General features: G+C 29.2%; 91 protein-coding genes, 1 tRNA gene and 1 pseudogene (1 of these 93 running past the window's edge). 57 read left to right on the forward strand and 36 right to left on the reverse strand.

Translation table 11 applies throughout. The features are described 5' to 3' along the window. The first annotated feature begins 323 nt into the window (after window positions 1-323). The 6 genes from ilvD to Q0731_RS08700 all read left to right on the forward strand — a co-directional run bounded on the left by ilvD (window position 324) and on the right by Q0731_RS08700 (window position 9,165). A complete protein-coding gene (gene ilvD / locus Q0731_RS08675; protein ID WP_299062759.1) occupies window positions 324-2,000 on the forward strand; it encodes a dihydroxy-acid dehydratase in 1,677 nt (558 codons plus the stop codon). 51 nt (window positions 2,001-2,051) lie between these two features. Continuing rightward, window positions 2,052-3,785, forward strand: coding sequence for a biosynthetic-type acetolactate synthase large subunit (ilvB, locus tag Q0731_RS08680; protein ID WP_299062761.1), 1,734 nt, complete (start codon window positions 2,052-2,054; stop codon window positions 3,783-3,785). A gap of 1 nt (window position 3,786) precedes the next feature. Continuing rightward, the gene (ilvN, locus tag Q0731_RS08685) at window positions 3,787-4,317 is read left to right on the forward strand and encodes an acetolactate synthase small subunit (RefSeq protein ID WP_299062764.1); all 531 of its coding nucleotides are present in this window, start codon (window positions 3,787-3,789) and stop codon (window positions 4,315-4,317) included. Between the two features lie 113 nt (window positions 4,318-4,430). Continuing rightward, window positions 4,431-5,906 carry a ketol-acid reductoisomerase gene (gene ilvC, locus Q0731_RS08690; RefSeq protein ID WP_299062767.1) on the forward strand — a complete coding sequence of 492 codons (1,476 nt, stop codon included), beginning with the start codon at window positions 4,431-4,433 and terminating at the stop codon, window positions 5,904-5,906. Window positions 5,907-5,985: 79 nt separating this feature from the next. Further along, window positions 5,986-7,248 (forward strand): threonine ammonia-lyase IlvA, encoded by a 1,263-nt coding sequence (gene ilvA / locus Q0731_RS08695; RefSeq protein ID WP_299062770.1) that lies wholly within the window; start codon window positions 5,986-5,988, stop codon window positions 7,246-7,248. A 324-nt stretch (window positions 7,249-7,572) separates the two neighbouring features. Next, window positions 7,573-9,165, forward strand: a complete 1,593-nt coding sequence (locus Q0731_RS08700; RefSeq protein ID WP_299062773.1) for an NADP-dependent glyceraldehyde-3-phosphate dehydrogenase — start codon at window positions 7,573-7,575, stop codon at window positions 9,163-9,165. 79 nt (window positions 9,166-9,244) lie between these two features. Here the strand turns inward: Q0731_RS08700 and Q0731_RS08705 are convergent, their stop codons facing one another. After that, window positions 9,245-10,072 carry a universal stress protein gene (locus tag Q0731_RS08705; protein WP_299062776.1) on the reverse strand — a complete coding sequence of 276 codons (828 nt, stop codon included), beginning with the start codon at window positions 10,070-10,072 and terminating at the stop codon, window positions 9,245-9,247. 279 nt (window positions 10,073-10,351) lie between these two features. Here Q0731_RS08705 and rimP point away from each other — a divergent pair, with 279 nt between their 5' ends. The 7 genes from rimP (at window position 10,352) to Q0731_RS08740 (ending at window position 22,078) form a co-directional block, all read left to right on the forward strand. Then, window positions 10,352-10,813 (forward strand): ribosome assembly cofactor RimP, encoded by a 462-nt coding sequence (rimP, locus tag Q0731_RS08710; protein ID WP_299062779.1) that lies wholly within the window; start codon window positions 10,352-10,354, stop codon window positions 10,811-10,813. Window positions 10,814-10,825: 12 nt separating this feature from the next. Further along, window positions 10,826-12,082, forward strand: coding sequence for a transcription termination factor NusA (gene nusA / locus Q0731_RS08715; RefSeq protein WP_299062782.1), 1,257 nt, complete (start codon window positions 10,826-10,828; stop codon window positions 12,080-12,082). Window positions 12,083-12,142: 60 nt separating this feature from the next. Further along, entirely contained in the window at window positions 12,143-14,986 is a 2,844-nt protein-coding gene (gene infB / locus Q0731_RS08720) for a translation initiation factor IF-2 (protein WP_299062784.1), read from the forward strand. Between the two features lie 138 nt (window positions 14,987-15,124). Beyond that, a complete protein-coding gene (locus tag Q0731_RS08725) occupies window positions 15,125-18,484 on the forward strand; it encodes a class I tRNA ligase family protein (protein WP_299062787.1) in 3,360 nt (1,119 codons plus the stop codon). Window positions 18,485-18,514: 30 nt separating this feature from the next. Then, a complete protein-coding gene (locus Q0731_RS08730) occupies window positions 18,515-19,129 on the forward strand; it encodes a hypothetical protein (RefSeq protein ID WP_299062790.1) in 615 nt (204 codons plus the stop codon). 44 nt (window positions 19,130-19,173) lie between these two features. Then, entirely contained in the window at window positions 19,174-20,301 is a 1,128-nt protein-coding gene (locus Q0731_RS08735; RefSeq protein ID WP_299062793.1) for a HesA/MoeB/ThiF family protein, read from the forward strand. Window positions 20,302-20,308: 7 nt separating this feature from the next. Beyond that, window positions 20,309-22,078 carry a DNA mismatch repair protein MutS gene (locus tag Q0731_RS08740; protein WP_299062796.1) on the forward strand — a complete coding sequence of 590 codons (1,770 nt, stop codon included), beginning with the start codon at window positions 20,309-20,311 and terminating at the stop codon, window positions 22,076-22,078. A 287-nt stretch (window positions 22,079-22,365) separates the two neighbouring features. Here the strand turns inward: Q0731_RS08740 and Q0731_RS08745 are convergent, their stop codons facing one another. Next, window positions 22,366-22,497, reverse strand: coding sequence for a hypothetical protein (locus Q0731_RS08745; protein WP_299062799.1), 132 nt, complete (start codon window positions 22,495-22,497; stop codon window positions 22,366-22,368). A gap of 207 nt (window positions 22,498-22,704) precedes the next feature. Between Q0731_RS08745 and dusB the strand changes: the two genes are divergently transcribed. Then, complete coding sequence (dusB, locus tag Q0731_RS08750) at window positions 22,705-23,703, forward strand: tRNA dihydrouridine synthase DusB (RefSeq protein ID WP_299063061.1); 999 nt, start codon at window positions 22,705-22,707, stop codon at window positions 23,701-23,703. Between the two features lie 51 nt (window positions 23,704-23,754). Here dusB and Q0731_RS08755 read toward each other — a convergent pair whose 3' ends face one another. The 8 genes from Q0731_RS08755 to Q0731_RS08790 form a co-directional block, all read right to left on the reverse strand. Then, window positions 23,755-24,957 (reverse strand): FtsX-like permease family protein, encoded by a 1,203-nt coding sequence (locus Q0731_RS08755; RefSeq protein WP_299062802.1) that lies wholly within the window; start codon window positions 24,955-24,957, stop codon window positions 23,755-23,757. A gap of 15 nt (window positions 24,958-24,972) precedes the next feature. Further along, a complete protein-coding gene (gene rbfA / locus Q0731_RS08760) occupies window positions 24,973-25,368 on the reverse strand; it encodes a 30S ribosome-binding factor RbfA (RefSeq protein WP_299062804.1) in 396 nt (131 codons plus the stop codon). 181 nt (window positions 25,369-25,549) lie between these two features. Next, window positions 25,550-25,843 (reverse strand): F0F1 ATP synthase subunit epsilon, encoded by a 294-nt coding sequence (locus Q0731_RS08765; protein ID WP_299062807.1) that lies wholly within the window; start codon window positions 25,841-25,843, stop codon window positions 25,550-25,552. 70 nt (window positions 25,844-25,913) lie between these two features. Continuing rightward, on the reverse strand, window positions 25,914-27,422 hold the full coding sequence (gene atpD / locus Q0731_RS08770; RefSeq protein ID WP_299062810.1) for a F0F1 ATP synthase subunit beta: 1,509 nt from the start codon (window positions 27,420-27,422) through the stop codon (window positions 25,914-25,916). Window positions 27,423-27,596: 174 nt separating this feature from the next. Then, the gene (locus Q0731_RS08775) at window positions 27,597-28,970 is read right to left on the reverse strand and encodes an OmpA family protein (protein ID WP_299062812.1); all 1,374 of its coding nucleotides are present in this window, start codon (window positions 28,968-28,970) and stop codon (window positions 27,597-27,599) included. A 366-nt stretch (window positions 28,971-29,336) separates the two neighbouring features. Continuing rightward, entirely contained in the window at window positions 29,337-32,465 is a 3,129-nt protein-coding gene (locus tag Q0731_RS08780; RefSeq protein ID WP_299062815.1) for an exodeoxyribonuclease V subunit beta, read from the reverse strand. A gap of 317 nt (window positions 32,466-32,782) precedes the next feature. Next, window positions 32,783-33,619 carry a ZIP family metal transporter gene (locus tag Q0731_RS08785; protein WP_299062818.1) on the reverse strand — a complete coding sequence of 279 codons (837 nt, stop codon included), beginning with the start codon at window positions 33,617-33,619 and terminating at the stop codon, window positions 32,783-32,785. After that, window positions 33,616-34,272 carry a metal-dependent transcriptional regulator gene (locus tag Q0731_RS08790; RefSeq protein WP_299062821.1) on the reverse strand — a complete coding sequence of 219 codons (657 nt, stop codon included), beginning with the start codon at window positions 34,270-34,272 and terminating at the stop codon, window positions 33,616-33,618. The genes Q0731_RS08785 and Q0731_RS08790 overlap by 4 nt, the downstream gene beginning before the upstream one ends. A 115-nt stretch (window positions 34,273-34,387) precedes the next feature. Between Q0731_RS08790 and Q0731_RS08795 the strand changes: the two genes are divergently transcribed. Further along, entirely contained in the window at window positions 34,388-36,748 is a 2,361-nt protein-coding gene (locus tag Q0731_RS08795) for a TonB-dependent receptor (RefSeq protein WP_299062824.1), read from the forward strand. 12 nt (window positions 36,749-36,760) lie between these two features. After that, entirely contained in the window at window positions 36,761-37,243 is a 483-nt protein-coding gene (locus Q0731_RS08800) for a thioredoxin family protein (protein ID WP_299062826.1), read from the forward strand. A 73-nt stretch (window positions 37,244-37,316) separates the two neighbouring features. On the opposite strand, the gene Q0731_RS08805 is transcribed toward Q0731_RS08800, so the two are convergent. Beyond that, window positions 37,317-37,871 (reverse strand): hypothetical protein, encoded by a 555-nt coding sequence (locus Q0731_RS08805; protein ID WP_299062829.1) that lies wholly within the window; start codon window positions 37,869-37,871, stop codon window positions 37,317-37,319. Between the two features lie 119 nt (window positions 37,872-37,990). Between Q0731_RS08805 and mfd the strand changes: the two genes are divergently transcribed. Beyond that, window positions 37,991-41,323, forward strand: coding sequence for a transcription-repair coupling factor (gene mfd / locus Q0731_RS08810; RefSeq protein WP_299062831.1), 3,333 nt, complete (start codon window positions 37,991-37,993; stop codon window positions 41,321-41,323). 297 nt (window positions 41,324-41,620) lie between these two features. On the opposite strand, the gene Q0731_RS08815 is transcribed toward mfd, so the two are convergent. Together Q0731_RS08815 and Q0731_RS08820 are read right to left on the reverse strand one after the other, a co-directional pair. Beyond that, window positions 41,621-42,382, reverse strand: coding sequence for a LytTR family DNA-binding domain-containing protein (locus Q0731_RS08815; RefSeq protein ID WP_299062833.1), 762 nt, complete (start codon window positions 42,380-42,382; stop codon window positions 41,621-41,623). Between the two features lies 1 nt (window position 42,383). Next, window positions 42,384-44,276, reverse strand: coding sequence for a histidine kinase (locus Q0731_RS08820; RefSeq protein WP_299062835.1), 1,893 nt, complete (start codon window positions 44,274-44,276; stop codon window positions 42,384-42,386). 177 nt (window positions 44,277-44,453) lie between these two features. On the opposite strand from Q0731_RS08820, the gene lepA reads away from it, so the two are divergent. Continuing rightward, window positions 44,454-46,250, forward strand: coding sequence for a translation elongation factor 4 (gene lepA / locus Q0731_RS08825; RefSeq protein ID WP_299062839.1), 1,797 nt, complete (start codon window positions 44,454-44,456; stop codon window positions 46,248-46,250). Between the two features lie 333 nt (window positions 46,251-46,583). Here lepA and Q0731_RS08830 read toward each other — a convergent pair whose 3' ends face one another. After that, window positions 46,584-47,279 (reverse strand): zinc metallopeptidase, encoded by a 696-nt coding sequence (locus tag Q0731_RS08830; RefSeq protein WP_299063064.1) that lies wholly within the window; start codon window positions 47,277-47,279, stop codon window positions 46,584-46,586. Window positions 47,280-47,376: 97 nt separating this feature from the next. Here Q0731_RS08830 and Q0731_RS08835 point away from each other — a divergent pair, with 97 nt between their 5' ends. The 6 genes from Q0731_RS08835 to Q0731_RS08860 all read left to right on the forward strand — a co-directional run bounded on the left by Q0731_RS08835 (window position 47,377) and on the right by Q0731_RS08860 (window position 51,736). After that, the gene (locus Q0731_RS08835) at window positions 47,377-48,423 is read left to right on the forward strand and encodes an asparaginase (RefSeq protein WP_299062842.1); all 1,047 of its coding nucleotides are present in this window, start codon (window positions 47,377-47,379) and stop codon (window positions 48,421-48,423) included. Between the two features lie 201 nt (window positions 48,424-48,624). Next, complete coding sequence (locus Q0731_RS08840; protein WP_299062844.1) at window positions 48,625-49,347, forward strand: MotA/TolQ/ExbB proton channel family protein; 723 nt, start codon at window positions 48,625-48,627, stop codon at window positions 49,345-49,347. Between the two features lie 8 nt (window positions 49,348-49,355). After that, complete coding sequence (locus Q0731_RS08845) at window positions 49,356-49,820, forward strand: hypothetical protein (RefSeq protein WP_299062847.1); 465 nt, start codon at window positions 49,356-49,358, stop codon at window positions 49,818-49,820. Window positions 49,821-49,824: 4 nt separating this feature from the next. Beyond that, complete coding sequence (locus Q0731_RS08850; RefSeq protein WP_299062850.1) at window positions 49,825-50,445, forward strand: biopolymer transporter ExbD; 621 nt, start codon at window positions 49,825-49,827, stop codon at window positions 50,443-50,445. A gap of 21 nt (window positions 50,446-50,466) precedes the next feature. Continuing rightward, complete coding sequence (locus Q0731_RS08855) at window positions 50,467-50,931, forward strand: biopolymer transporter ExbD (RefSeq protein WP_299062853.1); 465 nt, start codon at window positions 50,467-50,469, stop codon at window positions 50,929-50,931. A gap of 127 nt (window positions 50,932-51,058) precedes the next feature. Further along, the gene (locus Q0731_RS08860; RefSeq protein WP_299062856.1) at window positions 51,059-51,736 is read left to right on the forward strand and encodes a porin family protein; all 678 of its coding nucleotides are present in this window, start codon (window positions 51,059-51,061) and stop codon (window positions 51,734-51,736) included. On the opposite strand, the gene Q0731_RS08865 is transcribed toward Q0731_RS08860, so the two are convergent. The 3 genes from Q0731_RS08865 to asnS all read right to left on the reverse strand — a co-directional run bounded on the left by Q0731_RS08865 (window position 51,731) and on the right by asnS (window position 55,298). Beyond that, window positions 51,731-52,285 carry a hypothetical protein gene (locus tag Q0731_RS08865; RefSeq protein ID WP_299062859.1) on the reverse strand — a complete coding sequence of 185 codons (555 nt, stop codon included), beginning with the start codon at window positions 52,283-52,285 and terminating at the stop codon, window positions 51,731-51,733. The two genes, Q0731_RS08860 and Q0731_RS08865, sit on opposite strands and share 6 nt — an antisense overlap. Window positions 52,286-52,329: 44 nt before the next feature. Further along, the gene (gene rpoN, locus Q0731_RS08870) at window positions 52,330-53,790 is read right to left on the reverse strand and encodes an RNA polymerase factor sigma-54 (RefSeq protein WP_299062860.1); all 1,461 of its coding nucleotides are present in this window, start codon (window positions 53,788-53,790) and stop codon (window positions 52,330-52,332) included. A 74-nt stretch (window positions 53,791-53,864) separates the two neighbouring features. Continuing rightward, window positions 53,865-55,298, reverse strand: a complete 1,434-nt coding sequence (gene asnS, locus Q0731_RS08875; protein ID WP_299062861.1) for an asparagine--tRNA ligase — start codon at window positions 55,296-55,298, stop codon at window positions 53,865-53,867. Window positions 55,299-55,423: 125 nt separating this feature from the next. Here asnS and Q0731_RS08880 point away from each other — a divergent pair, with 125 nt between their 5' ends. Further along, window positions 55,424-56,473, forward strand: coding sequence for a hypothetical protein (locus Q0731_RS08880; protein WP_299062863.1), 1,050 nt, complete (start codon window positions 55,424-55,426; stop codon window positions 56,471-56,473). Between the two features lie 8 nt (window positions 56,474-56,481). Here the strand turns inward: Q0731_RS08880 and Q0731_RS08885 are convergent, their stop codons facing one another. The 10 genes and pseudogenes from Q0731_RS08885 to rplM form a co-directional block, all read right to left on the reverse strand. Beyond that, a complete protein-coding gene (locus Q0731_RS08885; protein ID WP_299062865.1) occupies window positions 56,482-57,210 on the reverse strand; it encodes a LuxR C-terminal-related transcriptional regulator in 729 nt (242 codons plus the stop codon). 216 nt (window positions 57,211-57,426) lie between these two features. Then, complete coding sequence (locus Q0731_RS08890; protein WP_299062868.1) at window positions 57,427-59,805, reverse strand: efflux RND transporter permease subunit; 2,379 nt, start codon at window positions 59,803-59,805, stop codon at window positions 57,427-57,429. Window positions 59,806-59,899: 94 nt separating this feature from the next. Continuing rightward, window positions 59,900-60,454: a ribosome recycling factor gene (gene frr / locus Q0731_RS08895; protein WP_299062869.1), complete on the reverse strand. Its 555-nt coding sequence runs from the start codon at window positions 60,452-60,454 to the stop codon at window positions 59,900-59,902. A 27-nt stretch (window positions 60,455-60,481) separates the two neighbouring features. Further along, on the reverse strand, window positions 60,482-61,192 hold the full coding sequence (gene pyrH / locus Q0731_RS08900; protein WP_299062873.1) for a UMP kinase: 711 nt from the start codon (window positions 61,190-61,192) through the stop codon (window positions 60,482-60,484). Between the two features lie 15 nt (window positions 61,193-61,207). Continuing rightward, window positions 61,208-61,594 carry a CheR family methyltransferase gene (locus tag Q0731_RS08905; RefSeq protein WP_299063067.1) on the reverse strand — a complete coding sequence of 129 codons (387 nt, stop codon included), beginning with the start codon at window positions 61,592-61,594 and terminating at the stop codon, window positions 61,208-61,210. 19 nt (window positions 61,595-61,613) lie between these two features. Continuing rightward, window positions 61,614-61,847: pseudogene (locus tag Q0731_RS08910) on the reverse strand (CheR family methyltransferase). Between the two features lie 504 nt (window positions 61,848-62,351). Beyond that, window positions 62,352-63,323 (reverse strand): translation elongation factor Ts, encoded by a 972-nt coding sequence (gene tsf, locus Q0731_RS08915; RefSeq protein WP_299062876.1) that lies wholly within the window; start codon window positions 63,321-63,323, stop codon window positions 62,352-62,354. Between the two features lie 25 nt (window positions 63,324-63,348). Continuing rightward, window positions 63,349-64,173: a 30S ribosomal protein S2 gene (gene rpsB, locus Q0731_RS08920; protein WP_299062878.1), complete on the reverse strand. Its 825-nt coding sequence runs from the start codon at window positions 64,171-64,173 to the stop codon at window positions 63,349-63,351. 158 nt (window positions 64,174-64,331) lie between these two features. After that, window positions 64,332-64,718 carry a 30S ribosomal protein S9 gene (gene rpsI / locus Q0731_RS08925; protein ID WP_299062880.1) on the reverse strand — a complete coding sequence of 129 codons (387 nt, stop codon included), beginning with the start codon at window positions 64,716-64,718 and terminating at the stop codon, window positions 64,332-64,334. Next, window positions 64,718-65,173, reverse strand: a complete 456-nt coding sequence (gene rplM, locus Q0731_RS08930; protein WP_299062883.1) for a 50S ribosomal protein L13 — start codon at window positions 65,171-65,173, stop codon at window positions 64,718-64,720. The genes rpsI and rplM overlap by 1 nt, the downstream gene beginning before the upstream one ends. 287 nt (window positions 65,174-65,460) lie before the next feature. Here rplM and rnpA point away from each other — a divergent pair, with 287 nt between their 5' ends. The 18 genes from rnpA to Q0731_RS09020 all read left to right on the forward strand — a co-directional run bounded on the left by rnpA (window position 65,461) and on the right by Q0731_RS09020 (window position 85,594). Further along, window positions 65,461-65,853 (forward strand): ribonuclease P protein component, encoded by a 393-nt coding sequence (rnpA, locus tag Q0731_RS08935; RefSeq protein WP_299062885.1) that lies wholly within the window; start codon window positions 65,461-65,463, stop codon window positions 65,851-65,853. Beyond that, window positions 65,840-67,471: a S41 family peptidase gene (locus Q0731_RS08940; protein WP_299062887.1), complete on the forward strand. Its 1,632-nt coding sequence runs from the start codon at window positions 65,840-65,842 to the stop codon at window positions 67,469-67,471. The genes rnpA and Q0731_RS08940 overlap by 14 nt, the downstream gene beginning before the upstream one ends. Before the next feature lie 26 nt (window positions 67,472-67,497). Further along, complete coding sequence (locus Q0731_RS08945; protein WP_299062889.1) at window positions 67,498-69,171, forward strand: hypothetical protein; 1,674 nt, start codon at window positions 67,498-67,500, stop codon at window positions 69,169-69,171. A gap of 31 nt (window positions 69,172-69,202) precedes the next feature. Continuing rightward, complete coding sequence (locus Q0731_RS08950) at window positions 69,203-70,240, forward strand: hypothetical protein (RefSeq protein ID WP_299062892.1); 1,038 nt, start codon at window positions 69,203-69,205, stop codon at window positions 70,238-70,240. A 303-nt stretch (window positions 70,241-70,543) separates the two neighbouring features. Next, window positions 70,544-71,908, forward strand: coding sequence for an oligosaccharide flippase family protein (locus tag Q0731_RS08955; RefSeq protein ID WP_299062895.1), 1,365 nt, complete (start codon window positions 70,544-70,546; stop codon window positions 71,906-71,908). Between the two features lie 44 nt (window positions 71,909-71,952). Next, window positions 71,953-72,876, forward strand: a complete 924-nt coding sequence (locus Q0731_RS08960; protein WP_299062898.1) for a class I SAM-dependent methyltransferase — start codon at window positions 71,953-71,955, stop codon at window positions 72,874-72,876. A gap of 44 nt (window positions 72,877-72,920) precedes the next feature. Then, window positions 72,921-74,162 carry a glycosyltransferase family 4 protein gene (locus Q0731_RS08965; protein ID WP_299062899.1) on the forward strand — a complete coding sequence of 414 codons (1,242 nt, stop codon included), beginning with the start codon at window positions 72,921-72,923 and terminating at the stop codon, window positions 74,160-74,162. A 124-nt stretch (window positions 74,163-74,286) separates the two neighbouring features. Next, a complete protein-coding gene (locus Q0731_RS08970; protein ID WP_299062901.1) occupies window positions 74,287-75,438 on the forward strand; it encodes a hypothetical protein in 1,152 nt (383 codons plus the stop codon). Then, the gene (locus Q0731_RS08975) at window positions 75,435-76,202 is read left to right on the forward strand and encodes a glycosyltransferase family 2 protein (protein ID WP_299062903.1); all 768 of its coding nucleotides are present in this window, start codon (window positions 75,435-75,437) and stop codon (window positions 76,200-76,202) included. The genes Q0731_RS08970 and Q0731_RS08975 overlap by 4 nt, the downstream gene beginning before the upstream one ends. Before the next feature lie 4 nt (window positions 76,203-76,206). Further along, complete coding sequence (locus Q0731_RS08980) at window positions 76,207-76,719, forward strand: hypothetical protein (RefSeq protein ID WP_299062906.1); 513 nt, start codon at window positions 76,207-76,209, stop codon at window positions 76,717-76,719. 13 nt (window positions 76,720-76,732) lie between these two features. Further along, on the forward strand, window positions 76,733-77,890 hold the full coding sequence (locus Q0731_RS08985; RefSeq protein WP_299062912.1) for a glycosyltransferase: 1,158 nt from the start codon (window positions 76,733-76,735) through the stop codon (window positions 77,888-77,890). Between the two features lie 32 nt (window positions 77,891-77,922). Next, window positions 77,923-78,645, forward strand: a complete 723-nt coding sequence (locus tag Q0731_RS08990) for a WecB/TagA/CpsF family glycosyltransferase (protein WP_299062915.1) — start codon at window positions 77,923-77,925, stop codon at window positions 78,643-78,645. A 251-nt stretch (window positions 78,646-78,896) separates the two neighbouring features. After that, window positions 78,897-79,853: an O-antigen ligase family protein gene (locus tag Q0731_RS08995; RefSeq protein WP_299062918.1), complete on the forward strand. Its 957-nt coding sequence runs from the start codon at window positions 78,897-78,899 to the stop codon at window positions 79,851-79,853. After that, window positions 79,840-80,754 (forward strand): hypothetical protein, encoded by a 915-nt coding sequence (locus Q0731_RS09000; protein ID WP_299062920.1) that lies wholly within the window; start codon window positions 79,840-79,842, stop codon window positions 80,752-80,754. The genes Q0731_RS08995 and Q0731_RS09000 overlap by 14 nt, the downstream gene beginning before the upstream one ends. A gap of 59 nt (window positions 80,755-80,813) precedes the next feature. Further along, window positions 80,814-82,175, forward strand: coding sequence for an exopolysaccharide biosynthesis polyprenyl glycosylphosphotransferase (locus tag Q0731_RS09005; protein ID WP_299062922.1), 1,362 nt, complete (start codon window positions 80,814-80,816; stop codon window positions 82,173-82,175). A 5-nt stretch (window positions 82,176-82,180) separates the two neighbouring features. Further along, the gene (locus tag Q0731_RS09010; RefSeq protein WP_299062924.1) at window positions 82,181-82,954 is read left to right on the forward strand and encodes a glycosyltransferase family 2 protein; all 774 of its coding nucleotides are present in this window, start codon (window positions 82,181-82,183) and stop codon (window positions 82,952-82,954) included. 103 nt (window positions 82,955-83,057) lie between these two features. Then, a complete protein-coding gene (gene purD / locus Q0731_RS09015) occupies window positions 83,058-84,332 on the forward strand; it encodes a phosphoribosylamine--glycine ligase (RefSeq protein ID WP_299062927.1) in 1,275 nt (424 codons plus the stop codon). A 203-nt stretch (window positions 84,333-84,535) separates the two neighbouring features. Further along, the gene (locus Q0731_RS09020; protein ID WP_299062930.1) at window positions 84,536-85,594 is read left to right on the forward strand and encodes a glycosyltransferase family protein; all 1,059 of its coding nucleotides are present in this window, start codon (window positions 84,536-84,538) and stop codon (window positions 85,592-85,594) included. Here the strand turns inward: Q0731_RS09020 and Q0731_RS09025 are convergent. The 5 genes from Q0731_RS09025 to Q0731_RS09045 form a co-directional block, all read right to left on the reverse strand. Continuing rightward, window positions 85,559-86,599, reverse strand: a complete 1,041-nt coding sequence (locus Q0731_RS09025) for an ATP-binding protein (RefSeq protein WP_299062933.1) — start codon at window positions 86,597-86,599, stop codon at window positions 85,559-85,561. The genes Q0731_RS09020 and Q0731_RS09025 overlap by 36 nt on opposite strands. Before the next feature lie 13 nt (window positions 86,600-86,612). Further along, window positions 86,613-87,311 carry a response regulator transcription factor gene (locus tag Q0731_RS09030; RefSeq protein ID WP_299062935.1) on the reverse strand — a complete coding sequence of 233 codons (699 nt, stop codon included), beginning with the start codon at window positions 87,309-87,311 and terminating at the stop codon, window positions 86,613-86,615. Between the two features lie 280 nt (window positions 87,312-87,591). After that, the gene (locus Q0731_RS09035; RefSeq protein ID WP_299062939.1) at window positions 87,592-88,371 is read right to left on the reverse strand and encodes an amidohydrolase; all 780 of its coding nucleotides are present in this window, start codon (window positions 88,369-88,371) and stop codon (window positions 87,592-87,594) included. A gap of 51 nt (window positions 88,372-88,422) precedes the next feature. Beyond that, window positions 88,423-89,469 carry a DUF3179 domain-containing protein gene (locus Q0731_RS09040; RefSeq protein WP_299062942.1) on the reverse strand — a complete coding sequence of 349 codons (1,047 nt, stop codon included), beginning with the start codon at window positions 89,467-89,469 and terminating at the stop codon, window positions 88,423-88,425. Continuing rightward, on the reverse strand, window positions 89,466-90,443 hold the full coding sequence (locus Q0731_RS09045) for a hypothetical protein (RefSeq protein ID WP_299062945.1): 978 nt from the start codon (window positions 90,441-90,443) through the stop codon (window positions 89,466-89,468). The genes Q0731_RS09040 and Q0731_RS09045 overlap by 4 nt, the downstream gene beginning before the upstream one ends. Window positions 90,444-90,573: 130 nt before the next feature. Here Q0731_RS09045 and Q0731_RS09050 point away from each other — a divergent pair, with 130 nt between their 5' ends. The 3 genes from Q0731_RS09050 to Q0731_RS09060 all read left to right on the forward strand — a co-directional run bounded on the left by Q0731_RS09050 (window position 90,574) and on the right by Q0731_RS09060 (window position 95,558). Then, on the forward strand, window positions 90,574-93,312 hold the full coding sequence (locus Q0731_RS09050) for a PD-(D/E)XK nuclease family protein (RefSeq protein ID WP_299062948.1): 2,739 nt from the start codon (window positions 90,574-90,576) through the stop codon (window positions 93,310-93,312). Between the two features lie 55 nt (window positions 93,313-93,367). Further along, complete coding sequence (locus tag Q0731_RS09055; RefSeq protein WP_299062951.1) at window positions 93,368-94,699, forward strand: MATE family efflux transporter; 1,332 nt, start codon at window positions 93,368-93,370, stop codon at window positions 94,697-94,699. 91 nt (window positions 94,700-94,790) lie between these two features. Then, window positions 94,791-95,558 (forward strand): enoyl-CoA hydratase/isomerase family protein, encoded by a 768-nt coding sequence (locus Q0731_RS09060; protein WP_299062956.1) that lies wholly within the window; start codon window positions 94,791-94,793, stop codon window positions 95,556-95,558. Between the two features lie 53 nt (window positions 95,559-95,611). On the opposite strand, the gene Q0731_RS09065 is transcribed toward Q0731_RS09060, so the two are convergent. After that, window positions 95,612-96,754, reverse strand: coding sequence for a DNA polymerase III subunit delta' (locus Q0731_RS09065; RefSeq protein ID WP_299062960.1), 1,143 nt, complete (start codon window positions 96,752-96,754; stop codon window positions 95,612-95,614). A 388-nt stretch (window positions 96,755-97,142) separates the two neighbouring features. Between Q0731_RS09065 and Q0731_RS09070 the strand changes: the two genes are divergently transcribed. Together Q0731_RS09070 and Q0731_RS09075 are read left to right on the forward strand one after the other, a co-directional pair. After that, window positions 97,143-98,330, forward strand: coding sequence for a phosphoglycerate kinase (locus tag Q0731_RS09070; protein WP_299062964.1), 1,188 nt, complete (start codon window positions 97,143-97,145; stop codon window positions 98,328-98,330). Window positions 98,331-98,623: 293 nt separating this feature from the next. Next, window positions 98,624-99,664, forward strand: coding sequence for an aldo/keto reductase (locus tag Q0731_RS09075; RefSeq protein WP_299062967.1), 1,041 nt, complete (start codon window positions 98,624-98,626; stop codon window positions 99,662-99,664). A gap of 167 nt (window positions 99,665-99,831) precedes the next feature. Here the strand turns inward: Q0731_RS09075 and Q0731_RS09080 are convergent, their stop codons facing one another. The 3 genes from Q0731_RS09080 to Q0731_RS09090 all read right to left on the reverse strand — a co-directional run bounded on the left by Q0731_RS09080 (window position 99,832) and on the right by Q0731_RS09090 (window position 102,127). Then, window positions 99,832-100,059 carry a hypothetical protein gene (locus Q0731_RS09080; RefSeq protein ID WP_299062970.1) on the reverse strand — a complete coding sequence of 76 codons (228 nt, stop codon included), beginning with the start codon at window positions 100,057-100,059 and terminating at the stop codon, window positions 99,832-99,834. A gap of 6 nt (window positions 100,060-100,065) precedes the next feature. Then, the gene (locus Q0731_RS09085; RefSeq protein WP_299062973.1) at window positions 100,066-100,371 is read right to left on the reverse strand and encodes a DUF6370 family protein; all 306 of its coding nucleotides are present in this window, start codon (window positions 100,369-100,371) and stop codon (window positions 100,066-100,068) included. Window positions 100,372-100,441: 70 nt separating this feature from the next. Then, entirely contained in the window at window positions 100,442-102,127 is a 1,686-nt protein-coding gene (locus Q0731_RS09090; RefSeq protein WP_299062976.1) for a glutamine--tRNA ligase/YqeY domain fusion protein, read from the reverse strand. Between the two features lie 306 nt (window positions 102,128-102,433). Here Q0731_RS09090 and Q0731_RS09095 point away from each other — a divergent pair, with 306 nt between their 5' ends. The 9 genes from Q0731_RS09095 to Q0731_RS09135 form a co-directional block, all read left to right on the forward strand. Beyond that, a complete protein-coding gene (locus tag Q0731_RS09095; protein WP_299062979.1) occupies window positions 102,434-102,865 on the forward strand; it encodes a DUF2452 domain-containing protein in 432 nt (143 codons plus the stop codon). Beyond that, window positions 102,865-103,221, forward strand: coding sequence for a dihydroneopterin aldolase (folB, locus tag Q0731_RS09100; RefSeq protein WP_299062981.1), 357 nt, complete (start codon window positions 102,865-102,867; stop codon window positions 103,219-103,221). Before Q0731_RS09095 ends, folB begins: the two co-directional genes overlap by 1 nt. 98 nt (window positions 103,222-103,319) lie before the next feature. Beyond that, window positions 103,320-103,390, forward strand: a tRNA-Cys gene (locus tag Q0731_RS09105). 139 nt (window positions 103,391-103,529) lie between these two features. Next, window positions 103,530-109,088 (forward strand): Ig-like domain-containing alpha-2-macroglobulin family protein, encoded by a 5,559-nt coding sequence (locus Q0731_RS09110; RefSeq protein WP_299062984.1) that lies wholly within the window; start codon window positions 103,530-103,532, stop codon window positions 109,086-109,088. A 201-nt stretch (window positions 109,089-109,289) separates the two neighbouring features. Beyond that, on the forward strand, window positions 109,290-111,620 hold the full coding sequence (pbpC, locus tag Q0731_RS09115; RefSeq protein ID WP_299062987.1) for a penicillin-binding protein 1C: 2,331 nt from the start codon (window positions 109,290-109,292) through the stop codon (window positions 111,618-111,620). A 126-nt stretch (window positions 111,621-111,746) separates the two neighbouring features. Beyond that, a complete protein-coding gene (locus tag Q0731_RS09120; RefSeq protein WP_299062989.1) occupies window positions 111,747-111,953 on the forward strand; it encodes a hypothetical protein in 207 nt (68 codons plus the stop codon). Window positions 111,954-112,258: 305 nt separating this feature from the next. Further along, complete coding sequence (locus tag Q0731_RS09125) at window positions 112,259-113,104, forward strand: MBL fold metallo-hydrolase (RefSeq protein WP_299062991.1); 846 nt, start codon at window positions 112,259-112,261, stop codon at window positions 113,102-113,104. A gap of 13 nt (window positions 113,105-113,117) precedes the next feature. After that, complete coding sequence (locus tag Q0731_RS09130) at window positions 113,118-114,755, forward strand: S8 family peptidase (RefSeq protein WP_299062993.1); 1,638 nt, start codon at window positions 113,118-113,120, stop codon at window positions 114,753-114,755. A 78-nt stretch (window positions 114,756-114,833) separates the two neighbouring features. Beyond that, window positions 114,834-115,343 carry the beginning of a M1 family metallopeptidase gene (locus tag Q0731_RS09135; protein WP_299062996.1) on the forward strand. It continues 1,326 nt past the right edge of the window, so only the first 510 of its 1,836 coding nucleotides appear in the window; its start codon is at window positions 114,834-114,836; the stop codon falls past the right edge of the window.

Consider the following 115,343-nt stretch of genomic DNA (forward strand, 5'->3'; position numbering starts at 1 on the left):
TTTTTTACCTAAGAAACCTTCTATAAAAATTGATAATATGTTACCTAATAAAAGTATAAGTTAAGTCGAACTCACGTTAATTTAGCAAAAAAACTTACTAGAACTTTGTTTTGTTTAATTTTTAACTCAAACTTCATAAAAAAAGAAGTTTTGTTATGAATTTATTTCAATTATTGAATGTCATAATTAAAAAAGGTTAAAATACTGTATTTCAAATATTTATACATTATTTTTAACACGTGAATTTAAAGAGTTCTATTGACTATTATTCAATAAAAAGAAAGAAACACAGTAATTTAGACAAAGAATTGAATAAAACAAAGATGAAACTAAATAAACATAGTAGCAGATTAACACAAGATGAATCTCAACCAGCATCACAAGCAATGTTGTATGCAGCAGGTTTAACAGATGAAGATATGAGCAAAGCTCAGGTTGGTATTGCAAGTACAGGTTATGATGGTAATCCTTGTAATATGCATTTGAATAGACTAAAAGATGAGGTAAAAGTAGAATGTAATATTGCAGGTTTAGTTGGTTTAGGTTTTAATACAATAGGTGTTTCAGACGGAATTTCTATGGGAACTTCTGGGATGAATTACTCATTAGTTTCTAGAGATATTATTGCAGATTCTTTAGAAACTGTAATGAACGCTCAAAGCTATGATGCATTGGTAGCTATAGTTGGCTGTGATAAGAACATGCCTGGAGCAATTATGGCAATGTTGCGTTTAAACAGACCAGCAATTATGATGTATGGAGGTTCTACTGCATCAGGTAAGTATAAAGGAAAAAAATTAAACATCGTTTCTGCTTTTGAAGCATTAGGTCAAAAAGTGGCTGGAGAAATTGATGAGGTAGAATATAAAGAAATCATAAAAAGAGCTATTCCAGGAGCAGGAGCTTGTGGAGGAATGTATACCGCAAATACAATGGCATCTGCCATTGAATGTATGGGGTTTGCATTGCCTTATAATTCTTCTATTCCTGCAGAAAATCCTAATAAACTATCAGAAGCAGAAAGAACTGCAAGAGCGATTAAAAATTTATTAGAATTAGATTTAAAACCTTTAGATATTATTTCTAAAAAATCGATAGAAAATGCAGTTACTTTGGTAAATGCTTTAGGAGGTTCAACAAATGCAGTTTTACATTTTTTAGCAATTTCTCATGCAGCAGATATCGATTTTACTTTAGAAGATTTTCAGAGAGTAAGTGATAAAACCCCTTTAATTGGAGATTTAAAACCTTCAGGAAAATATTTAATGGAAGATGTTCATGGTATTGGAGGTATACCTGCAATTATGAAGTATCTATTAGAAAACGGATTTTTACATGGTGATTGTATGACAGTTACAGGTAAAACATTAGCTGAGAATTTAGCTGATGTAGAAGCAATAGAATTTGAAGAACAAGATATTGTTTATCAAAAAGAAAATGCATTAAAAAAATCTGGAAACTTACAGATTTTATATGGAAATCTTGCTGAAGAAGGAGCTGTAGCAAAAATTTCTGGAAACGAAGGTTTATTATTTGAAGGAAAAGCAGTTGTTTACGATGGTGAACAAGCTGCAAATACAGGTATTTCAAACGGAGAGGTAGAAAGAGGAGATGTAGTCGTCATTAGGTATGTTGGACCTAAAGGAGGACCAGGAATGCCAGAAATGTTAAAACCAACTTCTTTAATTATGGGAGCAGGTTTAGGAAAATCTGTAGCGTTAATTACAGATGGTCGTTTTTCTGGAGGTACTCATGGTTTTGTGGTCGGACATATAACACCAGAAGCAATAAATGGAGGCGCAATTGGTTTAATTGAAACAGGAGACAAAATTAGAATTAGTGCAGAAGATAATTCAATTAATGTATTAATTTCTGATGAAGAGTTAGCTGAAAGAAAAGCAAATTGGACAGCTCAAGAACCAAAGCACAAAAAAGGAATTTTATACAAATATGCAAAAACAGTAGCATCAGCATCTAAAGGATGTGTTACAGATTTGTAATTTAAACAAGACTGTCATTCCTGCGAAAGCAGGAATCTAAAATATAAGCATATGGAAATACAAACCATAAAAAACAATCAAACTACAAAAAAAGCGACAGAGAGAATTTCTGGAAGCGAAGCAATTGTTAGATGTTTAATTGAAGAAGGAACAAAAATAATTTACGGATATCCTGGAGGAGCAATCATGCCAGTTTATGATGAATTATTTAAATTTCAAGATAAAATTCATCACGTATTAACACGTCATGAACAAGGTGCAACACATTCTGCTCAAGGATTTGCAAGAATTTCTGGTCAAGTGGGCGTTGCTATTGCAACTTCTGGACCTGGAGCTACCAATTTAATTACAGGTATTGCAGATGCACAAATAGATTCTACACCAATGGTGTGCATTACAGGGCAAGTTTTTTCTCATTTATTAGGTAGTGACGCTTTTCAAGAAACGGATATTGTAGGTATTTCTACACCAGTTACAAAATGGAATTGTCAAGTTACCAAAGCTTCAGATATTCCTGCCGCAATTGCAAAAGCATTTTATATTGCAAAAAGCGGAAGACCTGGACCTGTTTTAATTGATATTACAAAAGATGCACAATTAGAAGAATTTGATTTTTCTTATGAAAAATGTACACAAGTAAGAAGCTATAATCCAGTACCAAAAACAGAAATAGCGGCTGTAGAAGCTGCAGCAAAATTAATTAATGCTGCTAAAAAACCATTAATAGTTTGGGGGCAAGGAGTTATATTAAGTGAAGCAGAAAAACAATTAATTGCAGTAGTAGAAAAAGCAGGTATTCCTGCAGCTTGGACAATTTTAGGAGCTTCTGCAATCCCTACTTCACATCCATTAAATGTTGGTATGGTTGGTATGCATGGTAATTATGCACCAAATAAATTAACCAATGAATGTGATGTTTTAATTGCAGTTGGTATGCGTTTTGATGATCGTGTTACTGGTACTTTAGCAACTTATGCAAAACAAGCTAAAATTATTCATTTTGAAATTGATCCAGCAGAAATAGATAAAAACGTAAAAACAGATGTAGCAGTTTTAGGTGATGCAAAAGCAAGCTTAGAACTATTATTACCTTTGTTAGAGGAAAAGAAACATACAGATTGGCATCAAGAATTTAAAGATTTATATGCTATTGAATATGAAAAGGTAATCAAAGACGATTTATATCCTACTAAAGAAGGTTTAACAATGGGTGAGGTTTTAAAAGAAATCAACATCCAAAGTAAAGGAAATGCTGCAATTGTAACTGATGTAGGGCAACATCAAATGATTGCTTGTAGATATGCAGATTTTAATATCACTAAAAGTAATATTACTTCAGGTGGATTAGGAACAATGGGCTTTGGTTTGCCAGCAGCAATTGGGGCAAAAATGGCAGCTCCAGAACGTGAAGTAGTTTCTATTTCTGGCGATGGAGGTTACCAAATGACAATTCAAGAATTAGGAACTATTTTTCAGCAAAAAGCAGCCGTAAAAGTAGTGGTTTTAAATAACGATTTCTTAGGAATGGTGCGTCAATGGCAGCAGTTGTTTTTCGATAAACGTTATGCATCTACAGAAATGGTAAACCCTAATTTTGTAAAAATAGCAGAAGGTTATTACATCAAAGCCAAAAAAGTTACAAAAAGAGAAGAATTAGCAGCTGCTGTTAAAGAAATGATGGAAAGTAAAGAGGCTTACTTTTTAGAGGTTTGTGTAGAAAAAGAAGGAAATGTTTTTCCAATGATTCCTACAGGAGCAAGTGTTTCAGATATAAGATTAGAATAAGATGAGTACAGAAAAAGAACTATTTACAGTATCTATTTATACTGAAAACAATATTGGATTGTTGAATAGAATTTCAGCAATTTTCCAAAGAAGGCATATTAACATTGAAAGTTTAAATATCTCTGCTTCTGAAATAGACAATGTATCACGATTTACTATTGTAGTAAACATGATTGAGGTTGATGTGAAGAAAATTATTGGGCAAATAGAGAAGCAAGTAGAAGTAATAAAAGCTTATTATCATACACTTGATGAAGTTATTTATCAAATATCAGGCTTGTTTAAAGTAAAGTCTGAGTTGTTATTTGAAGAGCCTCAAATTCAGAATATCATTAAAAAGAGTCATGCAAGAATTGTGACTGTAAATAAAGAATTCTTTGTAATAGAAAAATCAGGAAGAAAGGAAGAAATTGTAGAATTATATGAGCAATTAAGTGTTTATGGAATTATGCAATACACACGTTCTGGATTGATTGCTGTTACCAAAGATGAGATGAGAATAACAGAATTATTAGAAACATACAATAACTAAAAAAAAAGATAAAAGGGTTTAGATTTTAGAAAAAAGACAATTAGTATATATACTAATATCTTTGTTCTTTTCTCTATTTTCTTTTCTCAAATTATCAAACAAAAACAATTAAAATGCAAAATTATTTTAACACATTAACATTAAGAGAAAAATTAGAACAATTAGGAAAATGTCGTTTTATGGACGCTTCAGAGTTTGAAGACGGAGTAGAAGCACTAAAAGGAAAGAAAATTGTTATTGTAGGTTGTGGAGCACAAGGTTTAAACCAAGGTTTAAACATGAGAGATTCTGGTTTAGATATTTCTTATACGTTAAGACAAGCAGCAATAAATGAAAAAAGACAATCTTATATTAATGCTACAACTAATAATTTTACAGTTGGTACGTATGAAGAGTTGTTGCCAACAGCAGATGTTGTTATTAACTTAGCACCAGATAAGCAACATACAAATGTTGTACAAACAGTAATGCCTTTAATGAAAAAAGGAGCTACTTTATCGTATTCTCATGGTTTTAATATTGTTGAAGAAGGAATGGAAGTTCGTAAAGATTTAACAGTAATTATGGTTGCACCAAAATGTCCTGGTTCTGAAGTTAGAGAAGAATATAAAAGAGGTTTTGGAGTGCCAACATTAATTGCAGTGCATCCAGAAAATGATCCACAAGGAAAAGGTTGGGCACAAGCAAAAGCTTATGCAGTTGGAACTGGAGGACATAGAGCAGGGGTTTTACAATCTTCTTTTGTTGCCGAGGTAAAATCTGATTTAATGGGAGAACAAACTATTTTATGTGGTTTGTTACAAACAGGAGCTATTTTATCTTTTGATAAAATGGTAGAAGAAGGAATTGAACCAGGTTATGCTGCTAAATTAATTCAATATGGTTGGGAAACAACTACAGAAGCTTTAAAGCACGGTGGTATTACCAATATGATGGATAGATTGTCTAATCCTGCAAAAGTAGAAGCTTTTCGTTTATCAGAAGAATTAAAAGACATTATGCGTCCGTTGTTTCAAAAACATATGGATGATATTATGACAGGTCATTTTTCTAAAACCATGATGGAAGATTGGGCAAATGATGATGTAAACTTATTAACTTGGAGAGCTGCAACAGGAGAAACTGCTTTTGAAAAACAAGAAATTACTTCGGATGAAATTCCTGAACAAGAGTATTTTGATCATGGAACATTATTAGTTGCTTTTGTTAGAGCTGGTGTAGAATTAGCTTTTGAAGCAATGACAGAATCTGGAATTATAGACGCTTCTGCTTATTACGAATCTTTACACGAAACGCCATTAATTGCAAATACAATAGCAAGAATGAAATTGGCAGAAATGAACCGTGTAATTTCTGATACTGCAGAATATGGTTGTTATTTATTTGACCATGCTTGTAAGCCTTTATTAACTGATTTTATGAAAAATATTAAAACAGATGTTATTGGTAAACCTTTTAGCTCTGAAAACGGAGTTGATAACCAAGAGTTAATTAGAATTAACGCTATTATTAGAAATCACCCAGTAGAAATTGTTGGAGCAAAATTAAGAGCTTCTATGACAGCAATGAAAGTTATAAAATCGGCTTAAGAAACTTAGTTTTTTTAAAAATTTTATAAAACCTGTCAGATATCAATTCTGACAGGTTTTTATTTTTATAATATAACCTATGCAAACAAAACAGAATTATTATCCAAGTTTAGAAAGTATAAAATTAGCTGCAGAAAATCTAAAAGGTGTTGCTTTTGAAACTCCATTAAGCCAAAATTTTAACTTATCAAAAGAATTAGAAGCCTCAATTTTGTTTAAAAGAGAAGATTTACAAGTGGTTCGTTCTTATAAAATTAGAGGAGCTTACAATAAAATGGCCTCTTTAACTGCTGATGAAAAACAACGAGGTATTGTTTGTGCCAGTGCAGGTAATCATGCACAAGGTGTTGCTTTATCTTGTAAATTATTACAGATAAAAGGTACTATTTTTATGCCTTCTCCAACTCCAAATCAAAAAATTAACCAAGTAAAAATGTTTGGCGAAGATTTTATTGATATTGTAATTGGTGGCGATACTTTTGATGATGCTTTTAATGCTGCAAAAATAGAATGCAATTCTAAAAATAAAACTTTTATTCATCCTTTTGATGATGAAAAAGTGATTGAAGGACAAGCAACTGTTGGGTTGGAAATTTTAAATCAGACAAAAGAAAAAATAGATTATGTTTTTGTACCAATTGGTGGTGGAGGTATTTCTGCAGGCTTGTCATCCGTTTTTAAATACCTATCTCCAGAAACCAAAATAATTGGTGTAGAACCTAAAGGAGCACCTTCCATGTTAACATCTATCAAAAATAAAAAAAACACCGCTTTAGAAACTGTAGATACTTTTGTAGATGGTGCTTCTGTGAAAAAAGTAGGCGATTTAAATTTTGTTATTTGTCAGCAGAATTTAGCAGATGTAATTACAGTTCCAGAAGGTAAAATTTGTCAGGTTATTTTAGATTTGTATAACAAAGATGCTATTGTTGTAGAGCCTGCAGGTGCTTTAAGTATAGCTGCTTTAGATTTTTTTGCTGATGAAATTAAAGGTAAAAATGTGGTTTGTGTGGTTAGTGGTAGTAATAATGATATTACAAGAACTGCAGAAATTAAAGAACGTGCTTTGTTGTATGCCAATTTAAAACATTATTTTATTGTAAAATTTCCTCAAAGAGCAGGAGCTTTAAAAGAGTTTGTGGCAGAAATTTTAGGGCCAAATGATGATATTACTCATTTTGAATATACAAAAAAGAATAACAGAACAAATGGTGCTGCTGTTGTAGGTTTAGAGTTAAAATCATCTAAAGATTTAGCTCCTTTAATTAACAAAATGAAAGAAAGAAACTTTTTTGGCGATTACTTAAATGATAAGCCAGATTTGTTTCAGTTTTTAGTGTAATTCACATCAATGGAGTATGCTCCCTTGTTAAATCTAAAACCAATTTGTCAATAAAAATATAGTTTACCAAAAGAAATTACATCTACAAATCAAATAGAAAATACAATAAGCCATATACAAACAAATATTAACTTTTACCACATTCAGAAGATTTGAAGTATGTTATTGGTGTTATGTGTTCTAATTTAAACATGTAGCAAGTGACCATATTTCCTTGTTAAACTTCGAAATGCTTTTCGTTTTTAAAATAAGAACAGGATACCTACTGATAGTTTTTTATTTATTTTTGTATCGAAATAAAAACTACTTTATTTAAAATAATTTATGAAGAATCAATTTACAGAAATTCCTGATGTTTATAAAATAACATCACTTTTACACCAAAAAACATACTTAGTTAGTGGAGAGTTAAAGGAGTGGAAAGGTGAATTTACAGAAGTATATTCTACAATATCATCAACTAAAGAATACAAACCAACATTATTAGGTACTGTACCTAATTTAACTGGCAAAGAAGGTTTAGAGGCATTAAATTCTGCTTACAGAGCTTATGACAAAGGGCAAGGTTTATGGCCAACAATGAGAGTTGCAGATAGAATTGAATGTATGGAGGAGTTTGCAGAGCAAATGAAAACTAAAAGAGATGAAGTTGTAAAGTTGTTGATGTGGGAAATAGGAAAGGCTTTACCAGATTCTGAAAAAGAATTTGATAGAACTATAGAATATATTTACGATACCATTGAAGACTACAAGCAAATGGACAGAGATTCTGCTAAGTTTGAAAAAAATAGTGGAGTTCATGCACATATAAGACGTGGACCTTTAGGTGTTGTTTTATGTCTAGGACCTTATAATTACCCTTTAAATGAAACATTTGCTCTGTTAATTCCTGCTTTAATTATGGGAAACACAGCTGTTTTTAAACCTGCAAAACATGGAGTTTTATTACTATCTCCCTTAATAGAAGCTTTTCAGAACAGTTTTCCAGAAGGTGTTGTTAATATAATTTATGGAAGAGGTAGAACATTAGCGACTCCGATTATGAAAACTGGTTTGGTAGATGTTTTGGCTTTAATAGGAAACAGTAAATCTGCAAATGCTATTCAGGCAAACCATCCGTTTAAAAATAGATTGCGTTTAGTGTTAGGTTTAGAGGCTAAAAACCCTGGCATTGTTTTACCAGATGCAGATTTAGATTTGGCTATTGATGAATGCCTTTCTGGTGCAACATCATTTAACGGACAACGTTGTACTGCGTTAAAAATATTATATGTTCATGAACATATTGTAGATAAATTTAACAAACGTTTTGCAGAAAGAATTGACGCTTTAAAATATGGAAATCCATGGGAAAATGGTGTAAAATTGACACCTTTACCAGAACCAGGAAAACCAGCATATATTCAAGAATTAATTGATGATGCTACCTCAAAAGGAGCAGAGGTAATCAATAAAAAAGGAGGAGAAACAACTGATAATTATATTTTTCCAGCAGTTTTATATCCGGTTTCTAAAGATATGAGAGTTTTTCAAGAAGAACAATTTGGGCCAGTTACACCAATAGTTTCTTTTAAAAACATACAAGAACCTCTAGATGATATGGCAGAATCTAATTACGGACAACAAGTAAGTGTTTTTGGTAGCGAAGTAAAAACCTTAGCACCATTAATTGATACGTTGGTAAACTTAGTATGTAGAGTAAACCTAAATAGTGCAGCACAAAGAGGGCCAGATGTGTATCCTTTTACAGGAAGAAAAGATTCTGCAGTAGCAACTTTGAGTGTGCATGATGCCTTACGTTCTTTTTCAATTAGAACATTTGTGGCGTCTAAAGACACACCTTATAATAATGCTATTTTAGAAGAATTATTAGATAAAAAAGCTTCTAATTTTATCAATACAGATTATATTTTGTAAGAAAAGGTTACAAATTATAAATATTTTAAATCCCTAATTTTACTGAATGAACTTTAATAAAATTAGGGGTTTTAAATTTTTAAACCTTAATAGTCATCATAGGTTTCAAAGCATTTTTAGATAAATTTTTAGTTACACTACCTGTAAATAAATGTGCCAAACCACTTCTTCCATGAGTGCTCAATGCAATTAAGTCAGCTTTTATTTCATCAGAAAAATTTAAAATTCCTTTTTCAACAGACGCGTCACTAAATACATTTATTTTATATTTTTGTAAATCAAAGTCCTTAATAAAATCTTTTATTTTTTGTTTAGCTTTAGCTGTTGCTTGAAAATTAGAAGGGGTATTGATATTTAATAAATGAATTTTACTATTAAAAATAGACGCAAAATTCACGAATTTAGCAAAAACTGCTTTGTTTTCTTCTTTAAAGTTAGAAGCAAAAATTACGTTTTTTAGTTTTAATTTTTTGCAATCTTTTTTTACTATAATTACAGGTCTTGTAATATTTCTTACTACTTTTTCTGTGTTAGACCCAATAATCATTTCTTCTAATTCAGAATGTCCTTTAGATCCCATGATAATTAGATCAGCATCAATTTTATCAGCATATTTTTGTATACCTTCAAAAGGATTGTTTAGTTTAATAAAATATTCTACATGTATATCATCACTAAAAATAGTGTTCTTAAAGTGTAATATTTTTTTTCTAATTTTTCTTAAATAAAGCATGCTTTCTGGTATGCTAAATCTACTACTAGCAGCCATGTCTATAACACCCTTAGGGAGCTCAATTAAATGAATTAAATATACCGTTGCTTTTGTTTTCTTTGCAACTACTGCTGCTGCTTTAGAAGCATATTCAGATGTTTTTGAAAAATCTATGGGAACTAAAATTTTTTTCATTTTACATAAATTTAAAAGTGAATATTAAAAACTAACTAACTAAATTTACAAAAAAAATCAGTTTTACTTCCCTATTTTTTGTCTTTTAACAAAAAATAAACACCATCTTCATTTTATATTTGAACAGAAAAAAAAGTATTTTATTTAGTTGATTATAAAAGGAATGCTAAATTTTGTTAAATGCTAAAGAATTTGTACATTTGCACCGAAATTTGTAATAGATGGATGAAAAAGGGGACTCAGCGTCCCCTCTTTTTATATTTTATTTTAAGATTTAAAATGGATCAAATCAAAGTAAAAAATTTAGTAGATGAAGCACTAGCAGTGAATGAATCGTTGTATTTGATAGATTTAGTAATATCAGAAAATAACAAAATTCAGGTTACTGTTGATGGTGATAATGGAGTTCCATTAAGCGAATGTATTAGAATTAGTAGAAACGTAAATGACAACTTTGATAGAGAAATAGAAGATTTCTCTTTAGAAGTTTCTACTCCAGATATTGCACATCCATTAAAAGTAAAAAGACAATATATTAAAAATATCAACAGAATACTAAAAGTTAAAACTTCTGAAGAGGAATTTGAAGGAACTTTAGCAACAGTAGATGAAGATAAAATTGTTTTAAACTGGAAAGCAAGAGAACCAAAACCAATAGGTAAAGGTAAAGTTACTGTACAAAAAACAGCAACTATAAACTATAAAGATATTAAAGAAGCAAAAGTGAAGATTGTATTTTAAGCAAAAAATGTAATGGAGAATATAGCATTAATTGATTCGTTTTCAGAATTTAAAGATAATAAGAGTATAGACAGAGTAACCTTAATGTCTATTTTAGAAGAAGTTTTTAGAGCAGCCTTAAAGCGTAAATTTGGTTCTGATGATAATTTTGATATCATTATCAATCCAGATAAAGGAGATTTAGAAATTTGGAGAAATAGAGTTGTTGTTGCAGATGGTTTTTCTGAAGATGATAATGAAGAAATAGAATTAGCAGAAGCAAGATTAATTGAACCCGATTTTGAAATTGGTGAAGATGTATCTGAAGAAGTTAAATTGATTGATTTAGGAAGAAGAGCTATTTTAGCTTTAAGACAAAACTTAATATCTAAGATTTATGAACACGATAGCACAAATATCTTTAAGCAATTTAAAGAATTAGAAGGCGATTTATATAGTGCAGAAGTACATCACATTCGTCATAATGCAATTATTTTGTTAGATGATGATGGTAATGAAATTGTATTGCCAAAGAGTGAGCAAATTCGTTCAGACTTTTTTAGAAAAGGAGATTCTGTAAGAGGGGTTATCAAAACAGTAGAATTAAGAGGAAATAAACCAGCGATTATTTTATCTAGAACATCGCCACTTTTCTTAAATAAATTATTTGAACAAGAAATTCCTGAAGTTTTTGATGGTTTAATTACCGTTGAAGGAGTTGCTAGAATTCCAGGGGAAAAAGCAAAAGTAGCAGTAGATTCTTATGATGATAGAATTGACCCTGTTGGTGCTTGTGTTGGTGTAAAAGGTTCTAGAATTCATGGTATTGTACGTGAATTAGGTAACGAAAATATAGATGTTATTAACTATACCAAAAACGAACAATTATTTATTTCTAGAGCATTGAGTCCTGCAAAAGTGACTTCAATGGAAATAGAAATGTATGAAGAAGAAAAAAATGGTAAAAAAGGACGTGTAAGCGTTTTGTTAAAACCAGAAGAAGTTTCTAAAGCAATTGGTAGAGGTGGTGTAAACATTCGTTTAGCAAGTGAGTTAACAGGTTACGAAATAGATGTTAAGAGAGAAGGTTTAGAAGAAGAAGATGTTGAATTAACAGAATTTGGAGACGAAATTGAAGATTGGATTATTGTTGAATTCAAAAAGATTGGTTTAGATACTGCAAGAAGTGTCTTAGAAACTAGTGTTGCTGAGTTGGTAAAAAGAACCGATTTAGAGGAAGAAACAATTATGGATGTTCAAAGAATTTTAAAAGAAGAATTCGAGGACTAATTATAGTATAGAAGTAAAGTAAAAAGTATATTTTTACAAGTATAAAGTTAAATAGAATATATGTCTGTAGGCAAAACAATGAGGCTTAATAAAGTTTTAAGAGAATTAAATATTTCTCTTGATAGAGCAGTCGAATATTTAGCGGATAAAGGTCATGAAATAGAATCAAGACCAACCACTAAAATTTCGGGTGATGTCTATCAAGTTTTACTTGATGGCTTCGAAACAGATGCTAATAAAAAAGCAGCATCTAAAGAAGTTGGAGAAGAAAAACGAAAAGAGAAAGAAGCGATTCGTTTAGAGCATGAAGCTAAGTTAGAGAAGAAAAAAGCAGAAGATGCTAGAAAGGAAGAGGTTTTAAAAGCCAAAGCAGATAAACTAGAATTTAAAACTGTTGGTAAAATTGATATTGATAATATCGGAAAAAAACCTGCTAGCAAAGTTGAAGAGGTAAAAGAAACTACTAAAGAGGTTGTTGAAGCTCCTAAAAAAGAAGTTAAGGAAGTTGAAAAACCAAAGGTTGAAGAACCAAAAATTGAAGCAGTAGTTAAAGAAACTCCACTAGTGGAAAAGGCTAAAGTAGAAAAGCCAACTGATAAAAAAGTAGTTTCTGAAATAGAAAAAGAAGTTTCTAGAGTTATTGAAAAGCCCAAAGCTAAAAATGAGACTTCAAAAGTAGAAGAGAAAGCTGAAGACGTGACTGCAGAAAATGCAGAAGCAATTAAAACGCAATATAAAAAGTTAGACGGACCTAACTTTACAGGTAAAAAAATTGATTTAAAGCAATTTGAAAAACCTAAAAAGAAAAAACCAGAGGCTAAAAAAGATGGGAACGCAGATAAAAAGAAGCGTAAACGTATTGTAACCAAAGCTGGTGCTCCAGGTTCTGCAACTGCAAGACCAAGTAGGCCAGGACAAGGTAATAGAGGAGGAAGTAGACCACCATTTAACAGAGGAGGAAGAGGGAATGCTAGACCTGCAGCTGTTAAGAAAGAAGAGCCAACAGAAGCAGAAATTCAAAAACAGGTAAGAGAAACACTTGAAAAACTGCAAGGAAAATCTTCTAAAGGAAAAGGTGCAAAATATCGTAGAAATAAAAGAGAGGCTCACAGAGAACATTCTGATGCTGAGTTAGAAGCTCAAGCATTAGACAATAAAATCTTAAAAGTAACAGAATTTGTTACAGTAAGTGAAGTTGCTACAATGATGGAGGTTCCTGTAACCAACATTATTTCTGCATGTATGTCTTTAGGTATGATGGTAACAATGAATCAGCGTTTAGATGCAGAAACATTAGTTATTGTAGCAGAAGAATTTAATCATAAAGTAGAGTTTATTGGTGCTGAAGTTGAGGAGTCTATAGAAGAAACCATAGACAAACCAGAAGATTTAGAAACTCGTGCCCCAATTATAACAGTAATGGGTCATGTAGATCATGGTAAAACATCTTTACTAGATTACATCAGAAAAGCAAATGTAATTGAAGGAGAAAGTGGTGGAATTACACAACATATAGGTGCTTATTCTGTTAAAGTTGGTGATCAAAAAATAGCATTTTTAGATACTCCAGGTCACGAAGCCTTTACAGCAATGCGTGCTCGTGGAGCTCAGGTAACAGATTTAGTTATTATTGTAGCAGCAGCAGATGATGATGTAATGCCGCAAACAAAAGAAGCAATTTCTCATGCACAAGCAGCAGGAGTGCCAATTATATTTGCAATTAACAAAATTGATAAGCCAAACGCGAATCCAGATAATGTAAAAACACAACTTTCTTCAATGAATTTATTGATCGAAGAATGGGGTGGTACTATTCAATCTCAAGATATATCAGCCAAAACTGGTCAAGGAGTTGAAGAATTATTAGAAAAAGTTTTATTAGAAGCAGAAATTTTAGAATTAAAAGCAAATCCTAATAAAAATGCAGTTGGTACAGTTGTAGAAGCATTGTTAGACAAAGGTAGAGGTTATGTATCTACAGTTATGGTGCAAGCAGGTACTTTAAAAATTGGAGATTATATTCTTGCAGGATCAAATAGTGGTAAAGTAAGAGCCATGTTTGATGATAAAGGAAATAACTTAAAAGTTGCAGGCCCATCAACACCAGTATCTATTTTAGGTCTAGATGGTGCACCACAAGCAGGTGATAAATTTAATGTATTTGAAGATGAACGTGAAGCAAAACAAATTGCGTCTAAACGATCTCAATTACAGCGTGAGCAATCTGTAAGAACTCAGAAAACATTAACGTTAGATGAAATAGGACGTAGAATTGCATTAGGAGACTTTAAAGAATTAAATATTATCCTTAAAGGAGATGTTGATGGTTCTGTAGAAGCTTTAACAAACTCATTCCAAAAATTATCTACAGAAGAAATTCAAGTTAATATTTTACACAAAGGTGTTGGTGCCATCACAGAAAGTGATGTGTTATTAGCAACAGCATCAGATGCAATTATTGTTGGGTTTAATGTACGCCCTCAAGGAAATGCAAGAACAATAGCAGATAAAGAAGAAGTAGATATCAGAACGTACTCTATTATATATGATGCCATAAATGACTTAAAAGATGCCATGGAAGGAATGTTATCTCCTGAAATGAAAGAAGAAGTTACAGGGAATGTAGAAATTAGAGAAATTTATAAAATTTCTAAAGTTGGTAACATTGCAGGTTGTATGGTAATGTCTGGTAAAATACAAAGAGATTCTAATATTAGAATTATTAGAGATGGAATTGTAGTTCATGATGGAACTTTAACAGCTTTAAAACGTTTTAAAGACGATGTTAGAGAAGTTACAAAAGGGTTTGATTGTGGTGTTCAAATTAAAAACTACAATGATATTGCACAAGGTGATGTTATTGAAGCTTATAAGGAAGTAGCAGTTAAAAAGAAATTGAAATAATAATTTCAAAAAACCAATATAAAATCGAGATTTCAGAATGCTGAAATCTCGATTTTTTTTGCCCGTTAATCAACAATTTATTTACTTTATTCTTTCTAAGAATAAACGTAAATTTGCACACTTTAATAAAAGAATCAAATGCAATACAATCACTTAGATATAGAAAAGAAATGGCAAAAATTTTGGGCGGAAAACCAAACTTTTAAAGCCAGTAATCAGTCTGATAAACCTAAATATTATGTGTTAGATATGTTCCCTTATCCTTCAGGAGCAGGTTTGCATGTTGGACATCCTTTAGGGTATATTGCAAGTGATATTTATGCACGTTACAAACGTCATAAAGGCTTTAATGTGTTGCATCCTCAAGGGTATGATTCTTTTGGTTTACCTGCAGAACAATATGCCATTCAAACTGGGCAACATCCTGCAAAAACTACAGAAGAAAACGTTGCAACGTATAGAAAACAATTAGATAATATTGGTTTTTCTTTTGATTGGAGCAGAGAAGTAAGAACTTCAGATCCTGAATATTATAAATGGACACAGTGGATTTTTATTCAGCTTTTTAACTCTTGGTATAATAAAGAAAGTGACAAGGCAGAAGATATATCATCCTTAGAAAAAATCTTTAAAAAAGATGGAAACGCAACTGTAAATGCAGTTTGTGATGAAGAAACTCAATATTTTTCTGCGGATGATTGGAAAGCATTTTCATCAACCGAAAAAGAAGAAATATTATTACAATATCGTTTAACATTTTTGTCGGATACAGAAGTAAATTGGTGTCCTGCCTTAGGAACTGTTTTAGCAAATGATGAAATTGTAAACGGAGTTTCAGAACGTGGAAGTCATCCTGTTATCAGAAAAAAGATGACACAATGGTCTATGAGAATTTCTGCCTATGCACAACGTTTGTTAGATGGTTTAGAAACGATAGACTGGCCACAACCTTTAAAAGATTCTCAAACCAATTGGATTGGAAGAAGTCAAGGTGCAATGGTTACTTTCAAGGTTGATTCTGGTGCAATAAAATCAAATTCTGAAATAAAATTATCTTACAAAGAATTAGAGGCATTAAAAGAATTACGTCAAAATTTATCGAAAGCAGAAATAACACTTTGGGATGAATTAAAGAATAAAAAAGGAGCAACAAAATTTAGAAAAAAGTATACGATAGGTACTTTCTTAGTTGATTATGTATGCGTTTCAAAAAACTTAATTGTAGAATTTTCTGGTAAAGAAGATGAAGCAGCAAGAACTGAATTTTTTGAAAGCAAAGGTTTTAATATCATTCGTTTTACAAACGAAGAAGTTTTGCAAAATGTAGTAAAAGTGGTTTCTGAAATTAATTTTGCAATTCAATTCCCTAAAGTAACTGAAAAAAAATCAGAAGAAAAAGTCGTTGTAAAAGATTATAATCAATACAAAATTGATGTTTTTACAACAAGGCCAGATACAATTTATGGAGTAAGTTTTATGACACTTGCACCTGAACACGAATTAGTTGCAAAAATTACAACAGATGCTCAAAAGGCAGAAGTTGAGGCATATATAACAGCAACTTCAAAACGTTCTGAACGTGATAGAATGGCAGATGTAAAAACCATTTCTGGTGCATTTACTGGAGCTTTTGCAATTCATCCTTTTTCTGGTGAAAAAATTCAAATTTGGATTGGAGATTACGTGTTAGCAAATTACGGAACAGGAGCAGTTATGGCAGTTCCCTGTGGAGATCAACGTGATTATGATTTTGCAAAACATTTTAATATACCCATCCCAAATATTTTTGAAGGTGTAGATATTTCTGAAGAAGCTCATACTGGAAAAGAAGGAACTATAATTGCAAATTCAGACTTTTTATCAGGATTAAAATATAAGAAAGCTTTAAAATTAGCCATTTTTGAAATGGAAAAACGTGGTTTTGGTTATGGTAAAATAAACTACAGATTACGTGATGCTGTTTTTAGCAGACAACGTTATTGGGGAGAACCTTTTCCTGTGTATTACAAAGATGGAATGCCTCAAATGATTGATGCAGAGCACTTGCCAATTGTTTTGCCAGAAGTAGAAAAATACTTGCCAACAGAAGATGGAAAACCACCTTTAGGAAACGCAACAGAATGGGCTTGGGATACTCGTAATAAAAAAGTGGTTTCTAATGATAAGTTAAAAAACAAAACGGTTTATCCTTTAGAATTAAATACAATGCCAGGTTGGGCAGGTAGTTCTTGGTATTTTAACAGATATATGGATCCTACAAATTCAGAGGCTTTTGCAAGTAAAGAAAACTTAGAATATTGGAGAGAAGTAGACTTATATATTGGTGGTTCTGAACATGCAACAGGTCATTTATTATATGCTCGTTTTTGGCAAAAATTCTTATTCGATAAAGGAATTGTACCTGTTGATGAATTTGCAAAAAAACTGATTAATCAAGGAATGATTTTAGGAACTTCTGCTTTTGTGTACAAAGCAACTGCTTTTGTAAAAAATGGTTGTGGATGTTCTGATGAAAAATCGATGGATGATGTTTTAGAGAAAATACCCACCGTTTTTGTTTCTAAAAATTTATTCAGTTCTGATGATGAATTTGAAACGGTTGTTAAAAATTACTTATTAGACAACAAGTTTTTAGATCCTAATTTTGCAGATTTAGTGATGATTACTAAAACAGCAATTCATGCTGATGTTGCTTTGGTAAATGCATCTGATGAACTTGATGTTGATGGTTTTAAAAATCATCCTTTAAATGGCGATTATAAAAATGCTGAATTTATTTTAGAAGAGAAAGCTTATAAAGTAGGTCGTGAAGTAGAAAAAATGTCTAAATCTAAATACAATGTTGTCAATCCTGATGATATTGTAGAAAATTACGGAGCAGATAGTTTACGTTTGTTCGAAATGTTTTTAGGTCCTTTAGAACAAGCAAAACCATGGAAAACGTCTGGTATTTCTGGAGTTTCTTCATTCTTAAAAAAATTATGGAAACTATATTTTAATGACGATAATTTTGAAGTTTCAGATGCAGAACCAACAAAAGACGAACTTAAAACATTACATAAAACCATTAAAAAAGTAGAAGATGATATAGAGAATTTCTCTTTTAATACCTCTGTTTCTACTTTTATGATTGCTGTAAACGAATTAACTGCTTTAAAATGTAACAAACGTGCAATTTTAGAACCTTTAGCAATATTGGTTTCTCCTTATGCACCTCATATTGCAGAAGAATTATGGAGTTTGTTAGGACATAAAGAAAGTATTTCTACCGCTAATTTCCCAGTTTTTGAGGCAAGTCATTTAGTAGAAAGTGCTAAAAATTACCCAATTTCTTTTAATGGAAAAATGCGTTTTACATTAGAACTTCCTTTAGATTTATCAAAAGAAGAAATAGAAAAAATAGTCATGGAAAACGAAAAAACAATCGCTCAATTAGAGGGTAAAACGCCTAAAAAAGTAATTGTTGTTCCTGGTAAAATTATAAATATTGTGGGTTAAATACTATATTTGCATTTAAAAAATATACATATGAAATTTTTAAAGATTACTTTATTGTTATTTATAGTTGTGTTATCAAGTTGTGCTTCAACTTACAAATCAATTAATCCAAATACTTTAATTTATCGCTCTAAAAGCACAGATAATAAGGTAGATTTTGAATATAAATACGAGCTTTTATCAAAAAAATATCAAAAGAAAGAAGTATCTAAAGGAGTGAAATTAGTTGCTGTAAAAATCACGAATAATAGCGATAAAGACTTAGTTTTTGGCAAAGATGTTAAGTTAATTTATGACGATGAATCTTTACCATATATTATGGAAAATGAAAAAGTATACACTTCTTTAAAACAAAGTACAGCTTCTTATTTGTTTTATCTATTATTAGCACCGGTTAAATTATTTATAAATAAAACTGAAAATGGTATGCCAACAGAAACAAGTTCTTTTCCTATTGGTTTTATTCTTGGGCCTGCATTGGCTGGTGGTAATATGGCTGCTTCTAGTTCTGCCAATACTAAGTTTGAAAAAGATTTATTAGATTATAATATAAATGGAGCAACGATTGAGGCTGGAAAAACTATCTCAGGATTAATAGGTATAAGGTCAAATGATTACACTTCAATTAAAATAAAAGTGGAATAAATAGATGCCTAAATTATAATTATTAAAGTCATTACAAAGTTGTAATGACTTTTTTATTTAGCTATCTTGTCAACGCAATGAAAGTAACAAAAAACGAGCTTTTTAAACGCCAGATTACTTTAGCTGAAATAGGTAAGGTTGGGCAAGAAAAACTACAAAACGCAGCTGTTTTGGTAGTTGGTTGTGGAGGTTTAGGAAGTCCTATTGCTGTGTATTTAGCATCAAGTGGAATTGGGAAAATTCATTTGGTAGATTTTGATACTGTAGATATTTCAAACTTACACAGACAAGTTTTTTATGGTTTAGACGATGTTGGTCAACCCAAAGCAGCTGTTTTATCAGCATTCATAAAAAAAAGAGCACCTTTTACAGAGGTTAGTTTTACAAACAAACCAATTACAAAAGAAAACGTATTTGAGTTAATTTCTGAGTTTGATATTATTGTTGATGGCACAGATTCTTTACCCACAAAATACTTGTTAAATGATGCTTGTGTACTTAAAAACAAACCTTTGGTATATGGTTCTTTGTATAAGTTTGATGGTTATGTAGCTACTTTTAATGTTTTACAGAATGATGGAAGGTATTCAGCAAATCTAAGAGATGCTTTTCCTGAAATGGCAACAGATATACCTAATTGTGAAGAAGCAGGAACACTAAATTCTATTGTTGGTTTCATTGCAACACATCAAGTTAATGAAGTTTTAAAGTTGATTACAGGTGTTGGAAAACCATTGGTAAATGAACTTCTAATTTATAATTCGCTTCAAAATACACAGTTAAAAATGAAGTTAAAACCAACAGTTATTAAGGATAAGATTGCTAAATTATTTAAAGCACAAACTTATTTTGATTTGGCTTGTGCTACTCAAAATAAAGATTGGCAAATAACTTCAGAAGAATTAAAAAAACGTTTATCAAACACTTCAGAGAGTGATAAATTAGAAATTATAGCTGTTTTAAATAACTTAAAATTACCTTTTAATGTTCAGCAAACAATACATATTAATAAGTTTGATGCAAGTAAAATAGAAGTAGATTTTACTAAAACCTACATAATGGTTTGCCAAAGAGGGTTGAATAGTTACAGAGCAACTAAAAATTTAAAAGAAAAATATCCAGAACTAAACGTTTTAAGTTTGATTGGTGGAGTATCTGGTTATAATAAGTAGTATATAAATGAAAAACCCTTTCGATTTTTATAGTGAAGAAAAGTCTAATTTAGAAAAAAAAGCAGCTTCTTTAAAAAAGAAATCTGTAAACCTAAGTATTTTTAGGTTTGGAGTGTTTTTAGGAACCTGTTTTTTAATATATCTAACATTTGGCAACTATCCAGATGTTTTTATTATTACGTTTTTAGGTATTTTGTTATTTAGTTTTTTAGTTGTAAAACATGTTAATTTACAAAGAAAAAGAGCTATTGTAAAAGCTAAAATCAACATCAATAAAACTGAAATAGGTGTTTTAAATAGAGAATTTCATCATTTAGATGCTGGAAAAGAATTTGTAAACCCTACACATTATTACAGTAATGATATTGATTTGTTTGGAATAGGTTCATTTTTTCAATACATCAATAGAACGGTTACAGTAGAAGGAAAAAAACTATTAGCAAATACGTTTGCAGAAAACAAAATTGATGGAATTGTAGAAAAACAAAATACGATTAAAGAATTAGCGTCAAAAGTAAAGTGGAGACAACATTTTTCTGCATTGGCAAGTTTGGTAACTACAAAAGATACTTCTAAATTTATTGTAAGTTGGATTCAGAATTATAAAGCAGTATTGCCTAAGTTTTTGGTTACATTTCAAATTGTTTTTTCTTTGATTTCTGTTATTTTAATTGGTTTGGTTTCTTTTGGGTTTGTTTCATTTTCTTATTTGTTAATTTGGTTTTTTATTGGACTTTTTATTACTGGAAGATTCTTGAAAAAAACCAATAATTTATACATAGAAACAGATAAAGTAAGAGAAACATTTAAGCAATATCATGTATTGTTAAATGAAATTGAAAACGAACAATTCTCTTCTAAAATTTTAAAAGAAAAGCAAACAATTATCAATTCTGAAACTAAAAAAGCTTCTACAATTTTTAAAGAGTTTTCTAAAATTTTAGATGCTTTTGATCAACGAAACAATGTGATAATTGCAGTTTTAGGAAATGGACTTTTTTTAACTGAAATTAGAAATGCAGTAAGTGTAGAAAAGTGGATTTTTAAATACAAACACACAGTTGATAAATGGTTCTTTGTAGTTGCTTTTTTTGACACCCAAAATTCGTTAGCAAACTTTAAATTTAACCATACAAAATTTGTATTTCCAGAAATAACTTTCGATGTAGGTATTGTAAAAGCTACTAATTTGGGGCATCCATTATTAGATATAACCAAACGAATTGATAATGATTTTATCATTGAAAAAGAACAGTTTTTTATTGTTACAGGAGCAAATATGGCTGGCAAAAGTACTTTTTTAAGAACTATTTCTTTGTCTATTGTATTGGCAAATTGTGGTTTGCCTGTTTGTGCAGATAATTTTAAATATGCACCAATTAAGTTGATTACAAGTATGAGAACTACTGATTCTTTAACAGAAGATGAATCATATTTTTACTCAGAATTAAAACGTTTAAAGTTTATAGTTGATGAAATTAAAACAACAGATTATTTTATCATTTTAGATGAAATTTTAAAAGGGACAAATAGCAAAGACAAGGCAATTGGTTCTAAAAAGTTTTTAGAAAAACTGACCAAATCTAAATCAACAGGCATTATTGCAACACATGATGTGAGTTTGTGTGACTTAGAAAACGAGTTTTCTGATATTAAAAATTACTATTTTGATGCAGAAATAAACAATAACGAATTAAGTTTTGATTATACCTTAAAAAACGGAATTTGTAAAAACATGAATGCTTCTTTTTTATTGCAAAAGATGGAGATTGTTTAGTTGGTTCTGTAATTCCTGCGAAAACAGGAATCTATAAGTTAGCCATTTTGGACTTCTACTTTTGCAGGAAAGACAAACAGTTTTTTATCTTGTTGTCAATTTTATTTTAATTAGAAATCTTACCCAAAGAGAAAACAAAGTTTTGCAATTTTACTTTAGCTTCTTGTGAGAATTCTCCCAAAAGATCCAAATAACAAAATGATACATGGTTATTTATGTTAGAAGTTGTCAAGAAGTAGTCAAACGTTAGTCAAATATTTAATGAAGTAGAAAAATCAGAAAAAGGTTTACAAATTCCTCTCTAAGTCTTCAATAGCAACCTTAAATTCTTCGCAACTAATAGATTTATCATAGCCTTTTAATAATTCGTTAGATACAACACCGCTTAAAAAGTTATTTATTTCTGCTGATCGAAGCATTTTTTTATTTCAGACTATCTTTACCAGAATCAAAATAACTAAATGCGTCTTCTGCACTATTAAACAAGATTTTTTTAATAATTACAATGTTTAAACTCATAAAATAATTAAATTTATAACTAACTATTACCTATAAAATATAAGAAAAAAATATTTTCTTTTACAAAGGATGAAAAAACACTAATTTTGCAGAAAAACAAACATATTTTGGTTAAAATAGGCAACATAGAACTTCCAAATTTTCCTCTTTTATTAGCTCCAATGGAAGATGTTTCAGATCCACCATTTAGAGCTTTGTGCAAAGAAAATGGTGCTGATGTTGTGTATACAGAATTTATTTCTAGTGAAGGCTTAATTCGTGATGCTGCTAAAAGTGTCATGAAATTAGATATTTACGAAAAAGAAAGACCTGTAGGAATTCAGATTTTTGGTGCCAATTTAGAATCGATGTTAAAAACGGTTGAAATTGTAGAAAAATCGAACCCAGATATCATTGATATCAATTTTGGTTGTCCTGTAAAAAAAGTAGTTTCAAAAGGAGCAGGAGCAGGTATTTTAAAAGACATAGATTTAATGGTTTCACTAACAAAAGCAATGGTAAAGCACACCAATTTACCTATAACTGTAAAAACACGATTAGGTTGGGATCATGATTCTATTAGAATTGTAGAAGTTGCAGAACGTTTGCAAGATGTTGGTTGTGCAGCAATTTCTATTCATGGCAGAACACGTGCACAAATGTATAAAGGAGAGGCTGATTGGAAACCAATTGCAGATGTTAAAAACAACCAAAGAATGCACATTCCTGTTTTTGGTAATGGGGATGTTACTACACCTGAAAAAGCTATGGAAATGAGAGATTCTTTTGGTTTAGACGGAGCAATGATTGGTAGAGCAGCAATAGGTTATCCTTGGATTTTTAATGAAATAAAGCATTTTTTTAAAACAGGAAACCATTTAGGTAAACCAACAATTGCACAACGTGTAGAAATGGCTAGGAGACATTTAGAGATGGCTATTGATTGGAAAGGTGCTAGTTTTGGTGTTTTAGAAACCAGAAGGCATTACACCAATTATTTTAAAGGAATTCCGCATTTTAAAGAATATAGAATGAAAATGGTAACTTCTGATGATGCTAAAGACGTTTTTAATGCTTTTGATGAAGTAGAAGCAAAGTTTGGCAATACTATTATTCCACAATTTTAAACTTGATTTTATTGATAGTTCAACAGAATTTATTACAAAATAAATAAAATTTTATTTCTCAATAAATTCTCTTGTAATTCTACTACTTGCTATTCTTGAAGCAATAAAACCTAAAATTGTAATTGTAAATACTACAATAAAAAGATTTGAAAATCGAAATTCTACAGGGTAAGGTAAATTTTGCGTAATCATAAACAATGCAAATTGTTTTTGGATAAACACTAACAATACCCCCAATATTAAACCAATTAACATTCCTAAAAAAGTTAATAGAAATCCTTGAATCACAAAAATTTTCTTAATTTCTTTGATTGTTGTTCCTAGACTAAAAAGTGTTTTTAAATTTGATTTTTTATCAATAATCATCATAATAATTGCTCCAATTACATTGAACAAAGCAATAATTACAATCAAAGTAAAAATAAGATAAGAAACGATGTTTTCTGTATTGATAACTTTATAAAAAACTTCATTTAATTGCTCTTTTGTTTGTACTTTAAACTCACTGCCTAGTTGTTTTTGCAATAATTTTGATATAGCGTTAGCTTCTAATTTGTTTTTTAATTTTATTTCAATTCCAGTAATTTGATTTTCTTTAAACCTTAATAATTCCCTTGCTTCGTTAATAGAAACAAAAACAAACTTATTTTCAAACTCTTCTGTCCCAGAATATAATCCAGAAATATGAACATTAAGTTTATAAAATGCATTATTTGGGTTAATAAAACCAGTACCAGGTTTGGGCACTAGAATGGATAAAGGTTCTCCAAAATTTAAGATGTTTAAAGATAATTTTCTAGAAATACCATTCCCAACAACTGCTGTATTTGATATCTCTGAATTTAACCAATTTCCTAAAACTAATGCAGAATCTATATGCGATATTGAGGTATAATTCTTTTCAACTCCTTTTATATATGCTATCTCGTTTTTATTATTATATTCTAAAAAAACGCGTTCTTCAATAATTTTAGAGGTAATATCAATAGCAATATCATTATTTAAAATATGGTTTATATTATCAGAATATAAAAAAGATTTTCCTTTAGATGATGATATTTTAATATCAGGATCAGAAATATCTAACAAACTATAACTAAAAGTACGTAAACCAGAAAAACCAGAAAGGATTATAAATAGAGCTAAAGAACCTACAATTACACCAAATGAAGCAATGATTGTAATTATATTAATAGCATTGTTGCCTGTTTTAGCAAATAAATATCGTTTAGCTATGTATAAAGGAAAATTCAAGTAAAATTAATGAATTTATAGTTTTTTACGTCTAGGTAAAACACTTGGGTTTTTTATAGGGTTTTCATCTTTTCCTTTTAAAGACTTGTCAATCTTTTCAATATAATCTAATGTATCATCACCATAAAACAATAACTCAGGCATTCGACGTAATTGATGTTTAGTTCTAGAAGCCATTTCATGGCGAATTATGGTGGTGTTAGATACTACACCTTTTATAATTTCATCTCTTCTATTAGATGGAAAAACACTCAAATAAACTTTAGCAACTCCTAAATCTGATGTAACATGAACTTTAGATACAGAAATAATTACTCCTTTCATACCATCTTGTGCTGCCTTTTGCAAGACATCTACCAAATCTTTCTGTAATACTCCTGCAATTTTTCGTTGTCTATTCGTTTCTTCCATGCTGCAAATTTACACATTTTTTATGGAGTGTAAATTTTATTTTTATAAGTATACATTTAAAATTAACCACACTTTTGATTACTAATTAAGCGAAAAATCATTCAATTTTCATATATATAAATATAAAAAAAAGCTCAATGTAAATATTACTTTGAGCTTTTTTAATACGTTTATTTTATACTTAATCTGCTAAAATAATTGCTTTATTATCATTTAATTCTAATGTCCCAGAATTAATAGCTAATGTTAAAATCTTATCATCACCTTGATCTGGAATCAATTTATCATCTAAATCATCTAATTTTAAATTAGTTTGAGAATGAATATGAATTTTAACTGTTCCTTCCTTTAAATTAGAAACAACTGGAGCGTGATTATTTAGCATTTGAAACTCTCCGTTTTCACCAGGAACTGATAAAGAATCAACTTCTGATGAAAATAATATAGCTTCTGGTGTTACAATTTCTAAAAACATATAATTTAGTTTTTAGTCGTTAGTTTTCAGTTGTTAGTAAGTACCACCAACAGCAAACTGCCAACTTATTTTAAGCTTCTGCTAACATTTTTTCTCCTGCATCAATTGCATCTTGAATAGAACCTCTAAGGTTAAATGCTGCTTCAGGATATTTATCTAATTCACCATCCAATATCATATTAAAACCTTTAATAGTGTCTTTAATATCAACTAAAACCCCTGGTATACCAGTAAATTGTTCAGCTACATGGAAAGGTTGAGATAAGAAACGTTGTACACGTCTAGCTCTGTGAACTACTAATTTATCCTCTTCAGATAATTCTTCCATACCTAAAATTGCAATAATATCTTGTAATTCTTTATAACGTTGTAAAATTTCTTTTACAGCTGTTGCAGTATTATAATGCTCATCACCTAAAATTTCTGCAGATAATATTCTTGAAGTAGAATCTAGAGGATCTACTGCAGGATAAATACCTAATTCTGCAATTTTACGAGACAATACCGTTGTTGCATCTAAATGGGCAAAAGTTGTTGCTGGTGCAGGATCTGTTAAATCATCTGCAGGTACATAAACTGCTTGTACAGATGTTATTGATCCTTTTTTAGTTGATGTAATTCTTTCTTGCATTGCACCCATTTCTGTTGCCAATGTTGGTTGGTAACCTACAGCCGATGGCATACGTCCTAAAAGTGCTGACACTTCAGAACCTGCTTGTGTAAAACGGAAAATATTATCTACGAAGAAAAGTACGTCTTTACCTTGTGCTTCTCCTGCTCCATCTCTAAAATATTCTGCTATTGTTAAACCAGATAAGGCAACACGTGCACGTGCACCTGGTGGCTCATTCATTTGTCCAAATACAAATGTAGCTTTAGAATCTTTCATTCCTGGTTTATCAACTTTAGATAAATCCCATCCTCCTGCTTCCATAGAATGCATAAAATCATCACCATATTTGATAATTCCAGATTCTAACATTTCACGTAGTAAGTCATTTCCTTCACGAGTTCTCTCTCCAACACCTGCAAAAACGGATAAACCTCCATGTCCTTTTGCAATATTATTGATCAATTCCTGAATTAATACTGTTTTACCAACTCCAGCACCTCCAAATAAACCAATTTTACCTCCTTTTGCATACGGCTCAATTAAGTCAATTACTTTAATTCCTGTGAATAAAACCTCAGTAGAAACTGATAAATCTTCAAACTTAGGTGCAGATCTATGTATTGATAATCCATCTTTACCCTCCTTATCCAAATTACCTAATCCATCAATAGCATCACCTGTTACGTTAAACAAACGGCCATAAATATCGTTTCCTATTGGCATTTGAATTGGGTTACCAGTAGCAACAACTTCTGTTCCTCTGCTTAATCCATCAGTAGCATCCATTGATATAGTTCTAACGGTATCTTCTCCAATATGCTGTTGTACTTCTAATACTAAAATAGAGCCGTCAGCTTTTTTGATTTCTAAAGAATCATAGATTTTAGGAAGTTCATTTTCCGAACTGAATTCAACATCAATTACCGGTCCAATAATTTGTGAAACTTTACCTGTTATTGTAGACATTATGTATCTAATTAAAGTTATTATTTTGTTTATGAGATTTAAGCCTCATTTTAAGTTTGCAAAGATAATTTTTTTGAATGAAAATAAAAACTTTTTTACTTAAAACTATAATTATCAAAACAAAAAAAAGCCTCATCAAAATGATGAGGCTTTTTAAATTTATTTAAAAGACTACTAATTAGCAACTTTTATAACAACTCTTCTGTTGTTAGCTCTTCCTGCTCTTGTAGCATTTGTGTCTATTGGAGCATCTTCACCAAAACCTCTAGTAGATAATCTTGAAGCACTGATTCCTTTAGAAACTAAATACTTTTTAACTCTATTTGCTCTATTGTTAGATAAAATCATGTTACTTGCTGAACTACCAACACTATCTGCATGACCTTCAATTATAAATTCTGAATTAGAGAATTTATTCATAATTACAATCATTTCATCTAATTTTCTAGTTACACCTGGTTTAAATGTAGATCTAGCAGTGTTAAATAAGATAGATTTTGCAGCAAAATTAAGCTCTGCAGCTACAGCTTTGTATTCTTGAACTGCTTTACTTACTTCTGGACATCCATTATTAGAGGCAACACCTGCTACTTGAGGACATTTATCATCTTTGTCTAATACACTGTCTCCATCAGTATCTTTCCAAGGACAACCACCATTTGCTGCAACACCTGCTACTTTAGGACACTTGTCATCTTTGTCTGCTATACCATCTTTATCTGCATCTGGACAACCTTTTGTTGCTTTAGTTCCTTTAACGTTAGGACATGCATCATTTTTATCTGCAATACCATCACCATCAGCATCAGGACATCCATTCATTGCAACTAAACCTGCAACATTAGGACAAGCATCAGCAGAATCCTTTACTCCATCTCCATCAGCATCTGGACAACCGTTGAATTCTTTTAAACCAGCAACTTGAGGGCATTCATCATCTTTATCATTTATACCATCTTTGTCAGAATCTTTACCTCCAAACTTAACAACTAAACCTATAGAATGTTGCCAGTGAGATTTAACGTTATCTAAGACACCTAATTTACCACCAGAATTAAAGCTTAATCCTAAGTTATCGTTAAACCAAGTATTGAAACCAGCTCCTATAGTAAGCATTGCATCAGATTCTGAATCAGAATTTACATAACTAGCACCTGCACGAACAAAAGGATCAAACCATGAAGTTTCTCCTATTATGTTGTTTAAATCGTATAATACAGAAGCATCAGCAGAGTAATATAAATAATCTGAATCATCTACGTTTCTAAACACATCAATTTTGTTAATAGATCCTGCTAGTTCAACAGAAAAACCTTTAGATAAGTATCTTCCTACAGAAATTCTTGAGATAGAAGGTAAAATATTCCAATCATTGTTGCTACCAAGGTAATCTTCATAATGTTCTAATTCAGTAACTTTCCAATGTGTAAAATCTACCGAGTTTATTCCAAAACCTACTCTCCAAGGGTTGTTTTCATCTTGTGCGCTTAAGTTGCTAATTGATACCAACATAAACAAAGCTATCACAGCTAATTTGATTTGTTTCATTATATAAAATATTTAAATTAAAATTTCCTATTAGAAAGCAAAAGTAAGATGTCTAAAACTATCTACAAAGGAAAAAACAAAAAATCTTAAAAAAAACACAAAATTTTAAAAAATTTTAAACAGTTTGAAGTAACTGATAGCCCTTTTTTTTTGTCTATTTTTTATTTAAATTTACTATTAATGCTACTTTTAATAAGAATACTCAAAAATTATAATTTACTTTATTCAGCATTAATCTAAATTATCTATTGTTTAAATTTAGATAGAATTAATAATTAAAAACAAGTCGTTTTTTTACTTATTTAAAATCATTTTAACCTTTTTTTTATCTTTTAGTATCATTATTGTTTCATAATTTTCTTAAAATTAAACCTTAACAATATTAATTTCTTTATTCATATATATGAGTATTTTTTTATCAACCTTAAAATGCATGGATTTTAAAATACGTTCATACTTTAATAATTGTTGTTGATGTGTGTTTGAAATGGCACCTGTCTTATAATCGATAATTGTTACTTCATTATTATTAGAAAACACCAATCTATCAGGAATAATTACTTGCTTGTCTATATCTATGATTTCTCTCTCATTATATATTACTGCGTCCTCTGAAAAATAATTTTCTAATTCGGGATGATTTACAACTGCATTTATACTGTTTTTTATTTGTTTTGTTTGTTGGTTATCTATAATTCCTTGTTGATTATATTGATAAATCACTCTATCAATATCTTTTTTAGTGATAATTTTCGCAAAAATTTCATGAAGTAGATTACCAAAATCTATTGCTTCTCCTTGTTCAGTATTCCATAATTTAGAGGAATTAGCTAACAATACAATGTTGTGTTCTTGCCAAGGTGTTGCTATAAATTGCTCATGAATATCTGAAATAAGATTTTCCTCTTCTTTTTTACTTTTTCTATTTTCATTTCCAAATAAATATTCTAGTTGATCGTCATTCCAGAGGTTTCGTTGTTTTAAATAATTAATGAATACTCCTGAATAAAAATTGGTATTTTCTTCTCCTTTTGCATTTATTTTTTTCTCAGTGATAATATGTAACTGTTCAACAGTTCTTGTTAGGGTTACATAAAGTAAATTAAAATTATCTAACTCTAACTCTTCTCTTTGTTGATTGTAAATAGTTAAACCTCTTTCACTAACAATAGATAAATTTTTACTGTAATCTACCAATAATTCATTAAAACCCTCATAAGATTCTGGCAGCTCGTTTAACCACGATTTTGGTTTTATTTGTCTGTAAACATCTACATCACAAGGAAAAATAACTACTGGAAATTCTAAACCTTTAGATTTATGAATAGTCATAACCTGAACAGCAGAAGCACTTTCTGGAGCAACGATACTTAATCTGTCTTTTTTAAGTTCCCAAAACTCTAAAAAATCTGCAATGTCTGTTCCTTTTCTTTGTTGTTCTAAAACCACATCTAAGAAAAATTGAATATATGCATCTGATGATTTTATCAAATGAAAACCTCTAATAATTTCTTCTATTTTTTCGTAAAAAGGAAGTTGCTGGAATTTTGCAATATCAAATGCAACACCATAATTTTTTAAAGCCTGTAAAATAGTAGGGTTATCCGTCTTTGAAAACTCCTTTAAAAAAGTATTTTTAGGACTTTTTATTTGTAAATGTTGATATAAAAAATACAAAACTTCAAAACGTGTTTCTTCATCAGTTGGGTTTTGTATAGCCTTTAAAATATTAATAATAAAAGTAACTTTTGCACTATTTTGAAGTAATAATGTTTCTGATGAAATAATATTAATTCCGTTTTCTGATAAATAATTTGCAACTTTAACGCCGTCTTTTCTTGTTCTTGTTAAAACGCAAATTTCATTCAAAGAAAAATCATTTTTTAGTTGATGAATCTTCTCTAAAACTTTCTGAGGATATTTTATTTTATCTAGTTCTTTATCTTCATTTTTTTTTAAAAAATTTATAGTAACAAAACCGCCTTTTTTAGAGTTTTCTAATTGCTTATTACCATCAATAAAAATATTTTTATAAGAATCATTTTGAAGAAAATTAGCAGCATGCTGAAAAAAAGAATTGTTAAAATTGATGATTTCTGAATAGCTCCTAAAATTAGTTTCTAAATTTTTAATTTCTTTAGCTACATGAAAAGGATTTTCTTTTTCTGAACCTAGGTTAATAAACTGTTCTGCTTTACCACCTCTCCATCTGTAAATGGCTTGTTTTCCATCGCCAACTAATAGTAAGTTACTTTTTTCTTGTGCCAAAGCATTGTCTATTAAGGGAACTAAATTTTGCCATTGCAATACAGAAGTATCTTGCATTTCATCAATAAAATAATGTTGAAAACGCTGGCCAATTCTTTCATAAATAAAGGGTGCTGGTTGGTCTTTAATATTATCAGAAATTAGTTGATTAAACTCTGCATTTAATCGAATGTTATTTTCTTCTTTTATGGTTTCTAATTCTGAATTAATATGATTTAAAACCGCTAAAGGAATGATACTTTTTAACGCCAATTTATTCATAGAGAATTGCTGATAAATCAATTCTGATTCTTTATATAAACGAATAATTTCGGGTACAATTTGATCAATTGAAGTTGCAACGTCATCTAAAGTTGATTTGGAATAATATTGGTTAGTATCAATTGCTTTTTTAATAGTTTCACTTCGTTTGATAAAATCAATATTTACAGATTTTGTACTTAAATCACTAAAGAATTTAGGGATGGTTCCTCGCATAAAATCTTTGTGTTGCAAGTTGTTGTTGTCAATTAATTGAATACATTCTAACCCAACTCTTACAATTGCTTCTTTTAATTGTTTTTGCTGCTTATTTAGTTTAGTTTTTAAGTTAATGAAATCTTCTAGTTTTTTATCTGCAAGGTTTCTAAAATGTTTTACATCATCTTCATTTAGTAAAATTCTTGCAAACTCATTTAAATCTCTAGAAATATCCCAAGATTTATCATCGTCAGTTTTATCTAAAGAATACTCTATTAAAAGGTTGGTTAGTTTTTTGTCTGTACCTATTTTAGAAATCAATACATCTACAGCTTCATTTAACAAAGAAACTGCATCCATTTCTACTTCAAAATTTAGCGATAACCCTAAATCAAAAGCAAAATTTTTAATGATTTTATGCGTAAAACTATCAATAGTAGTAATTGAAAAAGCGGAATAATTTTGCAGAATTGCGTCTAAAATTCTTTTACTTCTTTCTTTAATAATAGTTTTGTCAACTTCAATTTCATCAATAATCAAATTGAATAAATCGTTTTCTTTTCCATCTGCAAAATCTTCTAAGCTAGATAAAACACGCTCTTTCATTTCTCCAGCAGCTTTGTTGGTAAATGTAATTGCTAAAATTTTCTGAAACATAAAAATGTCATCAGAAGTTAATAAAACAATTAAATATTTTTTAACTAAAGTGAAGGTTTTTCCACTTCCTGCAGAAGCATTATATACTTGAAAAGTTGAGGGTTGTTGCACAATTTTGTTTTAGAAGCTAATTGCACGAATTTACGAATTTATTGCATTGTTTTACAGAGTTACGCTGAGTATTTTATCAGAGATTCGCAAAGAAAAATGAGACACGAATTTCACGGATTTCACAGATTCTTTTGGATAAAAGGCATTCCACAAAGTTACGCAGAGCATTTTCGCAGAGAATCATAGAGAAAATTTAAAATCTAAAAAAATATGTATCTAGTAATTTCATCTCGCAAAGACACGAAGACGCAAAGAAAAATCTTACAAAGCTTAACATTAGAGTGTTTCTTCCCTTTGGGAAGATTAAGATGGGATTTCTAACCCAAACCAACATCCAAACTCATCATTACAATAAAACCACCGATAAAACCAAGTGTAGCAATGTCTGTATATTTGTCTCTTTGGGTTTCTGGTATTACTTCTTCTACCACCACAAAAATCATTGCTCCTGCTGCAAATGCTAGAGCATAAGGTAAAATTGGTGTAAAAAAGGATACTGCTAAAGCACCTAAAACTGCTGCAACTGGCTCTACTATTGCAGATAATTGTCCGTACCAAAAACTTTTTAATCGACTTACACCTTGCCTTCTTAAAGGCATTGCTACAGCAAAACCCTCTGGGAAATTCTGAATTCCAATACCTATTGCTAGTGAAATTGCAGCAATTATCATTTCAGTTTGTTCTACACCTACTAAAGTAGAAGCTGCACCAAATAATACTCCTACTGCTAAACCTTCTGGTATATTATGCAGGGTAATTGCTAGTACTAATAAAGTAGATCTGTGCAATTCTGTTTTTACACCTTCTGCTTCATTTTTTTCAAAATTAATGTGTAAATGAGGTAAAATTTTGTCCATTCCAAATAATGACAAAGCACCTAAAGCAAAACCAATTGCTGCAGGTATAACTTTTATAAAACCTTCTCCAGGACTGTTTTCTATTGCTGGAGCTAATAAACTCCAAAAACTTGCAGCAACCATTACACCACCTGTAAAACCTAACATACCATCTAAAACTGCTCTGTTTAATTTTTTAAAAAAGAAAACCAAAGCGGCCCCTGCAGCTGTTAAACCCCAAGTAAAGAGAGATGCATATAATGCAGCCCAAATTGGGTTTTCTTTTGCATATTCTACTAATTGATCAAATAAACTCATGATTTTTTTATGTATAAATTGTTTGCTATTTTGTTTGAGATTGATAATTTTTTCTCGCCAATTAAAATAGATAAAGAATTATCAAATTCTTCTTTGTCTAAAATGGTTATTTTTTTTCCTAGAGTAATGCCTTTTTTGTCTAAAAATTGTAAAAACTCAGATGATGAATCATCTACACCAATACAAATTCCGCTTTCGTTTTTTAATAAAGTTGATAATAAACTTTTATCAACAGTTTTCAAATTACCCTCTTTATCTGGTATTGGATCTCCATGAGGATCATGTGTTGGAAAGCCTAAAAAGGCATCGATTTGATCGATTAATTTGGGTGATTTTATATGTTCTAATTGTTCTGCAACTTCATGTACTTCATCCCAAGAAAAGTTTAACTTCTCAACCAAAAAAACCTCCCAAAGTCTATGTTTTCTAACAATATTTGCAGCAGTCTTTTTACCTAATTCTGTTAAAGTTACTCCTTTATATTTTTTATAAATAATAACTTTTTTGTCAGATAATTTTTTAATCATATCTGAAACAGAAGAAGCCTTGGTTTCTAATTTTTCTGCAATTGCATTTGTACTCACACCTTTATCTGTATCTAATTCTAAATGATAAATGGCTTTCAAATAATTCTCTTCAGAAAGTGTAAACATTCAAACTATTTTTTTTGACGAAACAAATATATACTTTTTATTTTTATTAAATTATTTTTAGCCTTGTCTAAATATTATTTTATCTTTGACAAAAATTAAAACAAAACTAATTTAAATGGACTTAAAGAATATACTATTCATACTCACATTATTTGTAGTAAGTATGGTTTCTGCACAAAAAAGCACATTAAGTGGAACGATTACATCAAAAGGAGAAAATATTCCTTATGCATTTGTATATGTAAAAGGAGGTACAGAAGGTACAAACTCAGATGAAAATGGTAACTATAAATTAGAAATTAAATCCGGAGAAAACATTGTTATCGAGGTAAGTTCTCAAGGGTTTAGAAAAATATCAAAAAAAATATCAATCAAAAAAAATGAAAATAGAACAATAAATTTTAAGCTGGTTGAGGATATGTTGGGCTTAAATGAAGTAGTGGTTAGTGCTACTAGAAATAGGGTAGAAAAACACAAAACAGCTGTTGTAGTTTCTACCATAAAACCAAGACTTTTAAATGCTACACAATCTATTTCTTTAGCAGAAGGTTTAAGTTTTGCTCCTGGAGTTAGAGTGGAAACAAATTGCCAAAATTGCGGGTTTACACAAGTTAGATTGAATGGTTTAGAAGGTGGTTATACACAAATTTTATTGAATAGTAGACCTGTTTTTACGTCATTAATTGGTGTTTATGGTTTAGAGCAAATACCTACCAATATTATTGAAAAAGTAGAAGTTGTTAGAAGTGGTGGTTCTGCATTATTTGGTTCTAATGCTATTGCAGGTACTGTTAATGTGATTACAAAAGACCCTATTTTAAACACTTGGGAAATAGGTTCTAGTTTAGCTTCTATTGATGGTAAGGCTTTAGACAGATTGCTAACGTTTAATAGCTCTGTAGTTGCAGACGATTTAAAAAGTGGTTTTACTTTATATGGAAACTATAGAAATAGAGATGCTTATGATGCTGATGGAGATGGTTTTACAGAATTGATAACGATTAGAAACAATACTGTTGGTGCAAAAGCATTTTTAAAACCTAATGATAGAAGTAGAATTTCTATAAACTTAAATTCTATTAAAGAGTATAGAAGGGGTGGTAATAAATTAGACTTAGCACCTCAATTTACAGATATCACAGAAGAATTAGATCACGATACTTTTATTGGGGGTGCAGAGTATGAAATAAATAGCAAAGATTTAACGAATAAATTTCAAGTGTACACTTCAGTTTCAAATACACTTAGAAAAAGTTATTATGGAGGTTTAGGTGGTTCAACTCAAAGACAAGATAGTATTACAGCAAATAATGCTTTTGGAAATACAGATGATTTTGCATGGGTAAATGGAATTCAGAATACAAAAAGACTCTCTAATAATGATGTTTTAACAGTAGGTGCAGAAATAAACACTACCAATACAAAAGATGCAATTGCTGGTTATAATAGATTAATTGATCAAAGTGTAAATTCTTTGGGTGCTTATGCACAGTATGAATGGAACCCAACAGAAAAATTTACAGCTCTAATTGGTGGTAGATTAGACAATGTTTCTGTAAAAGGAGATTATAGTATTGGTGGCATCAATAGAAGTATAGATATTAACCAAACTGCATTTTCGCCAAGATTAACGCTTTCTTATTTACTTTCTGATGCATTAAAGTTTAGAGGTGGTTATTCTAGAGGGTTTAGAGCTCCACAAGCTTTTAACGAAGATTTACACATTTCTAGTGTTGGGGGAGAACCTTTATTTGTTATTTTATCTGATGATTTAAAAACTGAATTTTCAAATGCCTATACAGCATCATTCAACTATTCTAAAACCATCAATTTAACGCAAATGAATTTTTTGGTAGAAGGTTTTTACACCACTATAGAAAATGCGTTTACACAAGTAAGCACAGGTGCTGTTTTAGATAATGGCTCTATTTTAGAAGAAGTTAGAAATGGCTCTAGCGTAAGTGTATATGGCTCTAATTTTGAATTAGGAATTTCACCAAACACTAAATGGCAATTTCAATTGGGTGGAACGCTACAAAAAGCGATGTATAATGAAGCTCAAATTTTATTTGAGTCTGATGGAACTCCTGGAGAAAACGATATTCTTATTGATGAATTTACAAGAACGCCTAACTTTTACGGTTATTTTAATACCAGTTATATGCCAAACAAAAAATTTAACGTAGATGTAACAGGTACTTATACTGGCAGTATGATTGTACCTTTGGTAATAAGCGACAATGGTTTTTTACAACTAAACGAAGTGGATCCGTTTTTTGATATGAACATAAAATTAGAATCTCATATCGATTTTAATGATAGTTTTATGATGACTGTTTCTGGAGGTGTAAAAAATATTTTTAATAGTTACCAAGATGATTTTTCTACAGGACCCACAAGAGATTCTGATTATGTTTATGGACCTATTGCACCAAGAACATTTTTTGTTGGTATAAAATTTGGTAGATTTCACTAAAAAATCTTTAAAATGAAAACAATAGTACTCACTTTTTCAATGTTACTTTTTTTGGTTTTTACGGATGATTTAAAAGCACAAAACAAAAAAATTAACTGGCTCAATTTTCAGCAATTAGAAGACTCTTTAGCTATAAAGCCTAAAAAAGTATTTATTAATTTTCACACAGATTGGTGTGTTTATTGTAAAAAAATGGATGAAGCCGCTTTTAAAGATCCAGAAGTAATTCAGAAATTAAATAGCGAATTTTATGCCGTAAAAATGAATAGTGAGTCTAGAAAACCCATAACTTTTGATGGTAAAATATATACTAATAAAGAAATTGGTAAAAAAAGAAAACCAATTCACGAAATTCCATTATTGTTAGGCAATAGAAAAAATAAACCTTTTTCTTTACCTCTAACGATTCTTTTAGATGAAAAATTTAAAATTATAAAAAGAGACTTCGAATATATTTCACCAAAAAATATGATTAATTTTTTAAATCAACATTAAAAATTAGGAAATACTTATTTAGTAACTTAAAAGAAAATGGTAAATTTATTAAACGAATACAAAAATTAATGTACTATCGATAACAACCTTTGTAAGTCTCAGCTTTACTTTTAGCAGATAAAGAAAAAAGATACACCAAACCAGCAGAAGTAAATGAATGAGATCTTTGTAAATCAAACCTAGCATCGCTATATCTATATGATGCCTGACCATTTAATCCAAATCTGTTAGAGATCCATAACGTACCACCAATTCCAAAATTTGCAGTTGGTGAAAGATCAATTGCTTCTATAAAACTACCTCCAATTACTGCATAAAGAGATAATTTATTTTTAGAAGTACCAAAATCGTATCTTAATTCACCGTCAAATGTTTGATATTTTTGACCCTCTAGAAAATTAGCAGAAGTACTGGCAACCAATGTTGTATTTTTTAAAATATATCTTGCAACAGAAAATCTTGGAAATTGATCTACTAGTCTTCCCCCAACAATAGGCCCATCACTTTCAGAATATAATACAGAACCTGCTCCAACAGATATGGCCCATTTTCTATCTTCATTTTGTGCATTTACCAAAGAAGAGCACGCTAAAAGTAAAAATATAATATAGTAAGAAATATTTTTCATGACTTTAGGGGATTGTATAATTCATAAAAGTACACAAATATATTGTAATATTTAATAAATAAAAGCAGTTGGTGGTTTTTTACTGATATACACCTTACATTTGCACAAAATTTAGCAAGTTGAGCAAGCAGAATATTGTAAACCAATACCAAAAATCTGCGAATGTTTCGCAGATAATTACAAAGCTTCAACAAGACAAAAGCCATTTTCAAATATCGAATTTGGTGGGTTCTTCGTTGTCTTTTGTGATTTCTGAAAGTTTTAAAAAAGCAGACAAACCTTTTCTTTTAATTTTTAATGATAAAGAAGAAGCAGCTTATCATTTAAACGATTTAGAGCAGCTTTTAGGTGAAAAAAATGTGCTTTTTTACCCAGGTTCTTACAGAAGACCTTATCAAATAGAAGAAACAGATAATGCAAATGTTTTGTTGCGTTCTGAAGTTTTAAATAGAATAAATTCTCGTAAAAAACCTGTTGTAATTGTAACTTACCCAACTGCTTTGTTTGAGAAAGTAGTTACTAAAAAAGAACTCGATAAAAGTACCCTAAAAGTAACTGTTGGTGAGAGTTTATCTTTAGATTTTGTGAACGAAGTTTTATTCGAATACAAGTTTAAACGGGTAGATTTTGTTACTGAACCAGGAGATTTTTCTGTGCGTGGAGGAATTATAGATGTTTTTTCTTTTTCTAATGATGAACCTTACAGAATAGAATTTTTTGGCGATGAAATAGATAGTATTCGTTCTTTTGACTTAGAAACACAATTGTCTAAAGAAAAACTAAAAAAAATTGCAATTATTCCAAATGTAGAAAACAAAACTTTAAATGAAAATAGAGAGAGTTTTTTAAAATACATATCTTCTAAAACCGTCGTTTTTGCAAAAAACATCGATTTAATAAAAGGGAATCTAGATAAATTTTATCAAAAAGCAAATGATGCGTTTGATGAATTATCCAAAGAAATAAAACATGCAAAACCAGAAGAACTGTTTAGTGATGGCGATTTTATTTTAAAGGAATTACAAGAATTTACTTTGGTAAGTATTAGAAATAATAATGCTGATGAAGAATACGAAATAAAATTCAACACCATTCCTCAACCTTCTTTTAACAAACAGTTTAATTTATTAATAGATAATTTAGAGGAATATCACAAAGCAAAATTTACCAATTACATTTTTTGTGCAAACGATCAGCAAGCAAAACGTTTTCATGATATTTTTGATGATGCAGAACAAGAAGTGCATTATGAAACTGTTGTTTTTCCATTATATCAAGGGTTTGTAGATGTAGATAATAAATTAGTTTGTTACACAGATCATCAAATTTTTGAACGTTATCATAAATTCCGTTTAAAAAACGGATATGCAAAAAAACAAGCAATTACACTTCAAGAATTAAATAAACTAGAAATTGGCGATTATGTAACACACATGGATCATGGAATTGGAAAATTTGGTGGTTTGCAAAAAATTGATGTACAAGGTAAAAAGCAAGAAGCTATTAAATTGGTTTATGGAGAAAGAGATATTTTATACGTAAGTATTCACTCGCTTCATAAAATTTCTAAGTTTAATGGTAAAGATGGTAAAGCACCTAAAATATACAAATTAGGTTCTGGTGCTTGGAAAAAAATCAAACAAAAAACAAAAGCTAGAGTTAAACATATTGCGTTTAATTTAATTCAATTATATGCAAAAAGAAAGTTACAAAAAGGGTTTTCTTATGGACCAGATACTCATATTCAGCACGAGCTAGAAGGTAGTTTTATGTATGAAGATACACCAGACCAATTTACTGCTACGCAGGATGTAAAAAACGACATGGAAAAAGAACAACCTATGGACAGGTTAGTTTGTGGCGATGTTGGTTTTGGTAAAACAGAAGTTGCTGTAAGAGCCGCTTTTAAAGCAGTAGATAATGGCAAACAAGTTGCCATTTTAGTACCAACAACAATTTTGGCTTTTCAACATTATCAAACTTTTACAGAACGTTTAAAAGATTTTCCTATTAAAGTAGATTATTTAAACCGATTTAGAACTGCAAAACAGAAAACTGCTGCAATTAATGGTGTAAATGATGGTTCTGTAGATATTATTATTGGCACACATCAACTTACAAACAAACGTTTAGAATTTAAAGATTTAGGGCTTTTAATTATTGATGAAGAACAAAAATTTGGCGTTGCTGTAAAAGATAAATTGAAAACTTTAAAAGAAAATGTAGATACGTTAACATTAACTGCAACACCAATTCCTAGAACTTTGCAATTTAGTTTAATGGCTGCCAGAGATTTATCAGTCATAAAAACACCACCACCAAACAGACATCCAATAGAAAGTAATGTAATTCGTTTTTCTGAAGATGTAATTCGTGATGCTATTTCTTATGAAATTTCTAGAGGTGGACAAGTATTTTTTATTCATAACAGAATAGAAAATATCAAAGAAGTTGCTGGTTTGTTACAAAGGTTGGTGCCATCTGCAAAAATAGGAGTTGGTCATGGACAAATGGAAGGTAAAAAACTAGAAGCATTAATGCTTGGTTTTATGGCTGGAGATTTTGATGTTTTGGTTTCTACCACAATTATAGAAAGTGGTTTAGATGTGCCAAATGCCAACACAATTTTCATCAACAATGCCAATAATTTTGGCTTGAGTGATTTGCATCAAATGCGTGGTAGAGTTGGTAGATCTAACAAAAAAGCGTTTTGTTATTTTATAACACCTCCTTATCACATGATGACAGATGATGCCAGAAAACGTATAGAAGCTTTGGTATTGTTTTCTGATTTAGGAAGTGGAATTAACATTGCCATGAAAGATTTAGAAATTAGAGGAGCAGGAGATTTATTAGGTGGTGAACAAAGTGGGTTTATAAACGATATTGGTTTTGATACGTATCAAAAAATATTACAAGAGGCAATAGAAGAATTAAAAGAAAATGAGTTTGCAGACTTATATCCTACAGACAATTCTAAACCAAAAGAATATGTAAAAGAGGTAACTATAGATACCGATTTTGAAATTTTGTTTCCTGATGATTATGTCAATTCTGTTACAGAAAGATTAGCCTTATATAATAAATTAGGCAATTTAGAAAAAGAAGAAGAATTGCAAGTTTTTGAAACTGAAATTAAAGACAGATTTGGAGAATACCCAACACAAGTAGAAGATTTACTCGATTCTGTTCGTATAAAATGGTTGGCTAAAGAATTAGGTTTAGAAAAAGTAATTCTAAAACAAAAACGAATGATGGGTTATTTTGTAGCCAATCAACAGAGTGATTTTTATCATACAGAAGCTTTTAGCAGAATGTTAAAATATGTGCAACAGAATCCTAAAAGTTGTGTAATGAAAGAGAAAGAATCTAAAAACGGATTACGTTTGTTAATTACTTTTATTAGAATTGATTCTGTTAAAACTGCTCTAAGTATTTTACAAAAAGTATAGAATTATTATTGAAGTTATTTCTAGTTTCAAATTTGTTTTGAGTGGAGTAGGAAGTTTTTAATCTGTTTTTTATTTGTTTGTTTTGTTTTGTGATTTTTAGAAATTAATCATGTAAATCGTACTCAGTTTTGTTATTCCGTAGGTTTTTTTGCGTTTTACTAATTCTTACGTTAGATGCTTAAAGCGTGACAAACGTTGTGAAAACTCAACTTTATGTGATTTCTCTTGTGGTTGAAATGACAAAACTCTTTGGAAGTAGCAACTTAGAATGATTTTGAATATAAAGTATCAGTTTCTTTAAACACCTATCCATTTTTTAATAACCTCATTATAACTTCTGCCAGAAGTAACACTCGATTGTTTTTTATTTTTTAAAGTGATGATAAATCGGCTATTAAAATACTTCTGAATATCGTTTACAAAATCTTTATTGATAATAATGCCTCTATGAATTCTTAGAAAATTATCGGGTAATTTAGTGGCTAAAGTTGCTATGGATTCGTTGCTTAAAAAAACACCTGTCTCAGAATTGATATTTACATAGTTATTGTCAGCTTCAAAAAAGGCGACTTCATCTAACTTTATAAAAATAAGTTTATCGTTTTTCTTTGTGGTTATAGAAGTCATTTTTTTGACTTCCTTTCTACTCGAAATTTCTTTTAAAACGGTTAAAATTTCTTCTGACGATTTATTTTTATCAAACGTTTTTAATTTCTCGACTGTTTTTTTTATCCTTTCTAATTTTACAGGTTTTACCAAATAATCGATGCTATTGGTTTCAAAAGCTTCCAAGGCATATTGGTCATAAGCAGTACAAAACACAACAATTGGTATGGTTTTTAATTGTGCCAACAAATCGAAACCTGTTTGCCCTGGCATTTCTATGTCTAAAAAGATAATATCTGGGTTTTGTTGGGCTATTTTTTCTTTGGCTTCTGTTACATTTTTTGCTGAATCAATAACATTAAAAGTTTCTGGAAACGCTTTTAACAAGTTTTCTAATCCTGCTCTTGCAGGTGCTTCATCATCTATAATAAGGGTTGTATAGGGTTTGCTCATGTTATACTGTTTCTAGAATTGTAATGGTAATTATTTTTTTGGGTGTGTTTGTCCAATTTAAGGAAGCATTTTCGCCATAACTCAATCGTAATAAATCATACACAGTTTGCAAACCATGGCCACTAACCAAACCTTCTGGGAAATTTGGCCCATTGTCTGAAACTGAAATTTTAAGCTCGTTTGCAATTTTATCAATTTTTAAACCGATTTTTCCTTTGCCTTCATTTTGAGAAATACCATGTTTTACCGCATTTTCTACCAAAGGCTGAATTAAAAATAACGGAATTTCATAGTTTTCAATTTCATTATCAACCTTAATATTAAATTGTAAACGCTCTCCAAAACGAATTTTTTCAATCTCTAAATACGATTTTACCATTTCAATTTCATCTTTAATAGTACTCATTTTTTTATCTTTTCTGTTGATAGAATACTTAAATAAATCTGATAAAGAATGTGCCATTTTTTGCGTTTTTATAGCATCAATTGGTGCTAAACTTGCAATAGAATTTAAAGAATTGTATAAAAAATGTGGGTTTATTTGGGATTGTAAAGATTTTAATTCGGCCTTAGCTTTTAATTCTCTTAGGTTAGAAAGTTTGGCTTCGTTTTCTATGATTAGGTTACGTTCTTTAAAAATGAAGTAACTTATTAAGGCTCTTAATGAAGCGATAATCATTAACCCTAAAAATAGATAAGATAAAGTGGTATAACCTCCTTGATGATTTTGATTCTCTTTAATAGTTAAAATTACTATCACCAAAATTATTACAAATGGCAACATACCAGTTGATAAGAATATTAAACTGGTTTTAGTAGTAATATTAACTCGTGTTTTTTCAATTTTCTGCTCTAAATATCGAAATAAAAATAAAAAAGGAAAACAAAATAAAGAAACTACAAAAGTTGTAAATACAGTATCAAACCTTACTATTGAAAATCCAAAACTTCTTGGAGTTCTTAAATGATCAAAAAATGATACAGAAAAAATAATAAGAATATCTAAAAAACAAACAGCAATTAAACTTACTAATAAAAATTTAATAAAGTTATTATTTAATTTTTTGTCTGTATAATTTTTAACTTTAGACGTAAAAAACAGAAACAGTAGAAACAGTAATAATAAAGGTACAAAAACAACTGCTATAGGATTACTTACCCACCACAACTGTTTATTCCTACTTATAATTTTATAATTTTCTATTTTTTCTAATACTTCTTCTTTAAACTGCGTATCAGCAAGTTTTAATTTCTCTTCAAAATCACTTTTATAAATTTCAGATATAATTTTTAAATCATTGTCTGTAAGATGATAATTTTTTCTATCAAAAGCTTCATATCTTCTTGAAAAAATATTAAATCCACTATCTTTATGAGGTGTTTTAAAATTACCATAGAAAAGTATTTTTGCAAATGACAACTCTATCTCCTTAATAGTTTTGTTGTAATTTTTACCTTTATAATGTATAATTTGCCCGTAGACAATTTTTTTAGCTTCATTATTAAGTTTTCTACTTCTTGTAGTAATATTTGGAAGATTATCTATCCATCTTGGAGTTTTAAAAGCTATATCATTATCTTGTAGAAATTTTATTTCGAAATTTGCTTTTTTGTTTTGAGAAAAAGTAATTGAAACGGTTTCAGTAACACTATCTAGTTTTTTTAAGGTTTTAGAAATTTGAAGAGAATCTTTAGAAGTGTAATTTCCTTTAAGTTTTACCCTAATACTATCCTTCCATTTTACAATACCTCTTTCAAACAAAGGTTCTGACCCAAATGAAATAGCAATTTCTAAAATATCTACCCAAGGTTTTTCTGGTAATTTAATACTTTCTTGAGCATAACAATAATTTCCAAAAAACAGAAACAGTAATAAGTAAAGGATTTTTTTCATCTGTGGTAAATTTAATATTTATACCACAAAAGAACATACATAACAAGTTTTAAAAAATGCTTTTCTTGTCAACTGCAAAAAATAGCTGTCAATTGCAATAATTAGATAGTTTTAGGTATTTCATTCACAAAGTTATTTACCTATCTTTGTCAGTTAAACGCAGTTAGAAAACGAAGTATGAAGAATATTAGAAACTTTTGCATTATTGCACATATAGATCATGGTAAAAGTACATTGGCAGATAGACTGTTAGATTACACTGGCTCTGTTACTGCTCGTGAGCAAAAAGCACAGTTATTAGACAATATGGATTTAGAGCGTGAACGTGGAATTACCATAAAAAGTCACGCCATTCAGATGGATTTTGAGCACAAAGGAGAAAAATATATTTTAAATTTAATTGATACTCCTGGTCACGTAGATTTTTCTTATGAAGTTTCTCGTTCTATTGCTGCTTGTGAAGGTGCTTTATTAATTGTTGATGCTGCACAAAGCATACAAGCACAAACCATTTCTAACTTATACCTGGCTTTAGAGAACGATTTAGAAATAATACCTGTACTAAATAAAGTAGATTTACCAAGTGCAAACCCAGAAGAAGTAACTGATGATATTGTAGATTTATTAGGTTGTGACCCAGAAGAAGTAATTCACGCTAGTGGAAAAACAGGCTTTGGAGTCGATAATATTTTAGCAGCAATAATAGATAGAATTCCTGCTCCTAAAGGAGATCCAGATGCTCCATTACAAGCCTTAATTTTTGATTCTGTTTACAATTCTTATCGTGGAATTGAAACCTATTTTAGAGTTTTAAACGGAGAAATTAAAAAAGGGCAACGTATAAAATTTATGGCAACAGACAATGAGTATTTTGCTGATGAAGTAGGTACTTTAAAGTTAGAGCAAGTTGTTAAAAAATCTGTTAAAACAGGCGATGTTGGCTATTTAATAACAGGAATTAAAACAGCAAAAGAAGTAAAAGTAGGAGATACTATTACAGATGCTGTAAACCCAACTACAGAAATTATTGATGGTTTTGAAGACGTAAAACCTATGGTTTTTGCAGGGATTTATCCTGTGGACACAGAAGATTTTGAAGAATTGCGTTATTCTATGGAAAAACTGCAATTAAATGATGCTTCTTTGGTGTTTGTACCAGAAAGTTCTGCGGCTTTAGGTTTTGGTTTTCGATGTGGATTTTTAGGAATGTTACACATGGAAATTATTCAAGAACGTTTAGAACGTGAGTTTAATATGACGGTTATTACAACTGTACCCAATGTTTCTTACCACGCTTATACAAAGAAAAATCCAGACGAAATATTACTTTTAAACAATCCTACAGATTTGCCAGATCCATCTAGGTTAGATAGAGTAGAAGAGCCTTATATTAAGGCTAGTATTATTACAAAGTCAGATTTTGTTGGGCAAGTAATGAGTTTGTGTATCGAAAAACGCGGGCAAATTACCAATCAAACTTATTTAACTACAGAAAGAGTAGAGTTGAGTTTTGATATGCCTTTGGCTGAAATAGTTTTTGATTTTTACGATCGTTTAAAAACCGTTTCTAAAGGTTATGCTTCTTTTGATTATTCACCAATTGGCATGAGAGAATCGAAGTTGGTTAGAGTTGATGTTTTATTAAATGGAGATCCTGTAGATGCGCTTTCTGCTCTTTTACATGCAGACAATGCTTACACAATTGGTAAAAAAATAGTTGAAAAATTAAAAGAATTAATACCAAGACAACAATTTGATATTCCTATTCAGGCAGCCATTGGAGCAAAAATCATTGCACGTGAAACCACTAAAGCATTGCGTAAAGATGTAACAGCAAAATGTTATGGAGGAGATATTTCTAGAAAGCGTAAACTATTAGAAAAGCAGAAAAAAGGGAAGAAAAGAATGCGACAAGTTGGTAATGTAGAAATTCCACAAGAAGCATTTATGGCTGTTTTGAAATTGAACGACTAGCTAATGGGGTTGCATAGAATCTAGTTTTTTTGAAAACAAAATACAAGACTTAATAGATATACTACAAACCTTTTTAAGAAATTAAGAAGGTTTTTTTATGCGAGTCATTACACATAAAGCTTTTTCAGCTTTATGTGTAATCTCTTTATTGATTTATAGTTTGCTTCATATCTCACAATTAACATTTTTTTGTCAGCATTTTAGTTCATCCTGCGAAAGCAGTAATTATTAGTAATGTAAATTTAGAGGTTATAGAACTAAAAAAACACTTTCGAGTTTAATCAAAAGTGTTTTTTTTAATATTTTTTGACAAAAAAAAGTATTTTGAGATGTTTAATCTCTACTAGCCATTAATTTTAAAACCCAATAAGCTAACATTGCTAAAGAACCCAAAGCAGCAACTAAATAAGTTCTTGCAGCCCATTTTAAAGCGTCTTTAGAGCCAACAAATTCTTCTCTGTTTACAATGTTTTTATTTTTTAACCAAGCCAAAGCCCTGTTACTTGCATCATATTCTACAGGTAATGTTACAAAACTAAATACGGTTGCCATTGCCATTAATACAACACCCGCTAATAAAACCCAGTAACCTAGGCTAGATGCAGCACCTAAAACCAAACCTCCCATCACTAAATATTGAGAAAATTTAGAAGATATATTTACCATTGGCACTAATTGAGAACGCATTGTTAACCATTTGTAGGCTTGTGCATGTTGTACAGCATGCCCAACTTCATGAGCAGCAACTGCAGCAGAAGCAGCATTTCTTTGATTGTAAACAGATTCACTTAGGTTTACCGTTTTATTTTGTGGGTTGTAATGATCTGTTAATTGCCCAGGAGTAGAGATTACTTTTACATCAAAAATACCATGATCTGCAAGCATTTTTTCTGCAATTTCTGCACCACTCATTCTGTTACTTAACTGAATTTTAGAGTACTTTTTAAATTTTCTTTTTAAAGTATTACTAGCTAACCAGCTAAAAAGTGTAATTACACCAATAATAATGTAATATTCCATTCCTATCATCATAATTTATATTTTTAAGATTTATGTTTCATTTTTGTTTGATAAATTTACAACATAAAGTATTCCAATTTATATTTTTAGATAAAAAATTGACAAAATGGCAAAAAAAATTTCAATATTACTTGTATACACAGGTGGAACAATTGGTATGATTAAAGATAAAAAAACGAATGCTTTAAAGCCTTTTAATTTTAGTCAAATTGTTGCTAAAATCCCAGAATTGGAACAATTAAACTGTACTATTAAAAGTATTTCTTTTGATAAACCTATAGATTCTTCAAACATGAATACTGTCTATTACAAGGATATTGTTGAAATTATTGAAAAAAATTATAAAAAGTTCGATGGTTTTGTAATTTTAACAGGTTCAGATACCATGTCTTATGCTTCTTCTGCCGTTAGTTTTATGTTAGATAATTTACAAAAACCAATTATTTTTACAGGTTCTCAATTGCCAATAGGAGATCTAAGAACAGATGCAAAAGAGAATTTAATTACTGCTATTGAAATTGCAAGTACCTATAAAAAAGGAAAACCAGTTATATCTGAAGTATGTTTGTATTTTGAATACAAACTCTACAGAGCAAATAGAACCACAAAAATAAGTGCAGATCAATTTGAGGCATTTGCTTCTATGAATTTTCCTCCATTAGCAGAAAGTGGTGTGCATCTTAAGTTTAATGAGCATTTAATTCATCAACCAAAAAATAAAGAGCAAGCGTTAATAGTTCATAAAAATTTAGTGGATGAGGTTGTAATTTTAAAATTATTTCCTGGTATTTCTATCCTAGTTGTAAAAAGTATCTTAAATATACCAAATTTAAAAGGAGTTGTGCTAGAAACTTATGGTTCAGGGAATGCATCAAATTCAGAAGATTTTATCAATTTACTAAAAGAGGCAATTAAAAAGGGAATTAAAATAATCAACGTTACACAATGTAAAAGAGGAGCTGTTATGATGGGGGATTATGATACAAGTCTGTTGCTTAAAAAAATAGGTGTAATTAGTGGTGGAGATATTACAATAGAATCTGCAATTTCTAAATTAATGTATTTGCTTGATAAAAAATTATCTGACAGCGATTTTAATAAAATGTTTAAAAAATCTATTAGGGGAGAGATTACCAATAATATTGATTTTTAAATCTATAATTGAAGAAAAGAATATTTAGTATACAAATAGATTTGTTTTTTTTTTCAATCTTCATTTATTTTTTGTTACTTGGCACTCTCAAAAAAATGATTTGAAGTAAAACTTTTTTAAAGTTCTTTTTTTAAATTGTTTTTTTAAAATGAAATTATATATCTTTAACCCGTTAACAATTAAAAATTAATTATAACTAAGATGAAAAAAGTAGTAAATGTTTTATCTGTAACAGGATTTATGTTTTTTGGAGCTATTCAATCAACTTTCGCTCAAGAAGCAGTAGAAGAATCAAGAACTTTTCACCAAGAATTAAAACTTCGTTTTATTGAAGGTGGTCCAGAATTTATGGGAATTGTATTATTAGCCTTAATATTAGGTTTAGCAATTGCTATAGAAAGAATTATTTATTTAAACATGGCAACAACTAATACAAAGAAATTAGTAGCTAGTGTAGATGATGCATTAAGTTCTGGTGGTGTTGAAGCTGCAAAAGAAGTTTGTAGAAACTCAAAAGGACCTGTGGCATCAATTTTTTACCAAGGTTTAGATAGAGTTGATGAAGGAGTTGAAGCAGCAGAAAAGGCAGTAGTTTCTTATGGAGGTGTACAAATGGGGCTTTTAGAGAAAAATGTATCTTGGTTATCGTTATTTATCGCTTTAGCACCAATGCTTGGGTTTATGGGTACTGTAATTGGTATGATTGATGCCTTTGATAGAATTGCAATTGCAAATGATATTTCTCCAGCAGTTGTTGCAGGTGGTATTAAAATTGCATTATTAACAACAGTATTTGGTTTAATTGTTGCAATTATCTTACAGATTTTATACAACTACATCGTTTCGAAAATAGATAGTATTGTAAATAATATGGAAGATTCTTCTATTCAATTAATAGATTTATTAGTAAAATATAAAAAATAATAACAATTATGAAAAGTAATAAAATATTAAATATTTTAATTGCATTAATTGCTATTGTTGGAGCTTTCTTATTTATCAGAATCTTTATGCAAGATTCAGATTTATTGCAAACTGATGGAGCTTTACAGAACAAAGTAATTAGTCCAATTGTATATTTTTCTACTTTCTTATTAATTGCTGCTATTGTAATTGCAATTGGGCTTTCATTATGGAGCTTATTAAGAAATCCAGAAAATTTAAAAAAGACATTATTAGGTCTTGCCGTTTTAGGTTTGGTATTAATTTTTGCTTATTTTTTAGCAGATAGTAATGCTGTTTTAGACACCCAAGGTAAGGTAATACCTAATGGAGGAGAACCAGGGTCATCTGTTAACAAATGGGTGGGTACTGGTATATGGTACAGTCTTGCATTAGGTGCTGTTGCACTTGGTTTTTTTGTAATAGACTTAGGTAAAGGATTAATAAAATCATAATAGTATGGCAAGAAGAGAGAATCCAGAAATTAATGCAGGTTCTATGGCAGATATTGCCTTCTTGCTATTAATCTTTTTCTTAGTAACAACTACCATGAATGTAGATTCAGGTGTTTCTAAGAAATTAGCAGAAAAACCACCAGAAGATTATGTACCTCCAATTATTAAAGAGAAGAATATTTTTGAGGTAAATATCAATAGAAATAATGAGCTTTTAGTTGAAGGCGAAAGAATGGAAATTGAAGATCTTAAAGAAGCTGCTATTGCTTTTATAGATAATGGTGGTGGTATAGGTAAAGTTGAAGAAGGTGTTGCTACAGGACCTTGTACTTATTGTAAAGGAGAAAGAAGTGAGTCTTCTTCAGATCATCCTAACAAAGCAATTATTTCTGTACAGAGTGATAGGTTAACAGAATATGGAATGTATTTAACAGTACAAGATCAATTGTTAAGAGCTTATTCTGAGTTAAGAAATAGGTTGAGTATGGAAAAATACGAAATTCCTTTTGTTGAGTTAGAAGAGGCATATAAAGACGATAAAGATAACGAAATATTAAAACAAAGGGTTGAACGTATAAAAACGAGCTATCCTCAAATTATTTCGGATGCAGAACCAACAAATTAATTTTTAAAAAAGTTTAACAATATGTCTAAATTTAGAAAAAAGAAAAAAGGAATGCCAGCTGTTAATACTGCTGCACTACCAGACATCGTATTTATGTTGTTATTTTTCTTCATGGTAACTACTACCATGAGAGAAACTGATTTAAAGATTGAAAACCCAAGATTACCTTCTGCAACAGAAGTTAAAAAATTGGAACATAAAAGTTTGGTAAGTACTATCTATGTAGGTAAATCTAATGATGTTGCTAGACATGGTACAAGCTATAACAGAATTCAATTAAATGATAAAATAGCTTCTGCAGATGAAGTACCTGCATTTATTATTAATGCAAGATCTAAAGTTTCTGAAGCTGAAGTGCCATTTATGACTACTTCGATTAAAGCAGATAGAGAATCTAGTGTAGGTGTAATTACTGATATTAGATTGAAATTACGAGATGTAAATGCACTTAAAATTAGTTATTCTGCTGCTGGGAAATCAGATTAATAATAACTTAGTTTTTAAACATAATAAAGGATAATTCGTAAGAGTTATCCTTTTTTTACGTTTTCTTTTTTTGAAGTTACAATCTTGGGTTTGAAAAATTGTATCTTTATAAAACATTAAATTAAATATGAAAATAGTTTTTACTCTTTTACTTTTCTTAACTGCTGTATCAGTAACTTTTGCTCAAAAAGACTCTTTAAAACTAGGAGATAGATATGCAGATGATCAAATTTATGCAAGTATTTCTTATGCTCAGTTTTATAACCAACCTACGCCAATATTTAAAAGTAATTTTTCTTATTCGCTTTCATTAGGTTTTATTAAGGATTTTATACTAAACAAAGAAGGTACAATTTCTGTTGCTGGTGGCGTTGGTTATGGTTTCGATTTTTTTAATCATAAATTAAAAGTGCAAGAAATTAATAATACAACTATTTTTAGTAGTGATGCTGCTATAAGCAGCAACCTGTTTCAATCTCATAATTTAGAGTTTCCTTTAGAGTTTAGGTGGAGAACTTCTACAGCTAATAAATATGATTTTTGGAGAATATATGGAGGAGTGAAATTTCTATACAACATGTCTAATCAATTTCAATTTGATGATACAAATGGTGCTACTTTCAACTATAACAATATTTCAAATTACAATAAATTACAATATGGTCTAACACTTTCTGCAGGTTATGATGAATTTAATTTTAATATTTTCTATGGATTAACACCTGTTTTTGAAAATGCGACAATTAACGGAGAAGAGATCAATTCTAAAATCTTAAAGTTTGGAATGATTTTTTATTTTTTATAAAAAGTAAAAAACAAAAACAGGACTTATAAAGCCTAAAAAAAATCCCAAATATACTTCTTTATGTGTATGTGCTTTTAAATGCAATCTTGCACTTGCTAAAAGCCCAGAAATTAAAAATCCAGATATAATTAGCGCAATTAAATTTTGATTGTAAATAGTATTCATTACAAAAAAGAAACCAGTTGTAATACCTAATGATAATAAATGGATACTTGTTTTTATAGAAAATGTAAATAATATATAGATAATTACTAAACCAATAGAGGTTCCATAAAAAAGAATTCCTAACTCATATAAATTTGTAATACCTCTTAATGTATTGCCTAATAAATAGAACAGTACTATCATTATTGCTACAGGAATTTTTCTTTCTCTAATACTTTCTGCCTTAAAAGAGGTAATTAATTTTAACCTTTTAAATAGAATTAAAATAAACAAAGGTATGATGTAAGTTGCTATAAATATTAAACTTAAAACAGCGAGCCTTTGTTTACTATCTAAATTATTGGGTAACAATATAAAGTATAACAATGAGCCAATTGTAGGCATTACAATGGGATGTAATATTACTGATATGAATTTGTAAAATTTCACTAAATTTCTTTACGTAAACGAGCTACAGGTAAATCTAACTGTTCTCTATATTTTGCGACTGTTCTTCTTGCAATAGGATATCCTTTTTCTTTTAGAATAGCCGCTAATTTTTCGTCTGTTAAAGGTTTTTTCTTGTTTTCTTCTGCAATTACAGTCTCTAAAATTTTCTTTATTTCTTTGGTTGATACATCTTCTCCTTGATCATTTTTCATAGACTCAGAGAAGAATTCTTTAATTAGTTTAGTTCCATAAGGAGTTGATACATATTTGCTATTGGCAACTCTAGAAACTGTTGATATATCCATATTAATTTTATCAGCAATATCTTTTAAAATCATGGGTTTTAACTTTCGTTCATCACCTGTTAAAAAATACTCTTGCTGATATTGCATAATGGTATTCATGGTTACTAAAAGTGTTTGCTGACGTTGTTTAATAGCGTCAATAAACCATTTTGCCGCATCTAATTTTTGTTTGATAAAGAACACTGCATCTTTTTGAGATTTACTCTTTGTATTAGATTCTTGATACCCTTTAAGCATATTGTTATACTCTCTAGAGATATGTAATTCTGGTGCATTTCTAGAGTTTAAAACTAAATCTAACTCTCCATCAATTAACTTAATTGAAAAATCGGGTACTATTTGTTCTGCAATTTTATTATTACCAGCATAAGAACTACCAGGTTTAGGATTTAATTTTGAAATTTCTGTATTTACCTCTTTTAATTCATCTTCAGAAATACTAAATTTTTCTTGTAGTTTTTTGTAATGTTTTTTTACAAAATGATCAAAGGCATCTTCTAAAATAGCAATTGCTAAAGCTCTTATTTTGTTACTTTCTTTTCTTTTTAGTTGAATAATTAGGCATTCTCTTAAATCTCTTGCACCAACACCAATAGGGTCTAATGTATGAATAACTCTTTTTAAAATAGAAATTACCTTTTCTTCGGTTGTGAAGACATTGGCTGTAAATGCTAAGTCATCTACCAAATCTATAATTTCTCTCCTAATGTAGCCACTATCATCAATACTACCCACTAAAAATTCTGCTATAAGTAACTCTTCATCATCAAAATTATAAGTGTTTAATTGATTTTTTAAAGATTGATGAAAGCTTGTTCCTGCAGCATAAGGCACATTTTTTTCTTCATCATCTGCAGAGTAATTGTTTGCTTGCGTTTTATAGTTAGGAATTTCATCATCACTTAAATATTCATCAATATTAATATCTTCTGCCTCAATCTTTTCTGTTCCTGCATCATCATCAAATTCGTTAGACAAATCATCATCTATAGCGTCAGATTCGTCTTTGCCAGTATCTAATGCAGGGTTTTCTTCAATTTCTTGTTTTAAGCGTTCTTCAAAAGCTTGTGTAGGCAATTGAATTAACTTCATCAACTGAATTTGTTGAGGAGATAGTTTTTGAAGTAATTTATAGTTTAAACTTTGTTTTAGCATATATACAAATATAAGAAATAGGTTAAAATAAAAACACCATTCAAAATAGAATGATGTTTGTTGTGTTAACTTATTTAAAATTCAGCATTTTGAGGAGTTCTAGGAAAAGGAATTACATCTCTAATATTATTCATTCCTGTGGTAAATTGCACTAGTCTTTCAAATCCTAAGCCAAAACCAGAATGCACAGCTGTTCCAAATTTTCTTAAATCTAAATACCACCACAATTCTTTTTCATCAATATTCATGGCTTTCATTTTATCAACTAAAACATCATAACGTTCTTCACGTTGTGCACCTCCAACCATTTCTCCAATACCAGGAAACAAAACATCCATTGCTCTCACTGTTTTTCCATCATCATTTAAACGCATGTAAAAAGCTTTAATATCAGCAGGATAATCAAATAAAATTACAGGGCATTTAAAATGTTTTTCAACCAAATAACGTTCGTGTTCAGATTGTAAATCTGCTCCCCATTGATCAATAGGAAATTGAAATTTTTTCTTTTTGTTTGGTTTTGAATTTCTAAGTATATCAATAGCTTCTGTGTAGGAAACTCTTTTAAAATTATTATCTGCTACAAACCTAAGTTTTTCTAACAAACTCATCTCACTTCTTTCAGCTTGTGGTTTGCTTTTTTCTTCTTGGGTTAAGCGTTGGTCTAAAAAAGCTAAATCGTCTTTACAACTTATTAAAATTGAGTTTAAAACAGACTTAATAAAATCTTCTGCCAAATCCATATTGCCATCTAAGTCCATAAAAGCAACTTCTGGTTCAATCATCCAAAATTCTGCTAAATGACGGGTAGTATTTGAGTTTTCTGCTCTAAAAGTTGGTCCAAAAGTGTAGGCTTTTCCTAAAGCCATTGCAAAAGTTTCTGCTTCTAATTGCCCAGAAACTGTTAAACTGGTTTCTTTACCAAAAAAATCTTTAGAATAGTCAATTTTTCCATCTTCAGTAATTGGTGCTTCGTTGTCTTTAAAAGTGGTGGCTCTAAACATTTCTCCAGCTCCTTCTGCATCTGTACCAGTAATAATTGGTGTATTTACATAATTAAAATCTCTTTCTTGAAAATATTGATGCACTGCAAAAGATAGTTTAGAACGAACACGCATTACTGCACTAAAAGTATTTGTTCTTACACGTAAATGTGCGTTTTCTCTTAAAAACTCAAAACTATGTTTTTTAGGTTGTATAGGATATTCATCTGGGTTAGAATCGCCCAAAATTTCAATTTCAGAAACTTGTATTTCTACAGATTGTCCTTTTCCTTGGCTTTCTGCTAATGTTCCTTTTACAGCAATTGCTGCCCCTGTTGTTATTCTTTTTAAGGTTTCTTCTGGTGTGTTTTCAAAATCGATGACACATTGTATGTTGTTAATGGTAGAACCATCATTTAAGGCAATAAAACGATTGCTTCTAAAAGTTCTAACCCATCCTTTTAATTGTACTTCTTGTAAAAATGAATCTGCTTTTAAAATTTCGGCTACGTTTTTTGTTGTCATCCTTTTTGTGTTTTGTTACTAACAATATTACTGAATTGTAAAGATACTTTTTTGTGCTAAAATGGGCAACGATCAATTCTGAATAAAAATAGAAAATTATTATTTTAAATCGCTATATTTAAACCATGAAAAAGACAAAAAGCATTCCGTTTAAAAGAATATTACAACAATTAAAAGCAGACTTAATAGGGAAAGATTCTCACAGAGGGGTTACTTTAACTTATGCTTGGTTAGCAAATCAATTTGGACATATTGCATTGGGTTTTATTCCTACATTTTTAGTGTATTATTTTGCTAATATTGATGCACTAAAAGCAGCTTTGTATGTTTCACTTTTTTGGTTTTTATTTGAATTGTATAATTTTTTAGGACCCTTACTTAGTAAAAAAGAATCTAGTTCTGATGTTGTTTTTATACAAAAAGAAAACAACTATATTTTTAAACCTAAATGGTTAAATGTTGCTTATGATACCTTTACAGATGTTTGCTTTTTTATATTAGGTGCTTTGTTATTTACGCTTTGCATTCATCAATTTAATAAGGTTAATGTACTTATTTTACTTAGTGTTCTAGCTATTTATCTTGCAATTGCTACTAAATATTGGTATGTAACTAAAATGTATCAATTTTATGCTCGTTTTCCTTTTCAATTTAGATTAAGTCAATGGGATTTTAAAATTACTGCTGATGATAAATTAAAGGTTGATAACTTTCTAAGTGTAAATACCACAGGAAATCATTTATTAGTCTTTGGGTCTTTAGGTGCAGGTAAAACAAGTTTAGGTGTTGGTATGTTAAATGAATTAAGCATAAAAAATAACAGTTGCTTGTATGTAAACGCTATAAAAATGTTTAATTACTTTTTTAAAGATGAAGATGATGTTTTAGAAGCACATGAAATATGGAATTGGAAAACGGTAGATTTTTTAATGATTGATGATATAAACCCAAGTGAACCCATACAAGATGAATTGGTTTCGCCCACAAAACTTTTAAGTTTTATAGATACTTTAAAACCAGTAAATACAAAAAATAGAGCGTTATTAAAAAACAAAAATATTATTTGGATTCTTGGAAATAATCAACCTTTAGCTATTCAAGAAAAGGACAAATGGAAAAAGATGTTGTTAAATGTTGGTGTAGAAGGGAAAAAAATTTCAATTATAAATTTATAAATAATCTCTTATAATATATGATTATCATAAGCAAAACTAATTAGGTGGGGCAAACTTTTTACACCGAATCTCTTGTATAATGGAATAATTCTTTTTTCAATAGCAGATTGACTGACATTTAATTTTTCTGCAATTTCTTTAAATGCATATCCTTTTGATGCCAACTCTAAAGCTTCTTTTTCTTTTCTAGAAATACCTAGTTCATTAAATAGTTGTTCATTTAAGCTTTCTTCAAAACCAGATGTTATTGGGCCATAAGCTGCATATTGCATTATATTGCCTAGTTTTCTTGAGTGTATTCTTTCAGAAACTCCAATAATTTCTAAAATATTGCCATTATAAGATTTGTAAACACCAATTCTAGAAAACAAAGGAATGATTTCTCCGTTTTTATGAATCTTTTCAACCTCTATAGTAAAACTGTATTTATCTAAATCTACTTTAATGTTTTTTAAATATTGTAAGCCTTTGTCATTTAGTTCATTCGAAAAATTAGCATGTCTTTTTGAGGTGCTACTAATAATTTTTAAGAGTGTAATATCCTCATCTTTAATACCTAGTAGGTCTTCCCATCCGTTTGCAAATAACATTCTATTTTTTTCAAAAGAATATATGTAAGAAGCTTGCCCAATAAATTGAGGTACTTTTTCTTTATACTCTTTATAAATAGCAGTATTAGAATCCATAGGTATATCAGAAACCCTTTCTCTAGTATATTTTCCAAAATTATCTTTCATAATTGCAATATTACTGAAAAACTGCGTGAAAACACAGTTGACTATTACCAAATACTAGCTTAAATTTGAATATTATCTAACCGAACAAGAAAAATGGGAAAATTGCTGTGAAAAAGAATTTTATTTTTTTTGTAAATTAAAGTTGAGATAAGTTATCCCCTAAAATTTATTTCAAACTAAAACCTTTGCTATTTTAAATAGTAAAGGTTTTTATTTTTATGATTTATCTTCTTTTTCATCTTCGATAGGGAAAATTTTTAAAGAAGGTTCTTTAAAACTCTTTTTATTTGCTATCTTTTTTTCGAAAGTTAGTAGTAATGAAGGTAAAAGCAATAAGTTAGATACCATTGCTAATAACAAGGTTATAGAAACCAACCCACCTAATGCAATTGTACCACCAAAATTAGAAAGAGTAAAAGTTAAAAAACCAAAAAATAATACAATAGAAGTATAAAACATACTAACGCCAGTTTCACGAAGTGCTGCATAAACAGATGGTTTTATTTTCCATTTATTAGTAATCAATTCTTGTCTATATTTTGCTAAAAAGTGTATCGTATCATCTACAGAAATACCAAAGGCAATACTAAATACTAATATTGTTGAGGGCTTTATAGGTACTCCTAAAAACCCCATTAATCCTGCTGTGATTAAAAGAGGTAACATATTTGGAATTAAGGATATAAAAATCATTTGTGGAGATCTAAACATCCAAGCCATAAAAATCGCAATTAATATAATGGCTAGTGATAAAGAAATCACTAAGTTTTTAATTAGGTAATTTGTACCTTTTATAAAAACCAATGCTTTACCAGTTAAAGAAACATCATATTTTTCTGATGGAAATTCTTTTGCAATAACTGCCTTTAATCTTTCTTGAATAACATCCATTTTTTCAGTACCAATGTCTTTCATAAAAGTTGTTATTCTAGCATAACGACCTGTAGAATCTACAAAGTTTTTAAGCATGCCAGCTTCACTATTAGAATTTTTAGTGTAGGCAAAAATATAACTTTGTTCTTGGCTAGTTGGTAGTTGATAGTACTTAGGGTTTCCTTTGTAGTAAGCTTGTTTAGAGTATTTTACTAAGTTGGTAACAGAGATAGGTTTAGAAAGTTCTGGAAAAGTTTCAATGGCTTCATTTATTTTCTCCATTTTTTTTAAGGTAGATAAATTCATTACTCCTTTTTCCTTTTTTGTATCAATCAAAATTTCTAAAGGCATGATACCTCCAAATTCATTTTCAAAGAATTTGATATCTTTATAAAACTCAGTGCTTTTAGGCATATCTTCTATTAAACTGCCAGAAACTTTAATTTGATAGACGCCAATTATGCTTAAAACAATTACAAAAACTGTGGCAAAATAAATGGTTATTCTTTGGTTTTTAACCATTTTTTCCATCCAATTTACTACGTTCTCAATCCACTTTGTTTCCAAATGATTTAAGTGTTTTTTCTTTGGAAGTGGCATAAAACTATATAGAATAGGAATAATTAGCAATGCCAAAATAAAGATACTTATAATGTTTACAGAAGCTAAAATACCAAACTCCCTCAACAAATTACTTTTTACAAAAACAAAGGTTGCAAAACCAGATGCAGTTGTAATATTAGTCATTAAAGTAGCATTACCTACTTTAGAAATTACACGTTGTAAAGCTTTTGCTTGTTGCCCGTGTTTTTTTATTTCTTGTTGATATTTATTGATTAAAAAGACAGCATTTGGTACACCAATTACAATAATTAAAGGAGGAATTAAAGCAGATAAAACTGTAATTTCATACCCGAACCAACCAATAAATCCAAAAGCCCATATAACACCAGTCATTACTACTAAAAGCGTAATAAAAGTTGCTCTAAAAGACCGAAAGAAAAAGAAAAAGATAATGGCTGTTATGCCTAAAGCTCCACCAACAAAAAGGGCAATTTCATTTTGTATATTTTGTGCGTTTAATGTTCTAATATAAGGCATACCAGATACCCTAACATTTACATCATTCTCTTTTTCGAACTCTTTTATAATAGGTATTAATTTATCAAAAACAAAAGTTTTACGTTTGGGTGTATTAATAATTTCTTTTTTGATGTAAATGGCAGTTTGTAATGTCCCTGTTTTTTTGTTGAATAGTAAATTATCGTAAAAAGGCAGTTTCTCAAAAAGTTGTTTTTTGATATTTTGAACTTCTATAGCTGTTTTAGGGTCTTTTTCGTATAAAGGTTCTAGTACAAACTTTCTGTTTTTTCTATCTGCTTTTAATTTTTGCACATCAGCAATAGAAAGCGTAAAATCTACTTCTTGTAAGCTATCAAATTTTTTAACCAAATTATTCCAAGCATTAAATTTTGTAGCTGTAAAAACAGTAGCATCTTTTATACCAAGAATTACTAGGTTGCCTTCTTCTCCAAAAATATCTAAGAATTGGTTGTATTGTAAATTTGCTTCATGGTCTTCTGGTAATAGATTCGCTTCAGAATATGAAAACTTCATATATTTCATTTGCGATGCTAACAAGCCTGTAATGATTGCAATACCTAGTAAGACTAAATACCTGTTTCTTAATATGATACCTGCAACTTTGGTCCAGAAATTCATTGAGTAAAATTTACGTAAAGATAATTAATTGTGTGTTTTTGTAAATAAAAAGAGAGTGTTGTAAAACACTCTCTTTTATTATTTTTTGGTTTTATTAAACCTTCATAATTTCTACTTCTTTTACAGCTAGTTTTTCATCTATCTGTTTTACAAAAGTATCTGTTAAACTTTGCACACTTGCTTCTGCATCTTTTTTTAGATCATCAGAAATGTCTGTTTTTTTAATTTCGTTATTTGCGTCTTTACGAGCATTTCTAATACCTACTTTAGCATGTTCTGCTTCAGCTTTTGCTTGTTTAGCTAAACCTATTCTTCTTTCTTCTGTTAATGGAGGAACGTTGATCATAATAATATCTCCATTATTCATTGGGTTAAAACCTAAATTTGCAATTTGAATTGCTTTTTCAATAGGTTGTAACATGTTTTTTTCCCAAGGCTGTACAGATATTGTTCTTGGATCTGGAGTATTTACGTTTGCAACTTGGCTTAAAGGTGTTTGTGATCCATAATAATCTACCATTACATTAGATAACATTGATGGTGTAGCTTTACCTGCTCTAATAGTTCTTAATTCTTTAATTAAATGCTCTATAGCATTGTTCATAGCTTCTTTAGCACTATCTAGAATAAATTCAATTTCTTCGTTCATCTTTGGTAAATTTTAATAATAATCTAACTATTGTGTATCAACTATAGTACCAATTCTTTTGCCAGAAATTAATTTTTGTAAATTTCCATTGGTATTCATATCAAAAACAATAATTGGTAATTTGTTTTCTTCGCTTAACGTAAATGCAGTCATATCCATTACTTTTAAACCTTTTTTAATAACGTCTTTAAAAGTAATTGTTTCATACTTAATGGCATTTTTATCTTTTTCTGGATCTACATCATAGATTCCATCTACACGAGTTCCTTTTAAAATAGCATCTGCATCTATTTCTATAGCTCTTAAAACTGCAGCAGTATCTGTTGTAAAATAGGGGTTTCCTGTTCCTGCACCAAAAATAACAACACGTCCTTTTTCTAAATGGCGAATAGCTTTCCTTTTAATATATGGTTCTGCTACTTCTTTAATTTCTAAGGCAGTTTGCAAACGGGTTTTAACACCTGCATCTTCTAATGCACTTTGCAAAGCTAAGCCATTAATACAAGTTGCTAACATACCCATGTGATCTCCTTGCACACGATCCATACCATTTGCAGCTCCTGCAACACCCCTAAAAATGTTTCCACCACCAATTACTATGGCAATTTCTATGTTTTTAGCTACTACTTCTTTTATTTCTTGTGCATATTCTGCAAGACGTTTAGGGTCTATACCATATTGTCTATCTCCCATTAATGCTTCACCACTTAGTTTTAAAAGAATTCTTTTGTATTGCATAGTTTATTTTAAAAGTTAAGCAAAATTAAGCTTTTTTTTTGAGTTTTGTTTTTTTAGTAAATAAAAAACCCACAAAATTTGCGAGGTTAATTTGTTAATAATTTTTCTTATACTGGTAAAGTATTTATATCCATTTTTATTCTGGTTAACAATGTTTTTAGCTTCTGATATATTTTGTAAAATTTTCCATTTAACATCTATTGTTTTGTAGAATTTAGATATTTCTTCTAAAGATTCACTATTTCCTAAAAATAGATAGCCAAATTTATTTAAAGCAAAATGAAAGTTATACATTACTTTCTGTTGAATTTTTTTATCTAAATAAATAAGTAAATTTCTATAAGAAATTAAGTCAACTCTTATAAAAGGAGGAGATTTGATTAAATTATGATTAGAAAACACAATTTTTTCTCTTATTATTTTATACAATTTGTAATTTGTTACCAATTTTTGTAAAATATTTATCTAAATAAACAGAATCTAATTCGTTAATTACATTTAAATGAAAAGTGCAAGTACTTGCTTCTTTAATTACTCTTTGGTTTATATCTGTAGCAAATATTTTAATAGTTATATTTAATTTTTATTCTAAAATATAATTATCAAAAAGCATTACAATAGAGTATACTTCTTCACCAGAAGAACAGCCAGGCACCCAAATACGAATTGTTTCATCTTCTTTTTTACTTGCACATATTGCTGGTATTATTTCTTCTTATAATTTTTTAAATGCTTCTGTATCTCTACAAATAAGGAAAAATATACGGTTTAATTGATTAAATGGAAGCTATAAAACAGATGTTATTGAATACATTTAAAATTATAGGCTAAATCACAAAAAAAAGTTTGTTTAACTTTAAAAAACAACCACTCATCGAATTTTTAATTTAAATACGTAGTTATAAATTATCTTTGTAGTGTTAGAAATAACAAGTGTATCGGAAGAGTGCAGCCCCTAATTCTTTCAATTCTATAAATACCATCTAGTTCTTTATTAAGATTTAGGTGGTTTTATTTTTTTAATAACTTTAATATTAACTTGCTACTATTTTTTGTATGAAACTTTTTTATTTGATAAGTAATAGATATTACTAATCAAAAAAAAAGCCTCATTTTCAATTTGTTTGAAAATGAGGCTTTTTAATATGTTAGAATATTACTAACCTAAAGTAACTCTTTTAAAGCTACTAACAGAAACATCACCATAAGTTTTTACATATTGTGCAACGCTTTTCTTTTCATCTTTAATAAAAGCTTGGTCTAAAAGACATTGCTCTAAATCTAAAGTTGTGTTGTCAGAAATAAATCTTTCCATTTTTCCTGGTAAAATTCTATCCCAGATTTTTTCTGGTTTACCTTCTGCAGCTAATTCAGCTTTTGCAGCTTCTTCTGCTTTTGCTAAAACTTCATCAGATAATTGAGACATAGAAATAAATTGAGGCACATTTTTTAATGTTTTTCCTAACCTACCTAACTCAATATTATCTTTTTCAATTACAGCAATTCTAGCTTCTGTTTCTGCAGCTACATAAGCAGCGTCAAAATCTTTGTAAGATAAAGTTGTTGCACCCATAGAAGCAACTTGCATAGCAATGTCTTTAGATAAAACATCTGCATTATCTACAGCAGCAGATAAACCTACTAAAGCAGCAATTTTACCAATGTGAGTATAAGCACCAACATAAGCAGCTTCGATTTTCTCAAAAGCAGTGATCTCTAACTTTTCTCCAATAACACCAGTTTGCTCAATTAATTTTTCAGCAACAGTCATTCCACCAAAATCAGCAGCTAAAAAAGCATCTTTATCAGCAGAATTCAATGCAATTTCAGCAAATTGACCTCCTAATGCTACAAACGCATCATTTTTACCAACAAAATCAGTTTCACAAGCCAATACAATTGCTACACCAGCAGTTTTATCAGCATTAATTTTTGTTACTGCAACACCTTCTGTAGATTCTCTATCAGCTCTTTTTGCAGCAATTTTCTGACCTTTTTTACGTAAAATGTCAATTGCTTTATCAAAATCACCAACTGCTTCTACTAATGCCTTTTTACAGTCCATCATTCCAGCACCAGTTGCTTCTCTTAATTTTTTAACATCAGCAGCACTAATCTTTACTGTTTCCATGTTATTTATTTTTTATTGATTATACTTATTTTTTTTCTTCAGCAGTAGTTTCAGTAACTTCAGCTTTAGGCTCTTCAGCCTTTACTTCTTCAACTTTTGGAGCTGCTTTTTCTGCTTTTGGAGCTGCAGCTTCTTTTGTTTCTTTTACTTTTTCTTTGTTTGCTTTTCTATCAGATAAACCTTCTGCAATTGCATCAGTTACAAAAGATAATACAACATTAATAGATTTAGAAGCATCATCATTTGCTGGTATAATAAAATCTACTAATCTAGGATCAGAGTTTGTATCTACCATTGCAAAAATAGGGATTCCTAATTTTTGAGCTTCTGCTACAGCAATGTGCTCTTTTTTAATGTCTACTACAAATAAAGCACCAGGTAAACGAGTCATATCAGCAATAGAACCTAAATTCTTTTCTAATTTTTCTCTCTGACGATTGATTTGTAATTTTTCTCTTTTAGATAATGCATCAAAAGAACCATCTTGTTTCATTCGATCAATTTGAGCCATTTTTTTAACAGCTTTTCTAATCGTAACAAAATTGGTTAACATTCCTCCAGGCCATCTTTCAGTGATGTAAGGCATGTTTACTGCTTTTGCTTTTTCTGCAACAATATCTTTTGCTTGTTTTTTAGTAGCAACAAATAAAATTTTACGTCCAGAGTTTGCAATTTTGTTTAAAGCCTCTGCAGTTTCTTCTATTTTTGCTGCTGTTTTATACAAATCGATGATGTGAACACCATTACGTTCTGTATAAATATAAGGAGCCATGTTTGGGTTCCATTTTCTTGTAAGGTGTCCAAAATGTACACCATTGTTTAATAATTCTTTAATGTTTACGTTTGCCATTTTCTTAAATGTGTTTACTTTCTGTTTTGAAATCAATAGTTAGGTAGTCTTTTAGAGTCCTAACTATTTAGATGCTAAACTGTTTAATATTAAAATATAATAACAGTTCTCTAAGCAATCCTGAAGCTGCAAGAAAATATCCTGAGCTTGACGAAGGATTAACGTTTCGAGAATTGGAATTTTTTACGTGCTTTCTTCTGACCGAATTTCTTACGTTCAACCATTCTTGGGTCACGTGTTAATAAACCTTCTGGTTTTAAGATTGCTCTATGCTCTTCATTAATAGAAACTAAAGCTCTTGTAATTGCCAAACGAATTGCTTCTGCTTGCCCTGTTACTCCACCACCATAAACATTCACTTTAATGTCATAAGACTCTAAATTTTCTGTTAACATTAAAGGTTGTTGTACTTTATATTGTAAAGTACCTGTAGAAAAGTAGTTTTTATACTCTTTACCATTTACTGTAATGTCTCCTTTTCCTTCAGAAAGGTAAATACGAGCTACAGCTGTTTTTCTTCTACCGATTTTATGTACTGTATCCATTATTTAAGATCGTTAAGGTTAATAGCTTTAGGTTCTTGACCTGCATGTTTGTGCTCTGTACCTGCATATACATACAAGTTTCTAAAAAGTGCTGCTCCTAAAATGTTTTTAGGTAACATTCCTTTTACTGCTTTTTCGATTAATCTTGTAGGATCTTTCTCAAACATTTCTGTTGCAGTTAATGATCTTTGTCCTCCTGGATAACCTGTGTGACGGATGTAAGATTTCTCTGTCCACTTTTTACCAGTTAAAACAATTTTTTCTGCGTTGATAATAACCACGTTATCTCCACAATCTACGTGAGGAGTAAAGTTTGGTTTGTACTTACCTCTAATTAGCTTTGCTATTTTAGAAGCTAGACGACCCAACGTTTGCCCGTCTGCATCAACTAAAACCCACTCCTTGTTTACGGTAGCTTTGTTTGCTGATACTGTTTTGTAACTTAATGTGTTCATAATTACACTATTAGTTTTTGTTTATTAATAAATAATTTTCCCTTAAAAAAGGAGTGCAAATGTATTGCTTTTTATTTGATTGACAAATAAGGATTTAGAGTTATTTTAATGATTGTTAATTTTTTGTTTTTAGAGTGGGTAAATATTACACAAAATAGAGTAATAGCTTGTTTTTTATTTGGATGAGATTTTGAAGTTACTACTGATTTTAGGATGAACGATAAAAAAATGTGAAGTTCATAGTTATAAAACCTAAAAATTAGTTCTTTTCTAGTAAGTTTGTGGTAATGAAGTACACTTTAGGCAAACAAGAGCGTTTAAAAAGTAAGAAATTAATAGAAAAACTTTATAAAGAGGGTAGTTATGTAAAATCATATCCTCTTAGAATGGTTTTTCTACAAACAACCCATACATCAGAATTTCCTGCTCAAGTTGGTGTTTCTGTTCCTAAAAGAAATTTTAAATTGGCTGTAAGTAGAAATCGAATTAAAAGATTAATGAGAGAATGTTATCGCCTGCAAAAAGACATTGTCTACAACAATCTCGATGAACATTATGTTTTTATGATTACGTATTTAGGGAAAGAAGAATATAAATATCAAGAGTTGTTTTTAAAAATGGAAAAACTATTAACGTTGTTTGTAAACGAAACTAAAAAAATAAAAAATGATGAAATTTAGCTTATCAAAAAAAATAGTTCTTGTACTTTTAGTGGCAACGATTTTTTTATCGTTTTCATTTAAATCTAAGTTTTTTGAAGTTGCAAAACAGATAGAAATTTACAACACATTATATAAGGAGTTGAATATGTTTTATGTGGATGAAATAAATCCAGCAGAGTTAACAACTAATGCAATTAAAAACACCTTGAAAAATTTAGATCCCTATACAAATTTTTACAATGCACAAGATATTGAAGACGCAAAAATAAGAAGAGAAGGAGAATATGGAGGTATTGGTATTGTTGTTCACTATTCTAAAAAAGGAATTGAAATAAGCGAAATTTACAAAGGTTTTGCAGCTGATAAAGCAGGTTTAAAAGCTGGAGATGTTATTTTTTCTGTTGATGGACAATCCATTCAAAATATGGAAAATGAGCAATTATCTATGTTTTTAAAAGGGACTCCTAATAGCACTTTTTCTGTTGAAGTTTATCGACAAGGAAAAACATTTCAGAAAGAGTTGATAAGAGATAAAGTAGTGGTAAATCCTGTGCCTTTTTCAGAGATGATTGATGAAGAAACAGGCTACCTTATTTTAACTCGTTTTAATGAAAAAGCTTCATCCGAAGTAAAAAAAGCTTTAAGAAAACTTAAAAAGGAAGGGATGAAAAAGTTGGTTTTTGATCTGCGTTCTAATCCTGGAGGTTCTTTATTAGAGTCTTTAAATATTTGTAATTTCTTTTTACCAAAAGGGATTGTACTTGTAAGTACAAAAGCTAAAGTAGAAAAATGGAGTACAACTTATAAAAGTAAAAATGAACCTTTAGATACAGAAATACCTATTGTGGTTTTAATAAACGATCGTTCTGCATCAGCATCAGAAATTGTAAGTGGTTCTTTGCAAGATTATGATAGAGCAGTAATTATGGGACAACGTTCTTTTGGTAAAGGTTTGGTGCAACGTTACAGAGAGCTTGCTTATGGAACACAGTTAAAATTAACTACGTCTAAATATTACATTCCTAGTGGAAGATGTATACAAGAGTTAGATTATGCAAATAGAAGTAAAGATGGTAAAGTACCTAAGTTTTCAGACAATGGTATTCACAAATTTAAAACAGCAAATGGCAGAACAGTGCTTGATGGAGGAGGAGTGTTGCCAGATGTAGTGATAAAAACATCAAAAAAAACAGAAGAAACAGAAAAGTTACTAAAATCGAGAGCAATATTTAATTTTGCAACCAACTATTATTACAAAAATCAGCAAATAAAAAATGTAGCGGATTTTAATTTTGATGATGTTGATTTTAAACAATTTACAGTTTATTTAAAAACAGACACTACTTTTGTAACCAAAGAAGAAGCTTTATTTAAAATCGCTTTTAAAGCATCAAAAATGAAAAGTATATCTTCTGATTATCAAAATATTAAAGAAAAATTATTTGATAATAAAGTGGATTTGATATCAAAAAATAAAGATATTTTAAAGGTAATTTTAAAAGAAGAAATATTAAAAAGGTATTATTATCAAGAAGGATTATTCGCTCATAATTTAAAGAATGATGTTGTTATAAAAGAGGCTGTAAAACTATTGCAAAATCAAGATGCATATAAGCAGATATTATCTGTTAAATAATTCTATATTTGGGGCTAAATTTTAGAATGTCAAAAACGCAAAAAATAGCGAGAACTAGAGCACAAGAATCTACAAATGCCATTGAAAAATTATATATTTCGATGCGTCATTTGTTTAGTAGGGGCTACTATAAACCTATGGGAGTTTCTGGAGAAACTTTGCGTAAATCTTTACTTTCTTTACGACCAGAAATTTATGGTTCTATAGCAGAAGATAGGATAGAATTAAATGGTTTATCCTATGTTATTGAAAGACTTCCTGAAGGAATTGAAGAATGCCAGTTTATAAACTTAACTGCAGATGAAGGTTATAAAGATTCTAATTTTAAGACGATAATTCCAAAAAAAAGAAGAAGAAATTGTTATCGAATAGACAAAGATCAAATGAATATCGAAATTACTCGAGGAAGATCAGAAATCTATGATATTTTAACGCATTTGACTTTTTTATTTATAGAATCACATAAAATTCAAAGTAAAATTATTCTAAATGATGAAGGTCATTTTACAAGAGAATGGAAGTGTTTAGAAGAAATTGTGATTCATAATAAAAGTATTTCTGATGAACAAAGAGAGGTAACTATTGCACACTTAAGTAGTATTCTAGGACGAACTTTTGAAGAAGTATCAAATTGTTATAAAGCATTTATAACAGACGATAAACAAGATCGATTTTTTCATCTAATTTATTGGTTAGGCAAGCTTGCAACGAATGAAGTTTTAGATAATAAAGCAAGAAAAGTTACTTTTAGTACTGTTTTAGTTGAAGAAATTGGGCACCATATTTATGGAGATGCTTGGGCACACAATATCAAAAAAATATTAGAAGAACATAAACTTTTAAAAAGACCTTTGCATATTATTAGTGCAAACATGCATAGTGTATTAAATTCTATCTATGCAAAAAAAGCCTTACCAAAAGAAGCTGAAAAGCATAAAGGTTTTAAGTTGTTTCAGTTATTAAGTAACTCAGATAGTAGCTTGTTACAAAAAAAAGTAAAAGAATATGCTTTAAAAAACGGTTTAACTTATATTAAAGACACATCTGGTACAAATATTAATGTGCAAATAATAGATGTTGATAAAATAAACAACCCTGTTTCATCGTTAAAAAAAGAATATAATGACAATCCTGTTATTATTGTAATGGATTATGCTTTTGGAGAACAGGCCTATGAAACGATGGATGAACTTTTAAAGCCTTACAAAAAAAACAAAAATAAAACTTTTTTAGATGTAAAGTCAGTTTCAATAATGGGTAAAGCAGGTATTTTAAAAGGAGGGAAAGGAGATATTATGATACCTTCTGCTCATATTTTTGAAGGAACAGCAGATAATTATCCGTTTAAAAATGAATTGACGAAGGAATGCTTAGAAGGATTTGGAGTAAATGTTTACGATGGTTCTATGATTTCTGTTTTAGGAACATCACTACAAAATAAAGACTTGTTAACCTATTTTCATAATTCTACATGGAATGTTATTGGGTTAGAAATGGAAGGTGTTCATTATCAAAAAGCAATACAATCTGCATCAAAAATTAGAGGAAACATTTCTAAAAATGTAAAGGTTAGGTATGCATATTACGCATCCGATAATCCATTAGAAACAGGAGCAACATTAGCTTCAGGAGGTTTAGGTTTAACGGGAGTTACGCCAACTTATGCCATCACTCAAAAAATATTAGAACAAATTATATAAATTTACAAACTTATTTATAACCAAACTAACAATGTCAACAAATCAACGTAACAACGAAGAAGAAGTAGATTTAGGGTCTTTATTTTTAATTATAGGTAAAGGTTTTTCAAAACTGTTTAATTTTATTGGAAATATTTTTAAAGACATTTTTCATGTAGTAATTACCATTCTTATTTTCGTTAAAAAAAACATTATAAAAATAGGAATTTCAGCCATTATTGGTTTTGTTATAGGTGCTTTTTTAGAAGTAAAAACATCTGATAAGTTTGGTTCTGATATGCTGGTACAACCTAACTTTAAAAGTGCAAGGCAATTATATAATAACGTTCATTATTATAATGATTTGGTAAAACAAAAGGATACAATAGGAATTCAAAATACATTTAAATTAGATAAAAAATCTGCAGCATCTATTAAAAAGTTTTCAATAGAACCAATTGTAAATGAAAGTGATATTATAAATTCTTATAACGAATTTATATTAGAAGTAGATACTACCACTGTTAAAAGCTATTCTTTTGAAGATTTTAAAGGCTCTTTTACTACATTAGATTATAAATACCATATTATAAATGTTGTTTCAGAAGAAAATGATGTTTTTAATAAACTTGGTGATGTTATTCTATCATCTGTTGTGAATAACAAATATTTTAGTCGTTTAAAAGAACTAACAAATGAAAATTTAAACAGAACAGATTCTCTTTTTCGCCAAAACTTAGTACAAGTAGACTCTTTAAGAAAAGTTTATATGCAGGTAATGATTGAAGAAGCAAAAAAGAGTTCTAATGGAACAAATATAGATTTAGGAGGTGAGAAAAGGACAACGAAAGAAATTGAACTTTTTGAAACCAACAGAAAAATAAATAAAGACTTAAAAGAATTAGTTGAAGATAAGTCTGATAAATATGAAGTTATAAATGTAATTTCTAACTTTCAGCCTATAGGTTATGAAATAAAAGGTGTTGTAAAAAACAAAGCTGTACAATTAGCAGCTTTGGGAGCTTTATTAATGGTGTTTTTACTGCTATTAAATAAAGTGAATATTTATTTAAATAACTACAAAAAATAAGCATAAATGCAATTCTAATAATATTTAAAATATTTTTTGATAGTTAAAAAAACGATACTCACTTTTTCTTGTAAGCTTTATAATTATTACAAAAAAAGAATCAGAAGAAAGTTTTTTGTTTATTGATAAAGATTTAGATATAAATGAAATAATATTCTTAGAAAAGGGATAAAAAATAAGAACTACTTAAAAAGTTTTCAAATAATCAAAACATTTTATTTAATAAGTTTTTAAGCTGTTTTAATAGCAGTTGTAAAGTTTAAATAATTTAGAGACAATGTGTTTCAATAAAATATTTATCAATTGAAAAAAAAATCGTTAAGCATATTTGATAAATTCAAATTAAAAAGTGGACGAACACAAAATATTATTAAGCACATTTCAATATCTTTTTTATATAAATTAGGGGCTATTTTAGCTAATTTTCTATTAGTGCCTTTGTCAATAAACTATTTAGATAATGAAAACTATGGTGTTTGGCTTACATTAAGTTCTTTTATAGCTTGGTTTACTTTTTTTGATGTAGGTTTAGGTAACGGATTACGAAATAAACTTACAGAAGCAATTACAAATAATAATTTAAAATTAGCTAGAGGCTATGTTAGTTCTGCTTATTTTACAATAGCAACTGTTAGTCTAGTTTTATTTCTTGTGTTTTTTGGAATCAATTTTTTTATTAATTGGGAACTAGTTTTTAATACAAGTTCAGCAATGGATACAAATTTAAATCTTTTAATGATTATTGTTTTTGGAGCTTTTTGTTTACAGTTAATAGTTAAGTTAATAGAGACTATTTATTTGGCAAACCAAAATCATTCTATTCAAGTAAAAATTCATTTTATAACTCAGGTATCATTACTAACTTTTGTTTGGTTTTTAACGAAAATTTCTAGCACATCTTTACTAATTTTTGCAATTATATTTTCTGTATTACCACTTTTTGTTCTTTTAGGATTAAGTATTTTAGGTTTTTCTGAAAGCTTTAAACATTTAAAACCCTCTTTTGCTCTTTGGAAAAAAGAATATTTAAAAGAAATTATGGGTATTGGTTTTAATTTTTTTATTCTTCAAATAGCTGGAGTTGTTTTGTTTTCTACGGATAATTTTATTGTAAGTAGACTTTTTTCTCCAGAAGAGGTTGTGCCTTATAATATAGCTTTTAAGTACTTTTCAATTATTACAATGGTATTTACAATAATTGTAACTCCTTATTGGTCTTCTTTTACAGAAGCATTTGTAAAGAAAGATTATGATTGGATAAAAAAATCAGTAAAAAATATTCTACGATTATGGTTAATAGTACCTTTTATTTTAAGTTTTATGTTGTTTTTTTCAGACGATTTCTATAGATTTTGGGTTGGTAATAAAGTAAATGTTTCTTTTAGTTTGTCTTTATCTATGTTGTTATTTGTATTATTATTTACTTTTAATATGGTATTTGTTTTTTTCTTAAACGGAATAAGTAAAATAAGAATACAAATAATAATCAGCATAGTTTCTATAGTAATAAATATTCCACTGAGTATTTATTTCGCAAAAAATTTAAACTTAGGTTTGTCTGGTGTAATATTAGCTACAACTTTTACTATTGGAGCTTCTTGCATATTAAGCCCAATACAATACTTTAAGCTTATCAATTTTAAGGCAAAAGGAATTTGGGATCGTTAATTTAAAAAGTTATTATTTTATTGTAGTATTTAAAAATAATTTATATGAAAAAAAAGGAAGAAATATTATCACCATTAAATAAATCAAAAAATGTAACTTTTATAAGTAGTATTAGTGTAAAACAAATTATAAGAGATTACAAAAAATTTAGTATTGATGTTACAGGCTATTTTAGAGGTTTAAATAAAATTAAAATATATCAATGTAATGAAACAGGTTATCGTTTCTATTACCCTTTTAATTTAGCAGGAGACAGTAAATTTTATGAACATTTTCAAGAATTTGACTGGTATTATATGCCTTGGAAATGGGAGCATGAGATTACACAAAAATATGTGTCTGATGGTATAAATGTTTTAGAAGTTGGTTGTGCACAAGGAGCTTTTATTAAAAAAATAAATACTCTTTTTAATTTAAACAAAACAGTAGGGTTAGAGTTAAATGAGTCTGCAGTATCTAAAAGTAAAAAATGGGAAATCTTAAACCAAACAGTTCAATCATTTTCTAAAAAAAATAAAGATGAGTTTGATTTGGTGTGTTCTTACCAAGTTTTAGAGCATATTGCAGAAGTAAAAAGTTTTTTACAAGCAAAAATAGATTGTTTAAAAGTAGGAGGTAAGCTAATTATAAGCGTTCCTAATAATAATTCGTTTATTAAAAATGCAGATAATTGTTTAAATAATCCACCACATCACATGGGACTTTGGGAAGAAAAATCGCTTAAATCTCTAGAAAAATTGTATCCTTTAAAAGTAGTAGATGTTCATTTTGAAGGACTTCAAGAATATCATTTAGATCATTATGTGAGTGCTGTTTATTACAGTAAGTATCCCTTTATGCTTTTAAGAAAAATTGTTAGAAAAATAAATAAGATATTTGGTTTTCATCAAGCTTTTATTAAGAAAGTTAATTCAAAGAAAGATGATTTAATAGGTCAAACTATCTTAGTTGTTTATCAAAAAATTTAAATACTATTAAAATATATCATTAAAATATATAGGTTTAAAGCTAAATGAAAATACTGATTGTTAATTTTACAGATGTTGCAGGAGGTGCTGCTAGAGCAGCAAAAAGATTGCATACCTCATTATTAACTGAAAATGTTAATGCTAAAATGTTTGTTCAAATTAAAGAATCTAGTGATAAAGATGTTATTTCCCCAAAGACTACTTTTAAAAAAAAGTTAGTAAAATTACAGGCAATATTAAACCCTATACCACTCAAAAAATTTAATAATATTGCCCCTTTTTCTGTATCTTTTTCACCAAGTTTTAATATTGCAAAAAAAATTAACGATTTATCACCAGACATTGTGCATTTGCACTGGGTAAATGCTGGTATGATAAAGGTAGAAGATCTATTAAAAATAAAAGCACCAATAGTTTGGACTTTGCATGATATGTGGCCTTTTACTGGTGGATGTCATTATGCTGATACCTGTAAATTATATCAAAAAAAATGTGGGACTTGTTTGGTTTTAAATTCAGACAAAGAAAACGATGTAAGTAGAAAATTATTTATAAGAAAGCAAAAAGTATATTCACAAATATATAATTTAACTATTGTTGGTTTAAGTAGGTGGTTAGCATCAGCAGCAAAAGAAAGCTCGTTATTTAAAGATAAAGATATTGTAAATTTGCCTAATCCTATTGATACAAGTGTTTTTAGACCTCTTGATAAAAATAAATCAAGAGTATTTTTAGGACTAGAAAAAGAAAAGAAATATATTTTATTTGGAGCAATGCATGCTACTAGCGATAAAAGAAAAGGGCACATGCAATTAGATAGTGCTTTACAATATTTAAAAGATAAAAATGTAGAATTATTAATTTTTGGAGGTACTAAACCCAAAGAGTTACAGTTTTCAGGTTTTATAACACATTATTTAGGGCAAATAAGTAGTAACGAAAGTTTATTGGCATTATACAATGCTGCAGATGTTATGATTGTGCCAAGTTTAGAAGAAAATTTATCAAATGTTATTATGGAAAGTTTATCTTGTGGTACACCAGTAGTAGGTTTTGATATTGGTGGAAATGGAGATTTAATTAGCCATAAAGAAAACGGATATTTAGCAAAACCTTTAAATGTTAAAGACTTAGCTTTTGGTATAGATTGGATTCTTCAAAACAATGAAACAGCAATTCTAAGTAATTTTGCTAGAACTAAAGTTTTAGAAAATTTTGATAACAAAGTAGTTGCTAAAAAATATATAGAATTGTATAAGAGTATTTTAGAAAAAAAATCTTCATAATATAAAAAAGGTTTATAAATCATAGTATATAGAAAAAATCAATTAGGTGTTTATTAAAGAAAAAAGGTTATTAAAATGGGGTTTAGTTTGTATAGTAATATACATTGTACTTCATTTTTTATTTATGCCAGATGGTTTTACATTTATAAATATTGCAATTACAAGTATTCTAGTAATTGCTACCAGTATTATATTATTTTTATCCCTTAACAATTTACATCTCATAAAAAAAGTATCAATTAATGGGCAATTGCTTTTTACTTTATTAGTTTTTTGGGGAATTATTACGCTAGTTAGAGGCTTTTCATTATCCCTACAAGACTGGGTTACAAATTTCGGTAATGTTTACATGGGTATTGCTTGGTTAACTCCACTTACGTTACTTCTTGGTTTAAAAATACAAAATTGGAATGTTATTTTAAAAGTAATTCCTGTTGCCTTTACATTCATGATTATTGTATCATTATTTATTCCTATTATAGAAACAAATGAAGAGTGGATTTGGTTATTAAGGCCTGTAAATTTTATTTTTTTAGTTGCATTTTACTATTATGGTTTTACCAATAGAGTTAAAACTTTTTTAGTGCTAATTTGTTATATTCTTGTTTCATTTTTAGGTGCTAGAAGACTCGAATTTCTATATTTATTATTAATTGGAGGTCTTTTGTTGATGGATAAAATTATAGCTTTAAAACTTCGAAAAGTAATTTTAAGAACAGGTTTATTCTTTTTTACTGTATTACTTATTTTAATTTTCACAATTGGTTATGAACATATTTCAGGTATTGTAGCTACTTATATGAAATATCAAGATACGAGAACATTTTTATTTAGAGAAGTTATGCAGGAATTAAGTTTTTCTGAGAAAATTTTTGGTAGAGGTTCTTTAGGTACTTATTATAGCCATTTTTTTGAGCACACAAGAAGGTATACAATCAACATTTTAAAAAAACCTTGGTGGGGTGATGTCCCTACAAGAATTACAGTAGAAGTTGGGTATTTACAAATGATATTAAAAGGAGGTTTTATAATGTTTATTTTACAGATAACAACTTATTTTTACGCTATTTACCTAGCTGTTTTTAAATCGAATAATACGTTTATTAAACGTTTAGGATACTATGTTTTAACAATTACAGTAGTAAGTTTGGTGGAATTTAGACCTTCATTTACTCCTACTTTTATTTTACTTTGGGTGTCTATTGGTACTGTTTTTAATAAAAAATACAGAATGATGAATAATGTGGAAATTAAAAATTTAATTAAGCTTAAATGACCAATCAACCATTAGTTAGCATTATAACAGTTGTATTTAACGGTGAAAAGCACTTACAACAAACTATTGATAGTGTTTACAATCAAACCTATAAAAATATTGAATACATTATTGTTGATGGAAAATCTACAGATAATACCATTAATATTATACAAAATAATAAAAATAAGATAACAAAATGGATAAGTGAACCAGATAAAGGGCTTTATGATGCCATGAATAAAGGTATAAGTCTTGCAAATGGACAATTAATAGGTACTATTAATAGTGATGATTGGTATCAATCAAATGCAGTAGAATTATCTGTGATTGCATATATAAATCATCCAAAAGCAAAAATAATACACGCCAATAGGTTTGATGTATATCCCAATAACACAAAAAAGGAATTTAAATTTAATCCATCTGCTTTTAAGTTTCTATATTTTAATATGACGTATTCTCATCCAACCATGTTCGTTGTAAAAGAAGAGTATCAAAAACACAAATATAGTATCAAATTAAAGTCTTCATCAGACTATCAGTTTATATTAGAGGCATTTTTAAATGATAAAAATGGATTTGTTCACATTCCCAAACCAATAGTGAATTTTAGACTGGGAGGCATAAGTGCACAATTAAGTTTTTTTGATGAGTTAAAAGAAGCTTACCTTGCTAGAAAAAGTGCAGGTATGAAAACCTATAAATGTTGCTTTGCATTATTACTTAAGTTTTTTTTAAATCCTATTGTAGTTTTAAAAAGAGTTTTGAATAAAAATAGTTAAACGTATGAGTTTATACAATGATATAAAAAATGATATTAAAAATAATGCCAATTTAAAAGGTAGCATCATTGTTGTTTGTTTTACAATTGTTACTTTCTTTAGACAAAGAGCAACTAATAAATTTAAATTAATTTTAATTGCACCAATTATAATTTGTTATAAATTTATTACTGATTTAGTTTTAGGATGTGAAATACCAGCGTCTACAAAAATAGGTAAAGGCTTAATTATACATCATGGTAGAGCTACCGTTTTAAATAAAAAAGTAATTATTGGTAATAATGTAACTTTAAAACACAATACTACTATAGGTAATAAAGAAGATATAGAAGGTAAAGATATGGGCTCTCCAATAATTAAAGATAATGTTGTTATTGGTCCTAATTCAGTAATTTTAGGGGCAATTATTATTGGTGAAAATTCTATTATAGGTGCAGGTTCTGTAGTTGTAAAAAATGTAGAGCCTTTTAGTATTGTAGCAGGAAACCCTGCTAAATTAATTAGAAAAATAAAATAATAAATATACTTGTTTGAGAATTTTATTGATACATACTAGTTACAGATTAAAAGGAGGTGAGGATGCAGTTTTTGGGTTAGAGCAAGATTTGTTACGTAAAAATCATATTGTCAATACTCTTCATTTTCAGAATAAAAATGGCTTTGCTGGTGCAATTCAGTTTTTAATTTCAATTTGGAATGTTAGTAGTAATTCTATAATCAAAAAAAAGATTAAATCTTTTTCTCCAGATATTATCCATTTACACAATTGGCATTTTGCAATTGGCCCTTTAGTGATAAGAGGAATTCATAAACTAAAAATTCCGCTTGTTTTAACACTACATAATTTTAGATTAATTTGTCCTTCAGGTACCTTGTTTCATAATAATAAGCTATATCTAGGTAGTTTAACAAAGAACTTTGCCTGGAATGCTGTACAAGATAAAGTATATAGAAATTCTTATTTTCAGACCTTTTGGTTAGCTTTTGTTGTTTGGTTGCATAAAAAAATAGGGACTTGGCAAATGGTTGATACTTATGTTTGCTTGTCAGAATTTATGGTTGATTTTTTTTGTAATTCAGCCCTAAATGTAAATAAAACCAAATTTGTAATAAAACCAAATTTCTCTAAGAAACCAAAAGAACTTAAAAAACTTAAAAGAGGGAGTCATTTTTTATTTATTGGAAGATTAGTTGAAGAAAAAGGAATAAGATGTTTACTAAATGCTTTTAAAAACAGTAACGAAACTATAAAAATTGCTGGCGATGGGCCTTTAAAGAGTTTGGTAGAAAAATATTCTTTAGAATTTAATAATATTAATTATATAGGTTTTTTACCAAAACAAAAACTATCTGAAGAACTACAACAGGCAAGTGCATTAATTTTCCCTTCTATTTGGTATGAGCCTTTTGGACTTACAATTACAGAAGCTTTTTCTAATAGATGTGCAGTAATTGCTAGTAATATAGGTGCACCAAAATCAACAGTAAAAAATGATGTAAATGGGTTGCATTTTCGTTATAATGAAACAGAAGATTTAGAAAAAGCATTAAAAAAATGGAAAAGTTTATCTGATGTAGAAAAGGAAATTTTTAGACAAAATGCTTTTAAAACTTATCAAGAGCAATATTCTGTAAAAATACAAAGTGATTTAATAGATAGTATTTATAAAAATATAATTAAAGAATAGAATATTTTTTTAAATAAGTATCTTTGATAATTATGAATCAGATTAGGCTACATAAATATACTATTTATAATAGTGATTTAAATACTATTTTACCAAACAAAGGTAAAACTGTAATCAATACTATTAATGCACATTCTTATATAGTAGCAAAAAGCGATTTAGATTTTAAAAAAGCTTTAGAAGAGTCAGATGTTTTATTGCCAGATGGTGAAGGCATTGTTTTAATGGTTAAACAACTCATAGGTAAAAAAATTAAAAAAATTGCGGGAGCAGATATACATCACAAATTATTAGAAATTGCCGAAAAACAGAGTTTAAAATGTTTTTATTTAGGTTCTAGTAACAATACGCTTGATTTAATCAATAATAAACACTTAAAAAAATATAAAAATATTGAGTTTGGTTTTTATTCTCCACCATTTAAAAAAGTGTTTTCTGTTGAAGATAATAAGTCTATGATAAAAGAGGTTAATACTTTTAAACCAGATATATTATTTGTTGGAATGACTGCTCCAAAACAAGAAAAATGGGTTCAAGAACAGAAACATTTATTAGATGCTAGAGTAATATGTTCAATTGGTGCTGTTTTTGATTTTATTGCCGAAACTAAAAAAAGAGCACCTCAATGGATTATTAATTTAAAATTTGAATGGTTATACAGAAGCTTTACAGAACTAAGATTGACAAAGCGTTACTTGTACTCAACACCTTTGTTTTTGATTGAAATTTTTAAATTAAAGTATTTTAAGAAGTAAAGATTATGAGCCTTAGAATAACCATTCTTAATCTTCTTAAAAAATTATACTTAGAAAAAGATTTTTCTTTTTTAATACTCAATTTAAGTTTATTTCTTCTGCCTTTATCAATAAACTTAAGCACTATTGGCTTAGTATCAGCGATGCTGATAAAGATTATTCAAGTATTTTTTTTAAAACATAAACTGTATTCTAAAAAATCTCTTAAATTTTCTAGTTTTATTGGAGTTATATTTTTTGTTTATATCATTATGAGTGCTATTGTTCAAACTAATTTACAGTATACTTTTAAAATATTTGATGAAGAATTTTCTCATTTAGTATTGCTTTTTTTAGTGCCAATGATGTTGAGGGGAAGTGAAGATAATAAGTTGCTATCTCTTAGTTTGCTTACAGGCTTAGTTGTTGCTTGTATTTATGTGTTTGTCATGTCTTTTTTGTTAAAAATAACTTTTAATAAAATAGCTTTTTTAGAGTTGTTAAAGCTGCATCATACCTATTTATCAATTTATACATTATTCTTTGTTAATATTTTACTTTCTTCAATTTCAAGTAATAAAAAGTTAAGGTTTACAACCCAAAATATAATTTTTAGTGCAACTATTATAGTTGCATTCTTATTACTTTTTGTTTTAGGTAGCAAAGTTGCAATGGTAGTTTATTTTATTTTTATTGCCTTTTATGCTTTTAAACTCTTTTCTGGAAAAAAACAATGCTATTTTCTTGTTCTTTTTATACCAATTTTAGTTTCTTGTTTTTTTATTTTTAATCAAAAGATAGATACTACTTATACATCTGCATTAAATTTTAGAGCAGAAATTTGGGAACAATCTCTAAATTCTATTAAAGACAATCCGTTTTTTGGAAACTTAAAAATGAATGAAAAAGATATTTTAAATTTTTATCATTACAAAAATGGAAAGTATTATTTAATGGATAGTGACTTAAATAGCCATAATCAGTTTTTATCTTTTTTAATTAAATACGGATTTGTTGGGTTTATTATTCTATTATTTTTTGTATTCAATTTATTTAGGATGAAAAATGTTAGGGTTTCAAAAGTCAAAATAAATCAAGTTATAGGTTTTTTTATAATTATGTTTTTTACTTTTTACATAGAAAATGTGTTTGATCGTCATCACGGAATCGTCTTTTTTACCATTTTTTTTAATTATTACTTAGTTAAAATATCAGATGAAAAAGCATAATATTTTTTTATTACTAATAGGTTTGTCAGTTTGGGTTCATGCCCAAGAGAATATTATAAATAGCGATTTTGCAATTAGAGATTTTTCTATTCAAAAAGATTCTATTTATTTTATAGAAAAAAGAGATGTTAAAAGTTATAATTTTAAAACAAATAAAATAACTAAGGATGGTTATTTTATTGGTGGTTATGGTTTACATATTTTTAACGATATTAAAAATGACCAAATTATAACTATTTCAAATGAATTTGAACGAACAATCTCTAGCTTAAGATTTTACAATAAAAAGTCAAAAAAAGTTGAAAATGTTTTTTATTACAAAAAAGGGAAAGCCATTAAGGCATTAATAATTAAAGAAAATAAAATAGCAATACTAAGCATGAATAATAATAAGATTATTATTGTTGATTATAGTGCTAAACCTGTTTTTAAAATACTACATAATATCTCTTTAAAAGCTTTGGCTAGAGATTTCTATTTTAAAGACAATAGTTTATTTTACGCTACTGATTTAGGTAATATTTATAAATACAATCTTAAAACCAAAAAAAATAAATTAATAGTTTCTTACGGAGAAGTAATTACAAACTTAAATATTTATAACAATACGATTGTGTTTTCTACCATAAATGGAGCAATAGTAAAGTATAACACTTTCAATAACAATGTTTTACAAACAGAAATTAAAAATAATTTTATTTTATGTACGTTTTTGTTAGATAATAAACTGATATGTGGTACTTTTAATGGCTCAATTATAGTTTTATCTTTAGATAAAATGAAAATCGTTACTGAATTTAATTATCATAATAGAAGCGTTTTGAAAATTGCAAAAGGTACAAATAACGATTTTTACTCCAGTAGTATTGATAAAACTTTTAAAAAATGGAAAATAGAGTAAAATATAAAAGATAAGATCTAGTTATATTTTATATTACCCCAATAAAAAAGTTTTATTGAATGAATAAGGATAAAAGAAAAAAATCATTTTTTATACAACCCATTATTGCTGTAATTGATGTTTTAGTTATAAATTTCACTATTTATTTTATTGCAAATACAGAATCTTTTACAGGGTCTTTTTTACTTTATTTAACAATATTATGGCTTTTAATTTCTTACTATAACAAGTTTTATAGTATACATAGATACACGCACATTACTAAGCTTTTAACATTAATATTAGCTCAGTTTTTTATTTTTATTCTTGCCTTTTTTGCTTATTTTACTATCTTTAAAGAAGGTAAAATAATACATGACCAATTTATTACTTTAACTGCAATTCTTTTAGGGATATCTTTTTTTAAACTATTTTCTTTCTATTTATTAAAAAGATACAGGTTAACAGGTAAAAATTTTAGAAATGTTATTGTTTTTGGAGAGAGTAAGGCTGCACAAAATATTGCCTCACTTTTTAGCGATAAACAAGACTTAGGGTATCGTTTTATTGGTTTTTTTTCTGATAAAATAAATAAATCAAAAAATCACCTAGGTACAGTTAAAGAAGGTTTTCAATATTCTTTATCAAATATAATTGATGAAATTTATTGTGACCCTAATTCAGTTAGCCAGTATCAACTTAAAGAAATAAGATTTTTTTGTGCTGAAAATGAGATAGATTTTAGGTTAGTGCCTGATAATAAAGCAATTTATAGTAAAGATTTTATTTTAGAATACTATGGTACACTTCCTGTTTTAAAACCAAAAAAACTACCCTTTGAAAGAATTGAAACTCATATCTTAAAAAGATTCTTTGATATTCTATTTTCTCTTACTATTTGTGTATTTTTACTTTCTTGGTTCTTACCAATAGTATGGGTTTTTGTTACATTAAATTCAAGAGGAACTTTTTTTTTCAAACAGCTTAGAGATGGTGTAGATGGCAAGCAGTTTTACTGTTATAAGATAAGGTCTATGAAAAAAAATGAGTTATCAGATAAAGTTTCTGCAACAGAAAATGATAGTAGAGTTACAAAAGTTGGGGCGTTTTTAAGAAAAACAAGTTTAGACGAGTTACCTCAGTTTTTTAATGTTTTATTAGGAGATATGAGTATTGTAGGGCCAAGACCACATATGAATATACAAACACAACAATATTTAAAAGAAATTGATAATTATTTGGTTAGAAATTCTGTAAAACCAGGTATTACTGGTTTAGCACAAATATCTGGATTTAGAGGTGAGGTTAAGAAAAAGTCTGATATAGAAAATAGAGTTAGATTAGATATATTTTATATAGAAAATTGGTCTTTCTTTTTAGATATTAAAATAATTTTTCAAACAGTTTTTAGTGTTTTTAAAGGTGAAGAGAAAGCGTATTAATGATGATGAATAAAAAGCTAGACATAACAGCATCTATAGTTCTCTTTAATGAAAATTTAAAAGAGCTAACAAAGACCGTTAATTGTTTTTTAGAAATAAACTTAAAGAAAAAATTATTCTTAATAGACAACACACCTAACAGTCTATTTAAAGATGTTTTTAAACACAACGAAATAGAATATATTGCTGTTGGAAAAAATATAGGTTTTGGATCTGGTCATAATTTAAGTATTAAAAAAGTAAAAGAGGTTTCTAAATTTCATTTAATACTAAATCCAGACGTTACTTTTAAATTAAATGTTATCACCAATTTAATTTCTGAGTTAGATAAAAATAAAGAAGTTTCAATGATTGCTCCAAAAGTGCTATTTCCTGATGGGAAACATCAATATTCTTGTAGAAGATATCCATCCGTTTCAGAACTTATTGCAAGAAGGTTTTCTTTTTTAAAACCATTATTTAAATCAACTACTTTTAAAGGAGAATACAGGGAAAAAGATTTAACACAACCCTTTTTTGCAGAATATATAACAGGCTGTTTTCAATTATATAAAACAGAAGATTTTATAAAATTAAAGGGTTTTGATGAACGTTATTTCCTTTATCTAGAAGATGTTGATATCTGCAAAAAAATAGATGTATTAGGAAAGAAAAAATTATATTTTCCACAAGAAGAAATAGTACATGTTTTAAAACAAGGCTCATCAAAAAGTATAAAATTATTTTTACGTCACACTTCATCAGCAATTAAATATTTTTTAAAGTGGGGTTTAAAATAAAAAGTAACTTTATTTAAGCTTATATTTTTATAAAATGTGTTAACCTTCAAAGAGGGAATCCAAAGAATTTAAAATATATTTGCACTACAACAACACACAAACAATGAATGTACTTATTTTAGGTTCTGGAGGTAGAGAACACGCTTTTGCCATTAAATTATTAGAAAGCAAAAAAATCAATCAACTTTTTGTAGCTCCAGGAAATGCTGGGACAGATAAAATTGCCAAAAACATTAATATCAATCCTACAGACTTTGATGCTGTAAAAAAGCTTGTTTTAGAAAGCGATATTAAAATGGTAGTTGTTGGGCCAGAAGCTCCTTTGGTAGCAGGAGTTCATGATTTTTTTTTAGCAGACAATGAGCTAAAAAACATCCCAGTAATTGGACCTAAAAAAGATGGAGCATTATTAGAAGGGTCTAAAGATTTTTCGAAACAATTCATGCAAAAACATGGCGTTCCAACTGCAAGATATCAATCATTTACCAAAGAGAATTTACAAGATGGTTTTGCCTTTTTAGAAACCTTAGCACCACCTTTTGTGTTAAAAGCAGATGGTTTAGCAGCAGGAAAAGGAGTTTTAATTTTAAACTCTTTAGAAGAAGCTAAAACGGAGTTAGAAGAAATGGTTTCTAATCAAAAATTTGGAGAAGCATCATCAACAGTTGTTATTGAAGAGTTTTTAAAAGGAATAGAATTGTCTGTTTTTGTTTTAACAGACGGAAAAAACTATAAAATTTTACCATCAGCAAAAGATTATAAAAGAATTGGTGAAGGAGATACTGGTTTAAATACTGGTGGAATGGGAGCAATTTCTCCTGTGCCTTTTGCAGATAAAGCATTTTTAGATAAAGTAGAAGAATTGGTTGTAAAACCTACAATTAACGGCTTGCAAAAAGACGGAATTGATTACCGTGGTTTTATTTTTATCGGTTTAATGAACGATAATGGAAACCCTTCTGTAGTTGAGTACAATGTAAGAATGGGAGATCCAGAAACAGAGGTGGTATTACCAAGAATCAATTCAGATTTATTTGAGTTGTTTGAAGGTGTTGCCAATCAAAATTTAAATGAAAAATCTTTTTCTGTAACCCATAAAACAGCCACAACTGTTATGTTGGTTTCTGGTGGATATCCAGAAGCGTATCAAAAAGGAAAAGAAATGACAGGTTTTGATAACTTAGAAGATTCTATCGCTTTTCATGCAGGTACAACCCTAAAAGATGGTAAAGTTGTTACCAGTGGAGGTAGAGTTATGGCTGTAACTTCTTTTGGAGACACCATTGAAGAAGCTTTAGCAAAGAGCTATAAAAGCATCGATAAAATTCATTTCGACCAAATGAACTATAGAAAAGATATTGGTTTCGATTTGGTATAAACAAATTTTTATTTGGGCGTTTTAACAGGCTTGGAATTTATCTTGAGCGAAGTCGAAAGACCATATCTTTTTTTCTGAGTTCTCGATACAAATTTGCGAAAAGTAAATTCACTCGAACTAAGAAAAAAAGGATGCCATTTCAATCCTGAACGCACTTGTTTAAAATCAAATATTTTATCCGAGTTTTTAGTGATTATTAAAAAATGATAGTTACCTCAAAAAAAATAATAATTGCGCCACTAAATTGGGGTTTAGGTCATGCAACACGTTGTATACCAGTTATCAATGCGTTGTTAGAAAATAATTTTACACCAATTATTGCTTCAGATGGTAAAGCATTGCTTTTTTTACAACAAGAATTTCCAACTTTAGAAACCCTAAAACTACCTGCTTACAATATTAAGTACAGTAAAAATTTAAAGTTGAGCGTACTTTTGCAAATCCCTAAAATTGCAAAAGCAGTAAAAAAAGAAAAGCAAATTGTCAATAATTTTATCAAACAAAATAAAGACGTTGTTGGTGTCATTTCAGATAATAGATTTGTTATAAGTAGTAACTTAGTTCCTTCAGTTTATATTACGCATCAAATAAATGTTTTATCAGGTTTTACAACTTTTATAAGCAGTTTTGTGCATCAACAAATCATAAAAAAGTTTGATGAATGCTGGATTCCTGATAACCCAAATTCTCAATTTTCAGGAAAATTATCAGCAACCAAACCAAAATTAAATGCAAAATTTATAGGTGTTTTAAGTCGATTTAAAAAAGAAAATTTACCAAAAAACATAGATGTTTTAGTCATTTTATCTGGCGTAGAACCTAACAGAACCATATTAGAAACTAAATTAATTTCAGAATTTAAAAACGATGTAAGAAATATTGTTTTTGTTTTAGGGAAAGTAGAAAATCAACAAAAAAAATGGTTTTCAGAGCGAATTACCTTCTATAATTATGTACTTTCAAAAGAGTTGCAAGATTTAATAAATTCAAGTAAAATAGTAATTTGTAGATCTGGGTATTCATCTATAATGGATTTAGCTGTTTTGCATAAAAAGGTGTTTTTTATTCCCACAGAACATCAACCAGAACAAGAGTATTTAGCAAGGTATTTAAAAGAAAAAGAGTACAGTCCTTTTTCTAATATTGTAGATTTTGAAAAAGAAAATATTTTAAAAATAGGAGACTATAAAGGTTTAAATGTAAGTGAAACTACTTTAAATAGTCAGTTATTTAGCCTTTTTAAGCGTAAAAGAAAATTCTGATCCTTTGCCAAAAGAACTTTTTAGAGAAATAGTTTCCTCATGTGCTTCAATAATATGTTTTACAATAGACAAACCTAATCCAGAACCTCCTTGCTCTCTAGATCTACTTTGGTCTACTCTATAAAATCGTTCAAAAAGGCGAGTATGATGTTGCTTTTTAATACCTTCTCCATTATCGCTTACTTTTACGATATATTTTTTTGGATTGTAACTATCAACAGCAACAATGGTTGTTCCATTTGGTTTTCCGTATTTAATAGAATTTACAACAAGATTTATTAAAACTTGTTCAAATTTTTTAATGTCTCCATTTACAAAAACAGGAAATTCATAAATTTTATCAAATTTTAAGGTAATGTTCCTTTTTTTTGCTTTCATTTCAAACATATCAAACACACCTTGTACCAATTCTAAAATATTAAAAACCTCTCTGTTTAGCTTTGTGCCTTCATTTTCTAATTTAGCAATCATGTCTAAATCTTTAATAACAGCAACTAGTCTTTCTACTCCTTTATTGGCTCTTTCTAAATATTTTGTTCTAATTTCTTTGTCATTAACAGCACCCTCAATTAAGGTTAAAATATAACCTTGTACAGTAAATAATGGTGTTTTAAGTTCATGAGCAACATTGCCTAAGAAATCGCGTCTAAAAGAATCTCTTTTAATTAAACTTTCTATTTCCAACCTTTTACCTTCTACAAATTTTTGCATTCGCTTAGAAAGTTTGTCAATATCTGTAGTTACAGAATCTCTTCTTAAATCATTTACATCTAAAATAGAAACATCTTGGTATATTTGTTTCAAACGTCTATAAATAAAATGTTCTGTTCTGTATTGAATGATGAAAAAAGATAATAAAAAGAGTGTGGCAATAGAAATAAGTATGGTTATAATACCAAAATGTTGTACAATATAAAAGTAAGAAACACCTCCAATTACTAAAGAAAGCAATGTTAAATAAATGGCAGACCAAAGAGCATAAGAGTATGTTTTTTTTAATTTCATAGTCAAATTTTAGTTATTTATCTCCGCCTTCTAAAACAAATTTATAACCAACTCCTTTCACTGTTTTAAAATGATCGTCTCCTATTTTTTCTCTTAATTTTCTAATATGAACATCAATGGTTCTTCCACCAACAACAACTTCATTTCCCCAAACTGTATCTAAAATAACTTCTCTTTTAAAAACTTTGCTAGGTTTTGAGGTTAATAAAGAAAGTAACTCAAATTCTTTTCTAGGCAACGCTATTTTTTTACCTGCTTTGTAAACAACATATTCATCTCTGTCTATAACGATATCACCAATTTTAGAGGTTTCTTCGGTTTGTTTATTAGATTTTAATCTTCTTAATAAAGATTTAACTTTACTAACTAAAACTTTTGGTTTTATAGGTTTGGTTATATAATCATCAGCACCAGCTTCAAAACCTGCAACTTGAGAATAATCTTCTCCTCTTGCAGTTAAAAAAGCGATAATTACGTTTTCTAAAGATTTTATTTTTCTAATTTTTTCACAAGCTTCAATACCATCCATTTCTGGCATCATTATGTCTAATAAAATTAGATGTGGAATGTTTTTTTTAGCAGATTTTACAGCCTCTAAACCATTATTTGCTGTAAAAACTTGGTAGCCTTCATTTTTTAAATTGTATCCTACAATTTCTAAAATATCTGGTTCATCATCAACCAATAAAATTTTAATATCACTTTTATTCATACATATATTCAAAAATGTGAATATCAAAAATAAGGATAATTATACTAAGTTAAAGCGTATTTAGCAATCATTTAATTTAAAGCAAAGTAAGATAACATTGGGTTAACATAGAGATTCTCTTTATAGCTATAAATTTAATTTTATCTCTAATAGAAAAACAATAAGTGTAATTTGAAAATTTAGAAAAGCTTATATAATTTATCTGTTTGAGTGTAATTTATTTTTTATGGATAACTTGAATTTAAATTTTTAAATAGAAAGATAAGAAATGGTTTTATATTTAATAAATTTTAAAATGATCTTTATCATTTAAAAAACCTAATTTTTCTCTTATATTATTTTGATCTCTTTTATTTAAAATAGCTTCCACAATTCCACTTTTATTATTTTTAAGTGTGCTTATATTTTTACCCAAAGAATCTACAATTACAGAATTACCAGAATATTTGTTGTTATTTTTATCTATACCAATTCTGTTTATTCCAATAGTATAACTTATGTTTTCTATAGCTCTTGCTTTTATGAGGGTTTTCCAAGCTTTAATTCTTTGTTGTGGCCAATTTGCTACAAAAATTAAAAGATCGTAATTATTTGTATTTCTTATCCAAACAGGGAAACGTAAATCGTAACAAATAAACGGACAAATTTTCCATCCTTTATAGTTAATAATTAGTTTTTCTCTGCCAGAAGTATATGTCTTATCTTCATCAGCTAAAGTAAAAGAATGTCTTTTATTATAGGTTTCTATTTTTCCTGAAGGATGAACAAAAACCAAACGATTGTAATAATTACTATTTTCTGCAATCACCAAACTTCCACAAATAGCAATTCCTTTTTCTGTAGCTATTTTTTGCATCCAAGAAACAGAAAAACCATCCATTTTTTCTGCTACTTTTTTAGGACTCATCGTAAAACCAGTAGTAAACATTTCTGGAAGCACAATTAAATCGATACGTTGTTTTAAAGCATTTATTTTATTTTCAAAAAAAGCAATGTTTTCTTTCGGGTTTTCCCAAACCAAATCTGCTTGAATACCTAATACAGTTATTGAATTTTTCATAACATAAATTTACTTGTATTATGTTATAAAGATACTACTTGTTATAAAATATTATTGATTATAAATTTCTGTATCGTAAAAAGCGGGTATAGAAAACCAAAAAGCCATAAAAGATTCAGAAGATGTTAAACGTTGTCCTGTTCTTGGTCCAGCAATAGCTTCTCCAAAAATATTCCACGTGTTGCCTTCGTTATCGCTTAACAAAGATTCAGTATTATTATAAGAATACTCAAAAGTTAGTGAGCTTGTAGTATCATCTAAAAGAAATGAAACTATAAATTCGTTATTTCCTGCTATCAAATATTCATCTCCTTCAAATGAATCTTTAATTACATTACTAGTTGCAAATACAGAAAACGGATAAACTTTTGCTTTAGCATCTTTTATAATAGTATGAATTCTTTCTTTAAGTGGCAATCTATTGTCTTTTGCTACAGGAAATAAAAATAAATTGTTATTTGTATTATAATCTCCATAAGGTGAAACCCCATATGTTCTGGCAAAACCTGTGTTTCTGTTTACCACTTTTGTATTTGGGTATATAGTTTTCCAGGTTTTCCAAGAAGTTTCAAAGAGCGGTATTAAATCTATTTTTTTATCTATTAATTCTCCATTAACAGAGGTATTTAAAATTTGAGACCAATTGCTGTTTGTTTGTCTATCAAAAGGAATTAAATTGGTATTGTATAACAAACCAGAAACGCCAAAAGTAGTTTCACGTCCATTTAAAATTCTATTCCAGCCTATTCCTGTGCCTGTAAGTGGGCAATAAGTAATAGCCAGAGAAACATCACCAACATTATCATTAATAATTTCGTGCCAATCTAAAATACTATGAGAATATGCTCTAATATCATCTCCATTTTTATAACCAATCACTAAATCTGTATCATTAATAAAACTGCTTTCAGGATCATTTGCATTTACTAAATTGGGGTTGATTAAAGCAGGTATGCCATCTCTACCAGGGCCACCATCAAAAATTTCTACTATTGGAATGCTCCATTCAGATGAAAAATTATTTTCATTTATATTGTTGTCATTATTTTGACAAGAAACGAGTATGCCTAAGATACATAATAGTGCAAGTTTTTTCATTTTATGTTTGTTATTAAAGGTTGTTTTTTAAAGAATTTATAAGTAAAACCAGTAGTAAATCTAGTAGTTGGTGTAAGCTGAGTGCCATCTACATAACTATATAAAGGAACTTCTAGTTTATTGGTAAAACGTAAATTTTGAGAAAGATGTATGGTTAGTTCTGCTCTTGCAAAAAGCCACTCACCACCTGTATTTGGAATAATCGCATTATCAATTTTGTCTACTGTAGATTTTCTATATTTAAGAACTAAACCTGGGTTTATAAGAGTTTTAGAAACCAAAAATTGATCTACATAACTAATATTTGCTTGTAGTACATTACCAAATTTATAGGTAGATGTATTGTTTAAATACGAATTGTTTATACCTGTAAGTCTGTAGGTTACACTACTAGAAAGAGTAGCTGTAGGTCTAAAATTTAGTTGTTTTGCTAAAGATAACCATCCAATACCATCAAAAGCGCCACTTCCAGGTTGTAAATCTGCAGTTAACTGAATGCCTTGATTAGAAACAATATCTGATTTACCCAAAGGTATTTTAGAACCTAGACCAATGTTTAAAGTGGTGTTATTTTTAAAAACGTTTGGTAAAGTATATTTTAATAAAATTACAGCATCTCCAATTCCTTTGGTTTCCGTAAAATTTTCATTGCCAAATTGTGTAATAGTTCTTGTTTGATTGACCCAAGTAAATAAAGTTTCTACAGAAAATTTATCTGTAAATGCATACCCAATATTAGTTAAAATAGAATTAGTAATACGTTGTCTGGAATTATCATTTAATCTTGTACTACCAGCATTTAAGGTATTTAAATTATTATAATCGTAATTAATACCTACTTGAAAAGACCCCTTACCCTCATTAGAAAGGCCTAGGTTATTAGATAAAGGCACACCACCAGAACAACAGGTTTGGGCATAAACTTGTTGCCCAAGAAGTAAAAATAAAAATAGTATTAGACTAGCAAACTTCATGAGAAAATTTTAGAATTAGTCTAAATAATTTCTAAAACTTACAGTATGATTTTATTATTATTCTAAAAATACAGGTTTACTAAACTATAGATTTTGTAATTTAGTTTTTTACTAGCAAGCCACTAATTTTATGCAAACTTTTATTTCAAAAACCTTAGATGCAATTCTAGAAACTAACCATTCTTTTGAAGATGTTGTGTTTGTTTTACCCTCTCAAAGAGCAAAAGTATTTGTAAAACAAACCCTTAAAGATAAAATTACCCTTGGCTTTTTGCCAGAAATAATAAATGTAGAACAATTTATCAATAAAATATCTGGCATAGAAAAGGCAGATAGCATTCAATTGTTGTTTCATTTTTATTCAATTTATAAAGGTTTAGAAACAGCACCTGTTACTTTTGATGTCTTTGCATCTTGGGCTTTTAAAGTAATTCAAGATTTTAATGAGATTGACCAACATTTAATAGACACCAAAGACATTTTTATATATTTAAGAGATATTCAACGTTTAAAAAAATGGTCTGTTAAAGGTGAGTTTAAAGAAACCGAGTTAATGAAAGATCATTATTTCTTTCTTGAAAGATTAAACACCTATTACAACGCTTTTTATCAGTTTTTAAAAGAAAAAAACATTGGCTATCAAGGTTTAATTTATAGAGAGTCTTGTACTAAAATTGATGCTTTTTTGACTGAAAATTCAACTAAAAAATTCTTTTTTATCGGTTTTAATGCGTTAAATAAAGCAGAAGAATTTCTATTTCAAAAGCTTTTAGAAACTGGCAATTCAGAAATTTATTGGGATATTGATGCTGCTTTTTTTAATGGAAATCATCAAGCAGGAAAATTCATCAGAAAGTATAAAAAAAAATGGAAGTATTATGAGAAAAACGAGCTAAAAACACTTGGCAATACTTTTAATCAGCCTAAAAATATAGAAGTGATAGGAGCTTCTAAAAACACTACTCAAATAAAATATGCTGGAGAAATTTTAGAGAAAATTACCGATTTTAAAAATACTGCATTGGTTTTGGCAGATGAAACTTTGTTACCAATTACGTTAAATTCTTTGCCTAAAAACATCAATGCAATCAATATTACCATGGGTTATCCGTTAAAAGATGTACCAACAACAAGTTTACTATTTTCAATATTTCAGTTATTTGTAACACAAGATAAATTGCAAAAAACGGTTGTAAATGAGTTTTATTATAAAGATGTAATTCGTTTTTTAAAGCACCCATCTATTTATAAATTAATTCCAGAAATAGATGCTTTTTCTGATGAAATTGCCAAACAAAACCAAACATTTATCAACCTAAATAATATTGAAACACTATTAAAAAATAGTAATTCTGAGCTTAAAAAAGTTATTGTTTCCATTTTTAGCACTTATGTTTCAATTGAAGCCTTTTTAGACAATATTTTAAAGTTAATCGATTTGTTAAAAGAGGATGTAACTGAGTTAGAAAAAGAGTATTTATTCCGATTTTACACCACTTTTACACAATTAAAAACACTGCAAAATGAGTTTAAATATTTTCCAGATTTAAAAACGCTGTCGCTCTTTTTTAAACAACTTATTGGGTCTGAAAGTTTGTCTTTTCAAGGAGAGCCTTTAAGAGGTTTACAGTTGATGGGAATGTTAGAGACGCGTGTCTTAGATTTTGATAATATTATTTTAGTCTCAACAAATGAGGGAGTTTTACCTGCCAGTAGTCAACAAAATTCTTTTATTCCTTTTGATGTAAAAATTGAATTTGGCTTGCCAACCTACAGAGAAAAAGATGCTATTTTTTCCTATCATTTTTTTAGATTGCTGCAACGTGCAAAAAACGTTTTTATCATTTATAATACAGAACATGATGTTTTTGGAAGCGGAGAAAAAAGTCGATTTGTAACGCAATTAGAAATGATGCGAACAGATGTTATTCAAAAAACGATTTCACCAAAAGTTGTTACGCAAAACACTGAATTAAAAGAAGTTAAAAAGGATGAAGCTGTTTTGGGAAAACTGAAAGAATTAGCTCAAAAAGGAATTTCTCCTTCTGCTTTAACTAATTATTTATACAATCCAATTTCTTTTTACAAACAAAAAATTTTAAAACTAAAAGAGTTTGAAGATGTAGAAGAAACTGTTGCTTACAATACTTTGGGTACTGTTGTGCATGAAACTTTAGATGAACTTTACAAACCTTTTGAAGGTAAATTTTTAACGTTAGATGATGTTGATGCTATGCAAAAAAAATCGAAAGATTTAGTAGTAAAACATTTTAAAGCAGCTTTTAAAAACGGCGATATTTCTACAGGTAGAAATCGTTTAATTTTTGAAGTCGCTAACAGATTTGTAAATAATTTTTTAGGGCAAGAAAAAGAATTGTTAAAAGATAAAAACAATCAACTTAAAATAATTTCTACAGAAGAAACCTTGGCAACAGAAATAGAAATTGAAGGGATTAATGTTCCAATAAAAATTCATGGACAAGTAGATAGAGTTGATGAATTAAATGATGTTTTAAGAATTATTGATTATAAAACAGGCATGGTAAGTAGTGCTGATTTACGTGTTGTAGATTTTGAAAAATTAAGAGAAAAGGAGCAACACAAAGCAATCCAAGTTTTACTATATGCATACTTATATGTAAAAAGTAAGAAATATAATTTTAGTAAGCCATTAGAAGGAGGAATTTATTCTTTTAAAAACTTAAATAACGGGTTTTTATCCATCAATTTTTCATCAAACTACAGAAAACCAGATGTAGAAATTACAGAAGAAAAATTAGAGGAGTTTATGGATGAAATTAAAACCTACATTCAAGAGATTTACAATTTAGAAACAGCTTTTATTGAGCCTGCAGATTTAAAATATTAAGTCTTTTTAGTTTTTACAGATGAGTATCTTTGATAAAAATTAAAAGTATAAAATATTGACTTCTAATATCAGTTTTAAAACCATCAATAAATTAGCAATTCCTGCTTTAATTGCTGGTATTGCAGAGCCCTTATTATCTATAACAGACACTGCAATTATTGGTAATATTAACGTTAATGCTACAGAAAGTTTAGCGGCAGTTGGTATTGTTGGAGCATTTATTTCCATGTTAATTTGGGTTTTTGGGCAAATTAGAAGTGCTATTTCATCCATTATTTCCCAATATGTTGGTGCTAATAAATTAGACGAAGTTAAAACATTGCCAGCACAAGCAATTGCTATTGTGGTGTTAGGGAGTTTGGTATTAATAGCTATTATGTACCCTTTTTCTAAACAAATTTTTCAATTTTATAATGCTTCTGGGGTAGTTTTAGACTATTGTGTAACGTATTTTAAAATCAGAATTTTTGGGTTTCCATTTTCACTTTTTGTATTTGCTATTTTTGGTACTTTTAGAGGTTTACAAAACACATTTTACCCAATGATTATTGCAATTATTGGTGCATTATTAAACGTTGTTTTAGACATTGTTTTTGTGTACGGAATTGAAGGCTATATTTCAGCTATGAATATTGAAGGAGCAGCCTATGCAAGTGTAATTGCACAAATTACAATGGCTATTATTGCTTTTGTTTTGTTGATGAAAAAAACAGCTATTTCATTAAAAATTGCGTTCAATGTACATCCAGAAATTTCTCGTTTATTAGGTATGATGGGCAATCTTTTTATTAGAACCATTGCTTTAAATACAGCTTTGTATTTTGCCACTTCTTATGCTACAAATTATGGAAAAGAATACATTGCTGCCTACACAATTGGTATAAATATATGGTTATTAGGTGCTTTTATGGTAGATGGATATTCGAGTGCAGGGAATATTCTATCTGGTAAATTTTTAGGTGCAAAAGAGTATCATTCTTTAGTGTTTTTAAGTAACAAGCTTTTAAAATATGGTTTAATAACAGGAATTATTATTGGGTTTTTAGGTTTTGTTTTTTACAATTTCATCGGACAAATTTTCACAAAAGATACAGCTGTTTTAGAGCAATTTTACAATGTTTTTTGGATTGTTTTAATTACACAACCCATCAGTGCTATCACTTTTATTTTTGATGGAATGTTTAAAGGAATGGGAGAAATGAAATATCTAAGAAACTTGTTAATTTTATCTACAGGTTTGGTTTTTATCCCAACTTTGTTGATTTTTGACTATTACAACCTAAAATTAACCGCAATTTGGATTGCCTTCACACTTTGGATGATTGCAAGAGGTTTGCCATTAGTTATTAAATTTAGAAGTAAGTTTTTGCCATTGGTTTCTAAATAAGTAGTGTACTTTTTCATTACGAGTTTTGAAGCAATCTCATACTTAATTACTTTAAATATTTAAACCTTATTTTTACTAAAAATTCATTTTTATGACCACTACAAGACAAAACGGAAGTTTATATACCAATATTGAAAATAAAATTGCAACCATAGAATTTGGTCATCCAGCCAGTAATTCTTTTCCAAGTGAATTGTTAGAACGATTAGCCAAAGAAATTATTTCTGTTGGATATAATGATGCAGTTGCTATAATTATTTTGAAGTCTGAAGGAGAAAAAGCTTTTTGTGCTGGAGCTTCTTTTGATGAATTGGTAGCTATTGATAATGTAGAAGATGGGAAACAATTTTTTAGTGGTTTTGCAAACGTAATAAATGCCATGAGAACTTGTGGAAAATTAATTATTGGACGTGTTCAAGGAAAAACTGTTGGAGGAGGTGTTGGTTTAATTGCTGCTTGTGATTATGTGTTGGCAACAGAAAAAGCGTCTGTAAAATTATCAGAATTTAGTATTGGAATTGGACCTTTTGTAATAGAACCTGCTGTAACTCGTAAAATTGGTGTTGGAGCAACTGCAGAACTTACCTTAGATGCAGCAAACTGGAAAAATGCCTATTGGGCAAAAGAAAAAGGGTTGTATGCTAAAGTGTTTGAAACTCAAAAGGAATTGGATGAAGAAGTAGAATTGTTATCAGAAAAATTAGCATCTTATAATCCTGTAGCGTTATCAGAAATGAAAAAAGCGTTGTGGAAAGGTACAGCACAATGGAATGATTTATTAGCTGAAAGAGCCGCTGTTTCTGGGGAATTGGTATTGTCTGATTTTACTAAAAAGGCTTTGTCTAAATTTAAAAAGTAAGATTTTAAAAATCGTTTGTCATCTCGATTTTTTTGGAGAAATCTCACAAGGTTTTAAACAGTCTCTTCTTTCTTATGTAAAAACCTCGTTAATTTCATAGAAAGGTCTAATAAAATAATTTTTGCATTACCATTTCTTTCAATATGATACATGGCTTCATTGAGTTCTTTTTCGATGTCTAAAATATTACCAGAATGCACAAAAGGTGCAAATTTTGATAAATCAAACCCAGTTTTAGTTTCCATAAAAACCAAGTTTTCAGACTTGTAATTTAATAGCATTGCTTGTCTAAAAAACTGCAAACAATAGTCTAAAAAACGCTTTTGAGTTTCACGTCCTGTTTTAGCTATTGTATCAGACCATTCAATTAATTGTTGCACAACAGCAGCATTTCCTTTGGCTTTAAAAGCAGTTCTTATCCAAGCAATAAACCATTCTTCAAAAACCAAATCAGAAGAATCGTTTTGCATTAAATGCAGGGCTTTGTTAAAATTTCCTTCTGCTTGATGAGCTATTTTAGCAGCCTCATTATCAGTAATTTGATGGTTTACTACAAGTGTATTAGAAATATCTTGTTCACTTAATGCAGGAAAATGTAATGCTTGACAACGAGATTTAATGGTATTTATAATTTGTTCTTCACTTTCTGTAATTAAAATAAAAACCGTTTTTTCTGGCGGTTCTTCTATCAGTTTTAGCAATTTATTGGCTGCAGCAATATTCATTTTTTCTGCCATCCAAATAATCATCACTTTAAAACCACCTTCGTAACTTTTAAGTCGCAGTTTTTTAACAACTTCCTCAGCTTCATCAACACCAATCAATCCTTGTTTGTTTTCTACACCAATATGTTGCAGCCAATTAAACAAGCTTCCATAAGGTTGTGTTTCAATAAAACTACGCCAATCTTCTAAAAACAAGCTACTAACAGGATGTTTTTTTACGTTTTCGTTAGAAGTAACAGGGTATGCAAAATGCAAATCAGGATGCTGTAGTTTGTCGCATTTTAAATTACAGACATCTGCATTATCAGAAAAATTACACAACAAAAACTGTGCATAAGCAATTGCCATTGGCAAAGTGCCACTTCCTTCTTTACCAACAAATAATTGAGCATGAGGAATTCTGCCATTTTCAGCAGACACTTTCAAGTGTTTTTTAATATGTTCTTGTCCGATAATTTGGTTGAAAAGCATCTGCAAATATAAAATTTGTTGTGCATAAATTTAGTGTTTTTTGATTTTGATTTTTTTTGATAAGGATGGATTCAAATATTGCTATAAATGCAATAATTTTTTCTATACTTCTGCTATTGGTAATTTTTCAAGGTTGAATCAGTGTTATCTGTGAAGTTTGTGTCTATTTTTTTTGATTATAGTATTGATTTAAATAGATGATTTTTTAGTCGAGTATTCAAGCTAACTTTTATGATTAAATCAGTGTGATTTGTAAAATTCGTGTCTAAACATTTTTATAAAATAAGTGTTATCCCGTTTTACGCAAACGTTAACTTAATTTTTTAAGTTTCAACTTTCTAAAAACTAAATAAAAAAGTATTTTTGTTCAAAATAGATTTAACAAAAGATGAAAACACTAAAAGATTTTAATTTTAAGAATAAAAAAGCATTAATTCGTGTAGATTTTAATGTGCCTTTAAATGATCAATTTGAAGTAACAGATGCTACCAGAATTCAAGCTGCAAAATCTACAATTATAGATATTTTAGAACAAGAAGGAAGCTGTGTTTTGATGTCACATTTAGGGCGTCCAAAAGGATTTCAAGATGAGTTTTCTTTAGGGCATATTGTAGAAACAGCAACCAAAATTTTAGGTGTTAAAGTTAAGTTTGTAGCAGATTGTATTGGCGATAAAGTTGAAGAAGCAGTTGCGAATTTAGAATCTGGAGAAATTTTATTATTAGAAAACCTACGTTACTATTCTGAAGAAACAAAAGGCGATGTTGCTTTTGCAGAAAAACTATCTAAATTAGGAGATGTTTATGTAAACGATGCTTTTGGTACTGCACACAGAGCACATGCTTCAACAACAATTATTGCTCAGTTTTTCTCAGAAAACAAATGTTTTGGAAACTTATTAGCAAGAGAAATAGAAAGTATAGATAAAGTATTAAACAATTCAGAGAAACCAGTTTTAGCAATTTTAGGTGGAGCAAAAGTATCGTCTAAAATTACAGTAATTGAAAATATTTTAGACAAAGTAGATCACTTAATTATTGGTGGTGGAATGAGTTTTACGTTTATAAAAGCACAAGGAGGAAAAATTGGAAATTCTATTTGTGAAGATGATAAAATGGAATTGGCTTTAGATATTTTAAAGCAAGCAAAAGCAAAAGGTGTAGAAGTTCATATTCCTGTTGATGTTATTGCTGCTGATGATTTTTCTAATGATGCAAATACACAAACTTTAGACATCAATGCAATTCCTGATGGTTGGGAAGGTGTAGATGCAGGACCAAAATCTCAAGCAAATTTTGATGCAATTGTAAACCAATGTAAAACGATTTTATGGAACGGACCTTTAGGTGTTTTTGAAATGGAATCTTTTGCAAACGGAACAATTGCATTAGGACACTCTATTGATAAAGCTACTAAAAACGGAGCGTTTTCTTTAGTTGGTGGAGGAGACTCTGTTGCAGCTGTAAAACAATTTGGTTTTGCAGATAAAGTAAGTTATGTTTCTACTGGTGGAGGTGCTATGTTAGAAATGTTAGAAGGAAAAACGTTACCAGGTATTGAAGCTATTTTAAAATAAAAGTTTATTTGTTAACTGTGTATTAGTTCAATAAAAATCTTAATTAATAAAAGGAATGTTTAACTGAGCTTGATCAAGTTTATTTAATAAAGCGTGTGATTTAATAATCACACGCTTTTTTATTGATAATAGCCAATTAAACACTTTAACAATTACACGTTTGTACATTTTAAAAGTGAAACTTATATTAAAACTCGATTCTTATTATTATAATCGATTTTAAGTATTTAATTTAGCAGTAAGTTTTTTAACAGTTACACGATTAAACAAATACACAATTACACATTATAAAAATGAAATACACAAACTTACCAAACACAAATATAAAAGTCAGTAAAATTTGTTTAGGAACGATGACTTGGGGAAACCAAAACACACAAGAAGAAGCTTTTGAACAAATGGATTATTCCTTAGATCAAGGAGTTAATTTTATTGATGCTGCAGAATTGTATCCTGTTCCTGCAACTCCAGAAACTTATGGAGATACAGAACGTATTATTGGAAATTGGTTCAAAAAAACAGGGAATAGAGATAAAATAGTATTAGCATCTAAAATTGCTGGGGGAGGAGACTACACAGCTCATATTAGAAAAGGAGGGCTAACCAAAGAAAATATTTTAGACGCTATTGATAAAAGTTTACAACGTTTACAAACAGATTATTTAGATTTATATCAATTACATTGGCCAAATAGAGGTACAAATGTTTTTGGCACAAGAGATTTTAATACAGATAACGCTAAAATTGAAGCCGAAGATTTTACAGGAATTATAGAAACTTTAAATGATTTAATAAAAGCCGGTAAAATTAAACATTATGGTTTGTCTAATGAAACACCTTGGGGAATGATGAAATACTCAGAAACTTCTCGTAATTTAAACTTACCAAAACCTGTCACTATTCAAAATGCATATTCACTTATTTTAAGAAAGTTTGAAACAGCTTCTTCAGAAGTATGTTTAAGAGAAGATATCGGTTTGTTAGCTTATTCTCCTTTGGCTCAAGGAGTTTTATCTGGTAAATATTTAGATGGTGGAAGTCCAGAAGGTTCAAGAGGTAATTTATTTCCAAGATTTATTGCACGTTATATGGGAGAAGGTCCATCAAACGCAGTAAAAAAATACCAAGAAATTGCATCAAAAAATAATATAACTTTGTCTGAATTGTCTTTGGCATTTATCAATCAATTACCATTTGTAACCAGTAATATTATTGGAGCCACAAAAATGAGTCAGTTAAAAGAAAATATTGGTAGTATAAACATTGATTTATCCGATGAAATTATTGCAGATATCAATGCAGTACACAATTTAATTCCTAATCCTGCTCCTTAAAAAGTAGGTAGTATTTTAGTATTCAGTTGGCAGTAAATAAAAAACCCGAAGTAAATTTTACTTCGGGTTTTTTTATCTTTTGTCATTCCTGCGAAGGCAGGAATCTATGTTTATGTAGATTTGATTCCTTATTCAAAAAAATCTTGAATCAATTTTTAACTAGCTCTTTATTTACGCAATTCTTTCTCAGTCATTTCAGAATTATAAATCTTTCCATCTTTATCAAAAGACCAAACATTAGAAACTTCACGAAGTTGAGGTATTTCATTTTCTTCAGAAGTTACTTTTTGTTTTACAATTCTGCGAAACTTTCTATTCGAAGCCTGTTTGTCTTCCTTTTCAGATTTGGCGGTAGTTATTCCGTGGATTTTAGTTTTCTTTTTCGAACGACTCATAATATCCTATTCTTTAACCAACTCAATTGAACTTGCAACAAACCTTCCTTCTACTAAAACACCAGTAACTTCTGCTTTTCTAATAACGTTACAAAAGCCAATATATTCATCATGAGCATCACCAAAATCATTGATTTCAAAACCATCAACAAAATAGGCTTTATCATCAATTTTAGCAGCTAAACTGCATCCGTTTTCAGAGTCTAAATCGAATTTACATTGTCCACAAGAAACATCTGCAATTTGTTTAATTTCTTTTTTGTTTCCACAAGAAGCTAAAATTAATAAACTTAAAACAATTATTTTTTTCATAATCATAAATTTTAAAAATTACATTGTATTAAAAACACAAAAGTGAGCACTGAAAACTGCAACTGGAAACTTATTTTCCTCCCCAACTATCTCTCAATCCAACAATTTTATTAAAAACTAAATTTTCTTTAGTGGAATCATCATCCACATTAAAATACCCCATTCTTTGAAACTGAAAACGTTCGCCAATTGTTGCAGATTGTAAACTTGGTTCTAAATATGCTTCTATAATTTCTAAAGAATTTGGGTTGATAAACTCCATAAAATCTTTGTCTTTATGGCTATCTGGTGCTTCATCTAAAAACAATCTGTCATAAGCTCTCACTTCTGCTTTTACGGCATGTTTTACAGAAACCCAGTGCAAAGTACCTTTTACCTTACGTTTACTTTCTTCAGTGTCCATTCCAGATTTTGTTAATGGATCATAAGTACATTGTATTTCAATTACATTTCCATCGGCATCTTTAGTACAACTATTGGCAGTAATAAAATACGCATTTTTTAAACGTACCTCTTTTCCTAATTTTAAACGGAAAAACTTCTTATTTGCTTCCTCTCTAAAATCTTCACGTTCTATATAAATTTCTCTCGAAAAAGGCACTTCTCTACTTCCAAAGCCTTCTTCATAATCATTATAATTTGCCTCTAACATTTCTTCCTGTCCTTCAGGGTAATTGGTAATTACTACTTTAACAGGGTCTAAAACGCCCATCACTCTTTTGGCAGTTTTGTTTAAATCTTCACGAATTTTAAATTCTAAAAGTGCTACATCAATTACGTTTTCACGTTTAGAAACTCCAACAGTTTCAATAAAACTTTTTATGGAGTTTGGAGTATAACCACGTCTTCTTAAACCAGAAATTGTTGGCATTCTTGGGTCGTCCCAGCCAGAAACAATTCCGTTTTCAACCAAAGTTAGTAACTTACGTTTACTCATAATGGTATAACTCAAATTCAAACGAGAAAACTCACGTTGCTTTGGCGGATTTGGGTATTTAGCTTTGCTAAAATCATACACATTATCTCTAAACCAATTGTACAATTCTCTATGAGGTTTAAACTCTAAAGAACACAAAGAATGTGATATTTGTTCAATATAATCACTCTCTCCATGTGTCCAATCATACATTGGGTAAATACACCAATCACTACCAGTTCTGTGATGCTCTTTGTACATAATTCGATACATTAAAGGATCACGCATTAACATATTTGGACTTTCCATATCAATCTTTGCACGCAAAGTATGCTCACCTTCTTTAAATTTTCCTTCTTTCATTCCTTGAAATAATTCCAAGTTTTCTTCCACTGATCTATTTCTAAAAGGACTATTGGTTCCTACTTGAGTTGGTGTTCCTTTTTGAGCACGCATTTCTTCTGAAGATTGAGAATCTACATAAGCTTTTCCATCCTTTATCAACAAAACTGCCCAATCGAACAATTGCTGAAAATAATCAGATGAATAACATTCATTTGCCCAAGAATATCCTAACCAAGCAATGTCTTTTTTAATAGCATCAACATATTCTTGCTCTTCTTTTGCAGGGTTTGTATCATCAAAACGCAAGTTTACAGGTGCATTGTATTTTAAACCCAAACCAAAACTAATACCAATTGCTTTGGTATGTCCAATATGTAAATATCCATTTGGCTCTGGTGGAAATCGAAAACGTAAATTTTCTTTTGGCATTCCGTTTGCCAAATCCTCTTCTATAATATGCTCTAAAAAATTGAGCGAATTCTTCTCTTCAGACATCAAATTAGTTTTTAGTTGTTGGTTTTTAGTTGTTGGTAATCACTTTTACATTACTAAAAACGAATGCAAAATTACATAAAATAACTTGTATAATTTCATTTTGGGGGTTCCCTTTCAGGTCAGGATTTTCACTATATCTTTTTATTTCTAAAAAAGAAATAAAAAAGGATGCCGTTTCAAATGCATAGCATTCAAGATTTCAAAAGAAATATTAAAGTATGAGTACTCCTTAACGCAAGCATATTTGCAAGTTAAAGTTTTCAGAAAAGCGAATTTCGTATTTATTTTTTGTCGTAATTTTGCAATATGACAAAAGACGCAGAAAAAAAACCAGATTTAGTTGTTTTTAATGAAGAAACTAAAAAGTACGATGCTGCTTTAAAACCTTATGGAACATCAGCAAGTTCGCCAGTAATTAAGCCAACAAATACAGCAACTTGGACAGCAGATGGAGTAAGACGAACAAATAAAATATTAAAAGGTAAGTTTGATGAGGTTAAAAAAGAGTATGAATTGTTGATGGAGAAATTTCAATACAATGATATGCTCTATAGTGCAAAATTTGGCTTTGAACCTATATTTGGAGAAACGTATCATTTGTATAAAAATAAAAAAGAAGAACTTTTTTTGTCAATCATAGAACCAACTCAGTGGGATTTAGAGTACAAAGGCTCTTTTAGATTAAACACAGATAAAATGTGGGAAAAAGTAGATTTTTTATCTAATAACGAAGAATAATGGGCATTATAAAAGTTAGTAACATCAAATTATATGCTTATCATGGTTGTTTAGAGGAAGAAGCAAAAATTGGAAGCGAATACAGAGTAGATATTAAAGTAAAAGCCGATTTAAAAAAATCAGCAAAAACAGATAAATTAGTAGATACTGTAGATTATGTGCATTTAAATCATATTGTAAAAGAAGAAATGGCAATACGTTCTGAGCTTTTAGAAGAAGTTGCACAACGTATTTTAGATCGAGCTTTCAAAGAAATTAGAATGATTAAAAAAGCAAAAGTAGCTGTAGCAAAAATAAATCCACCAATTGGTGGAAATGTAGAAGAAGTTGTCATAATTCTTACAAAAAAGCGATAATTTAAAAAAAGGCTTGCAATCCTTATAAATTTACTTAAATTTGCAATCCTTAAAATCATAATAAAATTTATTTTGAATTGGTTTTAAAAAAATTAAAAGGTGTCTTGGCCGAGTGGCTAGGCAATGGTTTGCAAAACCATGTACAGCGGTTCGAATCCGCTAGACACCTCAAAAAAACCTCAGTTTCTTTATTGAAATTGAGGTTTTTTATTTTATAGAATTATTTTTTGTAAAACCATTTTTTATTTAACTAAATTATTGAGACTTAAATTGTTATTTTTGAGTTGTGCTAACCAAATACCACAACTATGAAAACGAAACAATTACTATCAATACTTGTTATTTTTTTAATGCTTTTTTCTTGTAAAAAAGGAGCAGTAGAAACAGATAATATCTATAAATTTAAAGAATATATAAGTTATACAACCTCTGGTGTTGTTTCTGTTGCAGAAAAAATAACTGTAAACCTTGCAAAAGAAGTCGTTTCTTGGGATGTAAACCAAGAAATTTCTTCTAATATTTTATCCATAAAACCTTATGTAAATGGAAAAATTAAAGCAATAAATAAACATGCTTTTATTTTTATTCCTGATGAAAATTTAGATTCAAACACAGAATATACTGTTACCGTAAAATTAGATGAAGTCTACAAAGACATCTCTAAAGATTTTAAAAACTACACCTTTCAGTTTAAAACAATTGCACCTAATTTTAAGATTGATATAAAAACCATACAATCCTATTCTAAAGAATATCAATATTTAGAAGGAGTTTTAGAATCTGCTGATGTAATATCATTAGAAAATGCCAAAAAGATCATACAAGCCTCTCAAAAAGGAATCAAAAAGAATATTGTTTGGCAAGAGTTTATTAATAAAGGAACTTTTTTTGAATTTAAAATAGATAGTGTTCAACGTTTTAATGAAGACAGTAAATTAAAATTTAGTTGGAATGGTACAGCCATTAATTCTAAGCGAAAAGGAGAAAATGAAATTATCATTTCTGGTAAAAATAACTTTAAAGTACTTGCTATAAAAGTTGTCAATAAAAACGAGCAATACATCTCTATTAATTTTTCTGATGCTCTAAAAAAGCAGCAAAATTTTGATGGTTTGGTTGCTTTAAAAAATGTAAAAACACCTCGTTTTGTTGTTAATGGAAACGAATTAAAAGTCTTTTCTGGTTCGAGGTTTCAAGGAGATGTGTTAGTTTCTGTTTATCAAGGAGTAAAAAGTTCTGATGGAATTCGTTTAAAAAAAGCTTTTAAGGAAACTATTATTTTCGAACAGAAAAAACCACAAATTAGAGCCATAAGTAATGGAACAATTTTACCAAATTCTAAAGAGTTAAAATTCAATTTTGAAGCTATTAATGTTAAAGAAGTTGATGTTAGAATTATTAAGATTTTTGAAGATAATGTCTTGCAATTTCTACAAGATAATGACTTAAATAGTAATAACGAAAGTGCTATAAAAAGAGTTGGTAGAAGAGTAGCCAAAGAAACGATTACGTTAATTAAAGCCGATGAAAATCATAGTCAAAAATGGAAGGCTTACAGTATAGATATTTCTAAAATGGTGTCTGTAGATCCAGAATCGATTTATAGAATTGAATTAAGTTTTAATAAAAACCAAACACTTTATAATTGTAATCAGGTTACTTCATCAACAGAAAATAATACTGCTTATGAAGATGATTATTACCAAGAAGAAAACGAATCTTTAAGTGAGGTTGAAGATGAGGATGAAAGAGAGGAATTGTATTGGGACAATAAGTTATATAATTACAAAAATTACAGCTACAATTGGCAAGAAAGAAAAAACCCATGTAATGATGCATATTATGCTGAAGATAAAATAATTGCTCAAAATTTAGTTGCTTCTAATTTGGGTATTATTGTTAAAAAGGGAGCTAATAATGACTATTTCTTTGCAGTTACCAATCTTTTAGACACTCAGCCAGAAGCTGGTGCAACCATAAAGTTATTTAATTTTCAGCAACAAGAAATACTAACAACCAAAACAGATTCAGAGGGGTTTGCTAATATTGAATCTCCAAAAAACGCAGCATTTGCAACTGTTTCTAAAGGTGTAAATAAAGGGTATGTAAAGTTGTTAGATGGTAATTCTTTGTCTTTAAGTAAGTTTGATGTTTCTGGCACTAAAACTCAAAAAGGTTTAAAAGGCTTTATCTATGGAGAACGTGGAGTTTGGCGACCTGGAGATGCAATGCATATTACTTTTATATTAAATGATGCAGATAATCAATTACCAAAAAATCATCCTGTAAAATTAGAAGTTACAGATTCAAGTGGCAAGTTGGTGTATAAACAAGTAACATCAGATAATTTGAATAATTTTTACACGTTCACAGTAACAACTTCACCAGAAGCAAAAACGGGTAATTATTCTGCTAAAATTTCTGTGGGTGGAGCAAAGTTTTATAAAACGTTAAAGGTTGAAACTGTAAAACCAAATCGTTTAAAAATTAAAGTAGATTTTGATGATGAAATTCTTACAAATAACATTCCAATTAACGGAACTTTAGATGTAAAATGGTTGCATGGAACCCCTGCAAAAAACTTAAAAGCAGAAATTAAAGCAAAAGTTTCGGTTGCAAATTCTGGTTTTAAAAATTATAAAGATTATATTTTTGCAGATCCTTCTAGAGATTATGCATCAGAAGAAATCACTGTTTTTGATGGAAAATTAGATGAAAACGGATTGGCAAAAGTCAACAATAAACTAACCGTTGGTAAAAATGCTCCAGGCATGTTAAATGTTCAGTTTTTGGTAAGAGCATTTGAAAACGGAGGCGATTTTTCTATTGATGCATTTACCAAAAAATATGCACCTTTTAATTCTTTTGTCGGTCTAAAATCGCCAAAAGGAAATAGATATGGATCCTTTTTTACAGATGAAAATCAAAATTTTTCTATAGTCTCTGTTGATGAAAAAGGAAACCCAGTTGCCAATAGAAAGTTAGATGTAGAGGTATATCAAATTAAATGGCGTTGGTGGTGGAGTTCTTCATCAGACAACTTATCTAGATATACTTCTAGCATTTACAATGCACGTTATAAAAATATTAGAGTTACTACAGATACTAAAGGAATTGGTAGTTTTAAATTAAAGATTCCAGAAAAAGATAGAGGACGTTTTTTAATTAGAGTGGTCGATAAAAAAAGTGGCCATGCAACAGGTAGAACTACTTATTTTTATAAAAATTGGTGGCAAAATTCGAGTTCTGGAGACAAAGAAGCTGCAAAAATGTTGGTTTTTTCTGCTGATAAAGAAAAGTACAATGTTGGGGAAACTGCTAAAATTACATTTCCTTCAGGATCTAAAGGTAGAGCTTTAATTAGCATAGAAAATGGTACAAAAGTATTAGAAACTAAATGGGTAGAAACCAATAAAGGAACTACTTCTGTAGATATTCCTATCAATAAAAACATGACGCCTAATGTGTTTGTAAATATTTCTTTATTGCAACCACATCAAGTATCAGAAAACGATTTACCAATTCGTTTGTATGGAGTTATTCCTATTTTGGTAGAAGACAAAAACACCCTATTAGAACCAAAAATTTTGATGTTAGATGAATTGCAGCCTGAAAAAGAATTTACAGTAAAAGTTTCTGAAAAGAACAATAAAGAAATGACCTATACTTTGGCAGTTGTAGAAGAAGGTTTGTTAGATTTAACCCGTTTTAAAACTCCAAATGCATATACTACTTTTTATGCAAGAGAAGCATTAGGCGTAAAAACATGGGACATTTTTGATGATGTAATTGGTGCATATTCAGGCAGTGTAGATCAGGTTTTTGCAATTGGTGGAGATGGAAATTTATCAAAAGGAAAAAACAAAAAAGCCAATAGATTTAAACCTGTTGTAAAATTTTTAGGGCCTTATTATTTAAAAAAAGGTAAAACAGCTACTCATAAAATTACGCTACCAAATTATATTGGTTCTGTTAGAACTATGGTTATTGCAGGAGATATTACAACAGAAGCTTTTGGTAATGCAGAAAAAGCAGTACCTGTTAAAAAGCCTTTAATGGTTTTGGCAACATTGCCTAGAAAGTTATCGCCAAAAGAAAAAGTAACTTTACCAATTACCATTTTTGCAATGGATAAAAAGGTTAAAAATATAAATGTAGAGGTAAAAACATCTAACGGAATTGCTGTTATTGGTAACAAAAATCAAACTCTTAATTTTGATAAACCAGATGAAAAAATGCTGTATTTTGAGTTGGATGTTTTAAAAGCAAATGGCATAAATACTGTAGAAATTATTGCAACAGGAGCAGGAGAAAAAGCGACTTATAAAGTGGAGTTAGATGTTGTAAATCCTAACCCAACTACATCTAAGATTATTGATAAAAATGTTGAAGCCAAACAAACAGAAATCATCAATTTTAATACGTTTGGTGTAGCAGGTTCTAATACTGCTGTTTTAGAACTTTCTACCATGCCACCAATTAATTTTTCTGGAAGATTGGCATATTTAATTCAATATCCTCATGGCTGTTTAGAGCAAACTACATCAAGTGTTTTTCCGCAGTTATTTTTAAATGATTTGTTTGAATTATCATCAGAAAAGAAACAAGAAGTTCAAAAAAACATAGAAAAAGGAATTACACGTTTGGGTAATTTTCAAAAAGCAGATGGAGGTTTAAGCTATTGGATGGGAGAAAATTATACAAGCGATTGGGGAACAAGTTATGCAGGTCATTTTATGTTAGAAGCAGAAAAAAAAGGATTTGTGTTGCCAATTACTTTTAAAAGTAATTTTATAGCATATCAAAAAAATGCAGCTAGAAATTGGCAACCTAGTTACAATAGATATTCTAGAGATTTATCTCAAGCTTACAGATTATATACGTTAGCTTTAGCTGGTAGTCCAGATTTATCTGCTATGAATAGATTAAGAGAATTTAAAGAAATTTCTAACGAAGCAAAATGGCGATTAGCAGCAACTTATGCATTGGTTGGTCAAAAAGAAGCAAGTGTAGAAATTAAGCAAAAAGCAAACTTAAACTTTGCAGGACAAAATTATTACAATTATGGTTCTGTTGCCAGAAATAGAGCTATGGCTTTAGAAACAATGCTTTTAATTGATGGTAAAGATGTAAAGGAAGTTGCAAAAAGTATTGCCAAAGATTTATCGGATGATAATTGGATGAGTACACAATCTACAGCTTACAGTTTATTATCAATAGCTAAAATGGTTATTAAAAATGGAGGAAAAGCGATTAATGTTCAATATGTAAATAATGGTAAAACAGAAACTATAAAAACTTATAGTTCTATGGTTCTAAGAACGATAGATGTTAAAAGTGGAGAGAGTTTTATCAATCTAAAAAATAATGAAAATAATATTGTTTTTGCAAGAATCATCAATTCAGGGAAGTTGCCTTTAGGTGAAGAAATTACAGAAAATAGAGGTTTAAGTGTTTCTGTTGATTACAAAAATTTAAAAGGAAAATCAATAGATATTAATAGCTTACAGCAAGGTCAGGATTTTGTAGCTAAAATAGTGGTGAGTACACCAAAAAATGAATCTGTAAAAGACATTGCCTTGACACAGATTTTTCCTTCTGGTTGGGAAATTGTAAACACTCGTTTTACAGATTTTGGAACGACGATAAAAAGTAAAGCTCGTTATACAGATATTAGAGATGATCGTGTAAACTTTTATTTTGATTTGAATAAAAGTAATAAAAATGTAGAAACAAAAACCTTTACAGTTCTATTAAATGCAGCGTATTTGGGTACTTACTATTTACCAGGAATACAAGCAGAAGCAATGTATGATAATGATTATTTGGTAAGAACAAAAGGACGTTGGATTGAGGTTGTAAAATAATTATTTTCTTATCCAAGGGACTTTAGTCTCTTGATTTTAAAATTAAAATAATAAAAAAAATCAATTCTTTGTCTTTAAAACTAGAAGTGGTTTAAGCATCGGACTGAACTCTAATAGTTAGTTTAAAAATTAAGATTGAAAACAAGAAGTAGAATAAAAAGTATCCTAAAAAATAACAACGGACTAAAGTCCCTTGGATATTTGAAACGAAATAAAAAGAAAGCAATTTTTGTTTTTGTGTTGCTTGTTTTCTATGCGTTTTGTCTACCAAATAAGTTATTTACAAAACCAACATCAACTGTAATTACTAGTAAAAATAATGAATTATTAGGTGCTTTAATTGCAACTGATGGTCAATGGCGTTTTCCTTATAGCAATACTGTTCCAGAAAAGTTTAAAAGCTGTTTAATTCAGTTTGAAGATGCATATTTTTATAAACATTTTGGTTTTAATCCTGTTTCTATTTTTAAGGCATTGAAACAAAATTTACAAGCAGGAAATGTAAAAAGAGGAGGAAGCACCATAACACAACAAGTAATTAGGTTGAGTAGAAATAGCCAGAAAAGAACCTATTTAGAAAAATTTATAGAATTGGTTTTAGCAACACGATTAGAACTAAGAGCACCTAAAGAAAAAATTTTAACATATTGGAGTTCTAATGCTCCTTTTGGAGGAAATGTTGTGGGTTTAGAAGCTGCGTCTTGGAGGTATTTTAACAGAAAATCAGAGGATTTATCTTGGGCAGAATCAGCAACTTTAGCAGTTTTACCCAATGCACCAAACTTAATTTATCCCGGCAAAAATCAGCAAAAATTATTGGTAAAAAGGAATCGGTTATTAAAAAAGTTACTTTCAAATAAAGTAATAGATTCTTTAACTTTTAATTTAGCTGTTTTAGAGGAGTTGCCTCAAAAACCTTATTCTTTACCTCAAATTGCACCCCATTTATTACAGAAAATTAATAATTTAAATGCTGGTGAATTTATAAAAACTAGTATAAATAAAAAATTGCAAAAACAGGTAAATAAAGTTGTAGATAATCACTATAATGTATTGAAATACAATGAAATATATAATATTTCTGTTTTGGTTTTAGATGTAAAAAATAGGAAGGTTTTAACTTATGTTGGCAACTCTAAAACTACTAGAAAAAATCAGAAAGATGTAGATGTAATAGATAAGCCAAGAAGTACAGGTAGTATTTTAAAACCATTTTTATATGCTGCTATGTTAGATAGTGGAGATTTGTTACCAAATACTTTGGTTGCAGATGTGCCAACTAACTTTGGGAGTTATCAGCCAGAAAATTTTGATAAAAAATATGCAGGAGCTGTATCAGCAAAAATAGCTTTATCAAAATCTTTAAATGTACCTACTGTAAGAATGTTACAGAATTTTGGTATAGAAAAATTTTACAATTATTTACAAAAATTACAACTGAAAGATATTAATAAAAGTGCCCATTATTATGGCTTAACCATTGCTTTGGGTGGTGCAGAAAGTAACTTATGGGATTTGTGTAAGAGTTATGCATCTTTAGCATCCACAGTAAATCATTATACCCAAAATTCTAGTAGATATTTTACAAATGAATTTTGTGAGCCTACTTTTTATGCGGATAAAAAAATCGACTTCGGGAAAAAAACAGCTGAAAAAGTCATTTTTGATGCTGCCTCTATTTACTTGACTTTTGAGAGTTTAAAAGAGGTTAACAGACCCAATGCAAATCAAAATTGGGAGTTTTTTGATGCTGCTAAACAAATTGCATGGAAAACAGGCACAAGTTTTGGATTTAGAGATGCTTGGGCAATTGGCACAACCAAAGATTATGTAGTGGGTGTTTGGGTTGGAAATGCAGATGGAGAAGGAAGACCTGGTTTGGTGGGTGTGCAAACTGCTGCTCCAATTTTATTTGATGTTTTTGATAAATTACCAAACTCAGATTGGTTTGAAAAACCGTTTGATGAAATGACTGAGATAGAAATTTGTAGCAAAAGTGGGTATAGAGCAACTACTATTTGTGAAGAAAAGAAGTTAGAGTTTGTACAAAATGCAGGTTTAAAAACAGCACCTTGTCCTTATCATGTTTTGGTAAATCTAGATACATCAGAAAAATACCAAGTCAATACTTCTTGTGAGTCTTTTGATAACATCAAACAAAAACCTTGGTTTGTATTGCCTCCTTTAATGGAATATTATTACAAAGATCAAAATCCGTTTTATAAACCATTGCCAAAATTTAGAGTTGATTGTTTAGGTAAAGTTCAAAATGCGATGAAATTTATCTATTCAACAAAAAAAAGTACTATTTATTTACCAAAAGATTTTGATGGAAAAAAGAATGAACTTATTTTAAAAGTAGCCCATTCTAATAAAGATGCAATTTTGTTTTGGTATGTAGACAATACCTTTATTAAAACTACAAAAGAAATACATAGTATTGCAATAAAACCAAGTTTAGGTAGGCATATTATTTCTGTAACTGACAATTTTGGAAACGAAGTTTTTAAGGAAATAGAGGTAAAAATTTAATGGCAAAACATTATAAATGACCATTCATCCCTTTTTTTTATACCATTCATCGAAAAAAACCACAAAAAAGTGTGTTGAACAACTATTTTTACGACGTAGATAAAGAACCCCTAAAATTTTAATCCTATGTTTCACAGTATTTCAACATCGAAAGTAATTAAATATAAATATAGAATTACTTCCAATCTATTTAAGTCAGAATTAAAAGCTGTTAGTATATCAGAAATTCATGACTTTATGAAAAAGTTTAAAAGTCATATTACAGATTATTCTGTATTAGTTTTAGGTGTATCTGACCTTCAAAATCAATATTCAAATAGGCATGTTGCTTAAATGATGTGTAATTTAGCCTCTTTATTAAATCTAATATTTAGTAAAGTGGCTTAAATTATTGTATACGATCACTAACCTTCTAATCGTATATTTGTATTTTATTTAATAAAGAAGTTCTGAAAATGCTTTATTTATTGAAATGATACCTTTACAATAAATTTTAAAGTGAATCTTTAGAATTTTCTTAACAAAAAAGCTTCTTTTTTTCTTCATCTTTGTTGTAATCAAAATCTCGATGATTTTGAAATTATTATAAATCGTAAAATAATTATTTTATAATTAAATGAATGGTTTAATTTTATAGAATGAAGATATATCCCATAGAAACAGGAAATTTTAAATTAGATGGAGGAGCAATGTTTGGCGTTGTTCCTAAAACTATTTGGCAAAAAACAAATCCTGCAGATCAAAATAATATGATTGATATGAGCATGAGATCTATGCTTATTGAAGATGGCAATCGTTTAATTTTGGTTGATACTGGTTTAGGAGCAAAACAATCCAACAAATTTTATAGTTATTATTATCTTTTTGGAGATTTCTCTTTAGATACTTCTTTAGCAAAATATGGTTTTCAGAGAGATGATATTACCGATGTTTTTTTAACACATTTGCATTTTGATCATTGTGGAGGTGCTATAGAGTGGAATGCAGATAAAACTTTTTTACAACCTGCTTTTAAAAACGCGAAATTTTGGTCTAATGATAAGCATTGGCAATGGGCAACTGAACCAAATCCAAGAGAAAAAGCATCATTTTTAAAGGAAAATATTGATCCTATTAAAGAAAGCGGACAGTTAAATTTTATACACAGTAATTATAAAGAACAAGTTGGTTTTGATGTGCTTTTTATGGATGGTCATACAGAAAAGCAGATGTTACCCATGTTAACTTATCAAGGAAAAACAATTGTTTTTATGGCAGATTTATTACCCACTGTTGGTCATATTCCTCTGCCTTATGTGATGGGTTATGATACAAGACCATTATTAACTATCAAAGAAAAAGCAGCCTTTTTAAACCAAGCTGCAGATAAAGAATACTATCTTTTTTTAGAACATGATGCACACAATGAACTTTGTACTGTGAAACATACAGAAAAAGGAGTTCGATTAAAAAATACACATCAATTTTTAGACATATTTAATTAAGAAATCATAAAGAATGAAAATTTTAAAACCAATTTTATACACCGCTTTTACAAGTCTTATTTTAACAAGTTGTAAGTCAGTTTCTAAACTACCAGTTCCTCAAGGTTCAGAAAATGTAATTAATGTAACTGCTAAAAAAGGCGTTTTGTCTGAAGCAGAAATGAACAAATGGAGTCATGCTGATTTAGAAACAGATTCAATTCCAGGAATGAGTATTGAAAAAGCATATCAGTTTATAGCAGACAAAAAAGGAGTAGAAATAATTGTAGGTGTAGTAGATTCTGGTACAGATTTAACACATGAAGATTTAAAAGAAGTTGCATGGGTTAATGAAAAGGAAATTGTTAATAATGGAATTGATGATGATAAAAACGGATATGTTGATGATATCAATGGTTGGAACTTTTTAGGAAGTACATATAAAGAACATTTAGAATATCAAAGAATCATCATAGATCCATCGATTACAAATGAAGAAGAAGCAAAAGAAGCAAAGGCTTTTTATGATGAAAAAGTTGCGGGTGCAAAACAAAGCAAGTTAAGATTTGAACAAATGTTACAGGGAGTAACCAATGCAGATGCTGTTATTTCTAAGTACCTAAATAAAAAAGATTATACAAAAGAAGAAGCTTTAGCAATTGAAACAGAAGATGCTGATTTACAACAAGGTATTGCTATTGCAGAGCAAATGTATAGCTTTGGTTTGCCTTCTTTAAGTGATGCAATAAAAGAATTGACAAAATTGGTTACAGATGCAGCTAATTTGTTGAATGGAGATGCCTTAAAACAAGATTATAGAAGTGTTGTTGGAGATGACCCTAATACCATGGAAATGAAATTTTACGGAGATAATAAAAGTGGGCATTCCATAAAAGATGAAGCTCATGGAACCCATGTTTCTGGTATTATTGCAGCTGTTAGAAACAATCAAATAGGCATGAATGGCGTTGCAAATAACGTAAAAATTATGGCTGTAAGAGCTGTGCCTGATGGAGATGAATATGACAAAGATATTGCCTTAGGAATTCGTTATGCTGTAGATAATGGTGCAAAAGTAATTAATACTAGTTTTGGTAAAGGTTATTCACCTAAAAAAGAATGGGTATATGATGCTATAAAATATGCAGCTGATAAAGATGTTTTAATTGTAAATGCTGCTGGTAACTCTAGTGACAATATAGATGTTGAAAAAACATATCCAAATGATTCGCCAGATTTAATAACAGAAATTTCTGATAATTTTATTACTATTGGAGCAATGAGTTTAAACTACAATAAAGAATTATTGGCATCTTTTTCTAATTATGGTAAAATAAATGTCGATGTTTTTGCTCCTGGAGTAGATATATATTCTACCACACCAGAAAATGAATATAAAAAATTTAGTGGTACCTCTATGGCTGCACCTTCTACAGCTGGTGTTGCTGCTTTGGTTCGTTCTTATTATCCTAAATTATCTGCAAGTCAAGTAAAACATATTTTAATGAACTCTGGTGTTAAAATAAATTTTGATGTTATTAAGCCAGGTTCAAAATCTAGAGAAAACCCTGAGGGAGAATTGGTTCCTTTCGCAGATTTATCTGTTTCTGGTAGAGTTGTAAATGCTTACAATGCTCTTAAAATGGCAGACAAAATTGTAAATAGAAAATAATATTTTTATATTTTTTGATAAAAACAGCATTTTTAAAATGCTGTTTTTTATTTTTATACCAAACTTGATTATTACAGTATGAGGAAACTTTACTTTTTAGGACTGTCGCTTATTATATTAACTTCCTGTAAAGTTATAGAAAATACAGTTTCTGTAGCTAAAGATGCATATTGGCAACAACATGTAGATTATACGATGGATATTGATGTTGATGTAAAAAATTATCAATATAAAGGAAAACAAACTCTAATTTATACCAATAATTCTCCTGATGATTTAGATAAAGTTTTTTATCATTTATACTTTAATGCCTTCCAACCAGGTTCTCAAATGGATGTTCGTTCTTTAAATATTAAAGATCCAAGTAAAAAAATTGGAGATAGAATTAGCAAATTAAAACCAGATGAAATAGGGTATATTATTGTAAATTCTCTAAAACAAAATGGTGTAAAAGTTTGTTACGAAACAGTTGGTACTATTTTAGAGGTAGCTTTAAATCAACCTATAAAATCTGGAGAATCTGTAACTTTAGAAATGGATTTTGATGCTCAAATTCCTGTCCAAATTCGTCGTTCTGGAAGAAACAAT

Origin of the sequence: uncultured Polaribacter sp., assembly GCF_947497695.1 — a bacterium.
Lineage (GTDB): Bacteria > Bacteroidota > Bacteroidia > Flavobacteriales > Flavobacteriaceae > Polaribacter.

Excerpts from the sequence above, each read along its gene's own strand:
- rbfA (WP_299062804.1), bottom strand. The coding sequence starts at position 25,368 with ATGGAAGAAACGAATAGACAACGAAAAATTGCAGGAGTATTACAGAAA.
- Q0731_RS08945 (WP_299062889.1), top strand. The coding sequence starts at position 67,498 with ATGTCAAAAACGCAAAAAATAGCGAGAACTAGAGCACAAGAATCTACA.
- Q0731_RS08965 (WP_299062899.1), top strand. The coding sequence starts at position 72,921 with ATGAAAATACTGATTGTTAATTTTACAGATGTTGCAGGAGGTGCTGCT.
- Q0731_RS09120 (WP_299062989.1), top strand. The coding sequence starts at position 111,747 with ATGTTTCACAGTATTTCAACATCGAAAGTAATTAAATATAAATATAGA.
- ilvA (WP_299062770.1), top strand. The coding sequence starts at position 5,986 with ATGCAAACAAAACAGAATTATTATCCAAGTTTAGAAAGTATAAAATTA.
- Q0731_RS09110 (WP_299062984.1), top strand. The coding sequence starts at position 103,530 with ATGAAAACGAAACAATTACTATCAATACTTGTTATTTTTTTAATGCTT.
- Q0731_RS08785 (WP_299062818.1), bottom strand. The coding sequence starts at position 33,619 with ATGAGTTTATTTGATCAATTAGTAGAATATGCAAAAGAAAACCCAATT.
- Q0731_RS08845 (WP_299062847.1), top strand. The coding sequence starts at position 49,356 with ATGAAAAGTAATAAAATATTAAATATTTTAATTGCATTAATTGCTATT.
- Q0731_RS09030 (WP_299062935.1), bottom strand. The coding sequence starts at position 87,311 with ATGAATAAAAGTGATATTAAAATTTTATTGGTTGATGATGAACCAGAT.
- Q0731_RS09000 (WP_299062920.1), top strand. The coding sequence starts at position 79,840 with ATGAAAAAGCATAATATTTTTTTATTACTAATAGGTTTGTCAGTTTGG.
- Q0731_RS08980 (WP_299062906.1), top strand. The coding sequence starts at position 76,207 with ATGAGTTTATACAATGATATAAAAAATGATATTAAAAATAATGCCAAT.
- Q0731_RS08880 (WP_299062863.1), top strand. The coding sequence starts at position 55,424 with ATGAAAAAGACAAAAAGCATTCCGTTTAAAAGAATATTACAACAATTA.
- Q0731_RS08775 (WP_299062812.1), bottom strand. The coding sequence starts at position 28,970 with ATGAAACAAATCAAATTAGCTGTGATAGCTTTGTTTATGTTGGTATCA.
- Q0731_RS09025 (WP_299062933.1), bottom strand. The coding sequence starts at position 86,599 with ATGAAATTAAAAAAAACATACTCTTATGCTCTTTGGTCTGCCATTTAT.
- Q0731_RS08830 (WP_299063064.1), bottom strand. The coding sequence starts at position 47,279 with ATGATAGGAATGGAATATTACATTATTATTGGTGTAATTACACTTTTT.
- Q0731_RS08820 (WP_299062835.1), bottom strand. The coding sequence starts at position 44,276 with ATGAAAAAAATCCTTTACTTATTACTGTTTCTGTTTTTTGGAAATTAT.
- Q0731_RS09085 (WP_299062973.1), bottom strand. The coding sequence starts at position 100,371 with ATGAAAAAAATAATTGTTTTAAGTTTATTAATTTTAGCTTCTTGTGGA.
- purD (WP_299062927.1), top strand. The coding sequence starts at position 83,058 with ATGAATGTACTTATTTTAGGTTCTGGAGGTAGAGAACACGCTTTTGCC.
- rpsB (WP_299062878.1), bottom strand. The coding sequence starts at position 64,173 with ATGGCAAACGTAAACATTAAAGAATTATTAAACAATGGTGTACATTTT.
- Q0731_RS08835 (WP_299062842.1), top strand. The coding sequence starts at position 47,377 with ATGGCAAAAAAAATTTCAATATTACTTGTATACACAGGTGGAACAATT.
- Q0731_RS08730 (WP_299062790.1), top strand. The coding sequence starts at position 18,515 with ATGAAATTTTTAAAGATTACTTTATTGTTATTTATAGTTGTGTTATCA.
- Q0731_RS08860 (WP_299062856.1), top strand. The coding sequence starts at position 51,059 with ATGAAAATAGTTTTTACTCTTTTACTTTTCTTAACTGCTGTATCAGTA.
- Q0731_RS09045 (WP_299062945.1), bottom strand. The coding sequence starts at position 90,443 with ATGAAGTTTGCTAGTCTAATACTATTTTTATTTTTACTTCTTGGGCAA.
- Q0731_RS08865 (WP_299062859.1), bottom strand. The coding sequence starts at position 52,285 with ATGCCTACAATTGGCTCATTGTTATACTTTATATTGTTACCCAATAAT.
- Q0731_RS09020 (WP_299062930.1), top strand. The coding sequence starts at position 84,536 with ATGATAGTTACCTCAAAAAAAATAATAATTGCGCCACTAAATTGGGGT.
- Q0731_RS08815 (WP_299062833.1), bottom strand. The coding sequence starts at position 42,382 with ATGAGCAAACCCTATACAACCCTTATTATAGATGATGAAGCACCTGCA.
- Q0731_RS09035 (WP_299062939.1), bottom strand. The coding sequence starts at position 88,371 with ATGAAAAATTCAATAACTGTATTAGGTATTCAAGCAGATTTGGTTTGG.
- Q0731_RS09130 (WP_299062993.1), top strand. The coding sequence starts at position 113,118 with ATGAAAATTTTAAAACCAATTTTATACACCGCTTTTACAAGTCTTATT.
- rnpA (WP_299062885.1), top strand. The coding sequence starts at position 65,461 with ATGAAGTACACTTTAGGCAAACAAGAGCGTTTAAAAAGTAAGAAATTA.
- Q0731_RS08940 (WP_299062887.1), top strand. The coding sequence starts at position 65,840 with ATGATGAAATTTAGCTTATCAAAAAAAATAGTTCTTGTACTTTTAGTG.
- Q0731_RS08850 (WP_299062850.1), top strand. The coding sequence starts at position 49,825 with ATGGCAAGAAGAGAGAATCCAGAAATTAATGCAGGTTCTATGGCAGAT.
- rpsI (WP_299062880.1), bottom strand. The coding sequence starts at position 64,718 with ATGGATACAGTACATAAAATCGGTAGAAGAAAAACAGCTGTAGCTCGT.
- tsf (WP_299062876.1), bottom strand. The coding sequence starts at position 63,323 with ATGGAAACAGTAAAGATTAGTGCTGCTGATGTTAAAAAATTAAGAGAA.
- Q0731_RS09080 (WP_299062970.1), bottom strand. The coding sequence starts at position 100,059 with ATGAGTCGTTCGAAAAAGAAAACTAAAATCCACGGAATAACTACCGCC.
- Q0731_RS09095 (WP_299062979.1), top strand. The coding sequence starts at position 102,434 with ATGACAAAAGACGCAGAAAAAAAACCAGATTTAGTTGTTTTTAATGAA.
- Q0731_RS08725 (WP_299062787.1), top strand. The coding sequence starts at position 15,125 with ATGCAATACAATCACTTAGATATAGAAAAGAAATGGCAAAAATTTTGG.
- Q0731_RS08950 (WP_299062892.1), top strand. The coding sequence starts at position 69,203 with ATGTCAACAAATCAACGTAACAACGAAGAAGAAGTAGATTTAGGGTCT.
- Q0731_RS08735 (WP_299062793.1), top strand. The coding sequence starts at position 19,174 with ATGACTTTTTTATTTAGCTATCTTGTCAACGCAATGAAAGTAACAAAA.
- Q0731_RS08890 (WP_299062868.1), bottom strand. The coding sequence starts at position 59,805 with ATGAATTTCTGGACCAAAGTTGCAGGTATCATATTAAGAAACAGGTAT.
- Q0731_RS08885 (WP_299062865.1), bottom strand. The coding sequence starts at position 57,210 with ATGAAAGATAATTTTGGAAAATATACTAGAGAAAGGGTTTCTGATATA.
- Q0731_RS09060 (WP_299062956.1), top strand. The coding sequence starts at position 94,791 with ATGACCACTACAAGACAAAACGGAAGTTTATATACCAATATTGAAAAT.
- Q0731_RS09065 (WP_299062960.1), bottom strand. The coding sequence starts at position 96,754 with ATGCTTTTCAACCAAATTATCGGACAAGAACATATTAAAAAACACTTG.
- Q0731_RS08990 (WP_299062915.1), top strand. The coding sequence starts at position 77,923 with ATGAATCAGATTAGGCTACATAAATATACTATTTATAATAGTGATTTA.
- rimP (WP_299062779.1), top strand. The coding sequence starts at position 10,352 with ATGGATCAAATCAAAGTAAAAAATTTAGTAGATGAAGCACTAGCAGTG.
- asnS (WP_299062861.1), bottom strand. The coding sequence starts at position 55,298 with ATGACAACAAAAAACGTAGCCGAAATTTTAAAAGCAGATTCATTTTTA.
- Q0731_RS08765 (WP_299062807.1), bottom strand. The coding sequence starts at position 25,843 with ATGTTTTTAGAAATTGTAACACCAGAAGCTATATTATTTTCATCAGAA.
- infB (WP_299062784.1), top strand. The coding sequence starts at position 12,143 with ATGTCTGTAGGCAAAACAATGAGGCTTAATAAAGTTTTAAGAGAATTA.
- rpoN (WP_299062860.1), bottom strand. The coding sequence starts at position 53,790 with ATGCTAAAACAAAGTTTAAACTATAAATTACTTCAAAAACTATCTCCT.
- ilvN (WP_299062764.1), top strand. The coding sequence starts at position 3,787 with ATGAGTACAGAAAAAGAACTATTTACAGTATCTATTTATACTGAAAAC.
- Q0731_RS09050 (WP_299062948.1), top strand. The coding sequence starts at position 90,574 with ATGCAAACTTTTATTTCAAAAACCTTAGATGCAATTCTAGAAACTAAC.
- nusA (WP_299062782.1), top strand. The coding sequence starts at position 10,826 with ATGGAGAATATAGCATTAATTGATTCGTTTTCAGAATTTAAAGATAAT.
- Q0731_RS08975 (WP_299062903.1), top strand. The coding sequence starts at position 75,435 with ATGACCAATCAACCATTAGTTAGCATTATAACAGTTGTATTTAACGGT.
- ilvC (WP_299062767.1), top strand. The coding sequence starts at position 4,431 with ATGCAAAATTATTTTAACACATTAACATTAAGAGAAAAATTAGAACAA.
- Q0731_RS09040 (WP_299062942.1), bottom strand. The coding sequence starts at position 89,469 with ATGAAAAAACTTGCACTATTATGTATCTTAGGCATACTCGTTTCTTGT.
- Q0731_RS09075 (WP_299062967.1), top strand. The coding sequence starts at position 98,624 with ATGAAATACACAAACTTACCAAACACAAATATAAAAGTCAGTAAAATT.
- Q0731_RS08855 (WP_299062853.1), top strand. The coding sequence starts at position 50,467 with ATGTCTAAATTTAGAAAAAAGAAAAAAGGAATGCCAGCTGTTAATACT.
- Q0731_RS09125 (WP_299062991.1), top strand. The coding sequence starts at position 112,259 with ATGAAGATATATCCCATAGAAACAGGAAATTTTAAATTAGATGGAGGA.
- Q0731_RS08790 (WP_299062821.1), bottom strand. The coding sequence starts at position 34,272 with ATGTTTACACTTTCTGAAGAGAATTATTTGAAAGCCATTTATCATTTA.
- Q0731_RS08740 (WP_299062796.1), top strand. The coding sequence starts at position 20,309 with ATGAAAAACCCTTTCGATTTTTATAGTGAAGAAAAGTCTAATTTAGAA.
- Q0731_RS09005 (WP_299062922.1), top strand. The coding sequence starts at position 80,814 with ATGAATAAGGATAAAAGAAAAAAATCATTTTTTATACAACCCATTATT.
- Q0731_RS08960 (WP_299062898.1), top strand. The coding sequence starts at position 71,953 with ATGAAAAAAAAGGAAGAAATATTATCACCATTAAATAAATCAAAAAAT.
- Q0731_RS08970 (WP_299062901.1), top strand. The coding sequence starts at position 74,287 with ATGCCAGATGGTTTTACATTTATAAATATTGCAATTACAAGTATTCTA.
- ilvB (WP_299062761.1), top strand. The coding sequence starts at position 2,052 with ATGGAAATACAAACCATAAAAAACAATCAAACTACAAAAAAAGCGACA.
- frr (WP_299062869.1), bottom strand. The coding sequence starts at position 60,454 with ATGAACGAAGAAATTGAATTTATTCTAGATAGTGCTAAAGAAGCTATG.
- Q0731_RS08795 (WP_299062824.1), top strand. The coding sequence starts at position 34,388 with ATGGACTTAAAGAATATACTATTCATACTCACATTATTTGTAGTAAGT.
- folB (WP_299062981.1), top strand. The coding sequence starts at position 102,865 with ATGGGCATTATAAAAGTTAGTAACATCAAATTATATGCTTATCATGGT.
- Q0731_RS08840 (WP_299062844.1), top strand. The coding sequence starts at position 48,625 with ATGAAAAAAGTAGTAAATGTTTTATCTGTAACAGGATTTATGTTTTTT.
- ilvD (WP_299062759.1), top strand. The coding sequence starts at position 324 with ATGAAACTAAATAAACATAGTAGCAGATTAACACAAGATGAATCTCAA.
- Q0731_RS08700 (WP_299062773.1), top strand. The coding sequence starts at position 7,573 with ATGAAGAATCAATTTACAGAAATTCCTGATGTTTATAAAATAACATCA.
- Q0731_RS09070 (WP_299062964.1), top strand. The coding sequence starts at position 97,143 with ATGAAAACACTAAAAGATTTTAATTTTAAGAATAAAAAAGCATTAATT.
- atpD (WP_299062810.1), bottom strand. The coding sequence starts at position 27,422 with ATGTCTACAATAACAGGTAAAGTTTCACAAATTATTGGACCGGTAATT.
- Q0731_RS08995 (WP_299062918.1), top strand. The coding sequence starts at position 78,897 with ATGAGTGCTATTGTTCAAACTAATTTACAGTATACTTTTAAAATATTT.
- Q0731_RS08800 (WP_299062826.1), top strand. The coding sequence starts at position 36,761 with ATGAAAACAATAGTACTCACTTTTTCAATGTTACTTTTTTTGGTTTTT.
- Q0731_RS08805 (WP_299062829.1), bottom strand. The coding sequence starts at position 37,871 with ATGAAAAATATTTCTTACTATATTATATTTTTACTTTTAGCGTGCTCT.
- rplM (WP_299062883.1), bottom strand. The coding sequence starts at position 65,173 with ATGAACACATTAAGTTACAAAACAGTATCAGCAAACAAAGCTACCGTA.
- pyrH (WP_299062873.1), bottom strand. The coding sequence starts at position 61,192 with ATGCAATACAAAAGAATTCTTTTAAAACTAAGTGGTGAAGCATTAATG.
- Q0731_RS08705 (WP_299062776.1), bottom strand. The coding sequence starts at position 10,072 with ATGAAAAAAATTTTAGTTCCCATAGATTTTTCAAAAACATCTGAATAT.
- Q0731_RS09090 (WP_299062976.1), bottom strand. The coding sequence starts at position 102,127 with ATGTCTGAAGAGAAGAATTCGCTCAATTTTTTAGAGCATATTATAGAA.
- Q0731_RS08745 (WP_299062799.1), bottom strand. The coding sequence starts at position 22,497 with ATGCTTCGATCAGCAGAAATAAATAACTTTTTAAGCGGTGTTGTATCT.
- Q0731_RS09010 (WP_299062924.1), top strand. The coding sequence starts at position 82,181 with ATGAATAAAAAGCTAGACATAACAGCATCTATAGTTCTCTTTAATGAA.
- lepA (WP_299062839.1), top strand. The coding sequence starts at position 44,454 with ATGAAGAATATTAGAAACTTTTGCATTATTGCACATATAGATCATGGT.